This window comes from Cobetia sp. MC34, assembly GCF_018340035.1.
Taxonomy (GTDB): Bacteria; Pseudomonadota; Gammaproteobacteria; order Pseudomonadales; family Halomonadaceae; genus Cobetia; species Cobetia amphilecti.
In genome coordinates this window covers 1-105,677 of sequence record NZ_JADPPY010000013.1, presented here as the reverse complement: position 1 = coordinate 105,677, position 105,677 = coordinate 1, and the positions used below count along the sequence as shown (strand labels likewise).

The window sequence follows — 105,677 nt, the reverse complement described above, 5'->3', positions numbered from 1 at the left end:
TAGACGATGCTACACCTGATGAAGTGTACTTCTCTCAACCACTGATCCAGGCGGCCTGACGCCGATGATGACCTGATCCGAGCTTAGACGACCCGTCAGGTGGTCCAAAGGATGGGGTCCACTTCACTTCTGCAAAACGCGCTTCCCGCAAAGAATTCACAATACGAGCAGACGAATCACTACCTTAAGCGCGATCGTTGGAACGATACAAGGCTCGGCAGCCAACGACGCGCATGAAAAAGCCCCCGCCATTCGTGAAAAATGACGGGGGCTTTTCATGACGCATGCGCAGCTCAGAAGCTAGCGATCAGAAGCTAGCGATCTCTTCCGGACGCAGGAAGCGACATTCGCCCGGCTCCAGCTCCGGGTCCAGCTCGACAGCCCCGATGGCTTCGCGATGCAGGGCTTCGACGTGATTGCCGATGGCAGCGAACATGCGCTTCACCTGGTGGTAACGGCCTTCGGTGATCCACAGCAGGCCCACGGTGGCGGTTTCCATCTCGAGGCGCGCCGGACGGGTCGGCTTCTCTTCGCCATCCAGCATCAGGCCGTGATCGAAGTCCTCCACGGCGCGCGCCAGCTCATCGCCTTCCAACGGGCGCGCCAGAGTGACGCGATAGCGCTTGGCACAGGCCTTCTTGGGCGAGGTGACGCGGTGGTTCCACTGGCCATCGTCAGTCATCAGCACCAGGCCGGTGGTGTCGACATCGAGACGCCCGACGATGCTCAGGCGCTCGACATTGGGCAGATCGATCAGGTCATGCGCGCGCTCATAGAGGCCCGGCTTGCTGGTGCATTCCACATTGGCCGGCTTGTACAGCATCAGATAGCGCAGCCCCATCAGCTCCAAGTGCTCGCCATTCCATTCGACGCGCATGCCATCCTTGACGGCGCTCGCGGTGTTCTTGACTACCTCACCATCCACGGTGACATCGCCGCGGTGCACGACCTTCTTGGCATCGCTACGGCTGAGATCCGTGGTTTCGGCAAGGAATTTGTCCAGGCGCATCAGGCCTCCAGAGTGAAATGATCGGCGTCCATCCACGCCGGAAACTTGGTTCGAAACTCGTCGAGCGCGCCGCGTTCAAGCGTCACGGTCTCGATGAAGGGCTGGTCTGGCGCAGGGTCGAGGATGGGCTCGCCCTTGAAGTCGCAGACCATGGAGTCGCCGGTATAGTGCAGCCCGTTGGCGTCGTCACCCACACGGTTGACGCCCACCACGTAGGCCAGATTCTCGATGGCGCGCGCCTGCAGCAGCGTACGCCAGGGGTGACGCCGTACGCCCGGCCAGTTGGCCACGCACAGCAGCAGGTCATATTCAAAGGCGCTGTCGGCGGCGGTCTCGGCGGCACTCACGCCACCGATGACAGGACGCTGACGCAGCCAGGTCGGGAAGCGCAGGTCATAGCAGACCGAGAGCTGAATCCGAAAGCCGTTGAGCTCGACCAGCACCCGCTCATAGCCCATGCCATAACGCTCATGCTCACCGGCCATGCGGAACAGATGACGCTTGTCGTAGTGCGTCACTTCACCGTCGGGCGTGGCCCACAGCATGCGGTTGTAACACTCGCCGTCATCCAGCACCGCGATGCTTCCGGTCATCACGCAACCACGGGTGATGGCCTGTGCCTTGAGCCAGTCGACGCTCTCGCTGGACTCCATCGGCTGCGCCATCTCACGCGAATTCATGGTGAAGCCGGTGGCGAACATCTCGGGCAGCACGATCAGATCGGTTGCGGCATTGCGGCCATCGGTGCCCATGACCAGGCCAGCGGCATCCAGCTGCTCGCCGAGCAGGCGACAGTTCTCCGCCGGGTCTTCCCAGCGCAGGTCCGCCTGCACCAGGCTGACACGCAGTGTCGCCCCTCGCGAGGCATCGCCAGCATTCGCTTGCGAGGAAGTCGCCTGTGGCTGTGTCGTCATGGTCGTCGTGCCTCCCTGCTGACTGAATGGACGCTTGAGTGGCAACTGGCGGATTCGCGGCGGCGTGAGCCTTGCCCACCCTGCCGCTGGTCGTGCCACGCCTTGAAAGCGCTCATTCTACCGTCTGTGGCGATCAGATGTGAGAGGCAAAGCATGATCTGTCGTCGCCGTACCGCTCAGCGTGCGCACGAATCCCCGGCGGCGGGTGTGAGCATCAGAAGCCAGTGATATATTGGCGATGAACGCAAAGTCGCCACGCCAGGTTGCGGCGACGCCAGTTCACCGCGAGCTTGCTCGCCCCCTTCCCATTCCGACTCACAGGAGAGCTTCATGCCTCAGCTTCGCTTCCACGGTGTCACGCCTGCCCGTCTTGCCCCTGTCTCGCGCGCACTGATCGATCAGCTGAGCGAAGCGACCGCCACCGCGCGCGACGAATTCACGCTGGAATGCATCACCACCCAGTATGTGTTCGATGGTCAGCTCGTCGATGCCTTCCCCTTCGTCGAGGTGCTGTGGTTCGAACGTGGCCAAAAGGTGCGCGACCTGTGCGCCCAATCCATCGCGCAGGCCATGAATGAGGCCGGCTACCCGGAGGCCGAAAGCTTCTTCATCGCCCTTGAACCTTCGGGCTACTACATAGCAAGCAAGCCACTGGCGCAGAACGCAGACAAGCCACTGGCGCAGGATGGTTCGAGCGACTCCGCATGAGGCGGGAGCAGGCAAGCCCCTGCGCCGAGAGTCTGGCGCAGGCGCGCCGCGAGAGCGCCAAGGGTGTCGGCTTCGGGCTGGGCGCCTATGTGATGTGGGGCTGTTTTCCGCTCTACTTCGCGCTGTTCGAGGGCATTCCCGCCTGGGAAGTGCTGCTGCACCGCATCCTGTGGAGCTGCGTGTTCATGGTGCTGCTGATCAGCGCCATCCGACGCTGGTCGCCGGTGCGCGCCGCCTTCGCCGAACCCCGCAAGCTTGTGCCGGTGCTGGCCTGCTCGATCCTGATCGCGCTCAACTGGGGTATCTACATCCACGCGGTGGAGGTGCATGAGGTACTGCAGGCAAGCTTGGGTTACTTCATGACGCCGCTGGTCAATGTCGGGCTGGGCATGCTGTTCCTGAAGGAGCGCCTGACGCGCGTGCAGCTGTTCGCGCTGGGGCTGGCCGTTCTCGGCCTGAGCCTGCAGCTGATCGGCCTGACGAAACTGCCGTGGATCACGCTCTCGCTGGCCGTCACCTTCGGCACCTACGGGCTGCTCAGAAAGCGCATCGCGCTGGATGGCCTGTCGGGCCTGCTGGTCGAGACGATGATGCTCGCGCCACTCGCGCTGCTGCTGATCGGCGGTCAGTGGTTCTCCGGCGAATCGCACTTCACGGCCAGCGATGTCGGCCCGCTGGGGCTACCCGCCAGTGTGCTGATGATGTCCAGCGGCGTGCTCACCGCGCTGCCGCTGCTCGCCTTTGCCGGCGCGGCGCGTCGCCTGCGCCTCGCCACGGTGGGCTTTCTGATGTACATCAACCCGACCATGCAGTTTCTGATCGCGCTGCTGATCTTCAAGGAAACCCTGCATCCGACGATGCTGATCACCTTCGTGCTGATCTGGAGTGGTCTGGCGCTCTATACCGCCTCAACATTTTTCCAGCATCGCGCCCGGCAGCGCGGCTGACATCACCCTTGAACTGACACCACGAACCAAAGCGAGGATGCCCAGCCATGCCAGACCCTGCTGCAGACTCCGTGAGCAGCCGCCTGTTGCGCTTTCTGCCGCGCCTGCTGGCCTTCGCCCTGCGCGTCATCGGACAGTTCATTGCCAACCGTGGCGTGCTGCTGGCCGGTGGCGTCGGCTACAACATCCTGCTGTCCAGCGTGCCGCTGTTCGCCTTGCTCTGCGTACTGCTGACGCACCTGGTGGATGAAACGCGCCTGATGAGCATCATCGCCATTCAGGTCCAGCATCTGGGGCCGGGCCAGGAAGACATTCTGCTGGACGCGGTGCGCAAGCTGCTGGCCAATCGCGAGGTGATCAGCTGGATCGGCATGGGCGGCTTGCTGTTCTTCGCCGGGCTGGCCTTTCGCATGCTGGAAGACGCCATCGCGCTGATCTTCCATCAGCATCCGGTGATTCGTAAGCGCAGCGCCTGGATTTCCGCCCTGTTGCCCTACGCCTTCGTGATGGTGCTGGGCGCGGGCCTGCTGGCGCTGACCCTGCTGGTGGCGCTGGCTTCGGCGATGAATGACGCCCTGACACTGCTGACCGGTATCGAGCTGACCCTGGGCGATGCCGGCAGCGAGGTAATCTATCTGATCAGCATCGTCGGCATGTTCGGGCTGTTCAGCGCCATCTACAAGATACTGCCCCAGACCCGCGTCTCGACCCGCCGCGCGTTGGTCGGTGGCTTGGTCGCGGCCACCCTGTGGGAGCTGACGCGTCTCGCCTTGAGCTGGTACTTCACCCACCTGTCCTTCGTCGGTGCCGTCTACGGCTCGCTGGCGACGCTGATCGTGCTGCTGCTGGGGCTGGAGATCGGCGCCGTGATCCTGCTGCTCGGCGCCCAGGTGATCGCCGAACTGGAGCAGTGCTCACGCGAGAATATTCGCTGGTACCGCACGCCGGATCGCAAGCCACTGACGCGCCTGCAATCCCGCCGCAATGCCATGCAGCATGCCGGCGAGGTCAGCGAGGATGAGGAAATGGCAATGAACCCAGACAGGGGGTCAGGCAGTGGGTCAGGCAGTGGTTCAGAAAACGACTCAGAAAGCGGCTCGGACAAGCGCTAGTACACGCCCTCGGAAAGCTCACCGCACACAACGAAAAAAACCGCCCCGAAGGGCGGTTTTTTCATGCTCGCATCGCAGAGATGAAACTTGAGGTCACGCGAGTCGTTTCTGTCGTGGTCGACGCCTCAGTTGACCAGCGAGGCTTCCAGCGAGATCTCGGCGGTGAACAGCTTGGATATCGGGCAGCCGCCCTTGGCCTTCTCGGCGGTGGATTGGAAGTCTGCCTCGCTGATGCCCGGCACATCGGCCTTGGTCACCAGGGCAACCTTGGTCACGCTGAAGCCGCTGTCGTCCTTGTCCAGATGGACGGTGGCGGTGGTATCGATGGCCTTGGGCTCATGACCCGCCTCGCCCAGCATCATCGAGAGCGCCATCGAGAAGCAGCTGGCGTGAGCAGCCCCGATCAGCTCTTCGGGATTGGTGCCGGCGCCATCTTCAAAGCGTGTATTGAAGCCGTAAGGCTGATCCTTGAGCGCACCACTTTCACTGCTGACAGTGCCTTTCCCCTGCTTGACGCTACCTTCCCAATGCGCGGAACCGGTTTTCTTGATCGTCATGCCTGTCTCCTTGACCTGGGTGAACACTCAGGGCCGTTGCCCTGTACCAATCACATTGTCATGGCGCGTCGCGACTTCAAGGGGCGCCTGCCCTTTTGCCATCAGAAGTGTCTGATCGATCGCGTGTCGGCTGCGCCTCAATCGAGTGAGCAAGACACGCCACCCACCCCGGCGAGTGCGCCGGCCGCCACGGCCCAATTATTGAACAAGAGTTGAATTCGCGCCGCGTGCCCCGATAACTGTTCTATCGATTACCTGGCGCGCAACGCCGAGTGCAATCACTCACGTCATCCTCTCATGTCTGGCATCGTGCGCTCGCAAGCTGGCGCAGCATTCGCCGACACCTCATACGTCGCCGGTGAATCCCTCACCCGCGCGGCTGCCGACACCGGCAGCCAGACCCGCAAGGAGTCCCCTCATCATGTTCTACAAGACCTCGACAGACATCACTGACGACAACGCCCCTCTCCATGGCCAGCGCTCTGGTCTGCTCTCAGGCAAGCGCCCTGCCGCGAGCACCCGCCTGCGCCGTGGCATCGGCGCCGCCGCAGTGATGCTGGGCCTGCTGGGCCTCTCCCCGGCCCAGGCCTTCGACGAGATGAACACCGAGACTGGGACCAGCGGCGCGGCCTCTTCCCAGCATTCCTCGCAGGGCCAGCCAACGCCCAGCCACTCCAAGCGCACCGCAGACGGCGCAGCTGACGGCGCAGCTGACAACGGCGCGCACTATCAACAGAACGAACAGCCCGAAGCAAGTCAGCAAGACAAGGACAACGCCACGCGCCAGGTACAGAAAAGCCTCGATGGCGGCGAGATCGGCAGCCAGGGCGGCCGACACGCCAATACCGGCCAGGCCAAGCCGACCGAGAACTGGTTCGGCTGCCCGCCCTCCGGCAGCAGCAAGCAGAACGCCCAGTGCGACGGCAAGTGATCGTCAGCACTGAGCACTCGCCATAGGCACGATTGGCGCTGATGACGCAGGCCCCGCAACCCACGGTTGCGGGGCCTGCGTCGTTGCGCGCATATGCTTATGTGCATGGAAAGCAGCACTGCGTTGCCACTTCATGCAGCAACCCTGAATTATTTGAGAAAAAATCTCGCAAATTCAGTCAATTACATGCACAGGTTGTCAAAACGACAACACTCTCCTTCCAGCGTTCCGGCTTGTGACACCCAGGTGCGGCAGGCACGATATAGGGCATGCAGATGATCCGTCGATCATTCATTCAGGCCACCGCACTGCGTCGATCTTCACCTCTTTGTGCACGCAGACGCTCAGGGCCTACGACCGGATACGACAGCGGAATGCTTTCCGCGGGAGACGTACTAGATGACAGACACCACCGCACTGTTCACCCCCCATGCCTTCGCAGGGCTTGAGCTCAGCAATCGCCTGGTGCTCGCCCCGATGACGCGTACCAGCGCGCAGGATGACGGCCAGGTGCACTTCGACATGGTCGATTACTATCGCGATTTCGCGCGGGGCAACTTCTCGCTGCTGATCACCGAAGGCATCTACACCGATGAAGCCTTCAGCCAGGGCTACGCCAACCAGCCGGGGCTGGCCAACCAGGCGCAGCAGGACAGCTGGCGTCCGGTGGTCGACGCCGTGCATCAACAAGGTGGCCGTATCATCGCCCAGCTGATGCATGCCGGCGCCCAGACCCAGCACAACCGCTTCAAGGATGAGGTCGTCGCCCCCTCCAAGAGCCGCGCCAGTGGCGAGATGCTCAGCTTCTACGGTGGCTCCGGCCCCTTCCCGCTGGCCCGCGAGATCAGCGAAGCGGAGATCCATGACGCGATCGCCGGCTTTGCCACCAGCGCCCATCGCGCCAAGGAAGCCGGCTTCGATGGTATCGAGCTGCATGGTGCCAACGGCTACCTGATCCACCAGTTCATCAGTGAGCGCTTCAATCAGCGTGACGATGCCTGGGGCGGCGACGCCATCGCGCGTCTGGCCTTCCCGCTGGCAGTCATCCGCAGCGTGCGTGAGGCGGTCGGCGCCGACTTCGCCATCGGCATGCGCCTGTCCCAGGGCACCGTGACCGAACCGAACCTCACCTGGCAGGGCGGACCTGACGAGTCCCGCGAGCGCTTCGCCAAGCTGATGGAGGCCGGGCTGGATTTCCTGCACCTGACCGGCAGTGATGTCGATGCCCCCGCCTTCCCCGAGGCAGACGACGAGTGCGAGCGCAGTCTCAGCCTGACCGCACTGGCGGCACAGGTGCGCAGCGAGAAGGCCGCCGAGGTGAGTCTGATCACCAATGGCAATGTCGCCAGCGTCGCGAAGGCGCAGGCCGCCCTGCAGCACGCGGATCTGGTCGCCATCGGTCGCTCGGCGCTGGCCAATCATGACTGGCCCAAGCGCGTACAACGCGGCACCTGCCTCACCGAGTTCGACTTCTCGATGCTGTCGCCGCTGGCCACGCTGGCCAACGAGGAAGACTGGCGCATCGCCAATGACAAGCCTGCCAACTGCGAGGGTCGCTGCTGATAGCGGCTGACAGGCAAGACACAAAGAGCCCCGCCAGTCACTGGCGGGGCTCCTTGCGTTGGGAACTGGTCTCTTCTCGACCTGACCTCAGATATACAGCCACTGATCCCACTCAGGCCTTCAAGAGAGTTCCACTACTGAAGGCCAAGGCCGTCATGGCGGTCATGCCGGCCTTTGTCATGCGTCCAGAATGTCCACCTGGAGCGACGCCTGCTTCGTCAGGACATCCCACCCGGGGCGATTGCTCATCATCGGTTTCTCTCAGCAGTGACGGATACTGCTGCGCCCACCCAGCCAACTCCTCAAGCCCTGTCGCAAGACTGACACTGGGGCGAAAGCCGGTCAGCGTCTCGAGTGTCGAGGTATCTGCCCAGGTACGCTCGACATCCCCTGGCTGCATCGGCAGCAGACGCTTGCGAGCCGGGACACCCAGCGCTGCCTCGAGGCCATTGATGAAGTTCCCCAATGCGATGGGCTCACCACGCCCGAGGTTCAGGACACGCGAGGGAGCGGCATTCATTTCCTGCGTCGGCGGCAGGTGCATAAGCCGGTAGATGCCCTCCACGATATCACTGACATGGGTGAAATCACGTGCCATCTGTCCATGGTTGTAGACATCGATCACCTCGTCGGCCAGCAGCTTGCGTGCGAAACGAAGTGGCGCCATGTCCGGGCGCCCGCGGGCGCCATAAACGGTAAAGAAGCGTAGCCCTGTCACCGGTAAACCATAGAGATGCGCGTAGCTGTAAGCCATCAATTCATTTGAGCGCTTCGTGGCAGCGTACAGCGAGAGCGGGCGTACACCCGCCTGGGATTCCTGCAGAGGCTGACGGGTATCATCCCCGTAAACGGAACTGCTGGAAGCATAGAGCAAATGGCTCGGGGCCGTGTCACGACAAGCCTCAAGAAGATTGACGAAGCCGACCAGGTTGCTGTCGACATAATCAAAAGGCTGAGTGATGGAGTGGCGCACCCCAGCCTGGGCCGCCAGATTGACGACGACATCAAACTCCTCTTCCTGCATCAATGTGCGAAGCGCCTCACGTTCGACAAGATCCAGCTTGACGAAGCGAAAGCTGCCCAGCCGGCGTTCATTCCCGGGGGCAGCAACGCACTGCCTGGCAAGTGCTTCGAGACGTGTCAGGCGGTGCTGCTTCAGCGCCAACGGATAGTAGGGGTTGAGATTGTCGAGACCGACGACCTGCAGGCCTTCCTTCAAGAGTCGCTCACACAGAGCAGCACCAATGAAACCTGCAGCCCCAGTTACCAGTATCTTCATGCTCATCGTTTCTCCTGAGCGGTCATGACCAACGCCGTTGGTGCTGATGAGGGGCCGCCCAATGCCGCTGCGGGTACCGTCAATAATCGGTGGCGTCCCTGATGAAAGACCGGCGTGGCATTGGCTCCATCGTCTACTGCCGCCTGACACCAATCACGCATGCCGGCCAGAGGGCCTCGCGTGTCGGGTAGACGCAGACATTTGTCAGCCTCGATTATCAGCCAGCCATCGGGATACGCTGTCTGCCAGGAATCCAGCTGACTCGAATCGCGCTTCAACTGCTTCAGCGGTTGGGTCAGTCGCCCCAGAAATTGCCAGGTTGCCTGATAGTCCCAGCCAACGACGGCCACCTCCTGGCCTTCCTGTTGATGGTGCTGAACCCATTGAGCCAGGGCAGTCTGATCCAGACGTGGCCATAACGGACGTAATGTCAGGGCCAGCAAGCAGGTCACCAGCAACACGCTACCCAGCGCCAGTCGCCGCTGAGCATTCAGCGCGCTATTGCCCAGTGACTCAGCGGCAGGTGTTTGAGCCGTGATGGAGCGTCTCGCCTCATCCACGGAAGGCCATAGCCATACCATCAAGGCCAGCAAGCTAGCTCCTGCCATGAGACACGCAAGGCTTGCGTTGCCCGAAGCCACCAGCGCTGCATGGGTCGGCAGAAATGAGGCATCAGTCAGCCAGCCTGCGGGCATGACGATGACCGACAACGCCAGGCTTGTCAGTCCCAGGCCACCGCTGATCATCGCCAGCAGTTTCAGCGATGTGCGAGCCGGAGGCTGGCGCAGAGCAGCCCAGGCCAGCAGCAGACTCACCGGTACCAGTAGCGGCATCAGATAATGCACTTGCTTGCCGGAGATAAGTGAAAAGACCAGCAGTGCGCCCAGTGCCCAGAAGCGTCCCAGCTTCAGCAAGGGTTGCTCTGACGCTGGCCGCCGAGCAACCGAGGCCAGAAACCCCTCGATCAGCAATCGCGGGCGCAGGCTGAGCGGGAAGATCAACACCGCCAGCCACGGTAGATACCACCATGGCGGTCGAGCATGATCCTGCGCGGAGACGACGCGGTTTGCCGTCTGGCCCCATAGCAGATCCTCGACATAGTCGGGAGGGCCAGTGATGACAGCGGGAAGCAACCAGATGCACAACACCGCGATGCCCAGCAGCAGGCTCAACACCCAACCGCGCCACTCACAGACCCACACCTCGCGGGCTTGTGCTTGCGTCCACCAGGGGCGCGAGCCGACCACCAACAGAAACCACAAGAGTGCGACCGGCCCTTTGGCCAGCAAGGCCAACCCCAGCCACACACCACTCTCGAGCACGACGCTCAGGCTGAACGGCTGCGCTCCCTGTGGTGTACACCAGGGACGCAACGCGCCCAGTAGACACGTCGTCAACAGCACATCGAACATCAAGGCCTGGCTATAGAGCACCCACATCAGACAACCGGCGAGTATCCAACGCACCATGCGTACCCAAAGTTCATGTCTCTGCCGTTCGGCATCGGCCAGGCCAGTGGCCGGCCACAGGGTGCGGGCGACACGCCCTATCTGCCAGATACCCAGCAGACTGACCAGCGGCATCACCAATCTTGGCCAGACATTATTGACTCCAAAGACCCCCCATCCGGCGTGAATCAACCAGAACAACAGTACCGGCTTGTCAGCGTAGGCCGCCCCGTTCATGGTCGAGACGAACCCACTGCCGGCATGCCACATCTCCCATGCCACCGAGACATAGCGAGTTTCATCGATGGGCAGATAGGGTCGTGCCAGCGCTGCTGACATCAGCAACACTCCCCATAGCGTCCAACATATTCGCTCGCTGGCATTCAGGTTGATCAACGAATGGGAGCCTCTTCCCACCAGGGATATCGCACATGAAAGTTGCTTCTGACACTTCATGGCTGAACCTCCGGCATCAGAGTATGTCGCTGGGGAAGTCCGATCAGCTGTGCCGCTTCATTCGAGACCGAGGTCGGTGCCAGATACATCGGCGCAGCATCGGGATTGCCCTGACATTTCACAGCCGCGCTGCCAGGTAGCAGTACCCATTGCTCATCCGGCTCATTCAATGTGATGGCCTGTGCGCCATCCAGACAGGCATGCCGCTTGAGCTTGCGGGGTGTCAACAAGGCCCAGCGGTTCTGCGGGGCCTCCTTCAGCCATGCATAGAGGCGCGAGAATTGGTCTTCCTCCGGCGTCTTGTAACCGAAGTGCCACAATGGCTGACGCGCCTGCAGGATGTATTGCTCACGAAAATCGGGAATAGCCAATGCCTGGTAATCGCTCTTCTCGGCAACCTGCGCCATCAGTACGGCAGGATTGCGAACCGGGTCCATCAATCGTGCCCCCCAGGTGCCCCACAGACTCCAGAACACCACGAGCCAAATCCCCAAGGCCAACAAGCCGTTCCGTGGTTTCAGCCAGGCACAGAGCGCGATACCGCTGACACCCAGCAGCCCCCACCACCCCCACGGCACCACCCCCTCCTTTGCAGCAAGCGTCACCAATGCCGGGTACCCGAAGACACCGAGCAGTGCCGCGATCAGGAAGATGCCTGCCAGTCCGGCGCAAAGTGCAAACCCCAGCCAGGAGACATGAGGCTTACGTGACAACCCCGGCAACATGGGTGCCAGGCCGATCACCAACAGCGGCAGCGCCGGCAGGATATAGACTCCCCGCTTGCCTAGAGACAACGAGAAGAAGACCACCATCAATGCCGCACCCACCAGGGGCAGCCAGACTCGTAGATCGCGGCGCGAGAAGCGGCGAGCGAGTGCCTTCGGCCACGAGGGTAGCGTCAGCAGCAGCGGCATCCATGCCCAAGGAATCACACTGGTCAGGAAGTAATGCCAAGGCTTCAGATGATGCCAGCTGTCGGTGTATCGCTCAGCGGTCTGCTTGAGCAGGATGTTGTCGCGATAGGCGGCAAGCTCCGAATCGCCGGACACGAAGGACATCACCAGCATCGGCCCTACCCAGAGCAGCGGAGCCGCCAGTATCCAGCAGAGTCCGATCAGCAGCTCGCGTGATGTCAGCTGCCCTGCGCGACGACCACTGCTGCGCCAAGTCGATGCGTGACGCGCAGCCATCAGCCAGAAAGGCAACATCAGCAACGGCAGGAACCCGACCCCCTTGGTGAGGATGCCAATCCCCATCGCAAAGCAGCCGAGATAGAAATAGCGCACGCCATCATTGAGCAATGCATGCCGCAACAATCCCCAGCTACCCAGCAGGATGAAAGCCGTGACCAGCATGTCGATCTGAGCCGTACGAGCCTGCAGGATGAACTGCACTGACGCGAGCAACCACAGCCCGGCAATGAAGGCTGTGTGCCGGCCATGCAGGCGGCGAATCAGGTCCACGCTCAGCCCCAGAGTCGCGGCCCCGGCCACCAGCGATGGCAGGGCAAAGCCGATGCGGATATCCCCCACCAAGCCAGTGGACAAGGCACTGAGCCACATGAAGATCGGCGGCTTGTCGGGATAAAGCTCTCCCGCGCGGTGTGGCAACCACCAGTCCCCCGTGATCCACATCTCGAGACCATTGAGCGCGAAGCGTGGCTCATCGGCAGGCCACGGCATACGCATGCCAAGCCCGATGGCAGAGACAGATAGATACAACGCCCCCAGGACCCACCAGGGATGGCGGGAAAGTCTTCGGTACACACCGCCAGCTGGCGTCATTGCCTTCATGCGCCTGTCCCTTGGTGCTGAACGGGATTGGCATGGAGGTGTGCCACTTCAGTCTTGAGTCGGGCGTTTTCTATCTCCAGCGACGCGAGCCTGGCCTTCAGGGAGTCGTCAGTGCCCAATTCGCATTCTTCCGTCTTGCCACAAGCGTGTTCGACGACAGTGGACTCCTGCGGTGCCCGGGACGACGCTTCGCTGCCAGGCGACGTGAGTGACCGGCGATCCCGCTTGATCAAGCTCAGATTACGCAGATAGATGAAAAGCCCTGCCCCCTGACCGGCAATGAATACCGGGTCCTCGCGATGGATGGCATACGCAAGCAGCGTCATGCCACCGGCAAGCGAGAACCACCAGAAGGCACGAGGAACGATGGAACGACGCGCCTTCTCACTGGCCAGCCACTGAATGATGAAACGCGCCGAGAACAGCGCCTGGCCTCCAAAACCGACAGCGACCCAACACGGACTGGCATCCATCAGCAGGCACCCCGCGCCACGTCGGCCTGGTCCGGGTTGCTGTCACCTGCTGCTGCATCGTGACCGTCAGCCTGATATCTAGAGGGGGAATCAAACAGGCTTGTTGGCGCGGATGCAGAGGGCGTCGACACGTGCGTCCCCACCAACGGCAGCGAACCATGGTCGATGGCCTCACTGGCAGCATGGCCAAAGATATTCTCGAGCGGTGACGGTAGACGCGAGCGACGCACAAGCCACATCACTCCGACGATATCGGCAATACCGACCCAGAGCCGATCGAAGAAGCCGTATTTGGATACTCCTGCCACTCGTTCGCGGTGACGGACTGCCAATGACTGCACCTTGCCACCCTGAGCGCGAACCAACGCCGGAAGAAAACGATGCATGTGATCGAAATACGGCAGCCGAAGGAAGACGTCACGACGCATGACCTTGATTCCGCAGCCGGTATCTGGCGTGTCATCGTGCAGCAGCGCTTGTCGGATGGCATTGGCCAAGCGTGATGACACACGCTTGACGGCATCATCGCGGCGTTGCGTGCGATGACCAGCTACCAGGTCGAGCTTTTCGAGCGTTGCCAGTGACAACATGTCCGGCAAGTCCGCTGGATCATTCTGGCCATCGCCATCCAGGGTCGCCAACCATCGACCGCGCGCCAGCCGGGCAGCCTGCCACAGCGAAGTACTCTGTCCGAAACTGGTGCCGTGGTGATAGGGACGCAATCGTGAATCTTCCTGCGCAGCCTGCTTGAGCCAACTCCAACTGCCATCGCTGGAACCATCATCCACCACGATGATCTCGTAGCGCTGCCCCGCAAGCGCCTCATGCACCTCGGCAATAAGGCCCGGCAAGTTGTCACGCTCATCACGAGCCGGTATCAACACCGAAACTCCTCCGCACAAGGGCTCCTCGCCCTGCGCCGAGGGGTGGTCTGGACCAGGCGATGTCATGGTGATCGCGGACTTCATGGAATAACTCCTGAGCAATGACTGGGCGTCGAGCAAGCCGGATAGATGTCAGATCCTGCAGCGATCGGAACCGGCAGGCTGCGCGTTTCTGGCAGAAAGTTTGCCCGCAAACTATTAAGGCAGGCTTAAGTGAAGCGCGGATGACAACCGCCAATGCAAGAAGCCCCCGTCGCGCTGGGCGACGGGGGCTTCAATGCAAAGACATCATTGAGTCGAAGACTCTCTTGATACGGCTATGACAGACGCTTCACTTCCCTTGCCAGTGATCCCGCCCCCACTGCCGACGCTGGTCGGGCGTGAGATACGACCAGGCGACGAAGCGGCTGACCTTCTGCCCCTGGGACATCTCGATCACCCTGACCTCGCTGGCGCCACTGCGCTTGAGGGCTTTCCTGATGCCGGTCAGGCTCGCCGAATGCGCGACCAGCGAGGTGAACCACAGGCACTGCGTGGCGACGTTGCGGCTCTCCTGGATCATGCGGGTGACGAAGGCTTCTTCCCCGCCCGGACACCAGAGCTCGGCCGCCTGACCCGCGAAATTCAGCGCTGGCGCGTTGCGTGCACGCCCCTTGCGTGAGGCATTGCCGCGCTGCTGGCGCGACTTGTCGAGCCCGCGCCATTTGCGCTGCGATTCCCGCGCCATATCGGCTTCACTGGCATGGAACGGCGGATTGCACAGCACCAGGTCAAAACGCTCATCCGCGCCCCAGATACCAGCGAAGTGGCGCGTGCGATCGGCCTGCAGACGCACCTCGATCTGGCCCTTGAGGCGCAGATTGGCGCTCACAATCGCGCGAGCCGAGTCGATCGCCTGCGCGCTGATATCACTGCCGACCATCTGCCAGCCAAAGCTGCGATTGCCCAGCAGGGGGTAGATGAGGTTGGCGCCGGTGCCGATATCCAGCGCGCGCACGTGCTCACCCGCCGGCAGCTGACCGCCATTCGCTTCACTGATCAGGTCCGCCAGATAATGCAGATAATCGGCGCGCCCGGGGATGGGCGGACACAGATAGCCGGCGGGAATGTCCCAGTGGGCGATACCGTAATGGCGACTCAAGAGGGCCCGATTGAGCGCCTTGACCGCGAGGGGATCGGCAAAGTCGATGGACTCGCTGCCAGCGGGTGTCTTGATCACGAAGGCCGCCAGTGCCGGGCTCGCCTCGACCAGCGCGGCCATGTCATAGCGCCCACGGTGCGGGTTGCGGGGATGCAGCTGACCCTTGCGAGCCGGAATCACCTTGATGGCAGGCGCTTTGATAGAAGGCGCCTTGATGGCAGGCGCTTTGACGGAAGGTGCCTTGGCCGCGCTGGGCTTCTCGCGGGCGGCCGGATCACGACGGTCAGCCGGGGCGGCCTGCTGACATCTGTCAGCCGAGTCGTGTCGGGAGGATGCGCCGGACTTGGCGAGGGAAGCACCGCGTGGGCGGCGCGAAGACGAGGACATGACGACATACCGGGCAATGACAGGGGTCGCCATCTTACCAGAGGGTGCCGATCAACACAGACCGCTGACGCTCAGGACGCTACCTATCAGGACAGGTCGCTACCGATCAACGCTGCGCGCGAGTTGGTACGCTGATCGACCCGACGTGTCTGGGCGCGACGTGCCGTGGCGCGCTCGATGCTCAGCGGACAATTGCTGCAATAGCCCAGACACTCGATGCGATAACGCACGCAGCACACCTTGCGCGGCGTATGCCGTTCGCCATGGCGGTCCATCACGTCGCTGACCGGCTGATAGAGCGGATTGCGCCGCCCGTCGGCCAGAATTCTGGTCGCCATCAGCTGACGTGCCGGTGCCGCCTGCGCGACCCAGCCCTGCTCTTCCAGCATGCCGACGATATAGACGAAGTAATGTGCCGCGTTGCTCCAGAAGACCTTGGGCCCCAGCGCAGTGTGCGGCACGAGGCGCTCGATGACGGCCTCAAGATGCGCCAGGTAGCCCTGAAAGCGCGCCTGGAGCCGCGTCGTCTCATCGGCCGACTCGATCTCCGCCGGGAGGCTTGCGCCCTGCCCCGCTGCATCATCGAGTATCAGCTGCGTGACCACGCCATGCTCGCCAAGGCGCAGCGAAAGATGCCGCAGCTCCAATGGCAGTTGATGGTCCAGCAGCAGGTTGGCCGCCAGCGGCAGCGACACCATCGAGGACAACAGGTACTTGGACCACTGGGAAAGCAGCGCCTGCTCATCGGGGGCGCTGTGGGGAGAGGCGGCGTCTGCCGGGCCGGTCTCGTACTGCATGCCATGCGCGGCGATGCACGCCGCCAGCCACCCGGGGCTGAGCACATCGCGCGCCGGCACGACACGCTGGAGCGACGCCTCATCACCCGCCTGCACCTGAGCGTAGGTAGTGATCAGGTCCCGATAGGCAACCATCGGACCGGCAAAGAGCGGGGAAAGCGCGTCGATCATCGGGAAGCTCGCAGACGTGAAGAAACAGACAGTGCCTCACATACTAACGAAAACTATTAGCATTTGCATATCAAAAAAGCATGATGAACCAGCAGGGCTTGCAACGGGGGTTCCAGCGGGCTGCGTCGGGCTCGCCAGCACTCACAGCCTGCCGTCCCGACATAGCCGACGACGCACCCAGGCATCGTAGACTCGCGTCAGCGCCGGTTCGATCAGCGGCCGCGTGATCAGCCACCCCAGCCAGGCAAGACCGGGGATGCGCGCAAGCAGCAGGCGGTACGCCGGCATGCCCTCACAGATCTGCCCTTGCGCTGTCTCGACATGCAACGACAGCAATGCCTGCTTAAGGCCGATGCCGCGCGCGGCGAGATGCTCGGCGTTATCCGTCGCATCCCACCACTCGACGTTGGCGTCTTGGCGCGACAGCCGCTCGTAGCGGGCGCGTTCACGACGACACACCGGGCAGCGCGCGTCGTAGTAGATCCTGATGAGTGGCAAACCGTCACGTTGAGGTTGCTGGCTGGCGGTACCCGACATGCTGGCCTCCCTCTTGTGATGAATGTGCGCGGTACGCGCTCCTCAATGAGCGTTCAGAGCGACATCAGATCAGGACGCCGCGCCGATGCGGTCGGAATACTCCTTGTCTTCATAGCGATGCAGCGGCGCGTCCTCGGCACAGTCCGGGCTGGTCTGGAAGGTCTTGCGCACATCGAGTACCCCCAGGCTCTGGATGGTGCGGCGCCCCAGCAGCACCGGGTAATTCATGCCATCACGATCGCGCAGACTGAACTGCTCCTCGTAGCGCTCACCGCCCATGCACAGCGTCATCAGCACCACCGGGCGCGTATCGCGTCCGCCTGCACCGGACACCGTCAGGTCGCGATACAGGGGGCGCTCGAAGGTGTTCTCGACCTTGTCACCCTTGGCTTCGTCCTCGACTTCCACATCGAAACGCACCCATTCCTCGTCATCACGCTCGAAGGTCTCGATATTCTCGGCATGCATCGAGGAGGTCAGCGCGCCGCTATCCAGCTTGGCTTTCACCATCACGCCCCACGGCTCGATGGTCGCCTTTTCCACCCAGCCGAAGACCTTGTCGTCTGCCGCCTGGGCCACGGCTGGCGCAGCGAGCGAGGCAATCAAGCCGACACCGGCGAATTGACGGGCGGCGCGCGCAAGGGATGTAGCAGCGTGTCTCGACATGGTGACTCCTGGGAAAAGTGGCGACATTGCAAGGGCAATGCCCGACATCCTTCACCATGGAGGCTTGCGGCAAGGTTAACAAGGCGTGAGAACACACCCTCGCCTGTCACCCTGTCAGGCGAAAGCAACGGCCGGTTGCGAGCAGGCGATGACAGGCCACCCTTGATATGGCGCGCTGCCCCCACCAGCTATCAAGGAGGGCCGCGTCATCAGCGTATTGCTATCGGCGCACGGCCATCTGCGACATCCACTCGGCAGGAGGTCACCATGCAAGATCTATTACGTGAGTCACTTTCCCACTGGAGCCTGCTGCTGTGCTGGCTGTTGCTGATGGTACCGGCGCTGATCTGGGTCGTGCGTGACCTGACCACGAAGAATGCTCACCTGGCCCCGATGATGAAGTGGGTGTGGGGTCTGACCACGCTCTACTCCGGCGTCGTGGGCCTGCTGGTCTATCGCTTTGCCGGTCGTCGCCAGATCGCCGCCAACGGTGATGCCCGCAAGGGGCTGAGAAGCGTCGCGCACTGCTATTCAGGCTGCGGACTGGGGGAATTCGTCGGCGTCAGCCTGGCGGTGGGCCTGTTGGCCATGGGCAATATCTCCACCGCGATCATCACCTTCCTCTTCGCTTATCTGTTCGGCTTCCTGCTGACGGTCGGCCCGATGCTGCAGGGCGGCAGTGATGACAAGCCGCAGGTAATTCGTGATGCCTTCAAGAGCGAGACGGCCTCCATCGTGGTGATGGAATTGGTGGCGATTTCCGTGGACCTCTGGCTTGCGGGCGGCGCCGGCATGCATCAGCCGCTGTTCTGGAACTCGCTGATCATTTCCCTGAGTCTGGGGCTGCTCGCCGCCTGGCCCGTCAACGTCTGGCTGGTGAAACACGGCGTCAAGGGGGGCATGGCGGACCCACGCGAGACGGACCCGCAAGCGCAGCACCATGCACACTGCTGAAGCGCGCGCACTGCTGAGGCGCGCAGAGTGTTGAGTATTGAGGGTTGAGACATGAAAAAGCCCCGTCGGCATGCCGACGGGGCTTTTCTCTGACTGACCCTTTCACACTGTCATTCGCATCCCAGTCAGCGTGAAGCCGTCAGTCGCATCACGTTCAAGACGCTGGCCTAGACGAACTCGCCGTTGTGATAGACCTGCTGCACGTCTTCACAATCGTCAAGCAGCTCGAGCATCTTGTTGAGCAGCTCGGCGTCATCGCCGCCGACTTCGGTATGGATCTGCGGAATGAAGCTGATCTCATCGACTTCGAAGTCGAGGTCTTCACCGTAGATGTCGGTCAGCGCACCCTTGGCCTTGAAGTACTCGGTCGTCGGCGCGAGAACCGTGATGATGCCTTCGTCGAGCTCGATGTCACTGACATCGACGTCGGCTTCCATCAGCGCTTCCAGGACCTTTTCCTCGTCCTCTTCCGCGCCCTTGAAAGCCAGGATGGCGCGGTGGTCGAACATGTGCGACACCGAACCCTGCGCGCCCAGCTTGCCCTTGCCCTTGTTGAAGCAGGTGCGGACTTCGCCGAAGGTGCGGTTGTTGTTGTCGGTCAGACAATCAACGATGACCATGACGTTGCCCGGGCCAAAGCCTTCATAGCGCGCCAGAGCGAAGTCTTCGCCGCCGGTGCCCTTGGCCTTGTCGATCGCCTTGTCGATGACGTGAGTCGGCACCTGGTCCTTCTTGGCCTTCTCGATGAGACGACGCAGGCTCAGGTTGCCGTTGGGGTCGAGGCCACCGCTCTTGGCCGAGACGTAAATCTCGCGCCCGTAACGTGAATACACGCGTGCCTTGTTGAGAGAGGTACGCGCCATTGATTCTTTACGGTTCTGGAATGCTCTTCCCATGCAAGTCGACTCTTGTCCGCCTGAATTCAAATGCCCTTGCGACCATGTCGCGGGACCTGAAGCAGCATCGGCCTCCTGGCCGACACCGCAACGCTGTGACGAATAGTAACGCAGACAACGCCGTACGTCGCCATCCCTGCCGGGTCTTGCGCGTTGAGCGCAGCGCACCACGACGGGCAAGGTGACTCATGCATGCGGCTGACCGTCACAGACAGTTGGTCGGCTTGGGCAGCCCGGCGATGCGCGCGCCCACCTTGGGCGGGCTGTCCGGGAACAGCCGCATCAGATGCAGCGAGCGGCCCTTGTCGGGGCCAAACCGCTGGGTCATCGCCTTGCTCAGCGGGCGCATGGCCGGCGAGAGCGAGAAGCGCTGATAGAAGTCGCGCAACACCTCGATCACCTCCCAGTGCTCCGGCGTCAGTTCACGCCCCTCCTCGGCGGCCAGCATTTCCGCCAGCGCCGGGCTCCAGTCATCCAGATCGACCAGATAACCTTCCGCATCCAGTCCGATATCACGCCCATCAAGCGTCAGTGTGCGCACCGCTTCACTACTGGCCATACAGATCCTGATTCACTGTCTTGCATGAAAATTGAAAGGGAGAAGCGTCTGGCGCCTCAGAACCAGCTGACGGTCTTGTCGGCGGCCTCGGTCAGGGCGACGAAACCGTCGACGTCGACCACGATGACGTTCTCCGCGCAGCGCCCCAGCAGGCCGCGGGACTCGAGGTCTTCGCGCAACGCGAACAGCCGCCCCTCAAGCCCGGCAAGGTGCTGCTCGGCGTTGTCGAGGGCGCCATTGACGCCATCCTCGATCAACAACAGCTGATCTTCCGGACCCATGGCATTGAGCACATCATCATGGATGCGGCTGGAGAATGGCGAACGATTGAGTAGATGTAGATTCATGCAATTATCCAGGCAAGGGAAGCTGGGACTGCCACTGGCCATCAATCAATATCAATGACATGGCATCAGGAAACTGATGCGAGCATATCAGTCGCCAGCGTTGGCGGCAGTGACGTGTCAGAAGCTCAGCACGCGCGAGAACGCGGTTGTCAGCGCGACCACCTCGTCGTGCTCGAGCAGCGTGACCGGCAACAGCGTGACATCCTGCGCTGTCAGGCCCCGTGCGCGCAGCGCCGCCGCATCGACGTAGCAGCGCTCGACGTCATACATCTCAAGCGCCGCCAGCAGGTTGTCACTGCCCTTCTGTCCCAGCGGCCCGACCTGCTGCCCTTCCAGCAGCGCCATCACGCCATCGCCGGTGAACAGCAGCCCGACCTCGCGCCCGAAGGCCGCCGCGACCATCGCCGCCTCAAGTCCCTCGCGCAGCCAGCTGCTGCCATGCGGGCCATGGCGCAGCATGACCAGCAGATCACCAGCGGCTATCCCGGCGTCATCGCCTGCCGGGGCTGCCGTCATCACATCGCTCATGGCCTGCTCCTCATTCGATAAGTGACATCATCATCAGTGACGACAAGAAATGACGTCATGCAAAGGTGATCAGGTGGTCATTGTCCAGCGTCGCCTCGACCAGCTGGCCCAGCCCCGTCAGCTCGAACGGCGCCTCGAGGGTATGCCCCTGCTTGCCATGCCGCGCCGCTTCGCGCTCATCGAGCATGCCGCGTCTCAGCCCCGCCGCGACACACACCTGCAGGCGGGTGGCGTGATTCTCGGCAAGTGACAGCCAGCGATCGCGCAGATGCGGCTCGTCCTGGGGCGGCGCCATCATGTTGGCGGCGTTGTAGACGCCATCGTGATAGAAGAACACCGTGGTCAACTGATGGCCGCGCGCCAGCAGGGCGTCGGCAAAGCGCAGCGCCGAATGGCTGGCCTGCTGGCTGTAGGGGCCGCCGTAGACGGCCAGAGCATAACGCATGCGAACCTCGTGTGACTGCTCATGAATGGGCGCCATTCTAGCGCGAGTCACGCCACCTGACACCCGAACGCAAACGACCCCGCCGAGGCGGGGTCGTTTGCAGGTCTCATGTCCCTTCGCTTGACGATCAATCGTCGGAAGCGAAGCCCAGCAGGGCCAGCAGGCTGACGAACATGTTGTAGATGGAGACGTACAGGCTCACCGTCGCCAGCAGGTAGTTGGTCTGCCCGCCGTGGATGATCTGGCTGGTCTCGAACAGGATCGCCGCGGAGGCGAACAGCACGAAGCCGGCGGAGACAGCCAGTGCCAGGCCGCTGATGTTGAAGATCATCGCTGCCAGCATCGCCAGAATCAGCACGATGGCGCCGGCGAACAGGAAGTTGCCCAGGAACGAGAAGTCCTTGCGCGTCACCAGTGCCACCGCGGACAGGCCGGCGAAGGTGATGCCGGTCATGCCGAGCGCGGTCATCACCAGCTGGCCACCGTTGGGCAGGCTCAGGTAGGCATTCAGTACCGGGCCGAGCGTGAAGCCCATGAAGCCGGTGAAGGCGAAGGTCGCGAAGATGCCGGCGGTGGAGTTCGCGGTCTTGTGGACCAGGAACATCAGGCCGTAGGCACCGATCAGCAGCACGAAGATGTTCATGCGGCCGACGCCCATGCTCATCGCCACGCCAGCGGTCAGCGCGGAGAACAGCAGCGTCATTGCCAGCATCATGTAAGTGTTGCGCAGTACCTTGTGAGTACTGAGCGAGCGGCTCGCGGTATCCTGCGAGACCTGCCAGGAGCTGTTAGCCATGGTGTCTATCCTCAGGTTGCTACGATGGATTCATCGATTTGACCCCAGCATGCCCTCAGGGGTTTGCCTAATCAAGAGACAGAACGATGAAAAGCCCTATTGAGGCAACCATCCGGCGCGTGCAAGGCAACGACATCGTCAGTCTCCGCAGCCATTGTGGCATGTGCGACCTTTCAAGCATCTGAACGACAAGGAAATTTACGCTAAGCCCTTGACCCTGACTGAAAAATCCGTAGTATTTCATCCCGTGAGTCGGAGGGATGGCAGAGCGGTTGAATGCACCGGTCTTGAAAACCGGCGTAGGTTAATAGCCTACCCAGGGTTCGAATCCCTGTCCCTCCACCACCTTGATTCCGAAAGCCCCGTCTACTTCAGGTAGGCGGGGCTTTTTCGTGGCCTGACATATGACCTGATTCATGGTCTGGTGCCAGCAGGCGGCTCCGGCGGCCTCACCCCGGCGCCATCCTGCTGCAAGTGATTGTCCGCGATGGCTTTTCCGAAGATTTTTCTTCGCCTACCCCTTGCTATTCTCATCAGGTTCGGTAGTATTTCGCTCCGTGAGTCGGAGGGATGGCAGAGCGGTTGAATGCACCGGTCTTGAAAACCGGCGTAGGTTAATAGCCTACCCAGGGTTCGAATCCCTGTCCCTCCACCACCTTGAATTCCGAAAGCCCCGTCTACTTCAGGTAGGCGGGGCTTTTTCATTGTTGCCGCGCAGCGCCCATCGCCGCCACTTCGCTACCCGGCCTGAGCAGCGATGGCCAATGATGCGCCGGGCCGTCAGCGGGCTTTCGGCTACAGTGAGCATCACTGCGCCAGACATTCCTTGCCGCAGAATGTGCGCTTGCCCCCCCCCCTTTAGACAAGTCGAGACACCATGCCATTTTCTGCCCTTGGTTTGAGCGATTCCATCGTCAAGGCCGTCACCGAGCAAGGCTACCAGACCCCGACTCCCATCCAGGAGAAGGCGATCCCCGTCGTGCTGGCCGGTGACAACCTGATCGCCGCCGCCCAGACGGGTACCGGCAAGACGGCAAGCTTCGTGCTGCCCATCCTGCAGACCCTGCAGCAGGCGCCCAAGGTACGCGCCAAGCGCGTACATGCCGTCATCCTGACGCCGACGCGGGAGCTGGCGATCCAGGTCGAAGACAACATCCAGCACTACTCCAGGTATCTGGAAGTCAGCTCCATGGCGATGTATGGCGGCGTGGAGATCGAACCACAGCAGCAGCGCCTGATCGAGGGCGTGGACATTCTGGTGGCGACGCCCGGCCGCCTGCTGGACATGCTGACTCGCCGCGCGATCCATCTCGACGAGACACGCACCCTCGTCATCGACGAAGCGGACCGCATGCTCGACATGGGCTTCATCGCCGACATCAACAAGATCGTCGAGAAGCTGCCCAGGGAGCGCCAGAACCTGCTGTTCTCGGCCACGCTCTCGGCCCAGGTGCGCGTGCTCGCCAAGACCGCAGTGACGGACGCCGTCGAGATCATGGTCGCACCGGAGAACGTCACCGCGCCGGATATCAGCCAGTATCTGATCACGGTCGACAAGGAGTTCAAGTCTGCCCTTCTGAGCCATCTGATTCACGAGAAGCAGTGGCAGCAGGCGCTGATCTTCATCGAGACCAAGCGTGGCGCCGCCAAGCTGGTCAGTCAGCTGGAGAAGCGTGACATCACCGCCGAGTCCTTCCACAGCGGTCGCAGCCAGGCAATGCGCGAGCAGCTGCTGGCCAACTTCAAGGCCGGCACCATCAAGTATCTCGTGGCCACCGGCGTTGCCGCGCGGGGCATCGACATCGATGACCTGCAGCGCGTGGTCAACTATGACCTGCCGGACGCCGCCGAGGATTATGTCCACCGCATCGGGCGTACCGGTCGTGCCGGGGCCAGCGGCGAAGCCATCTCGCTGGTCTCGCGTGATGACTTCCGCAACCTGTGCGCCATCGAGCAGCACCTGGGCTATTTCGTGACGCGCGAAGTCGTGGAAGGCTTTGTGCCCAAGCTCGCGGTACCGGCCTCGAACAGCGACTACGCCCCCAAGTCCGCAAACAAGGGCCGTCGTCGCCAGCCCAACCGCCGCTGACTCTTCTCAGGGCAAGCCTGATGACGCCCTGACACACGCACGCCCCCGGAGACATGAATGTCATTCTCCGGGGGCGTGCCGGGTTGTATACCAAGCTTTGTTCGCAAATCTCTATACGCAAACCTCTGTGCACAAAACTCTGCGCGCAGTGAATTGCGCTCAATTGATGGCTGCGATGCCCGGCCCACCCACGGGGCCCAGCTGGGTGTCACTGACGAAGCCATTGCCGCCGTCCTGCTTGGCGCGGAACAGATTGACGTCAGCCTTGGCGATCAGGCCTTCCAGGTCCTTGTCGCCGGACTGACGCTGGGCGACACCGATCGACAGATTGACATCCAGACTGTTGAGGCCGTCATTGATGACGAACGGCAACGCCGAGGCGCCCTTGCACAGGCGCTCTGCCACCTGATCGACGCGCTCGCCATGCAGCCCCGGGCACAACAGCACGAACTCCTCGCCGCCATAGCGCCCGACCAGGTCCTCCCCGCGCAGGATGCTGCGCATGCGCCGCACCAGCTCCTTGAGCACCTGATCGCCGGCCTGGCGACCCCAGGTCTCGTTGATCAGCGCCAGATGGTCGACATCCACCATCATCACGCTCAGCGCCCCGTTATTGATCAACATGCCACGCCCGCTGTCGACCAGCTCGGCGCGACTCAGGGCGCCGGTCAGTGCATCGAAGCGCCCTCCCGTCTCGAAACGCTGCTGCAGGCGCTCCACCGACCAGCCCATCTGCACCAGCACCAGCGTGAAGAAGATGGTCAAGACGCCCAGATTGATGATGCGAAATGCCAGCATCCAGCCGGCGGGCAGCGGATTGGTCGGCCCTTCCAACATCAGGATGATGTAGGCCAGCAGCGGCATGCTCAGGCAGGCGGCGCACAGCATAACGCGCCGCATGAACGACATGCGGATCGAGTAGATGCACAGCAAGGCGCCGAAGTAGAAGTAGTCGAAGCCGGCCTCAGAGCCGAAATAGCGCAACGAGAAGCTGATCTGCGCGCAGGTGCCCAGCGCCATCAGCGTGGCCGCCAGGGCTTCACGGCGAGCACGGTGCAGCTGCAGACAGACCAGATCGACGATCAGCATCGCCAGATTCAGCGCCAGAATGCCCATCTCGCACAGCCACAGCAGCAGGATGGCGTAGAGCAGATGGCAGCTGACCGCCAGCACGTAGACCATGTTGAAGGTGGCATGAAAGGTCTTCTCATCCGCCGTGAGCCCGGGCGGGAATTGCTCGAATCGTCGCAGAAAGCCCGCGAGATGAGGATGTGGGCTGGCCATGTAGTCACCTCCTTGTCGCTGGCCACAATCGGTGGCCAGGCGCTGTCACGGACAAATTGGCCTGACATCAACAGAATACGATATTGATGAGTCCAAACACGACGCCCCCCCCATTACACGCAGTGCAATGGGGGGCGTCGTAGTGTGTGAAGCGCAGGCTCAGGCCCTGACACAGATTCAGGCTCAGTGCAGTCGCAGGCCGACCTTGGTGATGCGATTGCCTTCCACCTCGTTCACCACCCAGTGGATGCCATGCCAGTCGACATCGTCGCCGACCACCGGCACCCCACCGACTCGACGGGTGATGAACTCGGCGATGGTCAGGTGGTGCTCGCCCTGGGAGAGCGTCAAGCCGTAGACATCGGCGATATCCTGCATGTTGGCATCGCCTTCCAGCGTGAAGGTCCCGAAGAAGGCGCGTTGCTCGTGCTGAAGACTCTCGCCATTGAACATGCGGTTGAGACTCGGCACATCACACGAGCGCCCCACCACGCACAACACATCCTGCTGATGCAGACAGGTGCTGCCCTTGGGGTGGATCAGCACCTTGTTGCGGAACAGCGCCCCGACCTTGGCCCCCGACGGGAAGCGCAGCATGCGCAGCGCCACGCCTTCCAGCGCCGTGTTGTCGACGCGATAGACCAGCATTTCGTAGTCATTGACCGGCATGATGCCGAGCAGATTGCGGCGACTGGGCTGTGCGCCCGGCGGCACCACCACCCGCAGCTTGCGCGCCATCGGCGCCAGCGACGAGCCCTGCACCAGCAGCGAGATGATGACCACGAAGAAGGCGACATTGAAGTAGAGACCGGCATTCTCGACCCCGGTGATCACCGGGAAGATCGCCAGCACGATCGGCACCGCCCCTCGCAGCCCGACCCAGCTTATGAACCACAGCTCGCGCCAGCGGAAGCGGAAGAACGGCTTGAGACACAGGATGACCGCCAGCGGGCGCACCACCAGAATCAGCGCCACGCTGAGGATGGCGGCCGGCAGCGCGAACTGCAGCATGGTCGAGGGCGAAACCAAAAGGCCCAGCATCAGGAACAGCACGATCTGCGAGAGATGCGCCAGACCATCATGCACCGGCAGGATGTGCTCCAGATGCCGGCCGGGGTGATTGCCGATCATCAGGCCGCACAGATAGATGGCGAGGAAACCGCTGCCGCCCATCTCGTTGGTGGTGGCGAACAGGCTCAGGCCCAGCGCCAGTGCCAGCAGCGAATAGAGGCCGGGCGCGAGGTCCAGATAGCGCATCAGACGGGCGATCAGCCAGCCGCCGGCGATGCCCATGGCGGCGCCGACACCGAACTGCAGCAGGAAGCTCATGATGCCCGACGCGACACCGGAGAGCTGACCGGTCAGGATCTCGGCCAGCGTGATGGTCAGGAAGATCGCCATCGGGTCGTTGGTGCCGGACTCGATTTCCAGCGTCGCACCGACACGCTCATTGAGGTGAACGCCCTGACCGCCCAGCAGCGAGAAGACCGCCGCGGCATCGGTGGAGCCGACGATGGCCCCGACCAGCAGGCCTTCGATCAGGGTGAGATCAAACAGCCACATGGCCAGAAGGCCCACCAGGCCGCTGGTCATGAAGACCCCGACGGTGGCCAGCACCAGTGCCGGTTTCAGGCCAGCACGAAACGTGGACAGCCGCGTGCGCAGGCCGCCATCGAGCAGGATGAGCGCCAGCGCCAGGTTACCGATCATGTAAGCGGATGAGGCGTCGTCGAACTGGATGCCCAGTACGCCATCTTCACCCGCCAGCATGCCAAGGCCGAGGAACAGCAGTAGCAGCGGCATGCCAAGACGCGCCGAGACGCGGCTGGCCAACACGCTCAAGGCGATCAGCGTGCCTGCCAGCAAGAAATAATAATTCAGGTTCTCTACCACGAGTGCTCCCCCGCCAAGCCCTACATCAGATCTCGAGTGACGTCCATGACGACTCACCCACAGTATTCCATGTTAGCGATGGGGCTGCAGAGAAATTTCACACCTTTCATGTACTTGCAGCGTGCAGCACGCGGATTTCACGCCAGGCTGCGCGGCGAGACCCAGGCAGGGGCTGCCGCAAGCTCAGCATAGGACCGCGGACCGAAGGCCTCCATCGCCCACAACAGCGCACGACACAGCTCACGCTGGCCATCGAGATCGATCATGCGCCCATGGCGCGAATAGCCCTTCATGAAGGCCTGACGCTGCTCCGGCGTTTCCAGCAGCAACTCCACCAGCGCCCAGTCGAACTCGATCGGCGCCCACACCAGCGCTTCCCAATCGCTCCATACCCAGCCAGTGGCGGCGCACAGATATTGATCGGCGCGCATGTCCGGCAGACACCACACCGCGCGAGTCGGTGCCGGGAAGGTGCGCTTGAGCAGCGTGCCAAGCTCCGCGCGACGCGGGTGATGGGCGAGAAAGCGCGTGACGCGGGTATTCCAGTGCAATAACGGCATCGACTGCGCCAGCGGCTGACCGAAGCCCGACACCGTATCCTGATGCAGGCGACCGAGCTGGTCGCCGAGCAGCTCACAGAAGGTGATGCTGAGATCACTCGGCTGCCCGCTGGACCACGGCAGGTGCCAGATGGGCGCGCCATCGAGACGCCCCAGAAAGGTCAGGGGCAGTGGCGGAATCGGCAGACGCGCGGGCAAGGCGCCCGCCAGTCGCGTCAGGCCCTCCGGCGTCGCCCAGCGATCTGCGCCGAAGACCCCGCGCATGGCGCGCCAGAAGGGGTCATGGTCTGGGCCGGTGCGCGCCAGCTTGATGAGGCCGGGCGTGCCGCCACGCTGGCGCCATAGCCAGTTGGCGCTATCCGGCCAGGCGAGTGCCAGCGGTTCGAGCGGTTGGCCCAGATAGGTCGAGAGCCGTCGGGTCAGTGACTCCTCGGGCCAGCCCCTGGGCACGGGACGCGGCTCGCCCACGGCCTCAGCCGTGCTCGGCCGCCGTGGGGGAACGGGATAACTGGAACAGGTCGAGAGATCCGGTGTGTCGGGCATGATGATCTCCTTGGGCTACACGTCTTGTTACAGTAATCCTCAGCATACCCAAGGCGTGGCACATCGGCATAGTCCGTTTCGCACGCCACCTCTGCCCTGCCCACCTGACCCGCCCACCTGACCCGCCCCCTGACCCGCGTCGGACAAGACACCGGCAAGACAGTGACGTTACACTGTCGGCCTGGATGGGGGTGCCCGAGGATGGGCTGAGAGCCGCAGCGATACGTCGCGCGACAACCCCTGGAACCTGATCCGGTTGATACCGGCGGAGGGAATCCCCGACGCGCGCCCTGCACGGCGCGTCACCTGCTTCCTCCTGCCGGCACGCCGCCTGACCACGGAATTGCCTGTGTCGCTGGGACTCACCCTCAACAACGCACGAATCGATTACGCCGGCCACACGCTGTTCCGCGATATCTCCGCGCGTCTGGAAGCCGGTAGCTGGACGGCACTGCTGGGGCGCTCCGGCTGCGGCAAGAGTTCGCTGCTGCGCCTGCTGGCCGGTCTGGAGATGTCAGACCTCCACCAGCTCGACCTCGCCACCGATGACGGACAGCCGCTGACCGACCGCGTGGCCTGGATGGCGCAGCAGGACCTGCTGCTGCCGTGGCGGCGCGTCATCGACAACCTGTGGCTGGGCGATGACCTGCGCCGGCGGCCGCGCAATCGCGAACTTGCCCATGAACTGCTGGCCGCGGTCGGGCTTGAGGGCCGTGAGCAGGCCTGGCCGGACGCCCTCTCCGGCGGTCAGCGCCAGCGCGTCGCCCTCGCCCGCACGCTCTACCAGCAGGCGCCGGTCGTGATGATGGACGAGCCGTTCTCGGCGGTGGATGCCATCACCCGTCTGGAGCTGCACGATCTGGCCAGCCGCCTGCTCAAGGGCCGCACCGTCCTGATGGTGACCCATGACCCGCTGGAGGCATTGCGCCTCGCCGATCAACTGCTGGTGCTGCGCCCGTCGAGCCTCCCGGGCCACGGCGCCGAGCTGGAACGCCTGCCGGGGCTTGGCGCCGCACGCCCGGTGCCGCTGGATGACCCGGCCCTGCCACCGGCGCAGGCGCAACTGATCGCCCGCCTGCGTGATAGCGAGGAGGCCGCATGAAACGTCTGCACGCCATGCGTCACCTCGTCATCAGCGCGCTGCTCCTGCTGGGGCTTTGGCAGCTGATCATTGCCGTCACCGCCGTACCGCCCTACATTCTGCCCACGCCGCAGGCCGTGCTCGAGGTGCTGATCCAGAAGGCGCCGCTGCTGGCCCATCACGCTGGCGTCACCATCAGCGAGATACTGGCCGGGCTGGTGCTGGGCATTCTGCTCGGCCTTGCCACCGCGCTGGCGCTGGCCTTCATTCCCCGCCTGCGCCGCACGCTGCTGCCGATGCTGCTGATCAGCCAGGTGATACCGCTGTTCGCGATCGCGCCGCTACTGGTGCTGTGGCTCGGCTATGACATGCTGTCCAAGGTGGTGATGGCGACGCTGATCATCTACTTCCCGGTCGCCTCCACCGGCTACGACGGCCTGCGTCAGACCCAGCAGGGCTGGCTGGATCTTGCCCATACCCTGGGCGCCAGTCCATGGCGCCGACTGATCCACATCCAGTTGCCCGCCGCGCTGCCGGCACTGGCCTCCGGCATTCGCATGGCCGCGACCGCCGCCCCCATCGGCGCCGTCATCGGGGAATGGGCCGGTGCCAGTCAGGGGCTGGGCTATCTGATGCTCAACGCCAACGCGCGCATGGAGATCGACCTGATGTTCGCCGCCCTGCTGGTGCTGGTCGCCTTCTCCCTGCTGCTCTATTTCTCGCTGGATGCGCTGCTGCGCGCCCTGATGCCCTGGCACCGCGACCGACTGACACGCCTGAGCTGAGGCGTTCAGGGCTCCGGGCAGACACTGCATGACCGCATGACCGCATGACCGCAAGATCGCAAAATCGCGTTACCGAAAGACGCAACGACGCTCGACACAAATTGCATGAGCCTGACGACTGCCGCCCACGAACGGCAGCACCACTACCCTGTGATCACAAGGAACTCCGCCATGTCTCTTTCGTCATCGGCGCCACGGCGCAAAACGCAGCCGACACGCTCACCGCGAGCCTCACTGCTGTCCACCGCCTTCGCCACCCTGCTGACCACGCTGTGTCTGAGCAGCCTGCCAGCCACCGCCATGTCGGCCCACGCCGCCGACGCAGAACCCGCCACCAGCACCCAGTCAGCGCCGGAAATCGTCGCTCAGCAGGCCGAAGTCGGAGTGAACGGCGACTCGGCCGCCTCCGCGCCGGTGGCAAGCCAGGAAGCCGTCGAAGCGACCGCCGGCGCCGCCGAACAGGCGAAGAACGGTGCTGAACCGACCGCGGATGCCTCGCCAGCCGCCAGCGACGAACAGAGCGCTGATGCTGACTCGAAGGACGTTGCCAATGACTCTGCCAAGGACGCTGCTACCGCCGAGCAGCCATTGACGCAGTTCAAGGTCATGCTCGATTGGTACACCAACCCCGGCCACGCCCCACTGGTGCTGGCGCAGGAGCTGGGCCTGTTCAAGAAGCACGGCCTTGATGTCGAGCTGATCGCTCCCGCCGATCCGAGCGTGCCGCCCAAGCTGGCCGCCGCCGAGCGCGTCGACATCGCCATCAGCTATCAGCCGCAGCTGCACCTGCAGATCGATCAGGGCCTGCCGCTGGTGCGTATCGGCACCCTGGTCGCCACGCCGCTGAATGTGGTGGTGGTGCGCGCCGACAGCGACATCCAGTCGATCGCCGACCTCAAGGGCAAGCGGGTCGGCTACTCGGTCGGCGGTGTCGAGGAAGTGCTGCTCTCCACCATGCTGCAGCACAGCGGCCTGACGCTGGATGACATCACGCTGACCAACGTCAACTTCTCGCTGACGCCGTCACTGCTGACGCGCAAGGTCGATGCCGTCACCGGCGCCTTCCGCAACTTCGAGCTGGTCCAGATGGCCCAGGAAGGCGTCAAGGGCCGCGCCTTCTACATCGAGGAAGAAGGCGTGCCGACCTATGACGAGCTGATCTTCGTCGCCAACAGCGACAGCTACGAGCGCAAGCAGGCCCAGTACGCCGGCTTCCTCGCCGCCGTCGGCGAAGCCACTGCCTGGATCATCAACCACCCGGACCAGGGCTGGGAGATGTTCCGCGACTCCGATCCGGCACTGGATACCGAGCTCAACAAGGAAGCCTGGTACGCCACCCTGCCGCGCTTCGCGCTGCGTCCTGCCGCGCTGGATGCCGGCCGCTATCGTGACTTCGAGGACTTCCTGTTCGAGCGCGGCATGATCAAGAAGCGCCAGTCGCTGAGCCATCTGGCCGTCGACGTCAACGCGCCCTGAGGCGTTGAGCGCCCAGAGCTCTTGAAACGCTGAGCACTTGCGCGCCCCATGCAAAACGCCCTGCCGGAGATTCCGACAGGGCGTTTTGGGTTCAGGACCGGCTCGCTCTCGCCGTCTTGTGCCTATTCGACAAGCGCTAGCGGCGTGCCAGGCGACGCGACAGCCACAGGATCTGCAGCGGCTGGATCACCAGCGCGATCATCAGCACCGCGACCAGCAGCGGCATGCCTTCCAGCGCGCCGCTCGGCGTGCTGACCAGCAGCCCGGCACCCACATAACTGCCGGCGGCAGAACTCAGATGCTGCACGGCACTCTGGGTGCTGGTGAAGGCTGCCCGCTCATGGTCGGCGGGAATGAAGCTGTTGAGCGTATTCTGGGTCACACGCCGCGCCGACGAGAACAGCATGTAGGCGCCGAAGCCGATCCAGATCAGCGACGGTCCCGGCGAATGCAGCAGGAAGGCCCAGCCGACCAGCGCCGTCATCAAGCAGGTGATGGTGCCCGGCCAGACACAGCCATAGCGATCACACAGCCGCCCCGTGAGTTGCATGCCGACCAGCGACAGCCCGCCGCCGATCATGTAGAGCCCGCCGAGATCCTCGCGCGGCAGGCCCAGATTGAACAGCAGATAGCTTGCCAGGTTGGGGATCACCAGGAAGTTGCTGAACATCGCCGTGGCGATCAGCGCCAGCCCCAGGCGATGGTCGGGCTGGGCCAGGATGTTCAGGATCGTGGTGCCCTTGCGGCTGCGCTGACGTGTCTCGGGGTTATCGAGATGGCCGCGGATAGGCGGCAGTATCCAGGCCAGCAGCCCGCACACCAGCAGCGCCAACAGCGCCACGGCGCGAAATGGCGCCTGCCAGCCGAAGCCCTGCGACAGCCACAGCGCAAATGGCAGCCCCAGCACCGAGGCCACCGAGAAGGCGCCCATCACCAGGCCCATGGCACGCCCCCGGCGTACCCCCGGCACCACGTCGATCACGATGGCCAGCGCCGTCGCCGCCGCCGGCCCGCCGAACAGGCCGCCCAGCATGCGCGCCGCCAGCAGGGTCTCGAAGTCGGTGGCGAAGCTGGCGATCAGGTGACAGAGCGCCGCGCCGAACAGGAAGCCCAGCACTGCCCAGCGGCGATCGAAGCGATCGGCGTGTCGCGTCCACAGCAGAGTGCCCACCGCGGCGGCCAGCGGATAACTGCCGACGATATAGCCAAGGTGATCCAGCGGAATGCCCAGCGAGGTGGCAAAGTCGGGGCCCAGCGCCATCACCATGGTGAAGCCCATGATGACGGCGAACTGCAGCAGGGTGACCAGCGCCACCACCAGGCGCTCGTGGGTGGTCACCGGCGAGATGACCCGCTCGCTCGCGGCCGGCTGACAATTTTCGGAGTGACGGCTCGGCGTACTCAAGCGAGTGCGACGCGATCAAGGAACGTCACCACCGCCTGCTGGAACTCGCTGGCACGCTCGGCGTGCAGCCAATGGCCGGCCTCCAGCGAGTCATCTTCCAGCGCAGGGAAGTGTTCGCGCATCGTCGCCAGGCCCTCGGCCTGCACGTAGTTGGAGCGCGAGCCCCACAGCAGCAGCGCCGGCAGCTCGACCGGCCCCTGGCCGTGCGGCGCCTCGACGATCTGCGGGTAGCCCGCCGCGATATGGTCCAGCCCGACGCGCCAGCCCATGGCGCCATCGTCGAGACGCACCAGATTGGTGGCGAGGAACTGGCGAATGGCCGGGGTATCGACATGCTGCGCCATCACCGTGTCGGCCTCCTTGCGTGAGGCCGGGCGCGCGTCACGCACCGCCTCGAAGGCGGCAAAGATATCGTCATGCCCGTGGCCATAGACGACCGGCGCGATATCGGCGACCAACAGGCTGCGCAGACGCTCGGGCGCCTCGAGCGCGACCTGCATGGCGACCTTGCCGCCCATCGAGTGGCCCAGCAGGTCACAGCGCTCGATGGCGAGGCGGTCGAGCAGCGCGATGACATCCGCGGCCTGCTCGGGGTAGCTCATGCCGGCCACGTGCGGGCTGCGGCCGTGGTTGCGCAGATCCACCGCGATCACGCGGCGCGTCCGCGACCATGACTTGATATGCGAACGCCAGTTGTCGGCACTGCCGAACAGGCCGTGAAGAATGACCAGCGGCGTCGCGTCCTGCTGGCTCGTTGTCTGTTCCTCGGCGCCATCACGAGCATCGCTCTCGTGGTAATAAAGCTCGACCGTTGTGCTCATCATCATCTCCATGGACGCTAGACAGACCGTTACGCTCCCCGTGGCTCAGGCGCAGTAGCTCAGGCTCAGCGGCGTGGCTCAGCGGCGTGGCTCAGCGGCAGCCGGCTCGCGGGGAGCGCCTATGTTAGCAAACTATCAAGCGCGCGGCGGCTCCGTCCTCGACGGCTCAGCGCGGGCTGGCTTCCAGATAGACCTTGACCGCCTGCCACAGCGGGCTGCGGTAACGCTCCGGGTGCCACAGCATCGAGAAGCGCCGCTTCAGGTTGAGCTGGGGCGTGGCCAGCACCACCAGCTCGCCACGCGCGATCTCGGCCGCCACTGACAGCCGCGACAGACACCCCAGCCCCAGCCCGGCGAACACGGCCTGCTTGATGGCTTCGTGCTGGCCCAGCTCCATGCGCACCTTGAGGCGCTCGATCCGCCCGTGCAGTGCACGCTCGAAGACCGCCCGCGTGCCCGAGCCCCCCTCGCGCAGAATCCAGTCGGCGGTGGCGAGGTCCTCGTCGCTGAGCGCCACGCCACGCACGGCCAGCGGATGGCTCGGCGGCGCCACCACTACCAGCTCATCCTCGCGCCAGGTCTGGCTCATCAGGCGCGGCGCATGACAGTCGCCCTCAATCAGGCCGAGCTCGGCGTCATAGTTGAGCACCGCCTCCACCACCTGATGGGTATTGCGCAGGCGCAGATTGAGCTCGGTGCCCGGATGTTCGCGCATGAAGGCCCCCGCCAGCCCCGGCAACAACCAGGTGCCGATGGTGGCACTGGCGGCGATTTCCAGCTCACCACGCAGGTTGCCATCCACCACGCCGGGCTCACGCGCCTCCAGCTCCAGCGCGTGGGTCTGTTCCAGCAATTGCTCGGCGCGCGCCAACAGGCGGCGACCATTGGCGTTCAGGGCCAGGCGACGGCCGAGACGCTCGAACAGCTGCACCTCGAGATGACGCTCAAGCTCGGATAGCCCCTGACTCGCCGCCGATTGCGACAGGCCGATCTCGCGCGCCGCGGCACTGACGGAGCCGTGGCGGGTCACCGCCACGAACACTTGCAACTGGCGCAGCGTGATGTGGATCTGCATATCGGTTTTTCCGGTATGTAATAAAAGAATAATCGACTAACTGCCGAATAATATTCCCGAATAGACTAATCATCAAACCAGAGACACTAAGCAAGCGACGCAGACTCAAGCGCCCTTGCCGATGACAGCCGTGCACCCCACGCCAGCGCACGACCCATAACAAGACAGGCCATGTTCCGCACGGGATAGGCCACTTTCCTCAAGGAGAATACTCATGGACGCACAGACCCTGACTCCCCCCGCCACTGCCGAGCGCTTGCGCCGCATGTTGCCGGGCCTCGCCCTGTGTGGCGGCCTGACCCTGGTGGGACTGGCACTGCATTCCATTCCGGCGCTGGCCTCCACCGGCATCAGCCCGCTGGTCTTCGCCCTGCTGTGCGGTATCGTGGTCGGCAACCTGCCGATCACCAGCCGTCACGCCGCGGCGCTCTCCCCGGGGCTGCATATCGCGACCAAGAAGCTGCTGCGTCTCGGCATCATCCTGTTCGGCCTCTCCATCACCCTGCAGCAGATTCTCGGCCTGGGCTGGAGCGTCGTCTTCCTCGATGTGCTGGTGATCACCGCGGTGCTGAGCAGCGGCTACTACATCGGCACGCGCTGGCTGGGGCTGGACCGCGACACCGCACTGCTGACCAGTGCCGGTTCCGCCATCTGTGGCGCCGCGGCGGTACTGGCGACCGAATCGATGATCAAGGCACGCCCGGCGGCCACCGCCATGGCCGTCGCCACGGTGGTGCTGTTCGGCTCGCTGGCGATGCTGGTCTACCCGCTGCTCTACCCGCTGAGCGGCATGCATGAAGGCCTGTTCGGCATCTATATCGGTTCCACCATCCACGAGGTCGCTCAGGTCGTGGCCGCCGGTGAAGCGGTCGGCCCGGACGCCTTGGCCAATGCGCTGATCGTCAAGTTGATGCGCGTGATGATGCTGGTACCCTTCCTGCTGCTGTTGCCGAAGCTGTGGGCCATGCGTGCCCGCGCCGAGGGCGATGACCGCGAAACCGGCGGCAGCATGACGATTCCATGGTTCGCGCTGGGGTTCATCGCAATGGCTGGCATCAACAGCACCGGCGCGATCCCGGCGGCAGTGCACTCAAGCCTCTCTACTCTCGGCAGCGTGGCACTGACCATGGCCATGGCGGGCCTGGGCGTCGAGACTCGCATCGATCGTCTGCGCTCACTGGGCATGAAGCCTTTCCTGCTCGCGCTGATCCTGTTCACGCTGTTGATCGTCGGTGGCTTTGGCGCCAACCTGCTGCTGATGGGCTAGTCCACAGCACGGCAGTGATTGATTGCCACAATGACTTTGGTAGTACGGCTCAATTGGCAAACCCGGGCAGGCTCAAGCACAATGGCGGTCATCGATTACTCACCGGCAGTGCCGGCGCCATTTTCTCGGCCCACCCATTACGGGCTGAACGAGAGTCACGAACCTTAGGAGAGTCTCATGCTTGCAGTCATTTTCGGTCGTCCGGGTTGCCCTTTCTGTGTCCGCGCCAAGGACCTCGCGGAAGAGCTCACCGCCAAGCGCGATGATTTCGACTTCCGCTACATCGACATCCATGCCGAAGGCATCAGCAAGGCCGACATGGAAAAGACCATCGGCAAGCCGGTCGAGACCGTGCCGCAGATCTTCGTCGATCAGACCCACATCGGTGGCTTCACCGAGTTCAACCAGTACGTGCAGGACGAAGCTCTGATGCCGCAGGCCTGATCGCCGCCATCAGCCGCTTCACTGCTGAAGCCCTCGCCATTGGCGGGGGCTTTTTTGTGCCTGCATCACCGCCTCCCACCCCTGGTCACGACACTTACTCGCACCACAACGCTGTGCGCAAGGTCGCGTCTTGCGCACCTTGCCGCTTGCGACAAAAGGAGGGGCCAGCGACAATCGCTGCCTTCTCCGCCCGTGTATGCACAAGGACACGCACATGAACATGTTGATGGAAGGCGCCGTGCTGCTGGGGTGCGCGGTGGTTGCCGTGCCACTTTTCCAGCGTCTGGGCCTCGGCTCCATCCTGGGCTATCTGGCCATCGGGGTACTGCTGGGTCCGTCGTTGATCGGCTTCATCTCGGAGCCTGGCGAAGTGCTGCACTTCGCCGAATTCGGGGTCGTCATGCTGCTGTTCATGATCGGACTGGAACTGGAACCCAAGCGCCTGTGGGACATGCGCCTCAAGCTTGCGGGCCTGGGCAGCGCCCAGATGCTGCTGTGCGGCGCCCTGCTCACCCCTGTCGGCCTGTGGCTGGGGCTGGAATTGCCCGCCGCCGTGTTGCTGGGCCTGATTCTGGCGCTGTCCTCGACCGCCTTCGCGCTGCAGGTATTGAGCGAGAATCAGCAGCTGGCGACGCCGCACGGCCAGTCGACCTTCGCCATCCTGCTGTTCCAGGACCTGGCGGTGATCCCGCTGCTGGCCCTGATGCCGCTGTTCGCTGACAACTTCGATGCCTCCACCGGCACCAACTGGATCGGCATCGCCAAGGGCATCGGCATGATCGCGGCGGTCATCATCGTCGGCCGCCTTGTCGTGCCGCGCCTGCTCAAGATGGTCGCGCGCAGCGAGATCCACGAGATCTTCACCGCCGCGGCCTTGTTCGTGGTGATCAGTACGGCGCTGCTGATGGAGTGGGTGGGCCTGTCCATGGCCCTGGGCGCCTTCCTGGCCGGGGTGTTGCTGGCCGATACCGTCTACCGCCATGAGCTGGAAGCCAACATCGAGCCCTTCAAGGGGCTGCTGCTGGGGCTGTTCTTCATGGCCGTGGGCATGTCGGTCGACGTGTCGCTGGTGATGGAGCGTCCGCTGACCGTGCTGGCGCTGACGCTGGCGCTGATGTTCGGCAAGGTCATCGTCATCACGCTGGTCGGACGCGTCGCACGCCTCAAGATGGCCGAGGCCCTGCCGCTGGCCGCGGTCCTGTCACAGGGTGGTGAGTTCGACTTCGTGCTGTTGACCGCCGGCATGGCCGCCGGCATCTTCGATCAGACCCTCACCAGCCTGGTGATCAGTGCGGTGACCCTGTCGATGGCTGCCACGCCCTTCCTCTATCGCTATGCCCGCCACCTCGGCGCCACCAGCGAAGCCAAGCGTCCCTATGATGAGGACTTCGGTGAGGAGACGCCGCAGGTGGTGATCGCCGGCTTTGGCCGCTTCGGCCAGATCAGCGCGCGCATGCTCAAGAGCCAGGGCATCAACTTCACCGCGCTTGACCCCAATATCACCCAGGTCGAGTTCGTGCGTCAGTTCGGGTCGCGCATCTTCTACGCCGATGCCAGCCGCGCCGAATTGCTGCGGGCAGCGGGTGCCGAGCAGGCCAGGATCATGCTGGTGGCGGTCGATGATGCCGAGACCTCGACAGGCATCGTGCGCATGGTGCGCCATCAATTCCCGCACCTGAAGCTGTTCGTGCGTGCCCGTAACCGCCACCACGCCTGGGAGCTGATGGAACTGGGCGTGGAGCACGTGATTCGTGACACCTATGCCAGCAGCCTGGAGATGGGCGGAGAATTGTTGGTGGCGATGGGCTACCCCAGTGCTCGCGCGGCGGAAGTGGCGCGTGCGTTCCGGGAAATGGATGACAACATGCTCAAGCAGAACTACGAGCACCGTCACGACCAGAAAGCACTCGTCAACAGCGAGCAGGCCGCCATGGTAGAGCTCAAGCGTCTGTTCCAGAACAATCAGGACTGACGTCGCACGACTCGCCAGAGCGCTCCGTGGCGCCTGAAAAGACACAAGGGCCGCCCCGGCAGGGGCGGCCCTTGTCGTTGGGGCACTCGGCAACACCTTGCGTGCAGACCCGCTTCCTCGAAAGGCGAGCGGCCCGAGCCCTGCTCAGCCCTGCGACAGGCGGCGGGACGTCAGGCGCGCCCGCCACTGCGGGCCGAACAGATAGGCGCACAGCCCGATCACGATCAGCAAGGCCCCGGCGAGCACGCGGCTGGAGACCAGCTCATCATTGAGCACCGCGCCCAGGCTCATGGCGAAGATGGGGGTGATCAAGGTCGCCAGCGCCACCGTGCTGGCCGACAGGCGTGACAGCACGAAGTAGTAGCACAGGTAGCCGATCAGCGAGCCGAAGATGCCAAGGTAGAGGATGGCCGCCATCGGGCGCCCCTCCGGCAGGGCCTGCGGCACGCCATCGACGATCAGCGCACACACCAGATAGAGCGGCAGAGAGACCAGCAGCGCACCCTCCGTCTGCACCAGCGGATGCAGTCCTGCCCGCTCGCGCTGCACCAGTACCCCCGAGGCCGCGAAGCAATTGACGGCCAGCAGCATGGTCAGCACTCCCTTCCAGCTGCCAGGCGGCAACGCCAGGGAATCCGAGACCGCGACGGCCAGTCCACTCAATGCCAACGCAAACCCCATCCACTGCAACTTGTCAAGTGGAGCACTTTTCAACCACCAGCGTGCATAAAGCCCTGATAGCAAAGGTGCCAGTCCAAACAGTAACGACATGATACCGCTTGGTAACCAGGCCGCAGAGAGGTAGGCGAAGTACATGCCACCCCAGATACCCAGAGCGGCTGCCGAGTAGCTGCGCAGTGCCCCACGCGAAAGGTCCATTTTCAGCCCCATCATGCGTAACAATGGGTAACCGAGGCATGCGGCAATTAACATTCTGCCCATCGCCGACCAGGCAGGCAGCCAGCCCGAGGCGCTCCACGAGATGGCCAGCGGTGTCGTCGACCACACCATGAGAACCACGCAATACGCCACCAGCACTGGCATTTTTACTCTCCGATCAAGAAACGCGAAAAAACGGATAATGGCGTTGAATACCCCTTTGCACGACTACCTATAATCGCTCCAGCACTGAGGTCATAGGGGCCGTCCAAGGAGGCATCATGCAACGCAAGGAATTCCAACAGCAGCTATGGCTGGACTTCGTCCATCGCCATCCCGACATCGGGGCGCTGGATATCTGGCCAGACAGTATCAACCCTGAATATCTGATGTTCCTGACGCTGAATCAGGGGCCTTTCAGAAGCGAGAAACTGTTACCCAGCCTGTATCACCAGGGCTATCGCCGCGTGAAACAGTACGCCATGGCCGACCGCGGCCTGCTGGTCGATCTGCTGCTTCCCCCGGATGGTGGCGCTGCCGTCATGCTGGCGGAACTGCAGGCCAACAGCCTGCCGCCGATACACCGCGACCTGCTCAAGCGCCTGATCAGTCAGAGTCATCGTGATGACTGCAAGGGACAGAACCTGCTCGCGCCCTGCCGTCCGTGGGACATGCCGGACTGGCCGACCTTCGAGCGCCTGCTCGAGGCCAACCCGCTGGCTGCCTGGCTCTCCGTGATGGGGCCGCGCCTGCACCATGTCGGCTTCAATGCCGAAGAGCTTGGCGAAACGCTGGAAGCGGTCTGCGAGGGCATGCTGGCCTACGGCATGGCACCGCAGACCGGGCGCCATCATGCGGTACTGCCCATCAATCCCAAGCTGCAATATCACTACTACCCGGCCCACGCCCAGCGCATGGTGTTCGCGGATGGTGACGAGCATATGGTGGTGCTGGGTGGCATCGCCCTGCTGGCGACGGCACCGGTGACGACTCAGCAAGAAGGAAAGCAGCGTCCCGCAGAACAACTGCTGCCGGAACATACGCTGTGCCAGCTCAGCGCGTAACAACTTCTTGACAGCACTGCGCAATGAGATGAGTCGCATTCAGCCCCCTGCGCATGCGTAGGGGGCTCTTGTGTTCAGAGGGTGACATGACCTGTCATGCCATACCCTTCACACCCTCTCTTGCCATCACTCTTCATGGCATCACCCCATGATGTCATCACTGCACGACTCGCCGCTTTCCCCCGCCGCTTTCCCCCGCCATGCCTGCGCCTTGTGTCTGAGCCTCTAAACCTAACGTCGCAGACAGGTTATCAACAGAAGCTGTGGAAAAAGCTGTGAAGAATCTCTGTACATCTAGGTATCGCCATCGAGATCAGGCGAACGCAGACAGATTGATCAAAAATTGATCAGTCGACCGCAAACAGCGCCAATTCCCCTTCCGACCACGCATCTGGCAGTGCATCAGACAGTGGGTCAGGCGGCCACTGTGGCAGCGGCTGTGGCCGTAGTGAACACACCCAGCAACCCTCCATATCAGCCTAGAGACGACAGCGCCAATGTCACTGGCGTGTTCGTGATCTGCCCGCCCAGCCAGTATGCCCCCAGATAGCCCACGCTGTAGGCCAGCAACAACGCCGGGAAGAAGCGCAGATAACTCATGAAGCTCACCTCGCGCACCTTGGAAAGCGCGATCACCCCGGCGGCGGAGCCAATCACCAGCAGCGAGCCACCCACGCCTGCGGCATAGGTCAGCGCCAGCCACTCCGCATCGTTCATGCTGACATCCGCCTTGAGCACTGCGGCGGTCAGCGGCACGTTGTCCACCAGCGCCGAGAGCAGCCCGACCAGATAATTGGCCTGCATCGCCGGCATCAGGGCATAGAGCTGTGCCAGGCCTTCCAGCAGACGAGCTTCCTTGAGCGCCCCGACCATCAGCAGGATGCCGAGGAAGAATAGCAATGTATCGAATTCGATAATACGAATGTAATCAAGTATGCGGCGCTCTTCGCTGTCGCTGCGCCGTTCGGCGACATGCCCGAGCAGGAACATCAACGACATCCCGAACAGGAAGGTCAGCAGCGGCGGCACGCCAAACAGCACGTTGAGCCCGAGGGTCGACAGGATGGTGGCCAGAAACAGCCAAGCGACCAGACGATCAAGACGCCGGGTCTCGCGCGGCTCGCGCACCAGATTCACCTCGCCTCCCAGCCCGGGCAGCAGTAACGTCGCCAGCAGCATCACGCTGAGGAAGGACGGCAGCGCCAGCAGCATCAGCTCGCTGATGCGCACCTTGCCCGCCAGGAAGATCATCAGCGTGGTCACGTCCCCGGTGATCAGCGCCACGCCGCCGGAGTTGACGGCGAATACCGCCAGCACCGCAAAGCGCAGCGTCTTCTTCGGCGCCAGGCCCAGCGACAGCACCAGGGTCAGCGATACCAGCGTCGCGGTGATGTTGTCAGCCAGCGATGAAAAGGCGAAGGCAAAGAGCCCCGTCAGATACAGCAGGCCGCGCTCCCCGATGCGCTTCGGCAGCAGGCGGTAGATCAGGTTGGCGATCAGCCCCTTGGCATTGAGGAAGGCCACGAAGGTCATCGCCGCCATCAGAAACAGCCACAAGGTGGCGATCTCGAGCAAGTTCTCGTTCAAGGCCTCGGGGACATCATCCACCGCCAGGGCCGCGGGGCCGAAGATGAACAGCAGCAACCAGCTGAAGGTGCCCAGCAACAAGGTCGTCTTGGCCTTGTTGAGATGGATCACATCCTCGATGGCAATCAACACGAAGGCGGCCAGCGCCAGCCCGATCAACAGTCCCTGCAACCACATGACACTCTCACTCCCTGAGATATCGCCGCGCAGCGGCGGCGATGATTGACGGTACCCGGCGTGACTTCAGCGTGAGCCCTGCCACGACCTTTCCCTTGCACCGACCCGTCACACGACCGGCGATGCATCTCATCACAGCTGCGTGCGCCCCGCCATTCGACCTGAGGGGCGTTCGCTTCGTGCAACGCAGGGTTGCCATCCCCCACGCAAGCGGGGTGGGCATCCACTCTTGGGTGAATTACGATGGCGCCACCTGATGAAGGAGTCATGCATGTCGAGTATCAGAGGTGTCATCAGCCTTGTCTTTCTGATCATCAATACCCTGTGCTGGGCGCTGCCGCTTTACCTGCTGGCCGCACTCAAGCTGATCACGCCATCGCGCCGCCTGCAGTTGCACATGCTGGAGGGGCTCAACCGCCTCGCCATGGGCTGGATCGGCACCAACAACCTGTGGATTCGCCATGTGCTGCGCCCGCGCTGGGACATCCACGTGCCGCCATCGCTGCGCGAGGGGTCTGCCCGACGTCGCTGGTGGCTGGTGATCGCCAATCACCGCAGCTGGACTGACATCTTCGTTCTCCAGTACGCCCTGCACCGTCGCACGCCGATGCCCAAGTTCTTCCTCAAGCAGGAGCTCATCTGGGTGCCGGTGATCGGCCTTGCCTGGTGGGCACTGGAGTTCCCGTTCATGCGCCGTTACAGCCAGCAGAAACTGGCCAGCAATCCGCGGCTCGCCGAGCGTGATCGCGAAGCGACGCGACGCATGTGCGAGCGCTCACGCCAGGCGCCGATGGCGATCTTCAACTTCGTGGAAGGCACTCGCTTCACGCCCGCCAAGCACAACCAGCAGCAGAGCCCTTTCCAGCACCTGCTCAGGCCGCGTGCCGGCGGCAGTGCCCAGGTGATCAACACGCTTGGAGATCGACTTTCCGGTATTCTGGATGCCACCCTCGATTACCGACATGCCGATGCCAGTTTCTGGCAGTTCCTGTGCGGCCACGGGGGCGACATCACGCTCGTCATCACTCAGCGGCCCTTGGAGCCCTGGATGCTGGACGGCAACTATCATGCGGACGCCGCCTATCGCGAGCGCTTCCAGCAATGGCTCAATCAGGTCTGGAAGGACAAGGATGCCCGACTGTCACGTGCAGGGAATGACATTGATGAACACTGAATACGGCCTGAATGCCGCGGACTTCTCGGCACGAGCGCAGGCCGAACCTGACGTGAACCGTCCACTTCTGCAGCGGGCCGGCCTCGCGCTGCGCTGGCTGGCGCTGATCTGCCTCGGCCTGTGGCTGAGCGGCTGCGCGACCGGCAGCTACTCCGGCTCGCCGGCCGGCCAGTGGGTCACCATCCAGAAGGGCGATACCCTGGGGCAGATCGCACGCGATGCCGACATTCCCCTGCTGCGCCTCACGCGCTTCAATCCGGGCGTCAAGATTCGTGACCTCAAGGTCGGTCAGCGCATCCTGGTGCCCACCGCGCGTGAGCGAGCGCCCTCCGGCGGCCCGTATCGCTATCAGCTGCGCCCCGGCGATACCTACTCCAAGGTCGGTCGCTATTTCGGTGCCAGCCCGCAGCGCATTCAGGCCGCCAACCCCGGCAAGGACCCCAATGATCTCGATGTCGGCATGCTGATCTCGGTGCCGCTCAACGGTGGCCCGAGCCGCAGCGCCCCGGCCGCGCGTGCCAGCGGTGGCAGCCTGGTCGCCCGCCCGGACCCCGGCCCGCTGCAGAAGCCGGGCCAGTCATGGCGCTGGCCTGCCGCCGGCAGCGTGACGCGTGAATTCGGCACCAACGGCAATGGCCAGCTGGCACCCATGCAGATTCGTACCGCCGCCAGCGGCATCGCCAGTGCACCGGCGCGGGGCGAAGTGCGCTTCGCCGACTCCATGCGCCAACTGGGCAACGTGGTCATCCTGCACCACTCCGGCAACCTGCAGAGCGTGCTGGCCCAGTGCGGCGAGATTCTGGTCAAGGTGGGTCAGCAGGTCACTCCGGGCACGCCGCTTTGTCGCGTCGCACGCGGCAACAACGGTCAGCATGAATTGCTGTTCGACGTGCGCCACGGCGGCAAGCCGATCGACCCGCGCGAGATTCTCGAGAAGCGCTGAACCAGCGTTGCTTCACGGCGCCAGCCCGACATGGCGCCACCTCCAATCCCCGCCAGATGACGACAGCGCCGGTGCCACGCCGGTGACTGTCGTCCTTGCTTGACGATTCATGAGACAACCCTCATACCTCTGAGTTGTGAGGGGTTGGGGGTGTGTCATCGCTTCGTCACCTGCTTGTTATGCCGCCGTCACTCCCTCTCTCGATAATGACCACAATAGTCATCTAGGGAGACGTCATGGAGCGCATTGCCTTCGTCAGTGAAACCTGGCATCCGGAGATCAATGGCGTGGCTCATACCTTGAGTCATCTGTGCGATCAACTCATCGCACGCGGCTGTGAGCTCCAACTCATTCGTCCCACCACCCGAGATGGCAGCCTGGAGCCGCGTGTCCAGCAGGAGCTTCAGGTACGCGGCTTCCGCCTGCCCGGATATGACACCGTGCAGGTCGGCGTGCCGGCACCGCAGCGCCTGATGCGCATGTGGCGCGAGCATCGCCCCTCCGTCGTCTATATCGCCACCGAAGGCCCGCTGGGCATCAGCGCGCTGATGGTCGCCCGCCGCCTGGGCCTGCCGGTGGTCGCGGGCTTTCATACCAATTTCGATCAATACAGCACCCACTACCGGCTCAAGGCGCTACGCCCGCTGGTACGGCGCGGCCTGCGCCGCTTCCACAACGCCGCCAACATGACGCTGGTACCGACCCGCACCCAGGCAGACAGCCTGATGCAACAAGGCTTCGAGCATGTGCAGGTGGTGGGACGCGGCCTGGATTGCGAGCGCTTCTCGCCCAGTCATCGCAGCGAAGCATTGCGCAAGTCATGGGGCGTCAGCTCACAGCAACCCGTCGCGCTGCACGTCGGGCGCCTGGCCGCCGAGAAGAACATCGAGCTGCTGATCCGCACCTATGAGGCCATGCTGGCCGTGCAACCGGACCTCGCCCTGGTGCTGGTGGGAGACGGCCCGCTGCGCGAGCGCCTGGAACAGCGCCTGCCCGAGGCGATCTTCGCCGGCTTCCAGACCGGTGAGGCGCTGGCCGCCCATTACGCCAGTGCCGACCTGTTCGTCTTCCCGTCACTGTCGGAGACCTTCGGCAATGTGGTGCTGGAAGCCATGGCCAGCGGACTGGCCGTGATCGCCTTCGATTACGCGGCGGCCGCCGAGGTGATCCGCGACGATCACCAGGGCCTGCTGGCGCCCTGCAGCCAGCCGGAGCGCTTCATCGAACAGGCGGTGGAGGCCTGCCAGCGGCCGGCCCGCATCGCCAGACTGGGACGTGCCGCCCGCGTGCGCGTCGAACCATTGGGCTGGAGCCGCATCGCCGAGGGCTTTCTGACCTGCCTGCGTCACGCCGAGGAGAAGCCCGATGCACGATCGCAGCCTTCCCGTCTTTGAGCGACTAGACCTTCTGGAGTGGCGCCTGTGCCGCCAGGTCGCGCGCCTGGCGCTGTTCCGGCCGATACTCACCCTGTTTCGTATCGTCTCGCGCCTGGGCGACTGGCCGGTGTGGGCGCTGCTGACGCTGAGCCTGCCGCTGCACCATGCCATGGGCGGCTGGCTGTTTCTGGAATTCGGCCTGGCGGCCGGCGCCGGGGCGCTGCTCTACCGCGCGCTCAAGACGCGGCTATGTCGGGAACGCCCGTTCATCACCTTCAATACCATCAACTGCACCATGCCGCCGCTGGACCGCTACAGCTTTCCCAGCGGTCACACCCTGCATGCTGCCCTCTTCGCCAGCCTGACCGCTCAACAGCTGCCGGAGCTTGCCATCCTCGTCACGCCGCTGGCGCTGCTGATCGCGCTTTCCCGGGTGATCCTCGGCCTGCATTACGTCAGTGATGTGCTGGCCGGCGCGCTGCTGGGGCTGGGCCTTGCCGAGGTGGCCATCCTGACCTTCGAGGCGCTGCTGACGACCTGATGCTCGCGAGGCATGCGTCAGCCCGGGGTCGGCGCGAATCGAGAGCCACTTGCCCAACCTGACGCGGCTCTGGCACTCTCGCCGCATGACGACTCCTTCTGCTGGCGATGATCTCTTCGCCGCCCTCTCGACCTCTGATTCGACGTCCGCGACTGATGGAGCTGCGCGCCAGACGGCGGCGGATGGCTCGGCCCTGGCAGCTCGCCCGCGCGAGCTGCCAGATGACTGGCTCACCCTCGCGCACGGCTGGTACCGCCACCCCCTGCACCCGCTGTATCTCAAGCCGCGCGCCCTGACGCCGCTGCAGGCCGATCAGGCCCTCGTCACGCTGGAGGGCGATCTCGACTGGCAGCGCCCCAGCCTGAGCGTGCATGGCAAGACGCATCCGATTCCACGCCGCCAGGTGTGGATGGGCGATGTCGGCGCCCGCTATCGCTACTCCGGCAGCCTGTTCGAACCCAACCCCTGGCACATGACCGCCTGGCAGCTGGGCGAGCTGTCGCGTCATGCCATCAATCACGAGCTCAGCCCGCAACGCGATGACCTGGAACGCAGCGAGCCCGTGATCCCGGAGCATTTCAACAGCCTGCTGGCCAATCGCTACGCCGATGGTGCCGACCGCATGGGCTGGCACAGCGACAACGAGCAGGAACTGGGCACTCGCCCGATCGTGCTCGCCATCTCGCTGGGACGAGAACGCCCCCTGCGCTTCAAGGGCCATCCGCGCAGCCCCTATGCCGACACGCCGGCGTTCAATCTGTGGCTGCCGCACGGCTCGCTGCTGGTGATGGGCCGTGGCTGTCAGGACCGCCTCCATCATGCGCTGCCGCCGCGCAAGCTCGAGGGGCTGCGCATCAGCCTGACCTATCGCCAGCTGCTGACGCCCTCGCGCTGAGGTCATCTTTCTTGTTGCTCTCTGCTCGCTCTCCTCTTGCCTTCTTCCTGCTCACTTCCTGCTCACTTCCTGCTCTAACGCCTGCTTTATCGTCCCTTTTTGTTGTCCCTTCCAGCGTCACTGCGCCCCGGGGTCAATCCACCGACGGGTAACGCGCGCGCAGGGTCTCCAGCATCGCCTGTACCGCCACCGACAGCTCATGACGGCCGCGACGGATCACCCCGACCCGCTGCTGAATCTCGGGGCCTGTCAGCGGCAGGCACTGACAGCCCAGCGCACTCATCTGCGCCACGCTCATCGCCGGCACCGCGCTGACGCCCAGGCCTTCCGCCACCATGCGCCCACAGGTGACCAGCTGGTGGGTCTCGAAGGCGACATGCAGCGCCATGCCCGCATCCTCAAGGCGTTTCTCAAGCATGCGACGCACCCCCGAGGGCCGCTGCAGCGTGATGAAGTCTTCCTTGAGCAGTAGTGACCACGCGATGGAGGTCGGCGCCTCTGCCAGCAAGGCATGGCCGGGGGGAATGATCGCCACATAGCGGTCCTCGAACAGAAGCTCGAACACCAGGTCCTGGCGCACGCCGGGGTCGAAGCAGATCCCCAGCTCGACACGACCATCGGTGACCAGCTCGACCACCTCTTCGGCGATGACGTCATTCACTTCGATGGTGATCTCCGGATATTGGCGGCGAAAATCGGCCAGTACCCCGGGGAGCAGATTGCCGGCGAAGGTCGGCATCGCGGCCAGGGCCACCCGACCGCGCCCGAGACTGAAGCGCTGGCGCATCTCATCCTCGGCATGCTCCCAGTCCGACAGCAGACGCCTGGCCAGCGGGAAGAAGGCGCGCCCTTCCGGCGTCAGGCTGACCTGTCGGGTCGAGCGCTGAAACAGGCGCCCGCCCAGCGACTCCTCCAGATTCTTGACCGCCAACGACAGGGCCGGCTGCGAGAGATGTACCAGTGTGCCCGCCTCGGCGAAGGACAGCGTGCGCGCCACGGCCACGAAGGCCTTCAGCTGTTTCAGAGTCATGTCGTGTCCTGTCCCGGGGTTGTTTCAAGAGATATCACAAGAGATGTCACAAGAGGTGATGTGGCGCAGTTCGTCGTCTGTCGCTCGCAGGTCAGGCGCTTGCAGGGCATCTAGGCCATTGGTCATAGATGACAGCCACGAAGCTCTCACATGACTAACCGCTCAGCTCAGGCCATTCCGCCCCGCTACCGCGTCAGCCGCGCCAGCATGGGGTTTGGCCGGCTTTTTCCTTGCGAGCAGGCTCGATAAGTAGCGAATCAATTCTTATCAAAAACTGATCAATGGATAGAAAAAACAAACTTATTAAATATATACAGACTCAGGATTGTCGGCAATGATGAAGACATCCCGACAACAACAGCTTGGATACTCAAGGAGATTCGCATGGCAGGATTCAACAAGGTGGTGACCAGCTACGCGGAGGCCATGGCAGGCCTCGAAGATGGCATGACGGTAATCGCCGGTGGCTTCGGCCTGTGCGGTATCCCGGAGAACCTGATTGCAGAGATCAAGCGCCTCGGCGCCAAGGACCTCACCGTGGTATCCAACAACTGCGGCGTCGATGGCTTCGGGCTCGGCATCCTGCTGGAAGACCGACAGATCAAGACCATGATTGCCTCCTACGTCGGCGAGAATGCGCTGTTCGAGAAGCAGCTGCTCGACGGCGATCTGGAAGTGATCCTCACTCCCCAGGGCACGCTGGCCGAGAAGATGCGTGCTGCCGGCGCCGGTATCCCCGCCTTCTTCACCGCCACCGGTTACGGCACACCGATCGGCGAAGGCAAGGAAGTGCGCGAGTTCGATGGCCGCCCCTACATTCTGGAAGAGTCCATCAAGGGCGACTTCGCCATCGTCAAGGCCTGGAAGGCGGACCGCTACGGCAACGTCGTCTACCGCCATACCGCGCGCAACTTCAATCCGCTGGCCGCCACCGCCGGCAAGATCACCGTGGTCGAAGTCGAAGAGCTGGTCGAGCCGGGGGAACTGGACCCCGCCGACATCCACACGCCCGGCATCTATGTGGATCGCGTCATCAAGGGCAACTTCGAGAAGCGCATCGAGAAACGCACCGTCCGCTCGCGTTGAGCCCAGGGCTCCGCCGGCATGAATCGCCGCCATCAGGGCGACAGCCCCCACGGCGAACTTTCTCGACCGCCTTCACGACACGGCACAGTGCCTCATGGTTGATGGCACCCAAGACAAGGAAACAATCATGGCTTTGACACGCGAACAGATGGCCCAGCGAGTGGCTCAGGAAATCCAGGACGGCTCCTACGTCAATCTGGGGATCGGCATCCCGACACTGGTGGCCAACTATATCCCCGACGGTATCGAGGTGATGCTGCAGTCCGAAAATGGCCTGCTCGGCATGGGCCGCTACCCCTATGAAGACGAAGTCGACGCCGACATGATCAACGCCGGCAAGGAAACCGTGACCGCCATCGATGGCGCCGCCATCTTCGATTCGGCCGAATCCTTCGCCATGATCCGTGGCGGCCACGTCGATCTCACGGTGCTCGGCGCCTTCGAGGTGGACGTGAACGGCAACATCGCCAGCTGGATGATCCCCAACAAGCTGGTCAAGGGCATGGGCGGCGCCATGGACCTGGTCGCCGGTGCCGAGAACATCATCTGCACCATGACCCACGCCTCCAAGCACGGCGAATCCAAGCTGCTCAGCCAGTGCGAACTGCCGCTGACCGGTGCCGGCTGCATCCGTCGCGTGCTGACGGACCTCGCCTTCCTCGAGATCAAGGATGGTGCCTTCCACCTGTTGGAGCGCGCGCCAGGCGTGAGCGTCGAGGAAATCGAGCGTCTGACCGCAGGCAAGCTGGTCGTCCCGGAACACGTGCCGGAAATGCAGCTGGATGCCTGAGGCACCTTCTGCCCCCGGGCACTGGCCACCCTCGCGCCGCTTTTGACCTTCGAGCCACTTTTGACACACGAAACAATTGCGCTCGAGGGTGGCAAAACACGGCCCCGGCATCCCACGGATTTTTGCCGACTCTTTTGAGGAAAATCTCTCATGATGTGATGGGCGCATCACATCCTCTCTCCGAGAGCCTTGATGGCTTCGACGCCATCCGCCGGCAGCGCTGCCATCGCTGCCGGCTTTTTTGTGTCCATCGCCCGCCATACGGGGCTTTGCGCCATTCAACCCCCTATACAAGCAAAGCCGCACTATGGTCTTTTTCCTACAGACGTCATCGCTCACACCAAGATAACGGGATAAAAAACAAGCGGACTCCCTGCCCTAGGTGTGGCGAAATTCTCAGCACTATTGGCACGGCTTTGCGGGCGAATTCTGCGCACGATTATTAGGCAAAAGGATAAGTTTTTGATATTTCATTTGACCTTGCCGCCCGAGCAGCGCAGTATTGCTCTCGTTGGTTAGCAAGTCGAATATCGTCAGTCGTGATCGAAGCACTTCGGTACCTGGTGTATATCCTCCTTGTTTTACCCACGTTTATCGGGTAACTCCCGGCAATATCATCAGTAAGGAATTACGATCATGGCAACTGGCACAGTCAAGTGGTTCAACGACACCAAAGGTTTCGGCTTCATTTCTCCGGACGACAACGGTGACGACCTGTTCGCACACTTCTCCGAAATCCAGGCTGAAGGCTTCAAGTCTCTGCAAGACGGTCAGAAGGTCTCCTTCGACGTCACCCAGGGCAAGAAAGGCCTCCAGGCCGCTAACATCAAGCTGATCGACTAAGCTTTGATTTTAGCTGGAAGAGGCTAACCCCTCCTCCGACAGAAAAGCCCGCTTCGGCGGGCTTTTCTGCGTCTGGCGTTCGCGCACGCCGCGGGGTATCGCATCCCTCCGCATGCCCGAGTGCCAGACATGAAAAAAGGGACTGCCTGGGCAGTCCCTTTTTCGTTTCTCTTCCATTTTCGCATCTCTTCAAGGCGCTGCTACCCGCGACGGGTCGTCACGCCTCGCAGCGAGCCTGACTGTGGCTCACCTGGCCGCGGTGCGCTTACCCCCGATAGTAGCGCTGCTCGACGAACGGCATCTTCGTCACCGTCATCGGCAGGCGCTTGCCACGCACATCGGCAAACACTTCAGTCTCGAGTGCGCTGTGAGCGATGCCCACGTAGCCCATCGCCACCGGCTTGCCATAGGTCGGCCCGAAGCTGCCGGAGGTCACCACACCGATACGGTTGTCCTGGGCATCATAGAGCTCAGCCCCTTCGCGGATAGGCGCACGCCCCTGGGCGACCAGCCCCACCCGCTTGCGGGTGTGATCCTTGTTGGCGATCTGGGTCAGGATGACATCGGCCCCCGGGAAGCCGCCTTCACGCTCGCCGCCCTGACGACGCACCTTGCCCAACGCCCAGATCAGGCTGCCTTCCACCGGTGAGGTGGTGGTATCGAGATCGTGACCGTACAGGCACAGCCCCGCCTCGAGACGCAGCGAGTCCCGCGCGCCAAGACCGATGAACTCCACCTCCTCCATCGCCAGCAACAGACGCGCGAAACGCTCTGCGTCGGCATCGGGCACGGAGATCTCGAAGCCATCCTCGCCGGTATAGCCACTGCGGCTGACCCAACACTCGATGCCCTCGATGGTGACGTGGGCATGATGCATGAAGGTCAGCTCGCAGGCCTCGGGCGACAGACGCTGCATCACCGCGTGAGCCATCGGCCCCTGCAGTGCGAGCAGCGCCCGATCATCCAGCACCTCAAGCTCGATATCCATCGGCAGGCCGACCCGCAGGTGCGCGATGTCCTGATCCTTGCAGGCAGCGTTCACCACCACGTAGAGGTGATCACCGCCATTGACGATCATCAGGTCATCCAGGATACCGCCAGTGTCGGAGGTCAGCAGGCCATAGCGCTGCATGCCCACCGGCAGGTCGATGATATCCGTCGGCACCAAGGCCTCCAGCGCCGCCTGCACATTCTCGCCACGCAGGATCAACTGCCCCATGTGCGAGACATCGAACAGCCCTGCCTTGGCGCGCGTGTGTTCATGCTCCTTCTTGACGCCAAGCGGGTACTGCACGGGCATGGAATAGCCGGCGAACTCGACCATCCTGGCCCCCTGCTCGACATGCAGGTCATGAAGGGCGGTCTGCTTGAGACCCGTCACTGCGGCGGAATCGGACATCGTCATTCTCCAGGTTGGCTTGCGATGACTCTCAGAGATGGCACCCGAATGGCACACGCTCTCTGGAGGCTTGTTGTCATGGGCACTGCTGTCAGGAGCCCTGCCGGCATGGGCACTGCTCTCAAGAGCACTGCCGACTTGAACAGGGCGCCCTGCGCCTGCACCGCCAAGGTCAGGTGACCCGAGCGATGCAGAAGGCAGTCAGTGGCACGGTAGGGCCAGGCGAGTCATCAGCGTCGTTCAGCGATCTTCGCCAGCCAGCACTTCCTTGCCATCAAAATAATCACGCGTCAGCTTGAAGACCACCGGCGACAGCAGCGCCAGACCGATCAGGTTCGGAATCGCCATCAGCGCATTGAAGGTGTCCGCCATCAGCCAGATCAGGTCGAGCTTGGCCATCGCGCCCAGCGGAATCGCGATCACGAACACGATGCGATACAGCATGATGGCACGCGTGCCGAACAGGTACTGGAAGCACTTCTCACCATAGAAGGACCAGCCAAGAATGGTGGTGAAGGCGAAGACCGCCAGCGCGATGGCCACCAGGTGGTTGCCCACGCCCGGCAGCGCCTGATCGAAGGACATCGAGGTCAGGGCCGCGCCGGTTTCCCCGGAAGACCACAGGCCGGAAGTGATGATCGCCAGCGCCGTGATGGTGCAGATGATGATGGTGTCGATGAAGGTCCCCAGCATCGCGACCAGCCCCTGACGGACCGGGTTCTTGGTCTGCGCCGCCGCGTGGGCGATGGGCGCACTGCCCAGGCCCGCTTCATTGGAGAAGATGCCGCGCGCCACACCGAAGCGGATGGCGGCCATCACCGCTGCCCCGGCAAAGCCGCCGGTAGCCGCGACCGGATTGAAGGCATAGGTGAAGATGAGACCGAAGGCATGGCCGATCTGGTCGGCGTTGATCACCAGGATGATGATGCCGGCCAGGAAGTAGGCGATGGCCATGAACGGCACCAGCTTGCCGGCCACGCTGGAGATACGCTTGATGCCACCGAGAATCACGGCGCCGGCCAGCACCATCATCACCACACCGGAGACCCAGTGCGGAATGGCGAAGGACGTTTCCAGCGCATCCGCGACCGAGTTGGACTGCACGGTGTTGCCGATGCCGAAGGCCGCGAAGCAACCGAAGAAGGCGAAGGCACCGCCCAGCCAGCCCCACTTGGCGCCCAGACCGTTGCGGATGTAGTACATCGGGCCACCGACATGGTTGCCGGTGTCATCGACTTCACGATAACGCACGGCACACACGGCCTCGGCGTACTTGGTCGCCATGCCGACCAGCGCGGTGATCCACATCCAGAAGATCGCCCCCGGGCCACCCAGCGCGATGGCGGTTGCCACGCCCGCGATGTTACCGGTACCGATGGTCGCCGACAGCGACGTCATCAGGGCATTGAAAGGAGAAATCTCGCCGTCGCCATCCTTGCCCGGCGCACGACCATTCCACAACAGCTTGAAGCCGGTACCCAACTTGCGAAGCGGCATGCCCTTGAGGCCTGCCTGAAGATAGAAGCCGACCCCGAGCAACAGGATCAGCATCAATGGGCCCCAGACGACGCCATTGATGGCACTAAAGACGGAACTGATCATTTCCACGCAGATTTCCTCCGCTGAATTGTTGTTATCACACGATGCGCAGTGACTCGTGGCGGTGCCATCCCCAGGCGGGTGATCGACCCGCGACGAGCCTCCCACGGCATTTTCACCATTGGGACAGCTCACATTAGCGGAAGCTATCTCACTTCACTAGCCCAACAGGGCTTTACGCTGGCAGGTGAGGCAATCATTGCGTAAAAAGTACGATGAGACTGCGCCAACTCGCATGTTTCATCGCCTCATCGTGTCTTCTGGCAGCAGATCCTGCGCCGGGTGATCTCGAGACTGGCGAAAAACGTCTCACAACAAACCGAGCCGAATGTCGAACCAAAAGTCGAGCCGCATGCCCGGCGCGGTCACGCTCAGGTAAAGACTCTCTCAGCACCTCCAGCGCTCTCATGCGCTCTCATGCGCTCTCATAAAGTTCGCTCTGCTTGAACGCATCAGGCATTGACAGCCGAGCCTTCACGACACAACATGGAAACAAGTTTCCGATAAGAAACTGTCGGCACCATAACGCGAGTTTGAGCGCCTCGCAACAGTGACCCGGACATCCTCGCCCACTGGCGCGACCGATCTCCCGCGCTGCTGCAATGCACTCAACCTCTCACGAGGTGTCACGGCGCGCTGGCAAGGCGCCGGGCGGCCTGGCCAGCGATGTACAGCCATGGGCCAGGCAGGCCCGTGATGGCGGGCTTCATGAGTGAACCACGCAAGACACTGGACGCCCGAAGAGTGACAGACCACGATAGAGGTACGGCCGTCAGCAATACACGCCCAAAGTCGTAGCATCACGCGGCAGTCTGCCACTGCCACACGCCGGGACCTTGGGGCATAATGACGTACCGATTCCCTGAATCAGAAAATCTTTTCACATAGGAAAACACTCATGAGCAATATTCCCGCCACGCTGAAGTACACCGAGAGTCACGAGTGGGTTCAGGACAACGGTGATGGCACCGTGACCATCGGGATTACCGACCACGCCCAGGAAGCGCTGGGCGATGTCGTCTTCGTCGAACTGCCGGAAGTCGGCCGTGAGCTGGCGCTGGAAGAAGAATTCGGGGTCATCGAGTCCGTCAAGGCGGCCTCTGATCTGTACGCGCCGCTGGCCGGTGAAGTCATCGCCGTCAACGAGAGCCTCGAAGACGCGCCGGAATCCGTCAACGAAAGCCCCTATGACGATGCCTGGATTCTGAAGATGAAGGTCGCTGACAGCGCCGAACTCGACAAGCTGCTCGACGCTGATGCCTATTCTCAGCTGGTCGAAAGCGAAGCCTGATCGCCGTCAACCTCCTGTCCATGCCGCAGACGCTCAGGGCAGGAGGTTTCAGCGCCTTTCCGCGCTCGCATACAGCTGCACTCGCGCACGGCCACCCTCGTGACTGCGCCACCCCGTTTCGATGGCACGACACCCCTGACGCGACTGCCCTTGCAGGTCGCGCGGGGAGTGAAGCAACTGCAGCATGCTCGGCAGTGATGTCGATGCCCCCATGATTCCCGACGCCCTGCCCGCCGCTTCCTCGCTGGCACGGTGATGTTCCTCCCGCGGACTGCCCTCTGCAGTCCCCGTTGCAGCACAGGATTTCTTGCATGGCTCACGAGACGCTTACCCTGGCCCAGCTGGCCGGACACGACGATTTCATCTCCCGCCACAATGGGCCGACCGATGCCAATGTGACGCGCATGTTGGCGACGCTGGGCGAAGAGAGCATCGCCACGCTCATCGACCGCACGGTGCCCACCGCCATTCGTCTGGGCCGTGAGCTGGATCTCGAAGGGCCACGCACGGAATCCGAAGCACTGGACTACCTGAAGCGCCTCGCGCGTCAGAACAAGGTGTTCAAGACTTATATCGGCCAGGGTTACCACAACACCCACCTGCCGGCGGTCATCCAGCGCAACGTGCTGGAAAATCCGGGCTGGTACACCGCCTATACGCCGTATCAGCCGGAAATCGCCCAGGGTCGTCTCGAAGGGCTGCTCAACTTCCAGCAGGCGGTGATGGACCTGACCGGCATGGAGCTGGCCAACGCCAGCCTGCTGGACGAGGCCACCGCCGCTGCCGAGGCCATGGCGCTGTGTCAGCGCGGCAACAAGAAGAGCAAGAGCAAGCGCTTCTTCATCGCCGATGACGTGCTGCCGCAGACCCTGGACGTCATGCGCACCCGCGCCGACTACTTCGGCTTCGAGCTGATCATCGATGCCGCCGAGAACGTCGGCGAGCACGATATCTTCGGCGCCCTCTTCCAGTATCCGGGCAACACCGGTCAGGTGCGCGACCTCGCGCCGCTGCTGGACGCCGCGCGCGCCAATGGCGCGATGAGCGTGGTGGCCGCCGACCTGCTGAGCCTGGTGCTGCTCAAGTCGCCGGGCAGTCTCGGTGCCGACATCGTCGTCGGTACCTCCCAACGCTTCGGCGTGCCGATGGGCTTCGGCGGCCCGCACGCGGCCTTCTTCGCCACCACCGACAAGCTCAAGCGCTCCATCCCGGGCCGCATCATCGGCGTCTCCAAGGACTCACGCGGCAACCCGGCACTGCGCATGGCGATGCAGACCCGCGAGCAGCACATCCGCCGCGAGAAGGCGACCTCCAACATCTGTACCGCCCAGGCACTGCTGGCCAACATCGCCGGCTTCTACGCCGTCTATCACGGTGCCGAGGGCCTCAAGCGCATCGCCACCCGCGTGCATCGCCTGACCAGCATTCTCGCCGAGGGCGTCAGCCGTTGCGGCATGGCACTGGCCCACGACAGCTGGTTCGACGCCATCACCGTGACCGGCGTGGATGAGGGCAAGATCCACGGTCGCGAGCTGACCCACGAGATCAACCTGCGCCACCACGGCGACGGCCGCATCACCATCAACCTCGACGAGACCACCACCGCCGCTGACGTCGGCGTGCTGTTCGACGTGCTGCTCGGCGAGGAGCACGGCCTGTCCGTCGCCGCGCTGGACCAGGACCTGCTGGCCAAGGGCGCAAGCGCGATTCCGGCGGCCTGCCAGCGTGACAGCGACTTCCTGACCCATCCGACCTTCAGCCGCTACCACTCGGAAACCGAGATGCTGCGCTATCTGAAGCGTCTGGAGAACAAGGACCTGTCGCTGACCCACGCGATGATTCCGCTGGGCAGCTGCACCATGAAGCTGAACGCCACCACCGAGATGATCCCGGTCACCTGGCCCGAATTCGCCAACGTCCACCCCTTCGCACCGTCGGATCAGGTAGTCGGCTACAAGCAGATGATCGATGAGCTGTCCGCTTTCCTGGTCGAGATCACCGGCTACGACGCCATCTCCATGCAGCCGAACTCGGGCGCGCAGGGGGAATACGCGGGGCTGGTCGCGATCCGTCGCTACCAGGCCTCCATCGGCGAAGGCGCGCGCGACATCTGCCTGATCCCCAGCTCCGCCCACGGCACCAACCCGGCCTCGGCCGCGATGGCCGCCATGAAGGTGGTGGTGGTCGAGTGCGACGCCAACGGCAACATCGACATCGCCGACCTGCGTGCCAAGGCCGAGCAGCACAGCGACAAGCTGTCCGCGATCATGATCACCTACCCGTCCACCCACGGCGTGTTCGAGGAAACCGTGCGCGAGGCCTGTCAGGTCGTTCACGATCACGGCGGCCAGGTCTATATCGACGGTGCCAACATGAACGCCCAGGTCGGCATCTGCCGCCCGGGTGACTTCGGCGGCGATGTCTCGCACCTCAACCTGCACAAGACCTTCTGCATTCCCCACGGTGGCGGCGGCCCGGGCATGGGCCCGATCGGCATCAAGGCCCACCTGGCGCCGTTCGTCTCCAACCACGTGGTCACCCCGCTGGAAGGCGTGAAGCCGGAATGCACTGCCGTCTCGGCCGCTGCCTTCGGTTCCGCGGCGATCCTGCCGATCTCCTGGGCCTACATCAAGATGATGGGCGCGCAGGGGCTGCGTGAGGCCACCGAGCTTGCGATCCTCAACGCCAACTACATCGCCATGCGTCTCGATGGGCACTATCCGGTGCTCTATCGCGGCAAGAACGGCACCGTGGCGCATGAGTGCATCATCGATATCCGCCCGCTGAAGGCCGCCTCCGGCATCAGCGAGGAAGACATCGCCAAGCGTCTGATCGACTACGGCTTCCACGCGCCGACCATGTCGTTCCCGGTGGCGGGCACCCTGATGGTCGAGCCCACCGAGTCCGAGTCGCTCTACGAGATCGACCGTTTCTGTGAGGCGATGATCGCGATTCGCGCCGAGATCACCCGTGTCGAGCAAGGCGAGTGGACACTGGAAGACAACCCGCTGGTGCACGCGCCGCACACCCAGGCCGACCTGATGGACGCCGAGTGGACGCGCAGCTACTCCCGCGAGATCGGTGCCTTCCCCAGCGAGCACGTCAAGGCCGCCAAGCAATGGCCGGCGGTCAACCGGGTCGACAACGTGCACGGCGATCGTCAGTTGATCTGCTCCTGCCCGAGCATCGATCTCTACCGTGATTGAAAGCCGCGATTAAGAGCCAGCAATGAGGCAGTGATGAAACACTGGCGCTGATCGCTCTGGCACAAAAACGCCCCTGTCGGGAAACCGGCAGGGGCGTTGTCGTTACTGCTGTCTTTCAGGAGACTGCTCGATGGCGCACTGTCGCGCCAGTCGCGATTACTCCTTCCAGCTCTTGAGCAGCTCGTCGTAGGCGATGGTCTCGCCCTTGGGCTTCTCGTTGTCCAGCTTGGCCTTCGGCGCACCCGGCTGGGCGAACCAGTACTCCGCATCACGCTCCTCGTTGAGCTTCGGCCCACAGTTGTCCATCACCTTGGCGCGCTCGAGACGCTCGAGAATGCGGTCCTGCGCCTTGGCCAGGCCATCGAGGGCTTCCTGCGGCGTGGCTTCGCCACTGGCGGCCTGGGAGATGTACTGCCACCACAGCTGGGCGAGCTTCGGGTAATCCGGCACGTTGGTGCCGGTCGGCGACCACTGCACCCGCGCCGGGCTGCGATAGAACTCGACCAGACCGCCCAGCTTCGGCGCGGCATCGGTCATCGCCTGGGACTGGATATCCGACTCGCGGATCGGCGTCAGCCCTTCCAGGGTCTTCTTGAGCGAGACGGTCTTGGCGGTGACGAACTGCGCGTACAGCCAGGCCGCGTGACGGTTCTTCTCCGGGGTGGAATCGAAGAAGGTCCAGGCGCCCACGTCCTGATAACCAAGCTTCATGCCCTCTTCCCAGTACGGGCCATGCGGCGACGGCGCCATGCGCCACTTCGGGGTGCCATCGTCGTTGACCACCGGCAGGCCATCCCGCGTCATGTCGGCGGTAAAGGCGGTGTACCAGAAGATCTGCTGGGCGATGTTGCCCTGGGACGGCACCGGACCTGACTCGGAGAAGGTCATGCCCTGGGCTTCCGGCGGTGCGTACTTGCCCAGCCAGTCGACATACTTGGTGGTGGCATAGACGGCCGCCGGGCCGTTGGCCGCGCCGCCACGTGTCACCGAGGAGCCCACCGGCTGACATTCCTCGACACGAATGCCCCACTCATCCACCGGCAGGCCGTTGGGCAGGCCCTTGTCGCCGGCACCCGCCATGGAGAACCAGGCATCGGTGAAGCGCCAGCCGAGTGACGGGTCCTTCTTGCCGTAATCCATGTGGCCGTAGACGCGCTCACCGTCGATTTCCTTGACGTCATTGGTGAAGAAGTCAGCGATGTCCTCATAGGCTGACCAGTTGACCGGCACCCCCAGCTCGTAGCCGTACTTGTCCTTGAACTGCTTCTTCAAATCTTCGCGTTCGAACCAGTCGGCACGGAACCAGTAGAGGTTGGCGAACTGCTGGTCCGGCAGCTGATAGAGCTTGTCATCCGGGCCGGTGGTGAAATCCAGCCCGATGAAGTCGTCCAGATCCAGCGTCGGCGAGGTAAAGGCCTTGCCGTCGCCTTCCATCATGTCGCTGATCGGCACGACCTTGCCATAGCGGAAATGCGTGCCGATCAAGTCGGAGTCGTTGACGTAGCCATCGTAGATATTGCGCCCGGACTGCATCTGGGTCTGCAGTTTCTCGATGACGTCGCCTTCCTGGATCAAGTCGTGGGTCAGCTTGATGCCGGTGATCTCGCTGAAGGCCTTGGCCAGCACCTTGGACTCGTATTCATGGGTGGTCAGGGTTTCCGAGGCCACCTTGATTTCCATGCCGCGCAGCGGTTCAGCGGCCTTGATGAACCATTCGAGCTCGGACATCTGCTCGTCCTTGCTCAGCGTGGAGGGTGAGAACTCCTGATCGATCCACTTCCTTGCCGCATCCTGATACTGATCGGCCATGGCCTGACTGGAAAGGCCGGCGAGCCCCGCCGCCGTGGCGAAGGCGATGGCGTAACGCAGGCGTGCGGGTCGAATGATGTGCTGACTCATGGGATGTCCCTTCATTGGCGTTATTGTTGTGTCGCGTCTTCCAACAACCACTTCCGTCAATCACGTGTCGCGCGGCGCGATTCGCCGCCTTGTTTGCTGTCGGTGCTGCTCGTCCTCCTGCCGTTGCGATCGGCTGTCGTTGGCTGCTGCTCTGTTGTCCTTGCTGCCCTGTTGTCCTTGCTGCCCTGATTGCTCTGCTGCGCTGATGCCCTGATGCACTGATGCACTGATACTCAGCGGCTTGCTGTCACTCTCGCGTTTCCTGCAGCAGCTCGCGTTGGGCGCTATAGAGCGAGGCAGGCTTCACGGCCTCGCCCGGTGACTCGACGCGTGCCTGCAAGGCATCCATCGGCGGCAAGGAGTCATACTCGGTCACGCCCTTGGCATTCATCACCCGGGCATAGTCATGGCGATTGGCGATGCCCAGCGCATGCCCGGTCGCCCCGACGACCGTCGGCATGATCACCTTGCCGAAGTGAGAATCGGCGCGCATGAAAGGCCAGGCAGCATGCGGCTTGCCGGTATTGACCGGATTCCACAGCACCAGCCCGCGCAGATGATTGGGCTGATGGCCGACACTGGCGCCCCAGCGGTCGCGCACATGACCGCCACGCTTGCGATCGAACACGTTGTCGCGCGATTGCTGACCATGCAGCTCGATACCACTGTCACCGGCGTGCTCCAGTTCAAGGTAGACGTTATGGGTCGCGTAGCGGGCCACCCCGGGCGCATGCCAGGCATGACTTTGGTCGACTACCTGGCGGGCCAGTACCTGATTGCTGTCACTGATCGTCATCGCGATATGCCCGGGCTTGCCGGTCATCGTCACGTCTTCGAGTGTCAGCTGTGAGCTGTGGCGCACCTTCACCCCCTGATTGAAACTGTCGAGCCGTACGTCACGTACCCAGCCATCCGTGATGCCATCCAGGTCCAGAAGGCCGAAGCCGCTGTCATCCTCGGCGCTGCGGTGATGCTTGAAGTGCCCCCGCCAGTTGCCCTTGAGCGTGATGCCCTGCACCCCGACTTCCCGCGCCGGGTGCAGGCGTGCGATGCGCCACTGCTCACCGGGAAAGCGCTCATGCACCACCGGCAACGAGAGCGTGAGACGCTTGCCGTCACGTGCCACCACGCGATAGCGCGCCCGCTTGATCACTCCGTCACGCTCGATCAACCAGCGTGACTCGCCGGTGCTGGCGTCCTTTTCCATCTGATAGGGCGCCAGGGCACGCGCCACTGCCTCAGGCCGCTTGTCGATGCTCTCCAGCAGCACCTCATCGCCTGGCGAGAGCGCTGCGCCATCGGCCCCATCCGCCAGCGTGATCGTGTCCTGCGTATCCGCCGGCTGCCGGTGGCTCGTCGGCGTGACGGCTTGCCATTCTTCCTGCTTGCCCCCCTCGGCCAGATTGCCCAGATGCAGCAGCCAGGGAGTGCTCCAGTACCAGCTGGCGTGCAACGGCAGCATCGGCCGGGTCTGCTTGAGGTGCGTGACATCACTGCCCGCGCCCATCAAGGTCCAATGACTGCCTGCCAGACTCAACCCCTGCATCTTGAGCAATGCCTCGCGCAGCGCCTGCTGGTGTTCTGCGTCCGCCACCGCGGCTTTCAGTGCCACCAGGCGGGAGTAAAACCAGTCGCGCTCGGCCGCCCCATACACCACGTAATCCCCCGCCGGGAAATACAGCACGCCGCGCCGCGCCGGGCGGTCAGCGTCATCACTGCCCTGGCGCTGCCAATCACGCATGGCGGCATGCGCCTTGAGGATCGCGCGGCGATCACTCAGGGTGTCACTGCCATCCGCGCCGTAGGCCGTGACATCGAACCGGCGCAGCGCGCCCTTTTCGCTCTCACCTGCCGTGCCCTTTGCTGCCGAGCCCTTATCTGACGCTTCACCCGCATCACGCGACTCGAGCTCAAGCGCCGGCAGTGCCTCGCCCTGGTGGTAGCCGGCGCGGGAAACGTCTGGCAGTGGCAGTGGCTTGCGCACCTCGGGTGGGCGAGTCTGATTGGCCTGCCACACGCGCTGATACTGCTGCCACAATGTTGATTGCCCCGCCTCGCCATCCCCGACCTGCTGATCAGGCGTCGTGGCGTCCGGGTTGTCGAGCGGTGTACCGGCCCACCAACCGAGGGCGACAACGCAGGCAATGCTCAGCCCTATCACGCCCGCCCAGAGACGACGGCGGTTCTTGCGGCCCGGCGAGGGAGAGTCGCCATGTGAAGCGCCCTTTGAAGCACTATCTGTAGACGAGCGATGCGGTGAGCGAGATGACGACATGCAACGAGATTCCAGAGCGGCGAATGACACTGGCGGATGCCAGCCAGAACCGCTTGGGACTCCCCTCAGGCTGTCCGGTTCCGTGTTGCCAGCGGGCGACGCTGCCTGTCGTCAGCGCTCTCTCCTCTCCACAACTCCCCGCATGTCATCCCTACTTCATCCCCACTTCATCAACACCAGCATCCAGACGACACACACGGTGCTGATCATCCACAGCACCTGATCGGTAAAGCCCAACCACAGCAGATGCAGCCAGCCGCTGGAGAGCAGCCCGATGAACAGTCTGTCGCCCCGCGTGGTCGCGATGGGCAGAAATCCCTGACGACTCAACGTCGGGGTCACGAACTGCCAGGCGGTCATGCCCAGCAGCAGGGTGCCGATACCGGCAAAGAAGAGTGACGTGGGCAGTGTCCAGGCCATCCATTCCATCATCATGTCCTCTTGTGGGCCGCCAGCAGAGACTTGCTGACGGCAATGACAGCGGCGCTCGGCCTGGTGCCGATCACACCCGGCCCAGGGCGAAGCCCTTGGCGACATGGTTGCGCACGAAGTAGATCACCAGAATGCCGGGAATCAGCGTCAGGGCACCGGCGGCGGCCAGTACGCCCCAGTCGATGCCCGAGGCCGAGACCGTTCGCGTCATCACCGCCGCTATCGGTTTCGCCTCCGTCGAGGTCAGAGTTCGCGCCAGCAACAGCTCCACCCACGAGAACATGAAGCAGAAGAAGGCGGTCACCCCGATGCCCGGGCGAATCATCGGAATGAACAGCGTCAGGAAGAAGCGCGGGAAGCTGTAGCCGTCGATATAGGCCGTCTCATCGATCTCCTTGGGCACGCCGGACATGAAGCCCTCCAGAATCCAGACCGCCAGCGGCACGTTGAACAGACAGTGCGCGAGTGCCACCGCCAGCGGAGTATCAAAAAGCCCCACCGAGGAATAGAGCTGGAAGAACGGCAGCAGGAAGACCGCCGGCGGCGCCATGCGATTGGTCAGCAGCCAGAAGAACAGATGCTTGTCGCCCAGGAAGCGATAGCGCGAGAAGGCATAGGCCGCCGGCAGCGCCACCGCCAACGAGATGAGCATATTGAGCACCACGTAGCTCATCGAGTTGAGGTAGCCCATGTACCAGCTGGGGTCGGTGAAGATCACCCGATAGTTGTCGAAGGTGAAGTTCTCGGGCCACAGGGTCAGGCCGCCGAGAATCTCCTGATTCGACTTGAAGGACATGATCAGCAGCCAGTAGATCGGCACCAGCAGGAACAGCAGATAGATCGTCATTACCAGACGCTTGCGTGTGGTCATCACTCGTCTCCTCAGGCGTCGTCACTGTCCTGATGGGTCATGGCGGTATAGAACAGCCACGAGACCAGCAGGATGATGAGGAAGTAGATCAGCGAGAAGGCTGCGGCACGTCCGAGATCGAACTGGCCGATCGCCATCTGGGTCAAGGTCTGGGACAGGAAGGTGGTGGTGGTACCCGGCCCGCCACCGGTGAGCACGAAGGGCTCGGTGTAGATCATGAAGCTGTCCATGAAGCGCAACATGATGCCGATCAACAGCACGCTCTTGAGCTTGGGCAGCTGGATGTAGCGGAACACGGCCCAGGGCGAGGCACGGTCGATACGCGCGGCCTGGTAATAGACATCGGGAATGGCACGTAGCCCCGAATAGCACAGCAACGCCACCAGCGACGTCCAGTGCCAGACATCCATCACCAGCACCGTCACCCAGGCGTCAGCCGGATTGGAGGCGTAGTTGTAGTCGATGCCCAGCTGGCCCAGCGCCCAGCCGTAGAGACCGATGTCCTCACGACCGATGATCTGCCAGATGGTGCCGACCACATTCCAGGGGATCAGCAGCGGCAAGGCCAGCAGAATCATGCACAGCGAGACCATGAAGCCCTTGCGCGGCATCGAGAGCGCCACGGCGATCCCCAGAGGAATCTCGATGGCCAGCACCGCGAATGAATAGACGAACTGACGGATCAGCGAATCGTGCAGGCGCTCGTCACGCAGGATCTCGCGATACCACTCGGTGCCGACGAAGAAGCGCGTGGAGGGGTCGAAGATGTCCTGCACCGAGTAGTTGACCACCGTCATCATCGGGATGATGGCCGAGAATGCCACCACGATGACTACCGGCAGCACCAGCCACCAGGCGCGATTGTTGTGTGTGCGTTGCATCAGGCGTTTCCTCCCGGCCGCTCGTCATCTTCCTCTCTGGCAAAGCTGTCCGCCTCACCACTGTCATGCGCGCCGGCCTGCGACAGATCCAGCAGGTGTTCATCGAGATAGAAGCGCTGCCAGCGGGCGGGCAGACGCAGGCGCACGCGGCCTGTCGGCAGCGGCGCATCTTCCTCGATACGCGCCTTGAACAGGCAGCCGCCACCGATGTCGAGATCCACCACCTTGTAGGTCCCCAGGTCCTGCACCAGCGTGACCTGACCACTCAGCCAATGCTCGCAGGTGTCGGGAACCGCCGCCGCTGGTGAGCTGTCGCTGGCCTCGAGCTCGACGAATTCCGGCCGGATGCCCAGCTTCAACTCGCCCTTGCGCTCCGCCAGTGTCGCCAGCAGCGCCCGTGGGAGATGCAGCAAGGGCGCATCCTCCCCCGTGCCGAGCCGCACGCCCTGCGATTCCAGCGTGATGCTGGCCAGATTCATGCCCGGTGAGCCGATGAAGTAGCCCACGAAGGTGTGCGCGGGGTCCTCGAACAGCTCGCGCGGGGTGCCGAACTGCACGATGCGGCCTTCATACATCACCGCGATCTTGTCGGCGAAGGTCGAGGCCTCCAGCTGATCATGGGTGACGTAGACCATGGTGATGTTGAACTGCTCATGGATCTGCTTGAGCTTGCGGCGCAGCTTCCACTTGAGGTGGGGGTCGATGACCGTCAGCGGTTCATCGAACAGGATGGCGGCCACGTCATCGCGCACCAGGCCACGGCCCATCGAGACCTTCTGCTTCTCGTCGGCCGTCAGGTTGCTGGCACGCCGCGTCAGCAGGTCTTCCAGCTCCAGCACCTGGGCGATCTCACGCACCCGGGACTGCACCTTGTGCTCCGGCTGGCGCTGATTGCGCAGCGGGAAGGCCAGATTGTCGAAGACCGTCATGGTGTCGTAGACCACCGGGAACTGGAACACCTGGGCAATGTTGCGCTCTTCCGGCGGCAGCCGATTGACCACGCGATCATCGAAGCGCACCTCGCCCTCGGAGGGGGCCAGCAACCCGGAGATGATGTTGAGCAGCGTGCTCTTGCCACACCCCGACGGGCCGAGCAGTGCATAGGCGCCGCCCTGCTGCCAGACATGATTCATGCGCCGGATGGCGTAATCACTGTCGGCGGTGGGCGCCGCCAGGTAGCTGTGCGCCAGATCATTGAGGTGTATTTCCGCCATCAGGCCAGCCCTCCGCCAGTCGTGGTGGGTCGCTCGGGCGAGCGGATCAGTGCCCCATCGCCATGCTGTTCCGCCCCGTCACCGCCATCGGCGGCATAGACGAACAGCTTGTGGGCGGGGGCATAGACGCGGATGGCATCATCCACGGCGAAGTCATGGATACCGGCCAGATGCAGGACCAGCGAGTGATCGGCATTGCTGACATGCAGGAAGGTCTCGGAGCCGGAGATCTCGGCGATATCCACCGTGACGGCGAACTCCAGATCATCATCGGCCAGTGGTGCCAGCCCCAGATGGCTGGGGCGGATACCGAAGCGATAGGCCCCGCTCTCGATTCCCGCCAGTGGCGCGGGCAACACGAAACGACTGCCCTGCTCGCCGGCACTGGCCGCGCCGGAGAACGCCAGCTCACGCCCGCGCACCTCGGTCTCGAACAGGTTGATCTGCGGCTCGGAGTAGAGCTTCGCCGCCTCGACACTCAGCGGATGATGGTAGACGGCCTCGGTAGGCCCGGACTGCAGCACCCGCCCTTCATGCATCAGGGTGGTGGTGCCGCCGAGTGCCAGCGCCTCGCCGGGCTCGGTAGTGGCGTAGACGGCGATGGTGTTGCGGGTCGCGAACAGGCTGCGCATCTCGTGGCGCAGCTCTTCGCGCAGCTTGTAGTCGAGATTGACCAGCGGCTCATCGAACAGCACCAGGTCGGCGTCCTTGACCAGCGCCCGTGCCATGGCCGTGCGCTGCTGCTGGCCACCGGACAGCTCCGCCGGCTGACGCGCAAGAAACTGCTCGATATGCAGCATCTCGGCGATCTCGTGCACGCGGCGGCGGATTTCCTCGGGCGCCATGCGCGCCAGCTTCAAAGGCGAGGCGATGTTGTCGTAGACGCTCAGGCTCGGGTAGTTGATGAACTGCTGATAGACCATCGAGATGTTGCGCTCGCGCACCGGACGACCGGTCACGTCCTCGCCGTTCATCACGATGCGCCCGTCACTGGGCACATCGAGACCCGCCATCAGGCGCATCAGCGACGTCTTGCCGGACAGGGTGCGTCCCAGCAGCACATTGAAGGAGCCGGGCTCGAAGGTCAGGTCCACCCTGTCGATATGGGTCTCGCGGCCAACCCGGCGGGTGACCGCCTCAAGGCTCAAGGACATGGCGCTGTCTCGTCTGGTGAAAGTCATCGGGGCAAGGACACGGCCAACCACTGCCGAGTGTTCACACCCACCTGGTGACTATCCTCAAGCGAGCCCTGTGCCAGCCGCGCGCAGCCCCCTGCCCACAGACACCCTCATTCAGCCCTCGAAGGGTGCCGGATTCCGCTCTTCTGTCGATCATTCAGTTACTTGCCAGATGCGACCAAGGCAGGGGCAGACCATGGTCTAGCCCGTCATCCGCCGCGTCTGCCGCTACTCTGATGAACAGTGTCTGAACACTGGAGTCCTCGGAACTGAACACTCACCACGCACAAGTGAACATTGCCGTGAACACTCCCCCAAGACCGATCACAGCACCGATAACAGCACCGATAACAGCACCCATAACAACAGAGGCCTGAAAGGCCCGCCGCACAAGGGACGTCGCATGCCACTACCCCACACCGCCAAGCACTCAGCGCGCCACGCTGCCCACCATTCGGCCAATCATTCAGCTCGCCACGCGGAGGATCAGGCGCTCGATCCAGGCGCCGCCTCCACAACGCCTGCGGCGGCGCTTCCCCCTGCTCCCTCCTCTTCTCTTCCCTCTTCTCTTCCCTCGGCGCTGCCGCCCTCAACCCTCAGGTGTCCGCCGGAGGAGCTCGTCTGGCGTCAGCGTCAGGCCGCCAGCCTGATGGCGACGGTGGCGTCAGCGGTGGCCGGCCATACCCTCAACCTGCTCGATCACTGGCAGGCGTGTCTGGTGCTGACCGACCGCGACGGCGTGGTGCTGGCAAGCTATGGCCATCAACAGCTACTGGGCAATGACGCCGCCCTGTTGCACCCCGGCGCGCGCTGGCGTGAGGAGTCGCTGGGTCACAACGCCATCGCCGAGACCCTGAATGCGCCGCGCGCCAATCGCCTGGCACGCATCGCCCTCGAAGCGCATGACGCCGAATGCCTCAAGGGGCTGGCCAGCGCCAGTGCCGCACTGCTGGCCCCCGCCAGCTGGAGTGCCAGTCGCGGCCTGACGCCCGGCGCCTGCGAGGGGTGCCTGGGACTGATCTGCGACCCCTACCGTGTGCGCCAGTACAGCCTCGGCATGCTCGGCGTACTGGCAGATGACATCGAGCAACGCCGCCTGGGCGAGGCGCATGGGCACGACCATCACCTGTTGCGCCTGCATCTCAACCGCTCGCAGCTTGATTCGCCCAGCGCGGCCCTGCTGGCCATCACACCGCAAGGTCAGGTCGCGGCTGCCAGTCGCCGGGGACTGCAGCTGCTGGCGGCTCACCTTGAACTCACGCCCGCCTCCGACAGCGCAGCCCATGCAGCGGACAGCGACAGCTGCGCCACTCGCGATGACATCCACCTGCTGCTGGGCCAGCCGCTGGCACGCTGGCAGCTGGACTGGGCACCGCTGGCCCAACTCGCCGAGGCGCAGTGCCTGACGCTCACGCAGCACCCTCGCTTCACCGGCTACACCCTGTGTGCAGCCCCGCCCAGGCCACGGGTCGTGGCCCGCGCGCCGGCCAAGCACCCAGAAAGCCAGCCACCGGCCGAAGCCGCCACTCGAGAGACTGCGTGCCACCCGAGCCTTGCGCGCCTGCATCATGGTGATGCCGGCTGGGCCAGGGTCTGCGAACTGCTGGCGCGGCTGGTGAACGCCCGCCTGCCACTACTGCTGCAGGGCGAGACCGGCGTCGGCAAGGAGGAAGTGGTCAAGGCGCTGCATCAGGCCAGTCATCGCGCCCATCAGCCGCTGGTCGCCATCAACTGCGCCGCCTTGCCTGATGAGCTGGTCGAGGCCGAGCTGTTCGGCTATCAGCGCGGAGCCTTTACCGGTGCCGACCCCGCCGGGCGCGAAGGCCGCCTGCTCGAGGCCAATGGCGGGCGCCTGTTCCTGGATGAGATCGGCGACATGCCACTGCATGTACAGGCGCGCCTACTGCGCGTGCTGCAGGAGCGTGAAGTCACCCCGCTGGGCGGCGGCAAGCCGCAGCGGGTCGATTTCGAACTGGTCGCCGCCACCCATCAGCCCCTCAGCGAGCTGGTCAAGGCGGGGCGCTTCCGGGCAGATCTCTACTATCGCCTGTGTGGCGCCACCATCGCCCTGCCGCCGCTGAGGGAGCGTCACGACATCGCCGGCCTGAGTCGTGCCCTGCTGACACGGCTGTGCCGGGAGCAGCAACGTGAGCTGCCGCACATCACGCCCGCCTTCCTCGATCGCCTCACCCAGCATGACTGGCCCGGCAACGTGCGCGAGCTGGACAACGTGCTGCGTCTGGCGCTGGCACTGTGCGACGGGCCGGCCCTGGAGCCGTGCCATGTGATGCTGGCGGGTGACTGTCTCGCCTCACAGGGCGACTGCCTCGCGGCAGAGGGCGAGATTGCCCACCAGCCCCCGCAACCGAGCGGCCTGCCCTCGCTGCATGATCTCTCCAGCGCCGAGGAGCTGCAGAGTGCGCTGGACGCGCTGGGCGGCAACGTCTCGCGTCTCGCGCGGGAGCTGGGCATCAGCCGCACCACGCTCTACAAGCGGCTCGGCGCGGCCTGACGCAGCAGGCTTTTCCTCAAGCCCCATCTCCAAGCCCTGTCTCCAAGCCCTGTCTTCAAGCCCTGTCTTCAAGCCCTGGCCCTGAAACGCCCGCGCCCCCGCAGACAGACTCTGCGGGGGCGCGGGCGTTTCTTGCGACTCCTGTTTCTCACAGCCATCAAGCGCTCAGCACTCAAGAGCAGAGGGTCGAGGACAGTGGTCAGCTCGGCGTCAGGCCGCGCAGTCGTTCATTGCGGCGGCGAATCAGCTCCAGTGTCGTCAGCAGCAGGATCGAGACCAGTACCAGCAGCGTGGCCACCGCCAGAATCGTCGGGCTGATCTCCTCGCGGATACCGGACCACATCTGGATCGGGATGGTGGTCTGCGCCGGTCCGGCGATGAACAGCACCACCACGACTTCATCGAACGAGGTGATGAAGGCGAACAACGCACCGGACACCACCCCCGGCGTCACCAGCGGCAGGATGATGCGGAAGAAGGTGCGGCTCGGACTGGCCCCCAGCGAATGTGCCGCACGTGTCAGCGAGTGATCGAAGCCGGACAGCGTCGCCGTCACCGTGATCACCACGAAGGGAATGCCCAGCGCCGTGTGCGCCAGAATCACGCCCAGATAGGTCTGGGTCAGCCCCAGTTTCGAGAAGAAGAAGAACATCGCCGCGGCGCTGATGATCAGCGGCACGATCATCGGCGAGATCAGGATCGCCATGATGGTATTGCGAAACGGCATGAAGCGGCTGGAAAGCCCCAGTGCGGCAAGCGTGCCCAGTACCGTGGCCAGCACCGTCGCGCACACCGCCACGATGATGCTGTTCTTGATCGAGCGCATCCACTCATCCGAGGTGAAGAACTCCTGATACCAGCGCAGCGAGTAACCCTCCGGGTCCAGCGACAGCATCTTCTCCGAGAAGGTGAAGTAGGGTTCGGCATTGAACGAGAGCGGAATGATCACCAGGATCGGCCCGATCAGGAACAGGAAGATCAGCGCGCACAGCACGCAGAACACCCAATGCCAGATCCGCTCACCACAAGTTGCATAGGAAGGTATGGCCATCTGTCACCCCAGTTTGACCTTGTCCACACCGATCAGACGGTTGTAGACGAGATAGAAGAGGATCACCACGACCAGCAGAATCGAGCCAATGGCCGCTGCCAGCCCCCAGTTGAGCGAGGTCTGCATGTGATAGGCGATGAAGTTGGTGATGAAGCGGCCCGACTGCCCGCCCACCAGTGCCGGCGTGATGTAGTAGCCGATGGAGAGGATGAAGACCAGAATCGAGCCCGCCCCGATGCCCGGCAGGGTCTGCGGGAAGTAGACGCGCCGGAAGGCGGTGATCGGCCCGGCACCCAGCGAGCGCGCCGCATGCATGTAGCTGGGCGGGATGGTCTTCATCACCGAGTACAGCGGCAGGATCATGAACGGCAGCAGGATGTGAGTCATCGCGATGATGGTGCCGGTCTTGTTGTAGATCATCTGGATACGCGCCTCCTCGGCGAGTATCCCGACGCCCACCAGCATGTCATTGAGCACCCCCTGCTGCTGCAGGATCGCGATCCAGGTGGTGGTTCGCACCAGCAGCGAGGTCCAAAACGGCAGCAGCACCAGAATCATCAGCAGATTGCCGCGACTGGCCGGCAGGGTCGCCAGCAGCCAGGCCACCGGATAGGCCAGCAACAGACATAGCCCGGTGATCGCCGCGCTCATCCAGAAGGTGCGGATGAACAGCGAGACGTGGATCTGCAGATACTCCGGTTTCTCGACGATCTCGCCTGTCGGTGAGAACTGGCGATCCACCGCCGCCAGATAGTAGGAAGCGGTGAGAGGCGACGATTCACGCTTGATCAGACGCCAGATATCCGGGTCCTCCCAGTCCTCATCGGCCTTGATCAGCGCAGCCTTGTAAGGGGCCTCCATGCGACCGGCACGGCGGGCGCTCTTCATGAACAGCGACCGCATGCCGGACTTTTCGTAGTTGAGACGCGAGGCGACGCGGCCGAGATTGCGCGCCTTGAGTCCCGCGGCCAGATCCTGCGCCAGGGCGGCGTAGGCGGCCTCTTCCGGCAGCCCTTCGCCGTCCCAGTCGACCAGCACCTCGCTGGTGCGTGGCAGATAGGTGGAGACTTCCGGGTTGTCGACACTGCGTGACAGCATGTCGAAGATGGGCATGACGAATGCCAGCCCGATGAAGACCAGCAATGGCGCCACCAGCAGCAACGCCTTGATGCGGCTGCGGCGGATGGCGCGATTGAGGCTCTGTTTCAGCGGTACGCCATCGGCGGTGGTCAGCGCCGCGCCGGGGGCACCATTGGGGTCATGTGCTGCGCTTCCGGACGTGGCCGGGGCGGAGGAATCGCTCATCCTGCACTCCTTGATCGGCTATCCGAGGATGCCTGGGCCGCCAGCCGGCTTCCGCGTGACAGTGACGGAAGCCAACCTGGCGGAATCGAGCATGGCCGACGGGCCATCAGGCATGATCAAAAAGGCCCCGGCGCGCGGGTGTGCGCCACCGGGGCCAGCGGGTCAGTGCAGGGATCAGCGTGCCAGCCAGGCGTTGAAGCGCTGGCTCAGCTCATCGAGGTTGTCGGCCCAGAATTCGTCATCCTTGGGAATGGCGGTCTCGAAGTTGGGGCCATAGGTGGGCATGTGCGGCTTCATGTCGATGCCGGTGTCCGCATGGGTCGAGACCAGTGCCGCGGAGGAGGTACGCGCCGGGCCGTAGGAGATGTACTTGGCCTGATCCGCCAGACGCTGGGTATCGGTGGCGAACATCAGGTAATCCTTGACCTTGTCGAGCTTGCCGGTCGGCACCACCCAGCCATCCAGCTCGAAGACCTGGGCATCCCAGACGATGGAGAATGGCTGCTTCTCGTTGACCTCGGCATCGAAGATGCGTCCGTTGTAGGCCGAGGCGAAGGCCACTTCCTTGTCCGCCAGCAGCTGCGGCGGCTGTGCGCCCTCTTCCCACCAGATCACGCTGTCCTTGATGGTATCGAGCTTGGCGAAGGCGCGTTCGATGCCTTCCTCGGAATCCAGCATCTCGTAGACATCTTCCGGAGCCACGCCATCGGCCACCAGCGCCCACTCCATGTTGTTGATCGGCTTCTTCTGCAGCGCACGCTTGCCGGGGAATTCCTCGAGATTGAAGACGTCATCGATGGAATCCGGCTGCTTGTCCTCGGGGAACATCTCGGTATTGAAGGCCACGATGTTGGAGTAGACGATCTGCGGCACGAAGCACTCGCTGAGCGAATTCTCGATGAAGTCCTCGCTGGCCGGCGTGCCATCCGGCGCTGCCGCGAACAGGGTGTCCGGGTCCAGCGGCTCGATCAGGCCTTCCGAACAGGCGATCAAGGCATCACTGGGCAGCATGTCGACCAGGTCCCAGGTGACGTTGCCGGCCTGGACCTGTGCGCGCAGACCGGAAAGCGCATTGGATGACTTGTCGATATTGACGACGGTGTCGCCGCTCTTCTCTTCCCAGGGCTCGTGATAGGCCTTGTTCTGGCTGTCGGTATAGGCGCCGCCCCACGAGACGATATTGAGCGTCTCGGCCTGGGCCGCACCGGCGCTCATGCCGGCCGCTGCCACGGCAACCGCCAGCAGGCTGCGCAGCGGCATGCCCGGGCGCGAGGTAGTGAATGACGCGGTGAACTGATTGATGACTGACATGGATGAATCTCCCTGATTTCTTGTTGTTGTGCTGCACTCTTGTCGCGAAATCTGCTCTTGCTCTGCTGAGGAAGCGTGCTTCATCTCCCGTGCTGCTGTTCCTTTCTCGCCTGTCCTTTCTCGTCTGTCCTTTCTCGTCTGTCCTTTTCTAGTCTGTCCTTAACTGGCCTGTTCTGACCCTTGCTGGCCTCAGGCATCCAGCGCCCGGCAATCGCAGGCGTCCCATCCCACCTGCAAGGTCTGCCCGGGCCGCAAGGGCGGATAGCCCTCGGCGTTGGGTGTCTTGATGATGAATTCGTCACTGCCACACACCGCCACGCGCGTGCGCAGATGATCTCCAAGATAGATCACCTCGAGCACCTCGGCGGAGAAGACATTGTCGGGAGGGCTTTGCGTGCCCGCGGCGCCTGGCTCTTCCGCCGACAGCAGGCGCACCCGCTCCGGGCGCAGTGACAGCTGGGTGCGCTCGCCGACCTCATTGACGGCCACCTTGAGCGCCCGTACCTGCTCGCCGCTGTCGAGGGTCACCGTGCAATGCTCACCCTGATCGTCGAGCTGCGATACCTGGCCGTTGAGGCGATTGTTCTCGCCGATGAAATAGGCGACGAAGGCATTCTCCGGCGCTTCATACAGCGCCTCGGGGGTCGCCAGCTGCTGGACGATGCCGTCATTGAAGACCGCGATGCGGTCCGACATGGTCAGCGCCTCCGTCTGATCGTGGGTCACATAGAGCATGGTGACGCCGAGGCGCTGGTGGATGCGCTTGATCTCGAACTGCATCTCTTCGCGCAGATTCTTGTCCAGCGCCCCCAGCGGCTCATCCATCAGCACCAGCTCCGGCTCGAAGACCAGCGCACGTGCCAGGGCGACCCGCTGTTGCTGCCCGCCGGAGAGCTGCCCCGGGCGGCGATCGCCGAATTCGCCGAGTCGCACCATGTCCAGCGCGTTGGCCACCTTGGTCGAGATTTCCTCCTTGCTCATGCCGCGCACTTCCAGCGGGAAGGCCAGATTCTCGGCCACGCTCATGTGCGGAAACAGCGCATAGTTCTGGAAGACCATGCCGATACCGCGCTTGTGCGGTGGCAAGTCATTGATGGGGGTACCGTCGAGGAGGATGTCGCCGTGGGTCGGCGTTTCGAAGCCTGCCATCATCATCAGGCAGGTGGTCTTGCCGGAACCGGACGGCCCCAGCAGGGTGACGAACTCGCCGCGCTGGACTTCAAGATTGAAGCCCTTGACCACCAGCGTTTCGCCGTCATAGCTCTTTTGCACATCATTGAAGATCGCGAAGCAGGAGCTGGTCTCCTGCGGCGCGTCGGGCTCAGCAGTCGTGACCATGCGTGGTATCCATACGTGTTGTTGTTATCGTGGAGCATGTGATCGAACAGGCTTCACCGACCCTGATCGCTGCCCTCAGTCCCATTTGACCCTACGGGGGCAAGCGAGAGGCGACAAGCGCCGCGCTCGCTGAAAAGCGTTGAAATCAGGCTATGCGAAAGTCTAAATGTTGAACTACCGTCGCCTGCCATTCGCCAAGGGCCCTCGGCATGCACCCCCGCTGAATCACCGACGCCACATGGCACTTCCCCGGTGAGCGCCCACTGAAAAGCCCCCGCTGCACACAAGGCAGCGGGGGCTTTGGGTCTTTCAACTCTGGGTTGCCCGAGGTGGGCAGCCACATCAGAGCCTCTGGGGCTCAGCGGCGGTCAGAACTTGGTAATGACCCACACCGCGTGGATGATCCCCGGCAGGAAACCGAAGCAGGTCAGGATGATGTTGATCCAGAAATGCTTGTTGGCGACACCCACCTGCATGAGAACGCCCAGCGGCGGCAGGATGATAGCCAGAATGATGCGAATGATATCCATGAGTTGCTCCTTGCGATTGTGACAACCGTGACTCCACGGAGGTCATGAATGTTCGGTACTCGTGTTGATCAGTGTCCCTCTTGATCACTGCCCGTCTCGATCAGCGTCGGTCTTGTCGACGTCATCATCGTGCGCAGAGGCGGATCCGCCGGCGCGGGCCTGACGATCGATCTTCTGGGACAGCTTCTCGGAGTCCGCGGCCAGCTGCTCGTGGTAGCGCTCCCAGTCTTCCCAGTCATGCGGCGTCCCGGTGCGTGGCCGATGGCTGCCGGACTCACGTGCACGTGCCCAGGCATGTTCTTCCAGACTCTGAGGCTTGTCCTCCTCCTTGTCCTTGTCGCCGTCCAGGCCGTGCTTCGCCATGTACTCTCGTGCGTTCATCTATTGCCTCGCTTGCCAGACTCGACGCCTGACGATGCTGTGACGTACCCACTACCTATGGCTGACAGGGCCAAATATCAAGTCTGTATAACTATTTCCGGCAAAAAAGCCGCTTGCCGGCCAGCACGTTCCTGCCGAGAACAAGGCCATGAGCCAGCCCACGACTGGCTGTCAGCATCATCATCAAGAAAAGCTATCGCCTCGCTTGATGCAATCAAATTCACCCGCAAGAGGCTTGCCCCTAGACTGGCTCCAGTTTCGCAAGGCACTGATTTCTCATGCACTCGACAGCGTCATCGAGCCTCAGTCGCCTGCCATCCCCTTTAGATACGTCTCTTCGAGACCGGAGCCAATTTCATGCAACTCGAATCACACGAAGGCCAGCAGGTCCCGAACGTCAGCTTCAAGATCCGTCGCGACGGCCGTCTGGTCGAGCGCACCAGCGAGGAAATCTTCTCGGGCCGCAACGTGGTGGTCTTCGCCCTGCCGGGTGCCTTCACCCCGACCTGTTCCTCCACTCACCTGCCGCGCTACAACGAGCTGGCCGATCGCTTCTATGCTGTCGGCGTCGACGAGATCGTCTGCCTGTCCGTCAATGACGCCTTCGTCATGGAATCCTGGGGCGAGCATCAGGAAGCCGAGAACCTGAGCCTGATCGCCGATGGCAACGGCGACTTCGCCGCCGGCATGGGCATGCTGGTCGACAAGAGCGACATCGGTTTCGGCAAGCGCAGCTGGCGCTATTCCATGCTGGTACGCAACGGCGTGGTCGAGAAGCAGTTCATCGAGCCGCAGAAGCCGGGCGACCCCTTTGAAGTCTCCGACGCCGATACCATGCTCGACTATCTGGACCCGGACGCCGGCCGTCCCAGCTTCGCTACCCTGTTCAGCAAGCCGGGCTGTCCGTACTGCGCACGTGCCAAACAGATGCTCGACGAAGCACGCATCAGCTACGAAGTCATCGAAGTCGGCACCCGCGGCGTGACTTCACGCTCCCTGCGCGCCATGACCGGTCAGGCCACCGTGCCGCAGGTCTGGATCGACGGCGAGCATGTCGGCGGCAGCGATGAAGTCGCCCGCTACTTCGGCAGCCTGACCAGCGCTTGAACGCATCACGCTGACAGGCCCCGATAACTTTCTCTTTTCATCACGCGCGGGCCACGCTCGCGCTTGAGACCCCATTGTCAGGTGCGCCGCTGGCGCACCTTGAGGAGTACGACGTGAACGAACGCCAGGTTGAAGTCGCCATCATCGGTGCCGGCAGTGCCGGTCTGGGTGCCTATCGCGCCGCCAAGGCACACACCGATTCCGTGGTCATGATCGAAGGTGGCCCCTACGGCACCACCTGTGCCCGTGTCGGCTGCATGCCGTCCAAGCTGCTGATCAGTGCGGCCGAAGCCGCGCATCACGCCCGTGACACCGCACCGTTCGGCATCAATATCGAAGGCGAGGTCAAGGTGGATGGCCGCGCCGTGATGGACCGCGTCAAGCGTGAGCGCGACCGCTTCGTCGGTTTCGTGGTCGAGTCCGTGGAAGGCATTCCCTCCCACGACAAGCTGCGCGGCAATGCGCGTTTCGAGACTGCCAACAGCCTGATCATCGGCGACAACGAGACCCGCGTCACCTTCGAGCGTGTCGTGATCGCCACCGGCTCGCGCCCCAGCTACCCGGGCTTCTTCGAGAATGCCGGTGACCGCCTGATCATCAACGACAGCGTCTTCGACTGGGACGACCTGCCGGAATCCGTCGCCGTCTTCGGCCCGGGCGTCATCGGACTGGAGCTGGGCCAGGCGCTCACGCGTCTCGGCGTGCGCATCCGCATGTTCGGTGTCGGCGGTGCCATCGGCCCGCTGCGTGACGAGAAGCTGCGCGCCAATGCCGATCGCGTCTTCAACGAGGAGTTCTATCTCGACCCGGACGCCAAGGTCGAGAAGATCGAACGCGTCGAGGACGAGAACGGCGCCGGTGTCGAGATCACCTTCATCGAGCGTGGTAGCGAAGCGCGTCTTACCGAGCGTTTCGACTACCTGCTCGCGGCCACCGGCCGTCGCCCGAACGTCGATCGCCTCAATATCGAGGCGCTGGGTCTGAAGCTGGACGAGCGCGGCGTGCCGATCTTCAATCGTCACACCCTGCAGACTCGTCTGAGCGACGACACGCCGAGCCATGTCTTCATCGCCGGCGACGCCAACAACGACCTGCCGCTGCTGCACGAAGCCTCCGATGAGGGCCGTATCGCCGGTGACAACGCCGGTCGCTTCCCCGACGTGCGTGCCGGTCAGCGCAAGAGCACCATCGCCGTCGTGTTCAGTGATCCGCAGATGGCCACCATCGGCCTCTCGACCGCCGAGATCGAACAGCGCTACGGTGCCTGCGACTGCTACGCGGTGGGCGAAGTCGACTTCACCGGCCAGGGTCGCTCCCGCGTGATGCGCATGAACAAGGGCATGCTGCGTGTCTATGGCGAGCAAGGCACCGGCCTGCTGCTGGGCGCCGAGATCTTCGGCCCGCGTGCCGAGCACCTCGCCCACCTGCTGGCCTGGTCCCATCAGCAACGCATGACCATCGAGCAGATGCTGGAAATGCCCTTCTATCACCCGGTGATCGAGGAAGGTCTGCGCACCGCGCTGCGTGACCTCAACGCCAACCTGCAGCTGGGCCCGGCCATCGTCGAGCGTTGCATGGAATGCGGTCCGGGTGACTGATCCCCCTCAAGGCAACGGGACGCGCAGCTCACGCAGTGATGCCCTATGCTCTGAACAGATGTTGAATGTCGCCGGCAGTCACGAAAGTGGCTGCCGGCATTCATCGCACGGCTCCCTCACCGGAGAGTCGAAGAGCAGTGACGCAGGAGATCTGCCCATGAAAGCCACCCAGCTCAAGGTGCCCTCGACCCTTCGCGACATCATGTCCCGCGACTGTTATCGCGTGAAGGCACGCACCAGCATTCTTGAACTCGCCCAGGGCCTGACCCACCACCGTCTGCCCGGCGTGCCGGTCGTGGATGACCTGGACCGCCTGATCGGCTTCATCTCCGAACAGGACATCCTCGGCAAGCTGCTCGACAGTGCCTATCACTGCGGCCAGCATGCTCAGGTCGGCGACCTGATGCGTCACGAAGTCCTCAGCGTCGGCCCGAATGACAGCATCACGGACCTGGCGCAGCACATGAATGGCCAGCGTCCCAAGGTCTATCCGGTGGTCGAACAGGGCCGCCTGATCGGCATGGTCACCCGCCGCGATGTCCTGAGTGCGCTGCTGGTGATGCAGAACGGCTGTTGAGACAGTTCACCAAGCAAGAAACTGCTTGGAGCCAGACCTAACGTACAGAGCCCCCAGCGGTCATCGCCGCTGGGGGCTCTGTACGTTAGGTCTGAGGAAACCGAGTGCATCGAGAGCGCCTTCAGCATGCTTGCACCAGCAGGCCAACGCCTCGAAGATTACCCAATGGCTAATCAATCTCTGCCGCCAGCCTGACATCCAACAATTTACTCGCCGCAACCCGAGGCGGCGACAGTCGCTGGAAAGCGCTGTGCCGCGCCCTGCCACCAAGAGTTCTGGTCATAGTGAAAGTCGCTGAAAGCCTGGGGAAATTCGAACGCCCCAGGCGAAAACCTGCCAAAGCCCGCGTATTTCAGGCATAAAAAAATCCGCCAGGAAAACCGTGGCGGACCAAAGAACAGTTAAAGCCAGACATAACATCGCGATAACATCATGTCCTTGCTTACTATGACTGCACCTTTTGCATTTCTATCCCGACGGTTGCCAAAAAATTCGGTCTTTTTTGTCACTGACCTTTACGGAATGTGAAAGCTGGGCTACGTGCGTTGCCAGTGGAAGACGCGCTAACCTGTGATCTGACCTGATCGCTGGATCGAGCCCCACAAGGACACCGCATGCCTGCCACGCCCCATGACCTCCACGCCCTGACGCTGCGTCACCCGGAAATCGCCAGCCTGATGGCCGGCCGCGAAATCGGCTGGCTCAACCCTGAACGCGTCGCGACTGCCCAGGCGCTCGCCTCACCGGCGCTGCAGGCGAGTGGCGTGGGAGCCCAGGACATCGAGGACGCCAACGCACGCCTGATGCGTTTCGCTCCCTGGATTGCCGAAGCCTTCCCCGAGACCGCCGCCGCGTCAGGGCGCATCGAATCGCCGCTGGTGGCGGCGCCCGGCTTGCAGCAGGCGCTGAGCGGCATAGCCTCGACCGCCTCTCCTCTCAGCGCAGCCGAATCCCCGCTGCCCGGCCGCCTGATGATCAAGTGCGACAACGCCCTGCCCATCTCGGGTTCGATCAAGGCGCGCGGCGGCATCCATGAGGTGCTCAAGCATGCCGAGCGTCTCGCCATTGACGCAGGGCTGCTGCATCAGGAAGACGACTACCGCGCCTTCCAGCGTGATGAGATACGTGACCTGCTGGCCGGCCAACAGGTCGTGGTGGGCTCCACCGGCAACCTGGGACTCAGCATCGGCATCATGAGCGCGCGGCTCGGCTTTCGCGTCACCGTCCACATGTCGGCAGATGCCAAGCAATGGAAGAAGGACCTGCTGCGCGCCCGGGGCGCGGAGGTCGTGGAACACAGCGGAGATTACGGCAAGGCCGTCGCCGCGGGGCGCCAGGAAGCGCAGCAGCCCAACGCCCACTTTATCGATGATGAAAGCTCGCGGGACCTGTTCGTGGGCTATGCCACGGCGGCCAGCCGCCTCGCGGAGCAGCTCTCGGCGCAGGGCATCCCGGTGGATGCCCGCCATCCGCTCTGCGTCTATCTGCCCTGTGGCGTCGGCGGCGGACCGGGTGGCGTGGCCTACGGCCTCAAGCAGGTCTTCGGTGACGCCGTGCACTGCTTCTTCGCCGAGCCGGTCAACTCCCCCTGCATGCTGCTGGGCATGTTGACCGGCGAACATGACGGCATCGCGGTGGAGGATATCGGGCTGGACAATCGCACCTGCGCCGATGGCCTGGCGGTGGGTCGCGCCTCGGCCTTCGTCGGGCGCGTGATGGCGCCCTTGCTCAGCGGCATCCATACCGTGCGTGACGAGCATCTGCTCGAACTGCTCGCGCTGGCATATGACAGCGAAGGACTCATGCTTGAGCCGTCCGCGCTGGCCGGCGTGCCCGGTATCCACCACGTGCTGCGCAATGACGCCCCCGAGTGGCACGCCTGGCGGGCGGCCAACGGGCTGGATGACAGCGAGGTGCAGGCCAATACCACCCATGTCGTCTGGGCCACCGGCGGCAGCATGGTACCCGAGGCGATCTGGCAGGCCGACTATCAGCGCGGCAAGGCGTTGCTGTCACAGGTCAGCGCAAACCGGCAAGAGTGAGCCATCAGGCGATGAAGGCCTGCCACAGCCACACGCCGGTCAGCGCCAGTCCGATCACTCCCAGCGGGCGCGAGTAGCGTTGCCAGAGCGCCAGCGCCTGATCCTCGACCAGTGCCACCAGGGCCGCCAGTCCGAAATAGCGCACCCCGCGCCCGACCAACGCAGCCAGCAGGAACAACGCGACCGGATAGCCGCTGGCACCGGCGACCAGCATGGCGCTCTGGAAGGGAATCGGCACAATGCCGATCAGCATGATGGCAAGGAAGCCCTGCTCGCTGAAGCGCTGCTGGAAGGATTCGAAGGCCTGCTGCCCGCCGAAGAAGCCGATCAACCCATCGCCCCACGTCGCCAGCGCGTAGGCCCCCAGATAGAAGCCCAGCAATGCCGCGGTCAGGTTGCCGGCGAGTGCCACCGCGGCCACGCGCCAGCGGCGTTCGGGGTGGCGCAGCATCCACGGGATCAAAACGACCTCGATGGGAATCGGGATCAGCAGGGTTTCCAGCATCGAGGCGATGAACAGCCACAGCATGGCGTGGCGGGAGTGATTGAGGCGGTCAAGCCAATCACTCGCGGAAGAGAGTTTCCACATGAAGGCAGCACGTTGTCCTGGGCGATGAGCTGACCACTTTGCCCTGAGTCCGCCCCGCTTGCCAGCCTGCTTGTCCGCCAGCGCGCACGCCTGAGCCAAAAACCCAGACGCGCTACTCGAAGCCTTCCAGGCGCATGGCCGAGCGCACCAGCCGCTCGTCCTCCGCCTCCAGCTCGCGCAGGTTGTCGCGAATGCTGTGCAGATGCTCCAGCGCCGCCTTCTCCGCCGCCTCCGGCTGCTGGTCCATCACCGCACGGTAGATGGCCGTGTGCTGGGCATTGATCTGGCCGCGGGGAATCGGGCGATGGTAGAGATTGCGCAGCGAGGCGAATACCGAGCTGAGCAGCAGGTCATTGATGCCCTTGAGCGTATGCACCAGCACCGGATTGTGGGACGCCTCACAGATGGCGTGGTGGAAGGCGTGGTCGTGACGCGCCAGCTGCTGGGCATCCGGCAGCGCCGCATCGCCCGGCGCTGAGGACTCAAAGTCGGGCGGATACTCGCGCACGCAGGCCGCCATCGCCTCGTAATGACGCCGGATCAGCACTCTATCCGCCGGCGTGCCGCGCTGGGCAGCCAGTCGCGCCGACTGCCCTTCCAGCAGGGCCCGCACTTCCAGCAGGTCATACAGGGTGCGCGGCTGATCCCGAAACAGGTGCATCAGCGGGCTGATATCGCCGCTCGGCAACAGCGCCGCGACGCTCGAGCCCTTGCCATGACGCGTCTCGATGATGCCCTTGCCACGCAACAGCCTGAGCCCTTCACGCAGCGAGGCCCGCGAGATGCCCAGCCGCTCACATAGCCGGCGCTCCGAGGGGATCATCTGCCCGGGCTTGAGCACGCCGTCCAGAATCAATTGCTCCAGACGCGCCGCCGCCTGATCCGCGGCGCGGGGGTCAGCTCCTGACTCGGCGATGGTTCGCAGCATCCTGCCCCTCCCCTTTTGCTCGACCTTTGTGTGCTGGGCCTTGATCAACCCGCTCGTGGCACTTGATCAACCCGCTGGCAGCGCCTGGCGATTTCCGACTGGTCAGACCTGTCGATCGAGTGACGCAAAGCCGCCTGATGGCTGCAGGCGTGAGGCCAGTAAAGCGTGGTTTTCCTTGCACAAACACTAGACGAATGTCTGGTCAGACCACTGATGTGAAGCATGGACAAGGCCGGGGAGGCAGGCCAGATTGTGTGCAGATCAGGTGCGGCGGAATCGACAGGCGGCTCGCTCGAACCCCGCACCAGCCAACAGCACCAGCAGTCAGCACCAGCAAACAGCAACGACAGACAGCAGCCGCGCAGACCCCAACCTCCCGGGAGGCAGTGCATGAATATCCTCTATGACCCGACGCTGGATGGACCGCTGGCCCAGCACGACAAGGGCCAGGTGCTGGCGCATCTCACCACCCTGCTGCCGGACCTGACGCTGCTGCACCGCGAGGAGGACCTGCATCCCTTCGAATGTGATGGCCTGTCCGCCTATCGCGTCATGCCGATGCTGGTCGCCCTGCCGGAGCGGGTCGAGCAGGTCGCCGCCCTGCTGCGTGAATGTCATGCGCTGGGCGTGCCGGTGGTGACACGTGGCGCCGGCACTGGGCTGTCCGGCGGCGCCTTGCCGCTGGCGCAAGGCGTGCTGCTGGTGATGTCGCGCATGGCACGGATTCTCGAGATCGACCCTGACGCCCGCACCGCGCGCCTGCAGCCCGGGGTGCGCAATCTCGCCATTTCCGAGGCCGCCGCGCCCTTCGGACTCTACTACGCGCCGGACCCCTCCTCGCAGATCGCCTGCTCCATCGGCGGCAACGTGGCCGAGAATGCCGGTGGCGTGCACTGCCTCAAGTACGGCCTCACCGTTCACAACCTGCTCAAGCTCGAGATGCTGACCATCGAAGGCGAGGCGATGACGATCGGCGCCGACAGCCTCGACTCGCCCGGCCTGGACATGCTGGCGCTGATGACCGGCTCCGAAGGCATGCTGGGAGTGGTCACGGAAGTCACGGTGCGTCTGCTGCCCAGGCCCGAGACCGCCAAGGTACTGATGGCGAGCTTCGCCGATATCGACAAGGCCGGCCGCGCGGTGGGCGACATCATCGCCTGCGGCATCATCCCCGGCGGGCTCGAGATGATGGACAACCTGGCGATCCGCGCCGCCGAGGACTTCATCCATGCGGGCTATCCGATCGAGGCCGCCGCCATTCTGCTCTGCGAGCTGGACGGCGCCGAGGCCGATGTCGTGGATGACTGCGCGCGGGTTCGTGAGGTGCTGGAGCGCGCCGGCGCCACCGAGATCCGCCAGGCACAGGACGAGGCCGAGCGCACGCGCTTCTGGGCCGGGCGCAAGAATGCCTTCCCCGCCGTGGGCCGCATGTCGCCCGACTACTACTGCATGGATGGCACCATTCCGCGTCGCGAGCTGCCCGCCGTGCTGAACGGCATCGCGGAGCTCTCGCGCCAATCGGGGCTCGCGGTGGCCAATGTCTTCCATGCCGGTGACGGCAACATGCACCCGCTGATCCTGTTCGATGCCAACCAGCCCGGCGAGCTGGAACTGGCCGAGGAGGTCGGTGGCAAGATTCTCGAACTGTGCGTGGCCGCCGGCGGCAGCATCACCGGCGAACATGGCGTGGGCCGCGAGAAGATCAATCAGATGTGTGCCCAGTTCAATCACGAGGAGATCAGCGTCTTCCATGCCGTGAAGGCCGCCTTCGACCCCGCTGGGCTGCTCAACCCCGGCAAGAACATCCCGACGCTGGCGCGCTGCGCCGAATTCGGTGCCATGCATGTGCATGACAACCAGTTGCCTCATCCCGATCTGCCGCGTTTCTAGACAGCTGCCACGTGGCTGGACGGCTCTTAGATTCGCCACCGCCTGACCTTTCGCTACCTGACGTTCGCCACTTCATCGCCACGTTAATAGAGACATGCCATGCCAGAGCCAGATGATTCGCTCCAGGATCAGGTGCCAAGCCATGCCGAGTGCGCTACGCCTGCCGCCTGCCAGCCCCCACAGCAGCAGGATGCCAGCGAGACACTCCGCGCACAGGTCCGCGCTGCCCATGAGGCGAAGCGCCCGCTGCGCATCGCCGGCAGTGGCAGCAAGGCCTTCCTCGGCCGCGAAGTGGCCGCCGAGGAAGTGCTCGACATGCGCGCGCATCATGGCATCACCCACTACGACCCGGTGGAGCTGATGGTCTCGGTGCGCGCCGGCACGCCGCTGGCGACGCTTGAGGCCGTCCTCGCCGAGCAAGGTCAGCATCTGAGCTGCGAGCCGCCCCACTTCGGCCCCGCGGCGACCGTCGGCGGCACGCTCGCCTCGGGACTCAGCGGCCCACGCCGCCTCTGGAGCGGCAGCCTGCGTGACCTGGTGCTGGGCACGCGCATCATCAGTGCCGACGGCAAGGCGCTGCGTTTCGGCGGGGAAGTGATGAAGAACGTGGCGGGCTACGACCTGTCGCGCCTGATGTGCGGTGCCCAGGGCACGCTGGGCGTGATCAGCGAAGTCTCGCTCAAGGTGATGCCGCGCCCGGTGGCAAGCGAATCGCTGTGTCTGGAGCTCAGTCTCGCCGAGGCGCTGACTCGCCTGAATGCCTGGGGCCGCACGCCGCTGCCGATCACGGCGACCAGCTGGCATGACGGTCACCTCACCCTGCGCCTGGAAGGAGGCGAGCGTTCGGTCCAGTCCGGTTGCGAGCAGCTGGGCGGCGAGGTCCTGACGACGGATCAGGCGACGGCGCACTGGACTGAGCTGCGTGAGCACCGCCTGCCCTTCTTCAGCGCGCGCGCGCCGCATCAGGCACTGTGGCGACTGTCGCTGCCGTTGGCGCTGGACCACCTCGAGTGGCAAGCCGCCGTCAGCGAACTGCAGGGCCCTGTGGATGACGCCGACCTGCTGTGTGACTGGGCGGGTGCCCAGCGCTGGCTCGCAAGCGATGCCCCGGCCCAGCGCATCCGCTCGCTGGCCAGTCGGCTGGGCGGCCACGCCATCTGCTATACCCCGGGCACCGTCGCCGCCGAGGACAGCCCGCTGATGCCGCTGGCCGCCCCCAATGCCCGCTATCACCTTCAGCTCAAGCAGCAGCTGGACCCCCACGGCATCCTCAATCCCGGTCGCCTGTATGCCGAGATGTGACTCACGCCACGACAGGAGACGCACCTGAATGCAGACTCACTTCAGTGACGCCGCGCTTGCCAGACCGCATATCCAGCGGGCCGACAAGGTCCTGCGCAGCTGCGTGCATTGCGGCTTCTGCAATGCCACCTGCCCCACCTATCAGCTGCTGGGCGATGAGCGCGACGGGCCGCGCGGGCGCATCTATCTGATCAAGCAGCTGCTGGAGAGCGACCCCGAGAGCCAGGACCCAAGCATCCGCCAGCAGGCCAGCGAGATCACCCGCGAGACCCAACGGCATCTGGATCGCTGCCTGAGCTGTCGCAGTTGCGAGACCACCTGCCCGTCGGGCGTGCAGTATCACACCCTGCTCGATATCGGGCGTCAGGAACTGGAGCGCCGCGTCGGCCGCCCGTGGCGAGAGCGCCTGCTGCGCAGCGGCCTGCGCCATGCGCTGGTCGAACCCGCGCGCTTCAAGGCCCTGCTGGCACTTGGCGTGCGCTTTCGTCCCCTCGCGCCTGGCGCGCTGGCCGACAAGATCCCGCTGGCCCGCGAGCGCGACCGTCAAGCCGAGCACCCAACTGCCCCCGTCGCCGCGACGCCTTCTGATCAGGCGCTTTCTAGCCAAGGGCTTTCTCAGCAAGGGCTTTCGCGCCAGGTGCTGATGCTGGAGGGCTGCGTGCAACCGGGCCTGGCCCCCAACATCAATGCCGCCACCGCCCGCGTGCTGGCGCGCTTCGGCATCGGCGTCACGCCCATTCAGGAGGCCGGCTGCTGCGGTGCCATCGACTATCACCTCAACGCCCAGCAGGCCGGTCGCGCGCGCATGCGTGCCAACATCGATGCCTGGTGGCCGGCCATCGAGGCCGGTGCGGAAGCGATCGTGCAGACCGCCAGTGGCTGCGGGGCCTTCGTCAAGGAATATGGCGAGATGCTGGCCGATGACCCGGACTATGCTGAGCGCGCTGCACGCGTAAGCGCCCTGGCCCGCGATATCGTCGAGGTGCTGGGCGAGGAGATCGCCCGCCAAGAACGAAAGAGTCTCGCGGCCGCGCCCGACCAACAACCGCTGGCCTTCCATTGCCCCTGCACCCTGCAACATGCCCAGGGGCTGGGCGGCGAGGTGGAGAAGATCCTGACGCAACTGGGCTTCACGCTGGCCCCTGTCATGGAGGGCCATCTGTGCTGCGGGTCCGCCGGCACCTACTCGATCACGCAACCGGAGTTGTCACGCCAGCTGCGAGACCGCAAGCTTGAGGCGCTGGAGGCCAACGGGCCTGCGCGCATCGCCACCGCCAACATCGGCTGTCAGACGCATCTCTCGAGCGCCGGACGCACGCTGGTGAGTCACTGGATCGAACTGGTGGATGATGCCCTGCCCGAGACGCTCCCGCAGGAATGAAGCGTCACTATCTGTTTCAGTATCTCTTTCACTGTCCTTTTCCCTCACCACTGCCAAGGAAGCCCGATGATCACTCGCCACGTACTGACCCTCGCTGACGTCAATCAGATGCTGGACGCCGCCCAGAAGGAAGCCGAGGCCAATGGCTGGGCCGTCTCCATCGCCGTTGCCGACGACGGCGGCCACCCGCTGGGCCTGCGTCGCCTAGACGACACCCCGGCGATGACCGGCTACTTCGCCCAGGAGAAGGCCAAGAGCGCCGCCCTGGGTCGCCGCGAGACCCAGCTGTTCGAGGACTCCATCAACGGCGGACGCACCGCCTTCCTGTCAGCGCCGCAGCTTGAAGGCATGCTGGGCGGCGGCGTGCCGGTGATGGTCGAAGGCCAGATCGCCGGCAGCATCGGCGTGTCCGGCGTCAAGCCGGAGCAGGATGCCCAGATCGCCAAGGCCGGGGTCGCCGCACTGGGCCTCTGAGGCGCCGCCAGCCTGGATAAAGAGGCTTCACCGGTTTGGATAAAAAGCCCTCGCCAGCCTGGATAAAAGAGGCGAATGAAAAGACCGCCGCGCCCGTCAGGGCACGGCGGTCTTTTTGCATACGCCAATCTTGCGTCTGGGTCTTTCGGTCACGCACCGCGAGGCGGCATGGCGGCTTCCACCGCCGCCATGAAGGCGCGCAGCTTGCCCGACTGCGGCAGGCGCTGGGGATAGAGCATGTAGATGCTGTTGGGCTCGCCCTCCTCGTGCGCCAGCAGACGCACCAGACGGCCCTCGGCCAGCTCACGGTCGACCAGGTAATGGGCGACCCGGATGATGCCGGCATGACCCAGCGCCTGCTGCTTGAGCAGGCGGTGATCATTGATGGCCAATCCCCCCGCGAGACTGACCTCACCACTGGCCAGCGGCCAGCCGGACTGCCCCGACCAGACGTGGCAGCGATGATCACCAAGTGCCGCGGCCGTGTGCGGCGTGCCATGCGCGGCAAGGTACTCGGGCGAGGCGCAGCAGCAGTGGACGTAATCGAGCAGGCGACGCGCGATCATGTTGTCCGGTGGCGTGCGCGTGGCGCGAAATGCCACATCAAATGGCTCGCGGGTCAGGTCATGGCTCTCGTAACTGACGTCCAGACGCAGCTCGACTGCCGGATGGCGCGCCTGAAAGGCATTGCAGACCTCGACCAGATAGCGCTCGGCGAACAGCACCGGCGCCGTGATGCGCAACACCCCGCTGTAGCCCTGACGCTCCGACTCACTCGTCTGCTCCAGGTCGTGTTCAAGCTCGCGCTCCAGTGCCAGCAACTCGCCATGTACCGACTGCATGCGCTGACGAATGCGCTCGCCTTCCTCGGTGAGACGGACCGCCCGCGTGGTGCGGATCAGCAAGGGCGCCCCGATGTCCTGCTCCAGCCGCCGCACCTGCTCGGAAAGATGAGCACGCGATACGCCCAGCGCCTTGGCCGCCCGGGTGAAGCTGAGGGTTTCCGCCACCTGAGCGAACAACATCAGTCGCTCCACCTGCTTGTGATGCCGCATCCTGCCTGCTCCTCACGCCAGCCATCCGGGATTTCAGTGAACGAGACTGCCACAGCATTGTACGTTCTGGCGAACAATCTATTCGTTCGCATGTGCTTATCAGACCTGCAGACGCGACCTAGACTGAAGGCGTCATTCGATGTCACCTCACCCCTGTGAGACATCGACGCCTCCACTCGCGAAAGGACTCCGCCATGCGCTATACCCCGGCTGAAGATCGCTACGAACGCATGCACTACCAGCGCTGCGGCAAGAGCGGCCTCAAACTGCCCCGCCTGTCACTGGGGCTCTGGCACAACTTCGGCAATAACGCCCACGAAGACAATGCGCGCGCCATCTGCCAGACCGCCTTCGATCTGGGCATCACCCACTTCGACCTGGCCAACAACTACGGGCCGCCGCCGGGCAGCGCCGAGGAAATGTTCGGTCGCATGCTCAAGCGTGACTTCGCCGGCTACCGCGATGAGATGGTGATCTCCACCAAGGCGGGCTATCACATGTGGCCTGGCCCCTACGGCGAATGGGGCAGCCGCAAGTATTTGCTCTCGAGCCTGGATCAGAGCCTCAAGCGCATGGACCTCGATTACGTCGACATCTTCTATTCGCACCGCTTCGATCCGGACACGCCGCTGGAAGAGACGATGGGCGCGCTGGACAGCGCCGTGCGTTCCGGCAAGGCGCTCTATGCGGGCATCTCCTCCTACAATGCCCAGCGCACCCGCGAAGCCGCCGCCATCCTGCGCGAGCTGGGCACGCCGTGCATCATCCATCAGCCCAGCTATTCGATGATCAATCGCTGGATCGAGGAAGACGGCCTGCTCGATACCCTCGATGACGAGGGCATCGGCTCCATCGTGTTCTCGCCGCTGGCCCAGGGCGTGCTGACCAACAAGTATCTGGGCGGCGTGCCACAGGATAGCCGTCTGGCACGCGGCGGAGCGATCAAGGAAGACCACCTCACCGAGGACAATCTGGAGCGGGTGCGCGCCCTCAACGCCATCGCCGAGCGCCGTGGCCAGTCGCTGGCCCAGATGGCCCTCGCCTGGGCGCTGCGTGGCAACCGCGTCACCACCGCACTGATCGGCGCCAGCCGTCCGGAACAGGTCAGCGATTGCGTCAAGGCACTGGATCATCTCGACTTCACCCAGGCCGAGCTCGACGAGATCGACCGCTATGCCATCGATGGCGGCGTCAATCTATGGGCGCGCTCGTCCAATGCCTGAGCTCGTGCCTGAGCCGCGACTGATACAATGAAGCGCGTGAAACACATCGCCCCCGCCGAGTGAGACTCGACGGGGGCGATGTGTTTGGCGTGACGTGCTGATGTATTGAGCTCTGACAACGTGCTCAGCCGCCGGCGGCAATGCCGTGCTCGCTGGCGAGCAGCGCGCGGTAATCGGCGTAGCCCTTGCGGTAGGCGGCCACTCCTTCGGCCTGGGGCTGGGCGAGTGTCGCGTGATCCAGCGCGACCAGCCGCTCGCAGAGTTGCTCAAGCGTCTCGCCGTGGCGGCCTTGCCCCTCATTACCTGACTGGCCCAGACACCAGCCCGCCTGAATCGCGGCGCCCAGGGCGGCGGCCTCGGTCACCTGCGGGCAGACCACCTCGAGGCCGAGAATGTCCGCCAGCATCTGACGCCACAGCGGGCTTTTGGCGCCACCGCCCACCAGACGGATCTGGCGCGCCTCACTGCCCAGCGGCCCCATGCACTCGAGAGCGTAACGCAGGCCGTAACTTGCGCCTTCCATGGTCGCGCGACACAGGTTGGCCGGGGTGGCATTGCGGCTGTCCAGCCCGTGGAAACTGGCCTGGGCACGCGGCAGCATCGGTACGCGTTCGCCATTGAAGAACGGCAGCACCTGCACGCCCTCGGCTCCGCGCGGGGCACTTGCCACCTGGGCGGAGAAGGTGGCGATATCGAAGCCGAACATCTCGCGTACCCGCGTGGTCGCCGACGTCACATTCATGGTGCACACCAGCGGCAGCCAGCCACCGTCGCTGGCGCTGAAACTGGCCACCTGGGGATCGCAACCGTCCGGATAGTCCGCCGACCAGGCGCATACCGTGCCGGAGGTGCCCATGCTGAGCGTCACCCGCCCCGGCGCGATGTTGCCGGTACCGATGGCGCTCATCATGTTGTCGCCGCCACCACTGGAGACGATGACATCGTCACGCAGCCCGAAGCGCGCGGCGATCTCGGGGCGAATGCGTCCGGCAGGCTCGTGGGATTCGATCAATCGGGGCAGCACGCGCCGGGCGTCGAGCTCCGGGGCAATCTGCGCGAAGACATCCTGATGCCAGCAGCGCCGCCGCGTATCGAAATAGCCGGTGCCCGAGGCATCGCCGTATTCGGCGACGCGCTCGCCGGTCAGCCAGAAGTTGAGATAGTCATGCGGCAGCAGGATGCTGGCGATGCGCTGGTAGCGCTCGGGATGCTGCTCACGCAGCCAGGCGAGCTTGGAGGCGGTGTAACCGGTCTGCAGCACCAGGCCGAGCGTCTCCAGACAGCCCGCCTCACCTCCCAGCGCCGCGATCAGTGCGGCATTGTGCTCGCTGGTCTCGGTGTCACACCACAGCTTGGCCGGATGGAGCGGCACACCGGCCTCATCCAGCACCACCATGCCATGCTGCTGACCGGACACTCCGATCGCCGTGATGCGCTGCGGGTCCAGCCGCGAGGCGGCCAGTGCATCAGCGAAGGCGCCCTCAAGCGCCGCCACCCAGTCCTGCGGGTCCTGCTCGCGGCGTCCGTTGGCGCCTTCCTGCAGCGCATGACTGCGCTGGCCCTGGGCCACGATGCTGCCGCAGGCCGGATTAACGATCACCACCTTGGTACTCTGAGTCCCACAATCAACGCCTACCCACATGGGGCTCTCCCTGCCATCCGTCATTCAGCTGTCTTCCCCATCGGGGCCGATGGGGGCATTCGCAAGGCGCCAACGCCAGTCGGCGTTGAGCGAGTCCTGCTTGATCAGGTGCGCGTTGAGCATGTCCTTGTGATGGGTGCGCTCGTGGGCACCGCGGGCATCCTGGCCCATCTCGCGCCAGCGATGCAACAGACGCGGCACCAGCACCTCATCCTCGATATCCAGAAAGATGCTGATGTCGAACAAGCCGAGCAGCGCGTCCCAGGGCGCGTGGCGCAGCAGCAGATAGTTGCCCTCGACCAGCACGATGCGATGGTGAGTCTCGACCACGCGGCCACCGGCACGTGCCAGGTCCAACGGGCGATCGAAGACCGGCACGGCAACCGGGCCATCATCGGCGCGCACCCTGACGAGATCATGATAGAGCCCGCGCGCATCGAAGGTCTCCGGTGCGCCCTTGACGTAGAGCAGGCCCTGCGGCGCCAGCACGGCATTGTCGTAGTGATAGCCATCCATCGGCACCACCACGGCGATGCCGGGTTCCAGCGCATTGAGGGTCTCGCACAGGGATTCCGACAACGTCGACTTGCCCGCCGCCGGCGGGCCGGCGAGGGCCACGATGGTACGTGTGCGCTGACTGGAGGCGTGTTCCGCCAGCACACGGCTGGCCATGTCGTCCAACGAGGGCGACATGTGGGCCAGGCGAGAATCGGGTAAAGATGTCACGTGACTACCTCATTCATGGATGCGCACCCTTGCAGCGGGACGGAAGGTGTCTCTCATCCTTAGCTCATCCAGTTGCCACCGTCGACATTGAGTGTCTGGGCGACGACGAAATCGCTGTCTTCACAGGCCAGAAATACCGCGGCGCCGGCGTGGTCATCCGGCAGCCCCATGCGTCCATAGGGTACCGCCTCACCGACCAGACGTTTCTTCTCGCCCAGCGGGCGTTGTTCATGATGGGCGAACAGCGCATCGACCTGATCCCACATCGGCGTGTCGACCACGCCCGGCGCGATGCCATTGACATTGATGCCATGGCGGATGAGATCAAGCCCGCAGGACTGGGTCAGGCTGATCACGGCGGCCTTGGAGGCACAATAGGCGCTGACCAGCGCCTCGCCGCGTCGTCCGGCCTGCGAGGCCATGTTGATGATCTTGCCGCCCTGCCCGCGCTCGACCATCGTTCTGGCCACCGCCTGCAGAGTGAAGAACAGGCCCTCGACATTGACCGCCAGCTGGTGGCGCAGCATGCCCTCGCTGACCTCCAGCACCGGCGCCATGGCGAAGACGGCGGCATTGTTGACCAGAATATCGATCGGCCCCAATTGTGCCTGCACGCATTCCAGCATGCTCTAACGCGAGACGCTCGACGTCACGTCCAGCGTCACCGCCAGGACGCGTGCCTGTGGCCCGGCCTGCTCGCGCAGCTGCTGGGCGGCGCGCTCCGCCGCCTCGCCATTGATGTCCGCCAGCGCCACATAGGCGCCTTCGGCGACATAGCGGGTGGCGATGGCCAGGCCGATACCGCCCGCAGCGCCGGTGACCACCGCCACCTTGTCGGCGAGCCGGGCGCTGCGTGGCGAGGTCAGCGGCTCACTATTATTGGCCGACTCGGATAGCGTCTGCATGTAGTTACCCCCTGACGGTGCTCATGTGGCGCTCATGTGGCGCTCAGGTCGCTGGCCTGACCGATACGCAGCTGACTGATCAGACCACTGACCTCCTCCATGCTCGCACGGCTCTGCCAGGCACCCGCCTCCAGCTGACGCTGGGCGTGGCCCGGCGGAATATGCCCGGCGCCGGTGAAGCCGATCACGCGCAGACCGGCCGCGACCGCCGCGCTGACGCCGGCGAGGCTATCCTCGATCACCACGCACTCCAGGGCATCACGTCCCAGCTGACGCAGTGCCAGCTGATAGACGTCCGGCGCGGGCTTGGGGCGCGCGACCTGCTCGGCCGTGAAGAGCGGCACCGAGCCCAGCCAGCGATCCAGACCGGTAGCGGCCAGCGAGGCACGCACTCGCCGCTCGGCACTGTTGGAGACGATCGCCACGGCCACGCCATTCGCCAACAGCCCGCCAAGCAGTTCCGCCATGCCGCTGATGGGCGCAAGTTCCTTTGCCAGACGTGACTCGATGGCGTGGTCGATGCGCTCCATCGCCTGCGGCGGCAGGGTGTGAGCGCTCATGGCCTCCAGATGGCCCAGGATGGCCTCGGTGGTCATGCCCAGCGCCGCGCGCAGCTCGGCCTCGGTGTCGAGGTCCGGCAGCCACTCACCCAGCTGACGCGACAGCTCCTCCTCGGCCAGCACTTCGCTGTCCACCAGCACGCCGTCACAATCGAAGATCACCTGCTGCAAGGGTGTACTCATCTCGTCCTCCTCTCTGGCCTCAAGACCCCCGGCTTCCCGATTCGCGGCTGCGCGGTTCATGCGCGGGCTTCCTGTGCGGCGCTGGCACTGGACAGGGAATTGTCCTGACGCGTCAGGCTGGTCAGCGGGTGACGGTTGAGATTCTGCAGCGCCAGCCCTTCACGGGTGAAGAGGTGCGCACGCTCGGTATCGAAGCCGTAGCGGATGCTGTCACCCACGCGGCTGTTGACGTCGCCATCCGCCATCAGGATCCAGCCGCTGTCGGACTGCTCGTCGGACTTGAGGCCGCCGATCGGCGCATCGCCGGAACCATCCGGAGTCGCCAGGTACAGGGAGGTCACCCCGCCCAGACGCTCGATGACCTGAACCTGGCCGCTGAACGGGCCTTGCGCGTCGAGCATCAGGTGCTCGGGGCGCACGCCCAGCGTCAGGCTGTCGCCGACGATGACCGAGGCACCATCTTCGGTCTGGCTCACCACCGGAATCAGGCGCTCGCTGCCATCAGGCAGGCGCACCGTGACGCCCTCACCGGCCACGCCAGTGACGGTGATGTCGAGGAAATTCATCTTCGGCGAGCCGATGAAACCGGCCACGAAGCGGTTGCGCGGGTGATGGTAGAGCTCCATCGGCGAGCCGACCTGCTCGACCACGCCGCCCTGTAACACGACGATCTTGTCGGCCATGGTCATGGCTTCGACCTGGTCGTGGGTCACGTAGATCATGGTCGCCTTGAGCTCGGCATGCAGCCGCGCCAGCTCGATACGCATCTGCACACGCAGTGCGGCGTCGAGGTTGGAGAGCGGCTCATCGAACAGGAAGATGCTCGGGTTGCGCACGATGGCGCGGCCGATGGCGACACGCTGACGCTGACCACCGGACAGAGCCTTGGGCTTGCGGTCCAGCAGTGGCCCGAGCTGCAGCACCTCGGCGGCGGCGTTGACCTTCTCGGCGCGCTCTTCCTTGGAGACGCCGGCGAGCTTGAGGCTGAAGCCCATGTTCTCGCCCACCGTCATGTGCGGGTAGAGCGCGTAGCTCTGGAACACCATCGCCAGGCCGCGCTCGGCCGGGCCGATATCGTTCATGCGCTTGCCATCGATCAGGATGTCACCGGAGGTCGCGTTCTCGAGACCGGCGATCATGCGCATCAGCGTGGACTTGCCACAACCGGACGGGCCGACGAAGACCACGAATTCCTGGTCCTTCACTTCCAGGTCGACTCCCTTGATGACCTGGGTGGTGGAGGCGCTGGCGCCGCTGCCGGAGGTGAATTCCTTGACGATGTTCTTGAGCGTGAGTGTGGACATGGGAAGTTTCCTTATCCGCACCTGCCCGAGGGCAGGTGATGGCAAATTTGGGTGGCATGGCAAGGGTGCAACATGCGTGTGGCTCTCGGCCGCCTGCGCTGATCTGCTAACAGTCAATGTTCATCAGCCAATGTGGCGCAGGCGGCGTACCTCTCTGTGGCTTTTGCGTCTTGCATGTGCGTCTTGTGTGTCTCTGGCTGGCGCGGATTACTTGACGGCGCCGAAGGTCAGGCCGCGTACCATCTGCTTCTGGGTCATCCAGCCGAAGATCAGGATCGGCGCGATGGCGAGCGTGGAAGCCGCGGACAGCTTGGCCCAGAACAGCCCCTCCGGACTGGAGAAGGACGCGATGTAGGCGGTCAGCGGTGCAGCGTTGGAGGTGGTCAGGTTCAGGCTCCAGAACGCCTCGTTCCAGCTCAGGATCACGCACAGCAGACCGGTGGAGGCGATGCCCGGCAGGGTCAGCGGCAGCAGCAGGTGGAAGATCTCCTGCAGGGTGCTGGCGCCATCCATGCGACCGGCTTCGAGGATGTCCTTGGGAATGTCCTTGAAGAAGGTGTAGAGCATCCAGACCACGATCGGCAGGTTCATCAGCATGTAGATGATGATCAGACCGGTACGGCTATCCAGCAGGCCCAGATCGCGGAAGATCAGGTAGACCGGCAGCAGCACGCCCACGGACGGCAGCATCTTGGTCGACAGCATCCACAGCAGAGTCCCCTGGGTACGCTTGGTGGGCAGGAAGGCCATCGAGTAGGCGGACGGAATCGCGATCAGCAGCGCCAGCAGCGTTGCCCCGAGCGAGATCACCACACTGTTGAGGGCGTACTTGAAGTAGTCCGCACGTGCCTGGATCTCGATATAGCCCTCGACGCTGGGCGTGAAGAACAGGCTCGGCGGCGTGGCGATCGCCTCGGCCTCGGTCTTGAAGCTGGTGAGGATCATCCAGAAGATCGGGAAGAACATCACCAGCGCGATGGTCCAGGCCACCAGGGTCAGGACAAGCTTCTTGTTGATCACGCTGCGGCGCGCGCGACTGGCGCTGACGGCAGCGCTGGCGGCGGCCACGGAATTGGAAGTTGAAGTCGACATCATTGAGTCTCCCTGTGCTGAGCGCTTGTCATCAGTTCTCGAGATTCTTGGCGACGGTACGCACCAGGAAGAAGGCCACGATATTGGCCAGGATGATGGCGATCACGCCACCGGCGGAGGCACCACCCACATCGAAGTCCAGCAGGGCGCGGATGTAGATCAGGTACGCCAGGTTGGTCGAGGCAAGCCCCGGACCACCGGAGGTGGTGACGAATATCTCGGCGAAGATGGTCAGCAGGAAGATCATCTCGATCATCACCACGACGCTGATGGCACGCTTGAGGTGCGGCAGGGTGATGTAGAAGAAGATCGCCACCGGCCCTGCCCCGTCCATGCGCGCCGCCTCGACCTGGTCGTCATCAAGTGACTGGATGGCGGTCAGCAGGATCAACACCGCGAACGGCAGCCACTGCCAGGTCACGATGATCACGATGGAGGTCAGCGGCAGGCTGGCGAACCAGTCGATGGCCGGCAGACCGAACAGCCCGGCGACCCAGGCCAGAATGCCGTTGACCGGGTGCATCATCATGTTCTTCCACACCAGGGCACTCACGGTGGGCATGATGAAGAACGGCGCGATCACGAACAGGCGCGCGACGCCGCGACCGAAGAATTCCTGCTGCAGCAATACCGCCAGCAGCGTGCCGCCGACCACGGTGGCGACCAGCACCCAGCCCACCAGCAGCAAGGTGTTGCCCATGGCGGTCCACAGGGACGGGTCGGTCAGCAGGTAGTAATAGTTGTCGACGCCGGCAAAGCCGGACACCGACGGCATCATCAGGTTGTAACGCTGGAAGGAGAACCACAGGGTCATGACCAGGGGTACCAGCATCCACATCAACAACAGGCTTACGGCTGGGGCTTGCAGCGACAGGGTTCGCAATCCCCCGACGGTGCGTCCGGATGCTCTCGTGCGCATGGTGAGTCCTTCGATACGGTGAGGAAGTCGGGCAATGCGGTGGGCTTCAGGCCGAGGCTGCCCGTGCCACGCCGCGAGGGCGTTGCAGGAGTCTCGAGAGGAAGGGGGTAACCGCGGGTGCCGGACGGGGCTCCCGCCGTGCTTCGAGTCAATTACGATTGAGGCTCAAGGCAAGGCGGGAGGCCGTTGCAACGTTCAGATCAGATCGGTTGAGACCAGATCCGTGGGGATCAGATCGGCTGGATCAGATCAGTAGCCCGATTGGCGCATGGTGCGCTCGGTGGAACGCTGGGCGGAGGACAGTGCCTGCTCGACCGACATCTGGCCGGCCAGCGCCGCGGCGATCATCTGACCCACCTGGGTACCGATGGACTGGAATTCCGGGATGGTCACCATCTGCACGCCGACATAGGGCACCGGCTCAAGCGTCGGATCGGTCGGGTCGGCACTGGTGATGGCGTCCATCACGAAGCCGGCGAAGGGTGCGGCGTCCTTGTAGGACTGGTTCTCGTAGGTGGAGACACGGGTGCCCGGCGGGATGCTGGCCCAGCCTTCACGCTCGCCAACCAGGTTCACGTATTCCTGGGAAGTGGCCCAGGTGATGAAGGTCTGGGCGGCATCCTTGGACTTGGAGGATTCCGGAATCGCCAGCGCCCAGGACCACAGCCAATGCGAGCCCTTCTCCGTCTTGGCGATCGGTGCCGGCGCAAAGCCCAGCTTGTCGGCCACGGAAGATTCCTTCGGGTTGTAGAGCTTGCCGGCCGCCGAGGTAGCATCGACCCACATGCCGCACTTGCCGCTGGAGAACAGTGCCAGGTTCTCGTTGAAGCCGTTGGATGTCGCGCCCGGCGGGCCGTACTTGCCCATCATGTCGACGTAGAAGTTGATGGCCTCGCTCCAGGCCGGGGAATCCAGCTGCGGCTCCCACTCCTCATTGAACCAGCGGCCGCCGAAGCTGTTGACCATGGTGCCAAGCACCGCCATGTTCTCGCCCCAGCCCGGCTTGCCGCGCAGGCAGATGCCGTAGACGCCTTCATCCGCGGAGTTGAGCTTGGCGGCCCAGTCGTTGACCTGGCTCCAGGTCGGCTGCTCCGGCATCTCGATACCGGCCTGCTCGAAGAGGTCCTTGCGGTAGTAGAGCATGGAGCTTTCGCCATAGAACGGCAGCGCGTAGAGGCCCTTCTTCTCGCCCTCGGTCACGCTCAGACCATCACGCACCGGCTTGATCAGGTCATCGACCTGATAGTCCTCCGGCAGGTTGTCGAGCTTGGTCAGCCAGCCATGCTTGGCCCAGATGGGCACTTCATAGGTGCCGATGGTCATGACATCGAACTGGCCACCCTGGGTCGCCACATCGGTGGTCAGACGCTGGCGCAGCACGTTCTCTTCCAGAACCACCCAGTCGAGGGTGATGTCCGGATGCGCCTTCTCGAATTCGCTGGTCAGGCTCTGCATGACCACCATGTCGGCGTTGTTGACGGTCGCGACGGTGATGGTCTCGGCGCTGACCTGGGCGCTGAGCGGCGCCAGGGCAGCGACACTGGCGAGCGAGAGCAGATGACGGCGGGACTTGGTGATGTGAGGTAGGCGCATGAGGGCACTCCATCGGGGCGTTATTGGCATTGTTCTTTTCGAGGGCAGCGGCGCCTTGGGCACCGATGCCTTCCCATCAACCGGCTTGGTGAACGGATGTCCTGGCGAGACATCGCGACGCAAACACGTTCGATCAAAACGTCATTAAGTGAACAAATGATCGGATCAGACCTGTGAAAAAGCAAACCCTGAAGCGCTATACCTTGGGCTATACAACCTTGGGATCTGATCCTTTGGGTGTAGGCCACAAGGCGGCATGGCCACTGAGCTTGCGTGCAATTCAGCATAGACAGATATTAGCGTTAAACGAAACAACGCAGGCCACGATTGCCGCCCCGATTCCTTATCATTGAGGCGAACAAACGCACTCGATTGTCAGACAAGAGAAGACAGCGTTCGCCCTAAAAGTCGTGGCTCCGACGCAAGGATGGGAGAACGAAGGGGAAATAAAGAGAGAACAAAGAGCGAACCCAGAGAGAGCAAAGGGCAAGAAAAAACGCAGGTATCGCGAGGAAATAGCAAAGGAATGGCGAAGGAGGGGCGAAGGAGTGACGGAGAAATAGCAGAGCAATAGCGGCGGGAAGGTAACGGGAACGCCCGAGCATCGCGCGGGCAACGACAATGCTGAACCCTGGCTAAGATAATGACACCGCAAACGACACCAGGAGCAAGGCATGGGGCCATACGCCCCGCCCTGCTCCCGATGACTCGCTCGGCGCCTTGTACGGCGCCTTGTGCAGACTGTATCCACAAAAGCCTGTCATCGGGAGCCAGTCGTCAAGCGCAAGCCATCAGCAGAAAACTAATAGGCTGCAGACATCTCGGTGAAATCATACGAAGACGGCAGTTCTCTGCTCACTCCTTGAGGGCCGCGCAGACCCGCTGGGCGGCCACCTCGTCGATGATCAGCCCTTGCAGCCAACCACCGCGCAACGCACACAGGATGGCCGGCACCTTGTCGTGCCCGCCCGCCAGCCCGATCAGCGGCTGCGCCTTGAGCGAGGTCAGCGGCACACTGGTGATGCGCTGCGCCAGCGGGCAATCGATCAGCCGGCCATGGGTGTCCAGCGGCCAGCCCATCAACTCGCCCACGGCACCGACTTCCATCAGCTCATCGCGCTCGGCGGCGCTGATGAACTGATCCTGGAACAGCGTCGCCTGGGCATCGAGACGCCCGATGCCGATCATGCCCACATCGGCCTCACAGGCGACCTTGAACACCGCCTTGACCAGATTCTGCCCCTGCAGCGACTCCTTCTCCTCGATGCTGGCCGCCACCACGGGCGCGGGCAGCAGGAAGCGATCAGCGCCGATCTTGTCCGCCAGCAGCATCACGCTGTCATAGCGGTTGGAGGAGCCATCCAGCGCCACATTGCCGACCAGTGACACGATGCGATGCTGGGGGCGCTCGCTGCGACTCAGCGCTTCCACCGCCGCACGTACCGCACGCCCGGTGCTCAGCGAGATGGTCTGTGGCTGCTGGCGACCGAGATAGAACGCCAGGCGCTCGGCACCCGCCACCGCCAGATACTCCGCGATGCTCTCCGGTGACTGGGTGTCAGAGGGCACCACATCGCAGAAGCTCAGCCCGAAGTGCTCCACCAGCGTATCCGACAGCGCCATGCTGCTGGCCACGGGATGGTCGATGGAGATCTTGACCAGCCGCTCCTGGCGCGCCAACGACAGCAGGCGCTGCACGCCGGGGCGCGACACCCCCAGCTGAACCGCGATGTCGTCCTGGGTCCGTCCACCGACATATGACAACCATGCAGCCCGCGCAGCCTGCTCCAGTCGCTGTTCAAACTTGTCCATGCGCTTTCTTCCACACTGTCGATTGAGTCCAACACTTTCCACGCCGCCGCCACCGAGCACAAGTGCCACGCGCCAACCCGTGCACGAAACGACAACGCCCCACCGATGAAGGCGAGGCGTTGCAGAGGCGCTTTTTCGCGCCGATGGCATCAGCTGACAGACGCCGGTGCGCCGCGAAGGACTACATGAACCAGCGTGCGCCATACCCCCACAGCAGCACGGTGACCGCCAGCAGGCCCTCGAGAACCAGCACCCCGACCCCCAGTGTCGACCCGGTGACGAGGAAACCTTCCTTGTTGGAGATGTCGAGCAGTGGCGGAATGCCCAGATACAGCAGGTATGCGCTGTAACACAGGCCAATGGTGCCCGCGAGGATACACACCCAGATGACGGGATAGAGCGCGACCAGCCCCGCGAGGAACATCGGCGTGGCGACATAGCCCGCGAAGATGATGCAACGCCGGCGGCTGGGGTGCCCCGAGAAACGCTGCGAGAGCATGTGAATGACAGTGCCCATGAAGCCGATCGCTGTCAGTATGGCGATATAGAACGCGATACCGGCGAAGAAGGCATCCAGTGGCTCCAGAAGAATGGCGTGGCCTTCCGTCAGGCTCCAACCGAACTGCGTGGTCCCGATATAGGCACAGATGACAGGCACCAGCGCCATGAGCAGCACATGATGTGCGTAGAGGTGGGTGATGGATTCGTGTTCCTTGCGGATGGTCTGCCATTCCCGTTGCGGATGCGCCATCAAGCCCCATACGTGGGTCAGCATGTGGTCTACCTCCCGTTGACAGTCGTCGACAATCCGGCCATGCGGTCCCGGCGCGGAGTTCGTGTCAGGGCAGTTGCACAGCCATGTTCTGAGCGTAGACCACATTGCGCCAACTGGCAGTTCAACGCCCGTTGCCCCTTCCGAATCGTGCCGGTGCAGGCGTGAAACAGGCCAACCGGGGAAGCGTTGATCGAGACAGCGACAGCACGCCCTGCACTTTTGAGGGATACTTGATTTACCCCCTATGGATGGATGACGACGAATGCCAATCGGACAGCGTAGCGGCATGAAGGCAGTGCTTGTCATGCAGGGAGTGCTCGACATGAAGAGAATGTTCGGCATCAAGAGAGCGCTCGGCGTGGGCCTGGCGCTGGGCCTTGCCACCCTGGGCACGCCCGCCCAGGCGGAGCCTGTCGAGCTGACCATGAGCCGCGAATACGGGCCCCAGACCATGATGGGCCAGCGCGCCCAGCAGTTCGTCGATCAGGTAGCATCGCTCAGCGGGGGCGAGCTCGCGATCACCTTCGGAGAGGGCCCGCTGAGTCGGCTGCGCTCGGTGAATCACCTCGAGGCCATCAACGCCGACATCATCCAGCTGGCCGACTCCCACAGCGGCGCGCTGGCCGCCGATATGCCGCTGTTCGGCCTCAGCTCGCTGCCGACTCTGGTCGATGACCCGCATCAGGCGCGCGAACTCTACCGCCTGGCGCGCCCCAGCTATGAAGCGCTGCTGGAAGAGCATGACCAGATTCTGCTCTACGCCCTGCCCTGGCCGCCCAGCGGGCTGTGGTCGCGCAAGCCGATCACCACACGCGATGACCTCCGGGGCGTGCCCGTGCGGGCCTACGACCGCAATACCCAGCGCGTACTGCTAAACCTTGGCGCCATCGCCACCGTGCTCGGCTGGGAGCCGATGCAGCAGCAGCTGGCCGAAGGCCGTATCGAGGCGGTGATGACCTCGGCCCTGGGCGGCCTGACGGCGGAGCTCAACCGCACGCTGGACCACTACACCGCGCTGCAATACGCCATGCCGCTCAATATCGTTCACATGAGCCGGTCACGCTTCGAGGCGCTCGACGAGACCCAGCGCGAGGCCCTTCTCAGCGCCGCGACCGAGATCGAAGACACCAGCTGGAACGCCATCGCCAGCGTCCTGGAGCAGACCCATGCCCAGCTGGAAGAGGCCGGCGTGACGGTGAGAAACCCTCTCTCGCCCGAACTCAAGCGCTCACTGGCACGCGCCAGTGTCAGCGTGATCGAGAGCTGGCGCAGCAAGGTTGACCTTGAGGAAAGCGAACTGCTGGATCGCTATCTCGCACAACGCGATGCCCTCTGAGTCAGGCGCGCGCCCACGCCACCGACCTTGGCCATGACGGCCACCCCACGCGGCAACCTCTCCCGACAGCGCAGGGAAAATGCGCGACGTCACGATTCAGCTGAGCATAAACGCAGGCATGCACTACCCTAGCGGGCAAAGGTCAAAGACAAAAAGAAAGGATTCCCCATGACGCCTTCTTCACGTATCTCCACCCTGTTGTCTGCTGGCCTGGCAGCGGCAGGCCTGATCGGCGCACTCAGCGCGCACGCTCAGACGACCCTCAGCATGAGCAGCGATTACGAGCCCGACACGATGATGGGCCAACGCGCTGCCGAATTCAGCCAGCAGGTCGCCAGCCAGTCCGAAGGTGACCTGACGCTGGCGCTGCGCTCGGACATTCGCTCCGCCAGTCACCTGCAGGCCACCGCCGGCGGTGTCATCGACATCGCCGCGACACTCAGTGGCGCGCTCGCCGAGGAAGCCCCCTTCTTCGGCATCTCCTCGCTGCCGGCGATCGCCTACGACCTCGATGAAGCTCACCGCCTCTACGTGGTCGCGAAGCCGCGCTACGAGGAACTGCTCGCCGAATACAATCAGATCCTGCTGTATGCCCTGCCGTGGACGCCCAGCGGCCTGTGGTCGAAAGCGCCCATCGCTGACGGTGATGACCTGAAGGACATGCCGATCCGCACCTACGACCGCAACACGCAGCGGGTGCTGCTCAATCTGGGCGCGGCGCCTCAGGTGATGAGCTGGGGAGAGCTCAAACCCCTGCTGCCCAGTGGCAGCATCCACGGCGCGCTGACCTCCGCGATGGGCGGTGTCAGTGCAGAGCTCTACCGCTACATGCCCCACTTCACCACGCTCAACTACGCGATGCCGCTCAATATCATCCACATGAATCGCGATAGCTTCGACGACCTGACAGAGGCGCAGCAGCAAGCGTTGATCGATGCCGCGCATGCCGCCGAGTCTGCCGGCTGGACGGCCACCCACAGCGTGCTGGACGAGGCCTACGCCATCCTGCAGGAGAACGGCGCGAAGCTGATCACGCCGGCCCCGCCTGAGCTGCAGGATGCCCTCGAGGAGGCCAGCCAGCATGTGGTGGAAAGCTGGAACCAGAAGGTCTCCAATAAAGATCGCGAACTGCTGAGCAGGTATCTCGAATCACGTCCTGAGCGCTGAGCCCGAAAGCACTGATGATCGTCAGGCTCCAGACACGACAACGGCACCCGAGGGTGCCGTTGTCGTCTTCGTGCGCTTCACGTCTTGTGCAATAGAGCGGGGCTCTGCTCAACGATGCGACGCCGCCAGTCCCGCGCCGGCCACGACGAACAGACTGCCCGTGGTGCGATTGAACAGCCGCACGCGCCGGTGGCTATCAAACCAGCGACTGATGCTGGAACCCGCATGGGCGTAGGTGCTCATCGTCAGCAGGTCCACCACCAGCCAGGTCAGCGCCAGCACCACGAACTGGGGCAGCTGCGGCTGGGCCATGTCGATGAAGTTGGGAAACAGCGCGCCGAAGAACAGCAGGTCCTTGGGGTTGCTGATCCCGATACCGAAGCCCTTGCGACACAGTTGCCAACGCGTGGCTCGGGCGCGCATCTGCCCGTCTTCCCCCACGGCATCGAACACCACCGGCTGGGATGGCGCCCGCCAGGCCTGAATGCCCAGATAGATGAGATAGAGCGCCCCGACGATCTTCAGCACCAGAAACCCCGTCTCGGACGCCGCCAATGCTGCGCCGAGGCCCAGCGACGACAAGGCCATCAACACCAGTGACGCCGCCGCCCCACCCACCACCGTCGCGAACGAGCGGCGTCGGCCGTGGCGCAGGCCATGATCCATGCACAGCAACGCAAACGGCCCGGGAAAGGTGATCAAGGCGGTGATGACGCTGACATATGCCAGCCAGACGGTGAGTTCCACTGGGTTTCCTTGTCGTTCAACGAGTGACGAACTGCTGAAAGGTGACCTGCCAATATCGCGGCTCTCCGCCACGTCAGCAACACTTTTCGCACCGATCGGATCGGCAAGACAGCCGCTCCCCTCTTTGAGCATGTTGTTGCTGCCGATAACCACTTCTGTGGGGGCTGCCAAGCATTGACAACCAGGCTCCATCACACTTCACTCCTACAAGGAGACTGCCGAGCGCTATTCACAAGTGCCCTGCTCACAAAAGCTCTGATCACAAAAGCTCTGATCACAGAACTCTGCCCCAGATTCAGGACGAATCTGGCGACACTTAACTACCAGGGAAGAACCATGAGTGACTGCGTGTTTTGTCAGATCGTTGCAGGCCACAGTCAAAGCCATGTCGTGGCCGAAGATGAGCACTTCCTGGCCTTACTCTCCATCTTCCCCTCTACTCCGGGCAACACGGTCGTCATCCCCAAACGCCACCTTGGCAGCTGCGTGTATGAACAAGACGATGAGCCCGGCTTATTCATGAGGCCGACCTGAAAACGAAGGTGGCGAGTGGTTTTCTCTTGTAGAATCATGATGTTCCTGCCAGAACACGATTCAAGAGGACCACTCGCCATGGGTGAAACCCTAACGACCTGGACGCCCTCATGCAACGGCTCTGTCCGTGTCGAGCTGAGCGGCCACCGCACCACCAGCGACAGC

General features: G+C 63.6%; 92 protein-coding genes, 2 tRNA genes, 1 pseudogene and 1 riboswitch. Of the genes and pseudogenes, 39 read left to right on the top strand and 56 right to left on the bottom strand.

Annotated elements, in window-relative coordinates; translation table 11 throughout:
- Positions 1-307: 307 nt before the first annotated feature.
- Together IZU87_RS09390 and IZU87_RS09385 are read right to left on the bottom strand one after the other, a co-directional pair.
- On the bottom strand, positions 308-1,009 hold the full coding sequence (locus IZU87_RS09390; protein ID WP_213114336.1) for a pseudouridine synthase: 702 nt from the start codon (positions 1,007-1,009) through the stop codon (positions 308-310).
- Positions 1,009-1,923: a nitrilase family protein gene (locus tag IZU87_RS09385; protein WP_213114335.1), complete on the bottom strand. Its 915-nt coding sequence runs from the start codon at positions 1,921-1,923 to the stop codon at positions 1,009-1,011. The genes IZU87_RS09390 and IZU87_RS09385 overlap by 1 nt, the downstream gene beginning before the upstream one ends.
- Before the next feature lie 330 nt (positions 1,924-2,253).
- Between IZU87_RS09385 and IZU87_RS09380 the strand changes: the two genes are divergently transcribed.
- From IZU87_RS09380 to IZU87_RS09370, 3 genes are read left to right on the top strand one after another with little or no spacing between them, the layout of a single operon-like run.
- Positions 2,254-2,631 (top strand): DUF1904 family protein, encoded by a 378-nt coding sequence (locus tag IZU87_RS09380; protein WP_213114334.1) that lies wholly within the window; start codon positions 2,254-2,256, stop codon positions 2,629-2,631.
- Positions 2,628-3,578: an EamA family transporter RarD gene (gene rarD / locus IZU87_RS09375; protein ID WP_213114333.1), complete on the top strand. Its 951-nt coding sequence runs from the start codon at positions 2,628-2,630 to the stop codon at positions 3,576-3,578. The genes IZU87_RS09380 and rarD overlap by 4 nt, the downstream gene beginning before the upstream one ends.
- A 47-nt stretch (positions 3,579-3,625) precedes the next feature.
- Positions 3,626-4,690, top strand: a complete 1,065-nt coding sequence (locus tag IZU87_RS09370) for a YihY/virulence factor BrkB family protein (RefSeq protein WP_213114332.1) — start codon at positions 3,626-3,628, stop codon at positions 4,688-4,690.
- A gap of 125 nt (positions 4,691-4,815) precedes the next feature.
- Here IZU87_RS09370 and IZU87_RS09365 read toward each other — a convergent pair whose 3' ends face one another.
- A complete protein-coding gene (locus tag IZU87_RS09365; protein WP_043335071.1) occupies positions 4,816-5,247 on the bottom strand; it encodes an OsmC family protein in 432 nt (143 codons plus the stop codon).
- A gap of 421 nt (positions 5,248-5,668) precedes the next feature.
- On the opposite strand from IZU87_RS09365, the gene IZU87_RS09360 reads away from it, so the two are divergent.
- Together IZU87_RS09360 and IZU87_RS09355 are read left to right on the top strand one after the other, a co-directional pair.
- Entirely contained in the window at positions 5,669-6,178 is a 510-nt protein-coding gene (locus IZU87_RS09360; protein ID WP_213114331.1) for a hypothetical protein, read from the top strand.
- A gap of 399 nt (positions 6,179-6,577) precedes the next feature.
- A complete protein-coding gene (locus tag IZU87_RS09355) occupies positions 6,578-7,741 on the top strand; it encodes an oxidoreductase (RefSeq protein ID WP_213114330.1) in 1,164 nt (387 codons plus the stop codon).
- A 112-nt stretch (positions 7,742-7,853) separates the two neighbouring features.
- Here IZU87_RS09355 and IZU87_RS09350 read toward each other — a convergent pair whose 3' ends face one another.
- From IZU87_RS09350 to rloA3, 9 genes are all read right to left on the bottom strand, one after another.
- Positions 7,854-9,020: an NAD-dependent epimerase/dehydratase family protein gene (locus IZU87_RS09350; RefSeq protein ID WP_213114329.1), complete on the bottom strand. Its 1,167-nt coding sequence runs from the start codon at positions 9,018-9,020 to the stop codon at positions 7,854-7,856.
- Positions 9,021-9,022: 2 nt separating this feature from the next.
- A complete protein-coding gene (locus tag IZU87_RS09345) occupies positions 9,023-10,807 on the bottom strand; it encodes an ArnT family glycosyltransferase (RefSeq protein ID WP_213114328.1) in 1,785 nt (594 codons plus the stop codon).
- 113 nt (positions 10,808-10,920) lie between these two features.
- The gene (locus IZU87_RS09340; RefSeq protein WP_249330512.1) at positions 10,921-12,612 is read right to left on the bottom strand and encodes a glycosyltransferase family 39 protein; all 1,692 of its coding nucleotides are present in this window, start codon (positions 12,610-12,612) and stop codon (positions 10,921-10,923) included.
- Between the two features lie 101 nt (positions 12,613-12,713).
- On the bottom strand, positions 12,714-13,190 hold the full coding sequence (locus tag IZU87_RS17695; protein ID WP_249330511.1) for a lipid-A-disaccharide synthase N-terminal domain-containing protein: 477 nt from the start codon (positions 13,188-13,190) through the stop codon (positions 12,714-12,716).
- Positions 13,190-14,074, bottom strand: a complete 885-nt coding sequence (locus IZU87_RS09330) for a glycosyltransferase family 2 protein (protein ID WP_240548731.1) — start codon at positions 14,072-14,074, stop codon at positions 13,190-13,192. Before IZU87_RS09330 ends, IZU87_RS17695 begins: the two co-directional genes overlap by 1 nt.
- Before the next feature lie 331 nt (positions 14,075-14,405).
- On the bottom strand, positions 14,406-15,602 hold the full coding sequence (rlmF, locus tag IZU87_RS09325; protein WP_213114327.1) for a 23S rRNA (adenine(1618)-N(6))-methyltransferase RlmF: 1,197 nt from the start codon (positions 15,600-15,602) through the stop codon (positions 14,406-14,408).
- Between the two features lie 86 nt (positions 15,603-15,688).
- Positions 15,689-16,570 carry a siderophore-iron reductase FhuF gene (fhuF, locus tag IZU87_RS09320; protein WP_213114326.1) on the bottom strand — a complete coding sequence of 294 codons (882 nt, stop codon included), beginning with the start codon at positions 16,568-16,570 and terminating at the stop codon, positions 15,689-15,691.
- Between the two features lie 141 nt (positions 16,571-16,711).
- Positions 16,712-17,107, bottom strand: coding sequence for a thiol-disulfide oxidoreductase DCC family protein (locus IZU87_RS09315; protein ID WP_213114325.1), 396 nt, complete (start codon positions 17,105-17,107; stop codon positions 16,712-16,714).
- Positions 17,108-17,176: 69 nt separating this feature from the next.
- A complete protein-coding gene (rloA3, locus tag IZU87_RS09310; RefSeq protein ID WP_052384744.1) occupies positions 17,177-17,773 on the bottom strand; it encodes a retropepsin-like aspartic peptidase RloA3 in 597 nt (198 codons plus the stop codon).
- 267 nt (positions 17,774-18,040) lie between these two features.
- Here rloA3 and IZU87_RS09305 point away from each other — a divergent pair, with 267 nt between their 5' ends.
- Positions 18,041-18,727, top strand: coding sequence for a DUF4396 domain-containing protein (locus IZU87_RS09305; protein WP_213114324.1), 687 nt, complete (start codon positions 18,041-18,043; stop codon positions 18,725-18,727).
- Positions 18,728-18,894: 167 nt separating this feature from the next.
- Here the strand turns inward: IZU87_RS09305 and IZU87_RS09300 are convergent, their stop codons facing one another.
- The 6 genes from IZU87_RS09300 to IZU87_RS09275 all read right to left on the bottom strand — a co-directional run bounded on the left by IZU87_RS09300 (position 18,895) and on the right by IZU87_RS09275 (position 22,298).
- Positions 18,895-19,623, bottom strand: coding sequence for a YebC/PmpR family DNA-binding transcriptional regulator (locus tag IZU87_RS09300; protein WP_054557332.1), 729 nt, complete (start codon positions 19,621-19,623; stop codon positions 18,895-18,897).
- A 205-nt stretch (positions 19,624-19,828) separates the two neighbouring features.
- Positions 19,829-20,182 (bottom strand): TusE/DsrC/DsvC family sulfur relay protein, encoded by a 354-nt coding sequence (locus IZU87_RS09295; RefSeq protein WP_043335059.1) that lies wholly within the window; start codon positions 20,180-20,182, stop codon positions 19,829-19,831.
- 56 nt (positions 20,183-20,238) lie between these two features.
- Positions 20,239-20,529: a sulfurtransferase complex subunit TusB gene (gene tusB / locus IZU87_RS09290; protein ID WP_043335056.1), complete on the bottom strand. Its 291-nt coding sequence runs from the start codon at positions 20,527-20,529 to the stop codon at positions 20,239-20,241.
- 117 nt (positions 20,530-20,646) lie between these two features.
- Positions 20,647-21,057, bottom strand: coding sequence for a sulfurtransferase complex subunit TusC (tusC, locus tag IZU87_RS09285; protein WP_235507078.1), 411 nt, complete (start codon positions 21,055-21,057; stop codon positions 20,647-20,649).
- A gap of 55 nt (positions 21,058-21,112) precedes the next feature.
- Positions 21,113-21,502, bottom strand: coding sequence for a sulfurtransferase complex subunit TusD (gene tusD, locus IZU87_RS09280; protein WP_043335054.1), 390 nt, complete (start codon positions 21,500-21,502; stop codon positions 21,113-21,115).
- A gap of 127 nt (positions 21,503-21,629) precedes the next feature.
- A complete protein-coding gene (locus tag IZU87_RS09275) occupies positions 21,630-22,298 on the bottom strand; it encodes a Bax inhibitor-1/YccA family protein (RefSeq protein WP_054557334.1) in 669 nt (222 codons plus the stop codon).
- 254 nt (positions 22,299-22,552) lie between these two features.
- Between IZU87_RS09275 and IZU87_RS09270 the strand changes: the two genes are divergently transcribed.
- The 3 genes from IZU87_RS09270 (at position 22,553) to IZU87_RS09260 (ending at position 24,387) form a co-directional block, all read left to right on the top strand.
- Positions 22,553-22,643: transfer RNA gene (locus IZU87_RS09270), tRNA-Ser, on the top strand.
- 219 nt (positions 22,644-22,862) lie between these two features.
- Positions 22,863-22,953 (top strand) — tRNA-Ser (locus IZU87_RS09265).
- 222 nt (positions 22,954-23,175) lie between these two features.
- Positions 23,176-24,387, top strand: a complete 1,212-nt coding sequence (locus IZU87_RS09260) for a DEAD/DEAH box helicase (RefSeq protein ID WP_213114323.1) — start codon at positions 23,176-23,178, stop codon at positions 24,385-24,387.
- Positions 24,388-24,546: 159 nt separating this feature from the next.
- On the opposite strand, the gene IZU87_RS09255 is transcribed toward IZU87_RS09260, so the two are convergent.
- From IZU87_RS09255 to IZU87_RS09245, 3 genes are all read right to left on the bottom strand, one after another.
- Complete coding sequence (locus IZU87_RS09255; protein ID WP_213114322.1) at positions 24,547-25,671, bottom strand: GGDEF domain-containing protein; 1,125 nt, start codon at positions 25,669-25,671, stop codon at positions 24,547-24,549.
- 183 nt (positions 25,672-25,854) lie between these two features.
- Positions 25,855-27,564 carry a potassium/proton antiporter gene (locus IZU87_RS09250; RefSeq protein ID WP_131431696.1) on the bottom strand — a complete coding sequence of 570 codons (1,710 nt, stop codon included), beginning with the start codon at positions 27,562-27,564 and terminating at the stop codon, positions 25,855-25,857.
- Between the two features lie 137 nt (positions 27,565-27,701).
- Positions 27,702-28,667 (bottom strand): phosphotransferase family protein, encoded by a 966-nt coding sequence (locus tag IZU87_RS09245; RefSeq protein ID WP_213114321.1) that lies wholly within the window; start codon positions 28,665-28,667, stop codon positions 27,702-27,704.
- A gap of 177 nt (positions 28,668-28,844) precedes the next feature.
- A riboswitch (TPP riboswitch) is annotated at positions 28,845-28,958 on the top strand.
- A 58-nt stretch (positions 28,959-29,016) separates the two neighbouring features.
- Between IZU87_RS09245 and IZU87_RS09240 the strand changes: the two genes are divergently transcribed.
- From IZU87_RS09240 to IZU87_RS09230, 3 genes are all read left to right on the top strand, one after another.
- Positions 29,017-29,769 carry an ABC transporter ATP-binding protein gene (locus IZU87_RS09240; RefSeq protein WP_200019406.1) on the top strand — a complete coding sequence of 251 codons (753 nt, stop codon included), beginning with the start codon at positions 29,017-29,019 and terminating at the stop codon, positions 29,767-29,769.
- Entirely contained in the window at positions 29,766-30,533 is a 768-nt protein-coding gene (locus IZU87_RS09235; RefSeq protein ID WP_131431694.1) for an ABC transporter permease, read from the top strand. The genes IZU87_RS09240 and IZU87_RS09235 overlap by 4 nt, the downstream gene beginning before the upstream one ends.
- Positions 30,534-30,704: 171 nt before the next feature.
- Complete coding sequence (locus IZU87_RS09230) at positions 30,705-32,009, top strand: ABC transporter substrate-binding protein (protein ID WP_249330510.1); 1,305 nt, start codon at positions 30,705-30,707, stop codon at positions 32,007-32,009.
- 136 nt (positions 32,010-32,145) lie between these two features.
- Here IZU87_RS09230 and IZU87_RS09225 read toward each other — a convergent pair whose 3' ends face one another.
- From IZU87_RS09225 to IZU87_RS09215, 3 genes are all read right to left on the bottom strand, one after another.
- Positions 32,146-33,414 (bottom strand): MFS transporter, encoded by a 1,269-nt coding sequence (locus IZU87_RS09225; RefSeq protein WP_213114320.1) that lies wholly within the window; start codon positions 33,412-33,414, stop codon positions 32,146-32,148.
- Positions 33,411-34,235, bottom strand: a complete 825-nt coding sequence (locus IZU87_RS09220) for an alpha/beta fold hydrolase (protein ID WP_349305175.1) — start codon at positions 34,233-34,235, stop codon at positions 33,411-33,413. The genes IZU87_RS09225 and IZU87_RS09220 overlap by 4 nt, the downstream gene beginning before the upstream one ends.
- A 166-nt stretch (positions 34,236-34,401) precedes the next feature.
- On the bottom strand, positions 34,402-35,310 hold the full coding sequence (locus IZU87_RS09215) for a LysR substrate-binding domain-containing protein (protein ID WP_043335040.1): 909 nt from the start codon (positions 35,308-35,310) through the stop codon (positions 34,402-34,404).
- Positions 35,311-35,524: 214 nt separating this feature from the next.
- Between IZU87_RS09215 and IZU87_RS09210 the strand changes: the two genes are divergently transcribed.
- The 3 genes from IZU87_RS09210 to IZU87_RS09200 all read left to right on the top strand — a co-directional run bounded on the left by IZU87_RS09210 (position 35,525) and on the right by IZU87_RS09200 (position 38,993).
- Positions 35,525-36,577, top strand: a complete 1,053-nt coding sequence (locus IZU87_RS09210) for a YeiH family protein (protein ID WP_249330509.1) — start codon at positions 35,525-35,527, stop codon at positions 36,575-36,577.
- A gap of 177 nt (positions 36,578-36,754) precedes the next feature.
- Entirely contained in the window at positions 36,755-37,021 is a 267-nt protein-coding gene (locus IZU87_RS09205; RefSeq protein WP_043335038.1) for a GrxA family glutaredoxin, read from the top strand.
- A gap of 214 nt (positions 37,022-37,235) precedes the next feature.
- Positions 37,236-38,993 (top strand): monovalent cation:proton antiporter-2 (CPA2) family protein, encoded by a 1,758-nt coding sequence (locus IZU87_RS09200; RefSeq protein ID WP_107335164.1) that lies wholly within the window; start codon positions 37,236-37,238, stop codon positions 38,991-38,993.
- A gap of 144 nt (positions 38,994-39,137) precedes the next feature.
- Here IZU87_RS09200 and IZU87_RS09195 read toward each other — a convergent pair whose 3' ends face one another.
- The gene (locus IZU87_RS09195) at positions 39,138-40,037 is read right to left on the bottom strand and encodes a DMT family transporter (RefSeq protein WP_213114318.1); all 900 of its coding nucleotides are present in this window, start codon (positions 40,035-40,037) and stop codon (positions 39,138-39,140) included.
- A gap of 116 nt (positions 40,038-40,153) precedes the next feature.
- Here IZU87_RS09195 and IZU87_RS09190 point away from each other — a divergent pair, with 116 nt between their 5' ends.
- Entirely contained in the window at positions 40,154-40,936 is a 783-nt protein-coding gene (locus tag IZU87_RS09190; RefSeq protein WP_213114317.1) for a VOC family protein, read from the top strand.
- 474 nt (positions 40,937-41,410) lie between these two features.
- Here IZU87_RS09190 and nhaD read toward each other — a convergent pair whose 3' ends face one another.
- A complete protein-coding gene (nhaD, locus tag IZU87_RS09185; protein ID WP_213114316.1) occupies positions 41,411-42,700 on the bottom strand; it encodes a sodium:proton antiporter NhaD in 1,290 nt (429 codons plus the stop codon).
- A gap of 271 nt (positions 42,701-42,971) precedes the next feature.
- Between nhaD and yihG the strand changes: the two genes are divergently transcribed.
- The 5 genes from yihG to IZU87_RS09160 all read left to right on the top strand — a co-directional run bounded on the left by yihG (position 42,972) and on the right by IZU87_RS09160 (position 47,629).
- A complete protein-coding gene (yihG, locus tag IZU87_RS09180) occupies positions 42,972-43,874 on the top strand; it encodes a 1-acylglycerol-3-phosphate O-acyltransferase, YihG family (protein ID WP_213114315.1) in 903 nt (300 codons plus the stop codon).
- Positions 43,864-44,817, top strand: coding sequence for a LysM peptidoglycan-binding domain-containing protein (locus tag IZU87_RS09175; RefSeq protein WP_153635426.1), 954 nt, complete (start codon positions 43,864-43,866; stop codon positions 44,815-44,817). Before yihG ends, IZU87_RS09175 begins: the two co-directional genes overlap by 11 nt.
- 236 nt (positions 44,818-45,053) lie before the next feature.
- A complete protein-coding gene (locus IZU87_RS09170; protein WP_213114314.1) occupies positions 45,054-46,211 on the top strand; it encodes a glycosyltransferase family 4 protein in 1,158 nt (385 codons plus the stop codon).
- Positions 46,183-46,734 (top strand): phosphatase PAP2 family protein, encoded by a 552-nt coding sequence (locus tag IZU87_RS09165; protein ID WP_043335024.1) that lies wholly within the window; start codon positions 46,183-46,185, stop codon positions 46,732-46,734. The genes IZU87_RS09170 and IZU87_RS09165 overlap by 29 nt, the downstream gene beginning before the upstream one ends.
- 85 nt (positions 46,735-46,819) lie before the next feature.
- Positions 46,820-47,629, top strand: coding sequence for an alpha-ketoglutarate-dependent dioxygenase AlkB family protein (locus IZU87_RS09160; RefSeq protein ID WP_213114313.1), 810 nt, complete (start codon positions 46,820-46,822; stop codon positions 47,627-47,629).
- A gap of 133 nt (positions 47,630-47,762) precedes the next feature.
- On the opposite strand, the gene IZU87_RS09155 is transcribed toward IZU87_RS09160, so the two are convergent.
- Positions 47,763-48,659: a LysR family transcriptional regulator gene (locus IZU87_RS09155; RefSeq protein WP_213114312.1), complete on the bottom strand. Its 897-nt coding sequence runs from the start codon at positions 48,657-48,659 to the stop codon at positions 47,763-47,765.
- Between the two features lie 384 nt (positions 48,660-49,043).
- On the opposite strand from IZU87_RS09155, the gene IZU87_RS09150 reads away from it, so the two are divergent.
- From IZU87_RS09150 to IZU87_RS09140, 3 genes are all read left to right on the top strand, one after another.
- On the top strand, positions 49,044-49,745 hold the full coding sequence (locus tag IZU87_RS09150; protein WP_043334485.1) for a CoA transferase subunit A: 702 nt from the start codon (positions 49,044-49,046) through the stop codon (positions 49,743-49,745).
- 127 nt (positions 49,746-49,872) lie between these two features.
- Positions 49,873-50,535 carry a 3-oxoacid CoA-transferase subunit B gene (locus IZU87_RS09145; RefSeq protein ID WP_043334487.1) on the top strand — a complete coding sequence of 221 codons (663 nt, stop codon included), beginning with the start codon at positions 49,873-49,875 and terminating at the stop codon, positions 50,533-50,535.
- A 636-nt stretch (positions 50,536-51,171) separates the two neighbouring features.
- Positions 51,172-51,378 (top strand): cold-shock protein, encoded by a 207-nt coding sequence (locus tag IZU87_RS09140; protein ID WP_043334489.1) that lies wholly within the window; start codon positions 51,172-51,174, stop codon positions 51,376-51,378.
- 265 nt (positions 51,379-51,643) lie between these two features.
- Here IZU87_RS09140 and gcvT read toward each other — a convergent pair whose 3' ends face one another.
- Together gcvT and IZU87_RS09130 are read right to left on the bottom strand one after the other, a co-directional pair.
- Entirely contained in the window at positions 51,644-52,777 is a 1,134-nt protein-coding gene (gene gcvT / locus IZU87_RS09135; protein WP_192837929.1) for a glycine cleavage system aminomethyltransferase GcvT, read from the bottom strand.
- A 240-nt stretch (positions 52,778-53,017) separates the two neighbouring features.
- Entirely contained in the window at positions 53,018-54,379 is a 1,362-nt protein-coding gene (locus IZU87_RS09130; protein ID WP_225996440.1) for an alanine/glycine:cation symporter family protein, read from the bottom strand.
- 895 nt (positions 54,380-55,274) lie between these two features.
- Between IZU87_RS09130 and gcvH the strand changes: the two genes are divergently transcribed.
- Positions 55,275-55,667 (top strand): glycine cleavage system protein GcvH, encoded by a 393-nt coding sequence (gene gcvH, locus IZU87_RS09125; RefSeq protein WP_043334495.1) that lies wholly within the window; start codon positions 55,275-55,277, stop codon positions 55,665-55,667.
- Positions 55,668-55,978: 311 nt separating this feature from the next.
- On the top strand, positions 55,979-58,873 hold the full coding sequence (gene gcvP, locus IZU87_RS09120; protein WP_213114311.1) for an aminomethyl-transferring glycine dehydrogenase: 2,895 nt from the start codon (positions 55,979-55,981) through the stop codon (positions 58,871-58,873).
- A 156-nt stretch (positions 58,874-59,029) separates the two neighbouring features.
- Here gcvP and IZU87_RS09115 read toward each other — a convergent pair whose 3' ends face one another.
- The 7 genes from IZU87_RS09115 to IZU87_RS09085 form a co-directional block, all read right to left on the bottom strand.
- Positions 59,030-60,682, bottom strand: coding sequence for an ABC transporter substrate-binding protein (locus IZU87_RS09115; RefSeq protein WP_225348116.1), 1,653 nt, complete (start codon positions 60,680-60,682; stop codon positions 59,030-59,032).
- A 337-nt stretch (positions 60,683-61,019) separates the two neighbouring features.
- Positions 61,020-63,047, bottom strand: a complete 2,028-nt coding sequence (locus IZU87_RS09110) for a DUF4955 domain-containing protein (RefSeq protein WP_213114310.1) — start codon at positions 63,045-63,047, stop codon at positions 61,020-61,022.
- 156 nt (positions 63,048-63,203) lie between these two features.
- The gene (locus IZU87_RS09105; RefSeq protein WP_213114309.1) at positions 63,204-63,476 is read right to left on the bottom strand and encodes a DUF2160 domain-containing protein; all 273 of its coding nucleotides are present in this window, start codon (positions 63,474-63,476) and stop codon (positions 63,204-63,206) included.
- A 73-nt stretch (positions 63,477-63,549) separates the two neighbouring features.
- Positions 63,550-64,350, bottom strand: a complete 801-nt coding sequence (locus IZU87_RS09100; RefSeq protein ID WP_043334505.1) for a carbohydrate ABC transporter permease — start codon at positions 64,348-64,350, stop codon at positions 63,550-63,552.
- 11 nt (positions 64,351-64,361) lie between these two features.
- Positions 64,362-65,231 carry a carbohydrate ABC transporter permease gene (locus IZU87_RS09095; protein ID WP_043334509.1) on the bottom strand — a complete coding sequence of 290 codons (870 nt, stop codon included), beginning with the start codon at positions 65,229-65,231 and terminating at the stop codon, positions 64,362-64,364.
- Entirely contained in the window at positions 65,231-66,445 is a 1,215-nt protein-coding gene (locus IZU87_RS09090) for an ABC transporter ATP-binding protein (RefSeq protein WP_213114308.1), read from the bottom strand. Before IZU87_RS09090 ends, IZU87_RS09095 begins: the two co-directional genes overlap by 1 nt.
- Complete coding sequence (locus IZU87_RS09085) at positions 66,445-67,599, bottom strand: ABC transporter ATP-binding protein (protein WP_213114307.1); 1,155 nt, start codon at positions 67,597-67,599, stop codon at positions 66,445-66,447. Before IZU87_RS09085 ends, IZU87_RS09090 begins: the two co-directional genes overlap by 1 nt.
- Before the next feature lie 673 nt (positions 67,600-68,272).
- On the opposite strand from IZU87_RS09085, the gene IZU87_RS09080 reads away from it, so the two are divergent.
- Positions 68,273-70,135 (top strand): sigma-54-dependent Fis family transcriptional regulator, encoded by a 1,863-nt coding sequence (locus IZU87_RS09080; protein WP_213114306.1) that lies wholly within the window; start codon positions 68,273-68,275, stop codon positions 70,133-70,135.
- A gap of 199 nt (positions 70,136-70,334) precedes the next feature.
- On the opposite strand, the gene IZU87_RS09075 is transcribed toward IZU87_RS09080, so the two are convergent.
- The 6 genes from IZU87_RS09075 to IZU87_RS09050 all read right to left on the bottom strand — a co-directional run bounded on the left by IZU87_RS09075 (position 70,335) and on the right by IZU87_RS09050 (position 76,033).
- The gene (locus tag IZU87_RS09075) at positions 70,335-71,186 is read right to left on the bottom strand and encodes an ABC transporter permease (protein WP_213114305.1); all 852 of its coding nucleotides are present in this window, start codon (positions 71,184-71,186) and stop codon (positions 70,335-70,337) included.
- A gap of 3 nt (positions 71,187-71,189) precedes the next feature.
- Complete coding sequence (locus IZU87_RS09070; RefSeq protein WP_054556762.1) at positions 71,190-72,491, bottom strand: ABC transporter permease; 1,302 nt, start codon at positions 72,489-72,491, stop codon at positions 71,190-71,192.
- A gap of 174 nt (positions 72,492-72,665) precedes the next feature.
- Positions 72,666-73,802, bottom strand: a complete 1,137-nt coding sequence (locus IZU87_RS09065; RefSeq protein WP_225347830.1) for an extracellular solute-binding protein — start codon at positions 73,800-73,802, stop codon at positions 72,666-72,668.
- A gap of 189 nt (positions 73,803-73,991) precedes the next feature.
- Positions 73,992-75,140, bottom strand: a complete 1,149-nt coding sequence (locus IZU87_RS09060) for an ABC transporter ATP-binding protein (RefSeq protein ID WP_213114304.1) — start codon at positions 75,138-75,140, stop codon at positions 73,992-73,994.
- 368 nt (positions 75,141-75,508) lie between these two features.
- Entirely contained in the window at positions 75,509-75,670 is a 162-nt protein-coding gene (locus tag IZU87_RS09055) for a YqaE/Pmp3 family membrane protein (RefSeq protein WP_043334518.1), read from the bottom strand.
- A gap of 84 nt (positions 75,671-75,754) precedes the next feature.
- Entirely contained in the window at positions 75,755-76,033 is a 279-nt protein-coding gene (locus IZU87_RS09050; protein ID WP_213114303.1) for a hypothetical protein, read from the bottom strand.
- Between the two features lie 375 nt (positions 76,034-76,408).
- Here IZU87_RS09050 and IZU87_RS09045 point away from each other — a divergent pair, with 375 nt between their 5' ends.
- From IZU87_RS09045 to dsdA, 4 genes are all read left to right on the top strand, one after another.
- The gene (locus tag IZU87_RS09045; RefSeq protein ID WP_213114302.1) at positions 76,409-77,158 is read left to right on the top strand and encodes a glutathione peroxidase; all 750 of its coding nucleotides are present in this window, start codon (positions 76,409-76,411) and stop codon (positions 77,156-77,158) included.
- 113 nt (positions 77,159-77,271) lie between these two features.
- Entirely contained in the window at positions 77,272-78,756 is a 1,485-nt protein-coding gene (locus IZU87_RS09040; RefSeq protein ID WP_192837919.1) for a dihydrolipoyl dehydrogenase, read from the top strand.
- 157 nt (positions 78,757-78,913) lie between these two features.
- Positions 78,914-79,333, top strand: coding sequence for a CBS domain-containing protein (locus IZU87_RS09035; protein ID WP_043334523.1), 420 nt, complete (start codon positions 78,914-78,916; stop codon positions 79,331-79,333).
- Positions 79,334-79,947: 614 nt separating this feature from the next.
- A complete protein-coding gene (gene dsdA, locus IZU87_RS09030; RefSeq protein ID WP_213114301.1) occupies positions 79,948-81,375 on the top strand; it encodes a D-serine ammonia-lyase in 1,428 nt (475 codons plus the stop codon).
- A gap of 4 nt (positions 81,376-81,379) precedes the next feature.
- On the opposite strand, the gene IZU87_RS09025 is transcribed toward dsdA, so the two are convergent.
- The gene (locus IZU87_RS09025; RefSeq protein ID WP_131431669.1) at positions 81,380-81,964 is read right to left on the bottom strand and encodes a YqaA family protein; all 585 of its coding nucleotides are present in this window, start codon (positions 81,962-81,964) and stop codon (positions 81,380-81,382) included.
- A 112-nt stretch (positions 81,965-82,076) separates the two neighbouring features.
- A complete protein-coding gene (gene glcC, locus IZU87_RS09020; protein ID WP_213114300.1) occupies positions 82,077-82,892 on the bottom strand; it encodes a transcriptional regulator GlcC in 816 nt (271 codons plus the stop codon).
- Positions 82,893-83,282: 390 nt separating this feature from the next.
- Between glcC and glcD the strand changes: the two genes are divergently transcribed.
- From glcD to IZU87_RS09000, 4 genes are all read left to right on the top strand, one after another.
- The gene (gene glcD, locus IZU87_RS09015; RefSeq protein WP_213114299.1) at positions 83,283-84,782 is read left to right on the top strand and encodes a glycolate oxidase subunit GlcD; all 1,500 of its coding nucleotides are present in this window, start codon (positions 83,283-83,285) and stop codon (positions 84,780-84,782) included.
- 99 nt (positions 84,783-84,881) lie between these two features.
- A complete protein-coding gene (glcE, locus tag IZU87_RS09010; RefSeq protein ID WP_213114298.1) occupies positions 84,882-86,084 on the top strand; it encodes a glycolate oxidase subunit GlcE in 1,203 nt (400 codons plus the stop codon).
- A 28-nt stretch (positions 86,085-86,112) separates the two neighbouring features.
- A complete protein-coding gene (gene glcF / locus IZU87_RS09005; protein ID WP_213114297.1) occupies positions 86,113-87,465 on the top strand; it encodes a glycolate oxidase subunit GlcF in 1,353 nt (450 codons plus the stop codon).
- Positions 87,466-87,531: 66 nt separating this feature from the next.
- Entirely contained in the window at positions 87,532-87,939 is a 408-nt protein-coding gene (locus IZU87_RS09000; RefSeq protein WP_043334532.1) for a GlcG/HbpS family heme-binding protein, read from the top strand.
- 149 nt (positions 87,940-88,088) lie between these two features.
- On the opposite strand, the gene IZU87_RS08995 is transcribed toward IZU87_RS09000, so the two are convergent.
- Positions 88,089-88,994, bottom strand: coding sequence for a LysR family transcriptional regulator (locus tag IZU87_RS08995; protein WP_213114296.1), 906 nt, complete (start codon positions 88,992-88,994; stop codon positions 88,089-88,091).
- Between the two features lie 194 nt (positions 88,995-89,188).
- Between IZU87_RS08995 and mgrA the strand changes: the two genes are divergently transcribed.
- Complete coding sequence (mgrA, locus tag IZU87_RS08990) at positions 89,189-90,217, top strand: L-glyceraldehyde 3-phosphate reductase (RefSeq protein ID WP_213114295.1); 1,029 nt, start codon at positions 89,189-89,191, stop codon at positions 90,215-90,217.
- 124 nt (positions 90,218-90,341) lie between these two features.
- Here mgrA and xylB read toward each other — a convergent pair whose 3' ends face one another.
- The 10 genes and pseudogenes from xylB to IZU87_RS08940 all read right to left on the bottom strand — a co-directional run bounded on the left by xylB (position 90,342) and on the right by IZU87_RS08940 (position 101,728).
- Positions 90,342-91,859 (bottom strand): xylulokinase, encoded by a 1,518-nt coding sequence (xylB, locus tag IZU87_RS08985; RefSeq protein ID WP_213114294.1) that lies wholly within the window; start codon positions 91,857-91,859, stop codon positions 90,342-90,344.
- Between the two features lie 24 nt (positions 91,860-91,883).
- Positions 91,884-92,585, bottom strand: a complete 702-nt coding sequence (locus IZU87_RS08980) for a nucleoside/nucleotide kinase family protein (RefSeq protein WP_324692034.1) — start codon at positions 92,583-92,585, stop codon at positions 91,884-91,886.
- Between the two features lie 59 nt (positions 92,586-92,644).
- Positions 92,645-93,490 (bottom strand): annotated as a pseudogene (locus tag IZU87_RS08975) (L-iditol 2-dehydrogenase).
- A gap of 32 nt (positions 93,491-93,522) precedes the next feature.
- The gene (locus IZU87_RS08970; protein ID WP_249330508.1) at positions 93,523-94,233 is read right to left on the bottom strand and encodes an HAD family hydrolase; all 711 of its coding nucleotides are present in this window, start codon (positions 94,231-94,233) and stop codon (positions 93,523-93,525) included.
- Between the two features lie 56 nt (positions 94,234-94,289).
- Entirely contained in the window at positions 94,290-95,537 is a 1,248-nt protein-coding gene (locus IZU87_RS08965; protein ID WP_153635405.1) for an ABC transporter ATP-binding protein, read from the bottom strand.
- A gap of 207 nt (positions 95,538-95,744) precedes the next feature.
- On the bottom strand, positions 95,745-96,629 hold the full coding sequence (locus tag IZU87_RS08960) for a carbohydrate ABC transporter permease (protein WP_043334580.1): 885 nt from the start codon (positions 96,627-96,629) through the stop codon (positions 95,745-95,747).
- Between the two features lie 31 nt (positions 96,630-96,660).
- Positions 96,661-97,548: a carbohydrate ABC transporter permease gene (locus IZU87_RS08955; protein ID WP_043334545.1), complete on the bottom strand. Its 888-nt coding sequence runs from the start codon at positions 97,546-97,548 to the stop codon at positions 96,661-96,663.
- Between the two features lie 249 nt (positions 97,549-97,797).
- On the bottom strand, positions 97,798-99,141 hold the full coding sequence (locus IZU87_RS08950; protein WP_107335189.1) for an ABC transporter substrate-binding protein: 1,344 nt from the start codon (positions 99,139-99,141) through the stop codon (positions 97,798-97,800).
- 855 nt (positions 99,142-99,996) lie between these two features.
- The gene (locus IZU87_RS08945) at positions 99,997-100,953 is read right to left on the bottom strand and encodes a sugar-binding transcriptional regulator (RefSeq protein ID WP_213114293.1); all 957 of its coding nucleotides are present in this window, start codon (positions 100,951-100,953) and stop codon (positions 99,997-99,999) included.
- A 181-nt stretch (positions 100,954-101,134) separates the two neighbouring features.
- The gene (locus IZU87_RS08940) at positions 101,135-101,728 is read right to left on the bottom strand and encodes a Yip1 family protein (RefSeq protein WP_213114292.1); all 594 of its coding nucleotides are present in this window, start codon (positions 101,726-101,728) and stop codon (positions 101,135-101,137) included.
- Positions 101,729-102,050: 322 nt separating this feature from the next.
- Here IZU87_RS08940 and IZU87_RS08935 point away from each other — a divergent pair, with 322 nt between their 5' ends.
- Both IZU87_RS08935 and IZU87_RS08930 read left to right on the top strand, forming a co-directional pair.
- Positions 102,051-103,064 carry a TRAP transporter substrate-binding protein gene (locus tag IZU87_RS08935; RefSeq protein WP_213114291.1) on the top strand — a complete coding sequence of 338 codons (1,014 nt, stop codon included), beginning with the start codon at positions 102,051-102,053 and terminating at the stop codon, positions 103,062-103,064.
- Positions 103,065-103,232: 168 nt separating this feature from the next.
- On the top strand, positions 103,233-104,231 hold the full coding sequence (locus tag IZU87_RS08930) for a TRAP transporter substrate-binding protein (RefSeq protein WP_213114290.1): 999 nt from the start codon (positions 103,233-103,235) through the stop codon (positions 104,229-104,231).
- A 108-nt stretch (positions 104,232-104,339) separates the two neighbouring features.
- Here the strand turns inward: IZU87_RS08930 and IZU87_RS08925 are convergent, their stop codons facing one another.
- Entirely contained in the window at positions 104,340-104,978 is a 639-nt protein-coding gene (locus tag IZU87_RS08925) for a LysE family translocator (protein ID WP_153635401.1), read from the bottom strand.
- A 336-nt stretch (positions 104,979-105,314) separates the two neighbouring features.
- Here IZU87_RS08925 and IZU87_RS08920 point away from each other — a divergent pair, with 336 nt between their 5' ends.
- Positions 105,315-105,512, top strand: coding sequence for an HIT domain-containing protein (locus IZU87_RS08920; protein WP_213114289.1), 198 nt, complete (start codon positions 105,315-105,317; stop codon positions 105,510-105,512).
- Positions 105,513-105,677: the final 165 nt, after the last annotated feature.

Coding starts and splice junctions, on each gene's coding strand:
- IZU87_RS09370 (WP_213114332.1), top strand. CDS start 3,626: ATGCCAGACCCTGCTGCAGACTCCGTGAGCAGCCGCCTGTTGCGCTTT.
- IZU87_RS09295 (WP_043335059.1), bottom strand. CDS start 20,182: ATGGCCAGTAGTGAAGCGGTGCGCACACTGACGCTTGATGGGCGTGAT.
- IZU87_RS09165 (WP_043335024.1), top strand. CDS start 46,183: ATGCACGATCGCAGCCTTCCCGTCTTTGAGCGACTAGACCTTCTGGAG.
- fhuF (WP_213114326.1), bottom strand. CDS start 16,570: ATGATCGACGCGCTTTCCCCGCTCTTTGCCGGTCCGATGGTTGCCTAT.
- IZU87_RS09200 (WP_107335164.1), top strand. CDS start 37,236: ATGAACATGTTGATGGAAGGCGCCGTGCTGCTGGGGTGCGCGGTGGTT.
- IZU87_RS09160 (WP_213114313.1), top strand. CDS start 46,820: ATGACGACTCCTTCTGCTGGCGATGATCTCTTCGCCGCCCTCTCGACC.
- IZU87_RS09365 (WP_043335071.1), bottom strand. CDS start 5,247: ATGACGATCAAGAAAACCGGTTCCGCGCATTGGGAAGGTAGCGTCAAG.
- IZU87_RS09085 (WP_213114307.1), bottom strand. CDS start 67,599: ATGTCCTTGAGCCTTGAGGCGGTCACCCGCCGGGTTGGCCGCGAGACC.
- glcC (WP_213114300.1), bottom strand. CDS start 82,892: ATGCTGCGAACCATCGCCGAGTCAGGAGCTGACCCCCGCGCCGCGGAT.
- IZU87_RS09245 (WP_213114321.1), bottom strand. CDS start 28,667: ATGCCCGACACACCGGATCTCTCGACCTGTTCCAGTTATCCCGTTCCC.
- IZU87_RS09300 (WP_054557332.1), bottom strand. CDS start 19,623: ATGGGAAGAGCATTCCAGAACCGTAAAGAATCAATGGCGCGTACCTCT.
- IZU87_RS09215 (WP_043335040.1), bottom strand. CDS start 35,310: ATGCAGATCCACATCACGCTGCGCCAGTTGCAAGTGTTCGTGGCGGTG.
- IZU87_RS09080 (WP_213114306.1), top strand. CDS start 68,273: ATGGCGACGGTGGCGTCAGCGGTGGCCGGCCATACCCTCAACCTGCTC.
- glcF (WP_213114297.1), top strand. CDS start 86,113: ATGCAGACTCACTTCAGTGACGCCGCGCTTGCCAGACCGCATATCCAG.
- gcvH (WP_043334495.1), top strand. CDS start 55,275: ATGAGCAATATTCCCGCCACGCTGAAGTACACCGAGAGTCACGAGTGG.
- gcvP (WP_213114311.1), top strand. CDS start 55,979: ATGGCTCACGAGACGCTTACCCTGGCCCAGCTGGCCGGACACGACGAT.
- mgrA (WP_213114295.1), top strand. CDS start 89,189: ATGCGCTATACCCCGGCTGAAGATCGCTACGAACGCATGCACTACCAG.
- IZU87_RS09025 (WP_131431669.1), bottom strand. CDS start 81,964: ATGTGGAAACTCTCTTCCGCGAGTGATTGGCTTGACCGCCTCAATCAC.
- IZU87_RS09390 (WP_213114336.1), bottom strand. CDS start 1,009: ATGCGCCTGGACAAATTCCTTGCCGAAACCACGGATCTCAGCCGTAGC.
- IZU87_RS09385 (WP_213114335.1), bottom strand. CDS start 1,923: ATGACGACACAGCCACAGGCGACTTCCTCGCAAGCGAATGCTGGCGAT.
- gcvT (WP_192837929.1), bottom strand. CDS start 52,777: ATGTCCGATTCCGCCGCAGTGACGGGTCTCAAGCAGACCGCCCTTCAT.
- tusD (WP_043335054.1), bottom strand. CDS start 21,502: ATGCGTTATGCTCTGGCCGTCTACGGCGGCCCCTACAGCCAGCAGGCC.
- IZU87_RS09035 (WP_043334523.1), top strand. CDS start 78,914: ATGAAAGCCACCCAGCTCAAGGTGCCCTCGACCCTTCGCGACATCATG.
- IZU87_RS09230 (WP_249330510.1), top strand. CDS start 30,705: ATGTCTCTTTCGTCATCGGCGCCACGGCGCAAAACGCAGCCGACACGC.
- IZU87_RS09360 (WP_213114331.1), top strand. CDS start 5,669: ATGTTCTACAAGACCTCGACAGACATCACTGACGACAACGCCCCTCTC.
- IZU87_RS09075 (WP_213114305.1), bottom strand. CDS start 71,186: ATGGCCATACCTTCCTATGCAACTTGTGGTGAGCGGATCTGGCATTGG.
- IZU87_RS09170 (WP_213114314.1), top strand. CDS start 45,054: ATGGAGCGCATTGCCTTCGTCAGTGAAACCTGGCATCCGGAGATCAAT.
- IZU87_RS08950 (WP_107335189.1), bottom strand. CDS start 99,141: ATGCGCCTACCTCACATCACCAAGTCCCGCCGTCATCTGCTCTCGCTC.
- IZU87_RS09155 (WP_213114312.1), bottom strand. CDS start 48,659: ATGACTCTGAAACAGCTGAAGGCCTTCGTGGCCGTGGCGCGCACGCTG.
- IZU87_RS08930 (WP_213114290.1), top strand. CDS start 103,233: ATGACGCCTTCTTCACGTATCTCCACCCTGTTGTCTGCTGGCCTGGCA.
- tusB (WP_043335056.1), bottom strand. CDS start 20,529: ATGAATCTACATCTACTCAATCGTTCGCCATTCTCCAGCCGCATCCAT.
- IZU87_RS09060 (WP_213114304.1), bottom strand. CDS start 75,140: ATGGTCACGACTGCTGAGCCCGACGCGCCGCAGGAGACCAGCTCCTGC.
- xylB (WP_213114294.1), bottom strand. CDS start 91,859: ATGTGGGTAGGCGTTGATTGTGGGACTCAGAGTACCAAGGTGGTGATC.
- IZU87_RS09055 (WP_043334518.1), bottom strand. CDS start 75,670: ATGGATATCATTCGCATCATTCTGGCTATCATCCTGCCGCCGCTGGGC.
- IZU87_RS09315 (WP_213114325.1), bottom strand. CDS start 17,107: ATGTCGGGTACCGCCAGCCAGCAACCTCAACGTGACGGTTTGCCACTC.
- rlmF (WP_213114327.1), bottom strand. CDS start 15,602: ATGTCCTCGTCTTCGCGCCGCCCACGCGGTGCTTCCCTCGCCAAGTCC.
- yihG (WP_213114315.1), top strand. CDS start 42,972: ATGTCGAGTATCAGAGGTGTCATCAGCCTTGTCTTTCTGATCATCAAT.
- IZU87_RS09380 (WP_213114334.1), top strand. CDS start 2,254: ATGCCTCAGCTTCGCTTCCACGGTGTCACGCCTGCCCGTCTTGCCCCT.
- nhaD (WP_213114316.1), bottom strand. CDS start 42,700: ATGTGGTTGCAGGGACTGTTGATCGGGCTGGCGCTGGCCGCCTTCGTG.
- IZU87_RS09090 (WP_213114308.1), bottom strand. CDS start 66,445: ATGGCGGAAATACACCTCAATGATCTGGCGCACAGCTACCTGGCGGCG.
- IZU87_RS17695 (WP_249330511.1), bottom strand. CDS start 13,190: ATGGATGCCAGTCCGTGTTGGGTCGCTGTCGGTTTTGGAGGCCAGGCG.
- IZU87_RS09095 (WP_043334509.1), bottom strand. CDS start 65,231: ATGCAACGCACACACAACAATCGCGCCTGGTGGCTGGTGCTGCCGGTA.
- IZU87_RS09000 (WP_043334532.1), top strand. CDS start 87,532: ATGATCACTCGCCACGTACTGACCCTCGCTGACGTCAATCAGATGCTG.
- IZU87_RS08970 (WP_249330508.1), bottom strand. CDS start 94,233: ATGAGTACACCCTTGCAGCAGGTGATCTTCGATTGTGACGGCGTGCTG.
- IZU87_RS09255 (WP_213114322.1), bottom strand. CDS start 25,671: ATGGCCAGCCCACATCCTCATCTCGCGGGCTTTCTGCGACGATTCGAG.
- IZU87_RS09065 (WP_225347830.1), bottom strand. CDS start 73,802: ATGTCAGTCATCAATCAGTTCACCGCGTCATTCACTACCTCGCGCCCG.
- IZU87_RS08955 (WP_043334545.1), bottom strand. CDS start 97,548: ATGCGCACGAGAGCATCCGGACGCACCGTCGGGGGATTGCGAACCCTG.
- IZU87_RS09235 (WP_131431694.1), top strand. CDS start 29,766: ATGAAACGTCTGCACGCCATGCGTCACCTCGTCATCAGCGCGCTGCTC.
- IZU87_RS09115 (WP_225348116.1), bottom strand. CDS start 60,682: ATGGCCGATCAGTATCAGGATGCGGCAAGGAAGTGGATCGATCAGGAG.
- IZU87_RS09260 (WP_213114323.1), top strand. CDS start 23,176: ATGCCATTTTCTGCCCTTGGTTTGAGCGATTCCATCGTCAAGGCCGTC.
- IZU87_RS08945 (WP_213114293.1), bottom strand. CDS start 100,953: ATGGACAAGTTTGAACAGCGACTGGAGCAGGCTGCGCGGGCTGCATGG.
- IZU87_RS09275 (WP_054557334.1), bottom strand. CDS start 22,298: ATGGCTAACAGCTCCTGGCAGGTCTCGCAGGATACCGCGAGCCGCTCG.
- IZU87_RS09100 (WP_043334505.1), bottom strand. CDS start 64,350: ATGACCACACGCAAGCGTCTGGTAATGACGATCTATCTGCTGTTCCTG.
- IZU87_RS09190 (WP_213114317.1), top strand. CDS start 40,154: ATGCAACGCAAGGAATTCCAACAGCAGCTATGGCTGGACTTCGTCCAT.
- IZU87_RS09205 (WP_043335038.1), top strand. CDS start 36,755: ATGCTTGCAGTCATTTTCGGTCGTCCGGGTTGCCCTTTCTGTGTCCGC.
- IZU87_RS09355 (WP_213114330.1), top strand. CDS start 6,578: ATGACAGACACCACCGCACTGTTCACCCCCCATGCCTTCGCAGGGCTT.
- IZU87_RS09045 (WP_213114302.1), top strand. CDS start 76,409: ATGCAACTCGAATCACACGAAGGCCAGCAGGTCCCGAACGTCAGCTTC.
- IZU87_RS08960 (WP_043334580.1), bottom strand. CDS start 96,629: ATGTCGACTTCAACTTCCAATTCCGTGGCCGCCGCCAGCGCTGCCGTC.
- glcD (WP_213114299.1), top strand. CDS start 83,283: ATGAATATCCTCTATGACCCGACGCTGGATGGACCGCTGGCCCAGCAC.
- tusC (WP_235507078.1), bottom strand. CDS start 21,057: ATGAGCGATGTGATGACGGCAGCCCCGGCAGGCGATGACGCCGGGATA.
- IZU87_RS08920 (WP_213114289.1), top strand. CDS start 105,315: ATGAGTGACTGCGTGTTTTGTCAGATCGTTGCAGGCCACAGTCAAAGC.
- glcE (WP_213114298.1), top strand. CDS start 84,882: ATGCCAGAGCCAGATGATTCGCTCCAGGATCAGGTGCCAAGCCATGCC.
- IZU87_RS09105 (WP_213114309.1), bottom strand. CDS start 63,476: ATGGAATGGATGGCCTGGACACTGCCCACGTCACTCTTCTTTGCCGGT.
- IZU87_RS09305 (WP_213114324.1), top strand. CDS start 18,041: ATGCAAGATCTATTACGTGAGTCACTTTCCCACTGGAGCCTGCTGCTG.
- IZU87_RS09140 (WP_043334489.1), top strand. CDS start 51,172: ATGGCAACTGGCACAGTCAAGTGGTTCAACGACACCAAAGGTTTCGGC.
- IZU87_RS08965 (WP_153635405.1), bottom strand. CDS start 95,537: ATGTCCACACTCACGCTCAAGAACATCGTCAAGGAATTCACCTCCGGC.
- IZU87_RS09110 (WP_213114310.1), bottom strand. CDS start 63,047: ATGTCGTCATCTCGCTCACCGCATCGCTCGTCTACAGATAGTGCTTCA.
- IZU87_RS09175 (WP_153635426.1), top strand. CDS start 43,864: ATGAACACTGAATACGGCCTGAATGCCGCGGACTTCTCGGCACGAGCG.
- IZU87_RS08935 (WP_213114291.1), top strand. CDS start 102,051: ATGAAGAGAATGTTCGGCATCAAGAGAGCGCTCGGCGTGGGCCTGGCG.
- rloA3 (WP_052384744.1), bottom strand. CDS start 17,773: ATGTCGAGACACGCTGCTACATCCCTTGCGCGCGCCGCCCGTCAATTC.
- IZU87_RS09070 (WP_054556762.1), bottom strand. CDS start 72,491: ATGAGCGATTCCTCCGCCCCGGCCACGTCCGGAAGCGCAGCACATGAC.
- IZU87_RS09150 (WP_043334485.1), top strand. CDS start 49,044: ATGGCAGGATTCAACAAGGTGGTGACCAGCTACGCGGAGGCCATGGCA.
- IZU87_RS09050 (WP_213114303.1), bottom strand. CDS start 76,033: ATGGCGAAGCACGGCCTGGACGGCGACAAGGACAAGGAGGAGGACAAG.
- IZU87_RS09340 (WP_249330512.1), bottom strand. CDS start 12,612: ATGCGTATGCCGTGGCCTGCCGATGAGCCACGCTTCGCGCTCAATGGT.
- IZU87_RS09220 (WP_349305175.1), bottom strand. CDS start 34,235: ATGAGCACAACGGTCGAGCTTTATTACCACGAGAGCGATGCTCGTGAT.
- rarD (WP_213114333.1), top strand. CDS start 2,628: ATGAGGCGGGAGCAGGCAAGCCCCTGCGCCGAGAGTCTGGCGCAGGCG.
- IZU87_RS09145 (WP_043334487.1), top strand. CDS start 49,873: ATGGCTTTGACACGCGAACAGATGGCCCAGCGAGTGGCTCAGGAAATC.
- dsdA (WP_213114301.1), top strand. CDS start 79,948: ATGCCTGCCACGCCCCATGACCTCCACGCCCTGACGCTGCGTCACCCG.
- IZU87_RS09210 (WP_249330509.1), top strand. CDS start 35,525: ATGGACGCACAGACCCTGACTCCCCCCGCCACTGCCGAGCGCTTGCGC.
- IZU87_RS09195 (WP_213114318.1), bottom strand. CDS start 40,037: ATGCCAGTGCTGGTGGCGTATTGCGTGGTTCTCATGGTGTGGTCGACG.
- IZU87_RS09350 (WP_213114329.1), bottom strand. CDS start 9,020: ATGAAGATACTGGTAACTGGGGCTGCAGGTTTCATTGGTGCTGCTCTG.
- IZU87_RS08940 (WP_213114292.1), bottom strand. CDS start 101,728: ATGCTGACCCACGTATGGGGCTTGATGGCGCATCCGCAACGGGAATGG.
- IZU87_RS09130 (WP_225996440.1), bottom strand. CDS start 54,379: ATGATCAGTTCCGTCTTTAGTGCCATCAATGGCGTCGTCTGGGGCCCA.
- IZU87_RS08995 (WP_213114296.1), bottom strand. CDS start 88,994: ATGCGGCATCACAAGCAGGTGGAGCGACTGATGTTGTTCGCTCAGGTG.
- IZU87_RS09345 (WP_213114328.1), bottom strand. CDS start 10,807: ATGTCAGCAGCGCTGGCACGACCCTATCTGCCCATCGATGAAACTCGC.